Origin of the sequence: Butyrivibrio sp., from assembly GCF_017635265.1 — a bacterium.
In the GTDB taxonomy this organism is placed as follows: domain Bacteria; phylum Bacillota; class Clostridia; order Lachnospirales; family Lachnospiraceae; genus Butyrivibrio.
In genome coordinates this window covers 1-90,386 of the sequence record NZ_JAGBLU010000100.1, presented here as the reverse complement: position 1 = coordinate 90,386, position 90,386 = coordinate 1, and the positions used below count along the sequence as shown (strand labels likewise).

Genomic DNA, 90,386 nt, shown 5'->3' with positions numbered 1-90,386 from the left:
CAGACATGTATAACTGTTAGTAAAGCTCCTTGATGATATCTGATGAGAGGGGAATCCTCCCTTCAATCATTACTTAGATTTGGAAATAGAAACTATTAACTGTAGTCCTTAATGACTACATCATTACTATACTAGGAGGATTAATTATGGATATCAAGTTAGTATGTCTAATAGTCAGAGCAAAGAAAAAGGGTGATGGCGATTGGTACAAGGCAACGTTGTTAGGTCACAACAACAAAGGCAAACCAATCACCGCAGATTTCTTTCTTACAGAAGATGTAGGAAAAAAATGGTTAAGGACAATTTGATAGAAGATGCAGAGCTAAATGTAACACTAGGATTCGATGATTTCTTTCGTCCAACAATTACTAGCATCAGTCGAGAAAAACCATAAATCCATAAGCGCCCATAACTTTGGATAGAGCGATTTAGTATGAGCAATAGAGACAGTTAATATAAAATAAAAGCCTTGTTTTCTGTTTTGAATAAGCATGAAAGAAAACAAGGCGCATTATTTTATATTTACTGTGTCTTTGCGAATACTCCGAGATCTATCCAAAGTTATGGGCACTTATGGATTTTATGCCACTCGCAAGAAAGTATATTTATTTGTCGAGTCTTACGGTTCTTGTGCAGACTTTCTCTGCAAGGGCCTTGTTGTGGGTGATCACTGCCATGCCCATGTTTCGCTCTTTGGCAATATCAAGAAGGATATTCCAGACCTGAGCCTGGGTGATAACGTCTAGCATTGTAGATATCTCATCACAGATAAGGATTTTTGTCTTTGGTGTAAGGATCCTTGCTATGCAGAATCTTTGAAGCTCTCCGCCTGAAAGTTCTGAAGGCCAGCGGTGTAGCCATTCCTTCTCAATTCCCATTTTAGCCAAAAGAGCTTCATCAGGAGTAAAGCACTCGTTAAGCGTCTTTTCCATTCTCCATCTGGGATTTACAGAAAGCTCCGGATGCTGATAGATAAGCTGCACCGGGCAAAAACCTTTTGAAGGCAGCTCTTTTCCATCTATGAGCACCTGACCTTCTGATGGTTTCTCATATCCTGCCAGTATCCTTGCAAGAGTTGTCTTGCCAAAGCCGGATGGAGCAACAATTCCCACTCTCTCGCCTTCTTGGATAGAGAGTGAAACATCCTTCAAAACCCAGGGACTTTTTTTGTCATATCTAAAACTTATATTTTTTGCTTCAAGTTGCATGAGCGCACCTAACCTTTCCGCCTCTTACTTCACGCTCTGGCTGCGCACCGGCACAGGCATCGTCCCTGTATGGACAGCGGTCTGCGAAAAGACATCCCGAAGGAAGGCTTCCTGCATAGGGCTGAGCTCCGGGTATAGGCTTAAAGCCGTTTTGTGGAAGCGCATCATAAAGAGCCTTTGTGTATGGATGTCTAAGAGCATCTCTTCCACTTAAAAAGTCCTGTGTTGATGCAATCTCTACTATTGTACCTGCGTAAAATACTGCGATTCTGTCAGCCACGTTAAGGGCAAGGTCTATATCATGTGTGATCATAAGGATTCCTGTCCCCTGATCGGCAAGAGTCCTGAAATGCTTTAAAGTCTCCATTGCAAGCTCAAGGTCGAGACCAGGTGTAGGTTCATCGGCTATTATAAGCTTGGGATTTCCCATCACCGCGCCTGAAATGAGTACACGCCTTGCCATTCCTCCTGAGAGTTGGAACGGATACTTTTTCTCTGTATCCTTTCCTAAACGGTACTTTTCAAACAGCTCCTCCTGACGGGCTTTGCTGCCTTTAACGCCCTGAACCTGCTTTCCAACCTTCATAAGCGGGTCAAGATAATCCACAGACTGAGGGATAAAAGAGATTTCTTTTCCATAAAGATCAGGTGTAGTCTTCATGGAAAGTGGTTTTCCATCATATGTGATCTTACCGCTCACAACCGCGTTCTTAGGAAGAAGGTCGAGGACAGCGCTTGCCAAAATACTCTTTCCTGATCCGCTTGATCCAACAACAGCAAGGATCTCGCCCTCTTTTACGTCCAGTGATAGTGAGTGGATAACTTCAAGGTTTTCTTTTTTCAATGAGTCACCCCGGTACATAGAAAAAGCTACAACCAGGTCTTCAACGTTTAATAGTGTCTTTCCCATGTTCCCTCCTTACTCGTTACCACTGTTTGGATTCCAGAGTTTTTTGAGTGTCTCACCGATAAGGTCAAACAAGACAACAGCCAGTAGGAGCATAAGCCCAGGGAAAAGAGCCATCCACCACTTTCCGGTGGTGATATGGTTCATGGATTCTGCCAAAATAACTCCGATAGCCGGCATTTCTTTTGGCAGACCAAATCCAAGGAAAGTAACTGATGCTTCATGCATGATAGCATGTGGGAACAAAAGGATAAGTCCTATAAGATAAGCCGGAAGCACATGGGGAACCATATGTGTAAGGGCAATAGTCAAATAGCTTTTTCCCATTTTTCTGCTAGCCAGTACGTACTGCGTATTTCGAAGCTGCAAAACCTCCTGCCTCACGATTCGGGTAAGTGAAGGCCAGTGTGTAAGGGCAACCGCCACAGTAACGCCAACTGTTCCTCTTCCTGCCATACATGAAATAAGTATCAGCAAAACAAGATGCGGAAGTCCCATGCAAAGATCAACGCATAAATTCACAAATCGGTCCACAAATCCGCCAAATACCGCAGATGCAATTCCCATGATAAGTGCAACCACAGAGCTTACAAGAGAAGCCAAAAGACCTATCACAAGACTGTTTGAGAGTCCCTTGATGCAGCGTTTGAACATATCCCTTCCCATTGCATCCGTGCCAAAAAGATGCTGACCACTGGGGGCAAGGAGTTTATTTTCGTAGTGAACACCATACTCGCTTGGATCAATAAAAAGTCCCCAGAAAAACACCGCCAAAAGATAAGTAGCTGCTAAAACAATAAGGAGAGTAAGTCGTGTTCGTCTGTTCCACAATGATGTATTTCTCATGACTCCTCCTTTTCCCTGATCCTGGGATCACAAATTCCATACAAAATATTGGCAATAAGATTGCCAGTAAAAACAAAGAGCGCACTAATAAGAGCAATACCCATAAGAAGAGGTGCATCGCCGCTTAAAGCCGCAGCTGTAGTTGCTGTCCCGATTCCTGGATAAGCAAATACATTTTCAGCAAGTGCCATTCCGCCAAAGAGCTCGCTAAATGAAGCAAACTGCAAAGTTATAGCAGGAAGCATGACGTTTCTAAGGACATGACGTCTGATGATCTGTCCCTGGTTCTCACCACGTGCTCTTGCATACAGGATATAGTCACTTCCGATTATCTCAACAACTCTTTGTCTTGTATAAAGAACCACCTCACTTATATTGGCCACAGTAAGAGTGATCACCGGAAGCACCAGATGATAGAGCCTGTCCCAAACAGTAACTTCACTCTTAAGTTTTCCCATAGGAACAGCCATTCCGATTGGGAACCAGCCGAGGCTGACTGCAAATATAACAAGGAACATCAGTCCCAGCCAGAATGTGGGTGCTGATTTAACCATCAGGCAAAAGAGCTTTGTAATCCGATCATATATTCCGCCCTGCTTTATTCCGCAGATAACACCTATGACAAATCCCAGTATTCCTGACAATATCCACGCCAAAAGCATAAGCACTATCGAATATGAGAAGCGTTCAATAATAACGCTGCTAACTGCTTTTTTATATGTTATTGATGTTCCCATATCTCCATGAAGGATATTAACAAGCCACTTAAAAAAGCGCGTAAAAACAGGCTCATTTAATCCCCAATGCTCCACAATCTCCTGCTTAGCTTCAGGTGACAACGTTGAATTTGTTCCAATATAAGATACCAGTGGGTCAATTGGCGATTTTGCTATCAGCACAAAAGCCAAAAAGCTCACAAGTATCAGCAAAAGAAGCATACGAATCAGTTCGTATAAAATATTTCTGGTTCTCATAGCTACTTACCTCAAAAAAGATACCACCTCATTCACGGGGTGGTATCCGAATGAATTTATTATTATCTGATTGTTTTTAGTTTAATACCCAATCCTTAAGGTTGCAGATAATTGGGCTTCCATGTCCATGTGGATGTGGTATCTGTGTAGATTCAGAAATATCAAGATTATCTTTTACAAAGTATGAATGCTCGATATTTACAAGATACAGGTATGGGTACTCACTGTCTCCAATTGCCTGAGCTTCCTTCCATGCAGCATTTGCATCTGCCTGGTTTGATGCTGCAAAGGCTTTTTCAATTGCTGCATCGCAATCTGCGTTTGTATATCCTGTTACGTTGGCATACTGAGCCTCAAGGAACATCTCTGAATCATATGTTGAATAGATAACTGTTGGTGAGAACTGTCCCCAGCCCCAGACAATAGGAGTTGTATTCTCTTCTACTACAGCAACATCCCATGACTCATTGCGGACATTTATCTCAATTCCAAGGTTTTTAGCATTCTCAGCAAGAGCTGTTGCAAGCTTATAACGATCTTCATCGTTACCCGGAGCTATAAGATCAAATGAACACTTAAGATCTCCTTTTTCGCGAATTCCATCGCCATCAGAATCAATCCATCCAGCATCTTCAAGGATCTTTTTAGCCTCATCAACCTGATTGTCTTCGTAGTCATCAGTTGAAGCCCAAGGAAGATTATCTGTGAAATTAACAGCAGGCTTTCCTTCGCCGTTAAATGCATTATCAATAATTTCCTGACGATTGATACCGATTGAAAGAGCCTTACGAACTGCAATATCACTAGTAACGTTATTACCTACATTGTATTCATTGCCCTGGCTGTCCTTCATAACCTGCTCTGTAAGAGTAGGAAGACTCACATTACGAACGTCCATTGTCTCAAGTTTGTGAAGAGTCATGCTATCAATTGTCTCATTGATATATGTTGAACCAACCATGACTACGTCAAGCTGACCTGATACTGCATTGGAATAAGCTGTATCCTGATCCATTGAAATGATGTTTACCTGCTCAATATCAGGTGTGCCACCCCAGTAGCTGTCATTGATCTGCAGAATGATCTGCTGATTTGTATCATACTGAGCAACCTTATATGCACCTGTTCCTATAGGCGCTGTATCAAATGTCTCGCTGTTATATGAATCGCTTGGAACGATCTGAAGCATTGCTACTGTATCAAGGAATGGTGAATAGCACTCATTAAGTGTAAATACGACCTTGTAATCGCCATCTGCCTCTACAGACTTAAGCTTTGTAAGATCAACATTTTCATTATTGGCCTGGTTCTTTTGAACCTCTTCATAGGTAAAAACAACATCTTCTGCTGTGAACGGTGTTCCATCACTGAATGTAACTCCCTCACGAAGATTAAATGTATAAGTAAGTGCATCTTCACTTACTTCCCAATCAGTTGCCAGATCCGCAACATATTCTGAAGTAGTATCTGCCTGAATAAGCGCTTCATTTACAAATGGATATCCATAACTCATAAAGCCCTTAACCGGATCCATACTTGAATCAAATATTGATCCGCCTATATAAACATTGATGCTCTCTGAAGAATCATCTCCTGCCTCTTCTGAAGCAGAAACTGTTTCCTTCTCCACAGCAGTAGCATTATTGTCTGTTGTTGCCTCCTGCTCTGCGGCAGTAACATTATTGTCTGTAGCTACTTCCTGCCCACATCCTGCTAATGACAGAACCAGAGAAGCTCCCAAAACTAAAGAAATACTTTTCTTTTTCATAACAATCCTCCATTTTTTGATGTCTATTGGATTATAAAGTACAGAAAAGTCAATTTTAAGCCCCCTGGGGGGTTATTTTGGGATTTATTATAGAAACAAATGTACTACCGGCTATATGTATAAGCGTAAACTTCATATGGAAGTACGTATCTTATACTTGCTAAAAAGACATCGCTTTTATGCAAATAGAGAGTATTCTTGTGAAAGCAAAATACCTTCGCCAGAATACTCTCTTTGTTCTGCTTCTAAATAGTTTCCTATTTACATCTCTTTAGTTTTTATAACTTTTACTGAATCTACCACAAGTCCTGTCTGAGCAAAATAGAATTTCAGATAGAAGTTTCCCAGAAATGATGGTGCAAGCTTAACTTGGAATGTCTTGAATTTTTTGTCCATTCCTGTAAGTGTAATAGTCTGAAGCAATTGTCTGTCCTGAAAGATAGAAAGTGGGAGCTGTGCCACATCCGGCTGATTTTCAGCCTTAAGAGTTATTTCCATTTCCATCTCACACTTGGTAGGTGTTGAAAGTAAAAATACAGTTGTTTCACCTTTTTCTGTATTTATAAGCTTCGTATCAAGTGAAAGCTCTTTCTTATCAAACTTGACCTTGATCATCTCCTGAAGAGACGCATCATCATCATCCATGGCAGCCTTTAATTCCTTATCAAGAGGTGACTCTTTGCCGTTCAAATGCTCAAAAGCCGGTGTCTTAAGAAGGAATCTCAAGATATTTTCGGCACACCTTGCAAGCTCATCTCTTGTAACAAGCCCCTTTTCTATAGCATCGTCAAGGTTATCTTTGTTGGAATTCTCTTCTGCATTGGAATTGACCATGTTAAGATCATTCTGCGCACGAACCTGAGCAGCCACGTTGCTGTAGCTTCCCTCGGCATTGGCTTCATCATTGCCCATAGCCCACCAGTCGGTCATAACTATACCATCAAATCCCCACTCTCCTCTGAGGATAGTAGTAAGAAGATCATAGCTGCTTGAAGTCCATATACCGTTAACAGGGCCATATGTACTCATAACAGCTCTGGCATTACCTTCTCTTACCGCAATTTCAAAGCCCTTTAAATAAATCTCACGAAGAGCTCTCTCTGAAACAACATTGTTGACGTTATGTCTGTTAGTCTCCTGGGTATTTCCGGCAAAATGCTTTATAACACCTGTAACTCCGTACTTATGGAGTCCGCGAAGCTGTGCAGATACAAGCTTACCTGTAAGGAAAGGATCCTCAGAGAAATACTCAAAATTTCTACCATTAAGCGGGCTTCTGTGAATATTCATTCCGGGTCCCAAAAGGGCATCAATCCTGAATTTCCTAAGTTCCAGACCTTCCCATCCAAATAGTTCTTCATTAATATCTTCATTAAATGTGCAGGCCAGACACGTTCCGTTCGGAAGCGAAAAAGCATGGGTTCCGCAGTCCATACGGATTCCGGATGGTCCATCAGAACATCCTCCTACAGGAATTCCAAAATCCGAAAGAGCATCTGTTACTCCACCGTAAGCACCTGCAATTCCGGCAGTTACTTTAGGAGAACACATTCCCTCACCACGCATCATAGTCACAAGATCATGATCTGAAAGCTGAGCAATAAACTTTTCAAGACTTACCTTTTTATTTGCAACGTCTACAAGCTTATATCCCTTATCTCCGGTATATTTAAGAGCCTTTGGAAGTCTTTCATTTCTCTTTTTGTTTGGGTCAAGGGTACGAAGAGGAACATCCTCATATATTTTTTCTATGCCTGTTTTTCCACTTTTTGCTGTAAGTCTCTTGAACTTATCCACAGGAGCGTACGCTTCTTCACATTTTGAGACAACTTCAAGCTCATCAAGCTTAAACTCACCGGCTTCTTTGGCACTTCTTACATCGCTGCCGGCATAAATAGTATAAACACCTTCCTCAAGAACATATGATGACTTATGACCTGTAACTCCGCCGTCGTCATATGACGCCATCCAATATCCGGGAACGTTAAACTGCAATTTTTGGCACTGTCCCGGCTCAAGAATATCAGTCTTTGCAAAGCCGCACAGTACCCTTGAAGCTTTGCCCAGTTTTCCCAAAGGAGCCTTACAATAAACCTGCACAACTTCTTTTCCGGCTTTGTCTCCTGCGTTGGTCACAAGAACTTCAAGGCTTACTCCGTCTTTTTTGTCATATATAAAATCTCCAAGAGCAATATCAAAGCTTGTATAAGACAAGCCATAGCCAAACGGATAAAGAACCTTTTCTTTTTCAAAAGTCTCAAAATATCTGTATCCTACATAGATATCTTCTTCCTGATAGTTCTTTTTGTCAGAGCCAAAATTCTTTGTGGATGCATAATCATTAATGTCAAATGCAATTGTATCAGAAAGCTTACCTGAAGGATTGACATCTCCGCTAAGAACATCAAGAACAGCATTTCCGCCTTCCTGTCCACCCTGCCATACGTACAGCACGGATGATGGCTTGCACTCCTTCACCCATTTCATATCTATGATATTGCCTGTATTCAAAAGAACTATAGTCTGCTTAAAAGCCTTACATACAGTTTTAAGTGAAGAAAGTTCCTCTTTTGTCAAAAGGTAGCTTCCCTCAGTAATCTTGTTGTCCTGATCCTCTCCTGCTGTTCTTCCGATAATAAAAACAGCCTTATCTGATTCGTCTGCTGCCTTTTTTGCAAAAGCTTCAGTAATAGGCATTTCTTTTTGAAACCAAGGTTCAGCAGCCCATCCAAAGCCCATATCGAAAGGATTTTCTTTTACAAAATCCTCATAGGCCTTTCTTACATTTTTGTTCAATTTGAACCTCTTTGAACTATCAAGAGCCTCATAAATACCCACAACATAGCGGGCATTGACCATTCCTCCCGATCCCGTGCCACTCTTGTAGTAATTCATCTGGGCTCTTCCAAATACTGCTATCTTCTCATTCTTTTTAAGAGGAAGCGCACCGCCTTCGTTTTCAAGCATTACAATACCTTCAGCAGCCGCTTTTCTGGCTGAAAGCTTAAATTTCTCAATATCCCATGTTTTACCCATAAAATAACCTCAATCAAAAAACTATTTACTATAGATATTGACTTACTTAAACGTTTTCGTCAATACTATTTTTTTCCAACCAAAATAGTAATTGCCTTATTGATCACTTCTATATCTGTCACTCTATGAGCGCCACCGAATTCACCGTCCAAAGTCCACTCTGTATCAGTATCGGAGATGAACTTCGCTTTTTTTACCTGCTTGTAAATGATATAGGGATTGTCTGGCTCTTTTGTCGCAAGGGCTGATATAACCGCATTAAATTCCGCCAGATTTTTAGGAGCTTTGATCAGTAAAAGTTCCATCAGTCCATCATCCTGCTTGATATCTTCATCCGCTAAAAGAGTCATTCCGGCAACTGATGCAGAATTACTTACAGCTCCAAAAAGAAAATCACCTTCTTCCACAAGATCATCGGCCTCTATTTTCATGTGACAGCTATATCCTATATTCTGCGGAAGCTCTGCAATAGCACTTAAAACATAAGCCGCATAACCTAGAACATTTTTTAGTTCCTGGTCAGTTGCATAACTGACTTTGGAAAATGCTCCAAAGGCAGCAACATAGTTAAAGTACCTGTCATTCATTTTTCCGACATCATATGTATATGGTTCTCCCAAAGTCGCAACTTCTATAGCTTTTGCCTTTAATGAAGGGATTCCCAGACCTTTGGCAAAATCGTTGGTACTTCCGGATGGCACATATGAAAGGATGGGCTTTTTTTCCAGCTTCATTATCTCATTCATGACATGATTAAGCGTTCCGTCACCGCCGCTACATAAAATCAGGTCTAAAGTGCCGTCATACTTCGGAATGATTTCTTCTGAAGTCAGGTTGCTTTCCGGAAGAATCGGATAAACAACAGGTTCGTATCCGGCTAGCGCCAGCTTTGTAGCTATATCAAGCGTTTCGTTTCCGGCTTTCCCTGTTCCTGATGTCTTATTAATTAAAACCAGTGCTCTCTTTTTACACATATTCTCAATACCGGGCATTAGGAGCTGTAATGAAATGATATTTGCTTATTTTTTGAATATGTACAATATTCTCAAGTTATTTCATGGCAGTTCCTTAGCTGTTTTTCCTTTTATAAGTTCTATATGTATATGTTATGTCAAAATAAACCTGTTCATCACTCTCATCAACAAGTTCCCAATCTGGAGCCTTATCAAGGTTTGGAAAATAAGAATCTGCCTGATATTCCTTGTCGATAAAGGTAACTATAGCTGTATCGCATTCATCGATAAACTCGTTATATACACTTGATCCTCCGATGATAAATACATTATCCGTATCTTCATTTTTTACAAGGTCAAGGAGTTCATCTTTACTATGTACAACTTCAGCATTTTTGACTTCATAATCCTCCCTGGTGGAAAGAATTATATTTCTTCTGCTTGGAAGAACTACCTGTCCCGGAAAAGTTTCAAGCGTCTTTCTTCCGTAAACAATGATATTTCCTTTTGTAAGATTTCTGAAATTCTTCTGATCTGCAGGTATGCTCACAAGAAGCTTTCCTTTATTTCCTATTGCCCAATTACTGTCTACTGCTACTATTGCTTTCATGTATCCTCCTGATGTGTGTTAAATGTTTTTGAGCGATATACGGATTGCTCAAATCGCAATGGGTATGTCCTTAAACTGCTCTCCTGAAACCTCATATCCTTCTAAAGAAACATCATTGCGGGTAAACTGATAGAAGTCTTTTACATCAGGGTTAAGGGTAAACTTAGGAGCAGGAAGAGGTTTTCTTTCAATAAGCTCTTTAATAAGCGGAACGTGGCGATCATAAATATGAGCATCTGCAATAACATGCACCAGCTCACCTACATTCATATCGCAAACCTGCGCAAGCATATGCACAAGTACTGCATACTGAACAACATTCCAGTTATTGGCAGCAAGTACATCCTGAGACCTCTGATTAAGTACAGCATTCAACGTCAATCGATCCTCGCCTTTTTTCTGTGTCACATTGTAAGTAACACTATATGCGCATGGATAAAGATTCATCTCATGCAGGTCGGAAAAAACATAGGTGTTAGTCATAATTCTTCTGCTGAACGGGTTGTTTTTAAGATCATAGATAACCCTGTCCATCTGATCAAATTCACCCTCTTTATATATGCTCTTTTGACCGATCTGATAGCCATAGGCCTTACCTATAGAACCTGTCTCATCGGCCCACTCATCCCAAATGTGGCTGTTAAGATCATGAATGTTATTGCTCTTTTTCTGATATATCCACAAAACTTCATCAGTAGCACTCTTAAGGGCAGTCTTTCTAAGTGTCATAATGGGAAATTCCTTAGAAAGATCATACCTGTTTACAACACCGAATTTTTTGATGGTGTAGGCAGGTGTTCCGTCAGGCCAGTGAGGCCTTACCTTTTCTCCCTCTGTTGAAGTACCGTTTTCCAAAATATCTTTACACATATTTATAAAGATTTCATCTGCTCTGCTCATACCGTCATCCTCTTTCTTTTATTTACTCCACTTATCACAAAGTGAATTTATCTGATCGGCAAATTTTGCCTTATCTTTATTGGTCATCCCCTCGCTCTTTGCTATTATACCCATAAGTCTGGCTCCGGCAGCCTTAAGCCTTGCATAGACATCCGAAACAAGTGTAGACTCTTTTCTCTTTACCGGAATCGGAACCCCTTCTCTTGTAATAACTCCGGAAATCAGATCAACTTCCGTTCCGCTATACGGAGCGTAGGCATCAAGTCCCTGCTCTTTTTTCAGAAATTCAGCAAAGGAAGTGCATACGCTGTCTTCTCCGTGAACCACAAATACCTTCTTAGGTCTTTGCCCTGTAAAGCCGCCAATCCAATCTGCAAGCCCGTTTTTATCGGCATGACCTGACAATCCTTCAAGCTTGCATATTTCAGCCTTAACATCAATGGTTTCACCAAATAATTTTATCTGCTCCGCCCCATCGATGATTGCGCGTCCCGTTGTTCCGACGGACTGATATCCAACAAACAAAATAGTGCTCTCCTGCCTCCAGAGATTGTGCTTAAGATGATGCCTTATTCTTCCTGCCTCGCACATTCCGGAAGCCGATATTATAACCTTGGGCTCGGGATTTTCATTTATAGCCCTTGACTCTTCAGTTGTGATTGCAAGGTTAAGCCCCGGAAAAGAAATTGGATTAATTCTCTTTTTTACCAGCTCCATAGCCTCTTCATCATAACATTCCATCTGATTGTCATTAAATATCTCAGTCGCTTCTACAGCAAGCGGACTGTCAACATAGACCTTAAAATCAGGCTTATTCTTGACAAGTCCGTCCTTCTTTATCTTTCTGATAAAGTACAGCATTTCCTGAGTTCTTCCAACTGCAAAAGACGGAATAACAACATTTCCTCCACGGGCAAAAGTCCTCTCAAGTATAGCAGTAAGTTCTTTTATATAATCCGGTCTGCTGCTTGAATGCAATCTGTCACCATAGGTGGATTCCATGACTACATAATCAGCAGAATCAGTCTTTTGCGGATCCCTTATAAGCGGTTGGTCTTTATTGCCTATATCGCCTGAAAAGACAATCTTTTTAGCCACATTTTTTTCCTGTAACCAAACTTCAATACTTGCTGAGCCAAGGAGGTGTCCGATGTCTGTGAATCTTATGGTTACACCTTCACAAACTTTAACCTCTTCCCCGTATCTGCATGGAATAAAGCTCTTTATGGTCTTTTCCGCATCTTCCATGGTATATGCCGGCTCCATCTGAGCTACATCTTTACTTCTTTTGGCCTTGCGATTTCTCCACTCAGCTTCCTGCATCTGTATATGAGCGCAATCTCTGAGCATTATATCGCACAAAGAGGTGGTCGCAACTGTTGCAAATATCTTGCCGCGAAATCCCTTTGCATAAAGAAGCGGAAGATTTCCGGAATGATCTACATGGGCATGGGTAAGAAAAATATAATCAATTTCAGGAGCACTAACGGGAAGCGGAACATTTTCAAAGTAGTCCTTCCCCTGTTCCATTCCATAATCAACCAAAATTCTTTTTCCGGCTGCTTCTATGTAGTGACAGCTTCCCGTTACTTCATGGTCGGCACCAATAAACATAAGCTTCATCTGTCTCACCTCGCTTTTATCAGTATATCATAATTTTGGTTTTCATAAGACAATAGTAAACTTACTTTAATATTGGAAAAAAGAATCCATATTTGGTACAATATAGATTGACTTTAATTTAAGGAGACTTTGGAAATGTACATTAATAGATATGCCAAAAAAGCTATTGCCTCTATTATGTGTGCCGTTACAGTTATTTCAGTGGCCGCTTGTTCTTCAACAGGCTCCGGCTCAGACAATAACTCCTCAGGTGCATTATCTGTCGAAGAGGTAAGTAAAAGCGATTCAACTACCGGATCAACAGTATTAGAGGAAGCTGCTGATTCCGATGAGCCCTACGTACTTCCTGAAGGTATGTACTTCAGCGAACTTACCGGAGAACCAATAAGCGAAGATATCAAAGACCAGCGCCCTATTGCAGCAATGGTAGACAATGAAAAAACCGCTCTTCCACACTACGGTACAGCTGAAGCAGACGTAGTATACGAGCTCATGAACAGCACTGCCAATGACCGCATCACAAGACTAATGTGCCTTGTCAAGGATTGGGGCAATATTGAACAGCTTGGCAGCATCAGAAGTACCCGCCCCACAAACATTATGCTTGCTTCAGAGTGGAACGCTGTTCTCTGTCACGATGGTGGTCCGTATTACAACGACCAATACTTCTCACAGCCCTGGTCAGCTCATTTCTCCGGAACTTTTTCACGAGTAAACAACGGCAAGTCAAAAGAGTTCACAGAATACATTATAAACGGCGATCTTGAAAATAACTTCTCGGACTACGAAGGCACAGCCGGATACGAAACAACATATAATGAATATGCCAACGAAGGTGAGCATTTTAATTTTGTCACTTACGGCGAACAGATAAATCTTGATGAAAAATATTCAAGATATTATGCAGCCAATAAAGTTTCACTTCCTTTCTGGCACAACGGATCAACACTTACTTACAACCCTGAGACAGGTCTTTATGAGTATTCAGAATATGGTGAGACACATGAAGATGCCGAGGACGGCGAAGTACTTGCATTTAAGAATGTAATTCTTCAGAATTGCGATTTCGTTCAGCTTGATGACAACGGATACCTCATTTACAACTGCATCGATTCCGGTAAATATGCATGGTATCTTACAAATGGTGTTGCCAAGGACGTTACCTGGGTTAAGACAAGTGAGACCGATGTTACAAGATACTACGATGAAAACGGCGAGGAGCTTGAAATAAACACAGGTAAAACATATATCGCTCTCGTTCCGTCAGACACATGGGAAAATATTATTTTTGAATAAACAAAAGTTATGAATTCTAATCTGAACACCTATCGTAAACTTAATGGCAATACACTGAAAGTTATAGCCTGTATCTGTATGTTTATTGACCACATCGGAGCAGCCATAATCCTTCCTGCCTTTGGAGCAGGTGTTCAGAAAAACATATTTCCTTATGAACAGGCAAACTTTTATTATAAAATGTTTAGATTCATAGGAAGAAGCGCTTTTCCTATATTTGCCTACCTGTTAGTAGAGGGATTCTATCATACAAAAAACAGACTAAGATACGCTCTTAGTCTGTTTATTTTTGCTCTTATTTCAGAATATCCCTATGATCTGGCATTCAATAAGACTGAAGGTGATTTCATATACAGCTCAAATGTCATGTTTTCTCTTTTTATCGGTCTTCTCGTAATATGGGCTGTAGACTTTTTCAGAAAAGAATTTTCTATGTCAGATAAAAAGATATCCCGCATTGCATTCTATCCTGCCAGCGCCCTTGTCATAGCCGTTGGCGCCTACACGGCGCATGTTATTAACTGTGACTATCGCGAATTTGGCATTGGCATAATGCTAATCTTTTACTTCTTTCATTCCTTTGAATCCGTAAGCTTTTTAGCTTCATATTTCCTGCTCTGCGGAATCAACAATGAATTCAAATCCTTCCCTGCTTTTATTCTCCTTTTTTTCTACAATAAAAAACGAGGCAAAGATTTAGGAAAGCTTAAATATCTTTTCTATATCTTTTACCCCGCTCATCTCATCGCACTCATCTTAATACGACTTGCTATCTACGGAATATGATTAATGATCAGTTTCCAACAAGACTTGCCATAGCCTCTTGGGCTCCGCATATATCTGTGGTTGAAAGTGTATAATTCTGAAGAATATTAGTCTCAAATCTTACACAATCAGGCTCTGTCACTATAACTTCATCATACTGTGAATATCCACTATCCTTATTACCTGTGAGAACATATACTGTCTCACCTTTTTTTGCCTGAATTTTGACCTCAACAGTTGCTGTGTCCGTCAATATTGCGTTGTTACTGAATATTATCTTATAAGTACCGGGATAAAAAGCATCCTGCGATTTTGCTATTGTTCCGCTAAATGGAAGTGTTCCCTCATCAGTCTTAACAGTTACTCTCTGTGACAGCCTGATATGCTCACCGTGCTCTCTTTCTTCAGCAGAGTGTTCATAAACGCTACGGCTGATGTCTACATTGGCCTCACTGCCGGTACTAAACATAACCATCGAGCCGGCAAGTACTGTAATGCCAAAAAGAAACGCGACAAGAACAATAAGCATTGTCTTTCTTGTTTTTGTCATATAAACCCACCTATCTTGATAATTCTTTTCACAAATACAAATAAAGCTTATCACATTTTGGACACAATTTTCAAGTGGATGTTTATAAAAATTTTATATTTATTTCACTTGTTTCATTTTTTCCAGGTTTTGGGCTTTATGAATATGAGTATAGGCAAAAGCTCAAGCCTTCCGGCTAACATATCAAACATCAAAACCAGCTTGGATAGATTCGAAAACTCTGAGTAATTACCCATAGGTCCCACCATTCCAAGTCCCGGACCTATATTATTAATAGTTGCCGCCACTGATGTAACTGTAGTTTGAAAATCAAAATTATCCAGTGCAACTATAATGCATGACAATATAAATGTGGCAACATACAATACCAGATAAGCCGAAACAGATTTCACAGTTGTTCCTTCAACCGCATGTCCATCCATATAAACTCTTTTTACAGCCTTGGGATGAACAAGATAGTTAAGTTCGTTTCTCGCATTTCTGATTACAATAATGGCACGTGAAAACTTAAAGCCACCTCCTGTTGAGCCTGCACATGCTCCAATCAAGGACAGTATACAAAGCATCATCTTTGAAAACATAGGCCATTTGTCAAAGTCTAAAGTTCCGAATCCTGTTGTTGTCATGACCGAAACAACTGCAAACAGTGAATGATGGAAAGAAAGTACACCGTCTGTCAATATTCCTGCCCTGTAAATATTGATGGCTATAAGTGCTGCAGAAACAAACATGGTTCCAAAGTAGTATTTAACCTCATCTATGGCAAAGGCTTCCTTGGGCTTTCTGTTAATAAGGAAATAATAAACAGTAAAGTTCACACCGCAAAGAGCCATAAACACAATAATAACAACCTGACTTGCTATGGAATATCCGCCGATTCCTGCATCATGTATAGAAAATCCACCGGTTCCCACAGTTGAAAAAGAAATTGTCACGGCATCATATATCGGTAATCCTGTGATTATAAGGCATATTATTTCCAGAATTGTTATTGCTATATAAATCTGATAAAGAATTTTGGCTGTATCTTTTACCTTAGGAACAATCTTACCTACGACCGGTCCCGGACTTTCTGCTCTCATAAGATGCATGCTGTAACCGTCAACCATCGGCATTACCGCTATAAGAAAGACCAGAACTCCCATTCCCCCAATCCAGTGGGTAAATGTTCTCCAGAACTGAACACTGTACTCCATTCCATCAACAGATGTCAGTATACTGCCTCCTGTAGTAGTAAACCCTGAGATAGTCTCAAAAAGAGCATCAATGTAATTTGGGATAGTGCCTGTCATTACAAAGGGAATTGCACCAAGCAAACTCATAAATATCCATGCAAGAGCTGTTATTGCAAATCCTTCTTTTGCATAGATCACAGTACTCTTTGGCTTTTTATGCGAACCTACAATTCCTACCACAAGCATTATCACAATAAGCAAAAAGAAAGACTCCGCACTGTCATATTCTTTGTAAATGACTGCCACAAAAAACGGCAGCATCAGTAGTCCACCCATTATCCTGAAAAGCCTGAAAAGGATATATCTGATCATAGAATAATTCATGTCACTTCTCCAGTATGTCATTAATATCATTTAGACCAGTAAGGGTTGTAACGACGATTACTGAATCCCTGTCTCTTATAACACTGTCACCGCTGGGAGATATGATCTCGCCATAATGATTTATGCAGGCAATAAGAATTCCCTTTTTAAGGTTAAGCTCGGAAAGAGGTACCCCTATTACACGGCTTCCGCTTCTGACGATGAACTCAAGAGCTTCAACTCTCTCATCATTGAGCTTGTAAAGTGCTTCGATGTTGCTGTCTTTTGATGCAGACATACCTCTTACAAACTGCACAATCCTGTCAGCTGTAATATTTTTAGGATAAATGATACTTCCTATATCAAGTGATCCTATAATCTCACCATAATTTACTCTGTGAACCTTGGTAATTAGTTTAGCCTTTGGATTTATGGTTTTTACGTACATAGAAAGCATGATGTTTTCTTCGTCAAGGTTTGTAAGAGAAGCAAATGAACCCGCACTGGTGATTCCCTCTTCCAAAAGCATATCTTTGTCGGTACCGTCACCGTTTATGATAAGTGCCTGTGGAAGAAGCTCTGAAAGCTCTTTGCATCGCGCAGGATCTTTATCAAAAATAGTTACTTTAATACCGAATGAAATAAGCTGGCCTGCCAGATAGTATCCGGTTTCTCCACCTCCGACTATGATTGTCGAATGAACCTTGGCGGTTGGTAGACCAAGCTTTTTGAAGAAATTAAGTGTATTTCTGCTTGATCCGATAATTGTTATTTCATCTCCCGCTCTTAAGATAAAGCTACCGTCAGGGATGTATACTTCATTATTTCTCGAAACAACTGAAATAATAACCTGCCTTTTAAGATCGGCAGGTATATCTTTAAGTGCCTTATCACAAAGTCTTGAATCCTCGCTTATTACCATTTTAATAAGCTCAGCTCTGCCTCTGGCAAAAGTCTCTATCTTGGTTGCCGAAGGAAGCTTAAGCAGTCTTGCTGCTTCATTGGCAGCTGCCTCCTCAGGATTTATTACCATTGACAGACCAAGTTCTTCTTTTATGAAATTGATTTCCTTTTTGTATACGGGATTGCGAACTCTCGCAATGGTGTGACAATTACCTGCCTTTTTGGCTATAAGACAACACAAAAGATTAAGCTCATCCGAATCCGTTACCGCAACCATAAGATCCGCTTTCTCGATTCCGGCATCCTTCATGATTGAGTAACTTGCTCCGTTGCCTACTATTCCCATTACATCAAAACTGTTTACAACGTTCTGAACCACGCTGCTTTTTTCTTCGATTACAGTGATGTAGTGGCCTTCCTTACTGAGCTGCTGAGTAAGAGTCTGTCCAACATTTCCACAGCCCACTATGATAATTCGCATAACTTTCCTCCTCTGATACCGCCAGTTTAATATCTTACTAAATCCGGCCGGATGCGGATACCGTAACCGACTACAATACAGTCGCTAACGGTAACCAGCTCCAAAAGCATATAAATACTGATATATACTATAAAAATAATAATTTGAGCTTATTCAACTTACATGTATGGTTGCTGCGCTAGTTTCAAACAGTTCCTGACACTGATCATCTTCAGCTCTTTGATATGTTATTGTAAAAGTTTTGTACTTAGACAAAATCATGTAAACACTCTGATATATTGTCTGCTGCCCCGAAACTGACAGACTGGACTCTATATGATATGCCGGATATCCGTCGATTGTCACATTTTCAAAACTATCAACATTAAATTTCACATCTTCCCCAAGAGTTTCTTTATAAGATGCCGAAATTACTTTTTCATACTCTGATTTTGTAAGATTTGAAGTATTATCAATAGAAGCCTTTTCTATTGAAGCAGGATTCATTTTCTTTTCCCTGTTGGTAAGCGCTATATCTTTTCCATTATCATAAATATCATAGCTAATGGAAGATGATTCCATGGGCTCATTTCTGTTTACAAACAGCCCGGATTCTGACTCCAGCGTAAACTCCGACGGAATCACAAACGTACACTGCCTTGCCTCTTTAAGTTCATCCTTTGCGCAAACCCCGATACTACAAACAAAAGCTATTGTAAATGCCAAAGCTACCCATGTAGCGGTCTTTAGTTTTTTCATATTTCCACCCCTGTCAACACTGGTGTACTGCCTCATCCATAATTAACCAAATCGCTTGTATATGAATCTGATTAAAAATAAACAAGCCCGCACACTAATCTATTATCCATCAAAGACTTAATTCAAATACATCAAACCAATATCTTTCCATTAGAAAACTGCCAAGGTTTTCATATGTTATACCATAGTCCTCATTCCACTCATTCAGAATAACTTCCCTGCTGTTAAAACTCCCAAGGAAAAGGACTCTTTTCCCCGATAAAAGATAATTTTTTACATCTACCGAGTCCTCTATAGTATACAACCCTGAAAGCATATCATCCACCAATACTTCAGGCTCTCCGTAATACAGATAAATTTTGTGCTCATCCTCTGTTTCGTCATTATTAAGGTAATATGCAAGCAGAGCCTGTACCTGATTAAAATTACTGATTATAAGAGTATCGGAATCAAGCTCATCAAAAAATTCAGCAGTCTTTTCCATATTAACTATGCGGTACTCTTCGTTGCCAATAAAAGCATTAAAATCAGTGATTCCGACTATGGCGATCAAAAGTCCGAATATGCAAAAGGCTATCTGAATAGGCCTTGAAACTTTTTTTACAGCAAATGTTCTTCCTATTTCAATGCTTACCGCAAGATAAAATGCCCCAAGAGCCGGTATCATGTACCTGTTCACAAAAACAGGTCTTATGAGGATTGAAGCTATTATTCCAACTATTGCAAGCATTGGAAGAACCGCTATAGCAATCAGTGACTGAAAATCTCTTATTTTCTGTATTTCGTCTTCATATTGTCTTTTGATAAGCCTGTATATATTGGAAACTGCTGTAAATGCAGAAAGTGCAAACAATATAACGGCAATAATTACAGTTATCAGAGAGTTTGTGAAATATCCGCTAAAAAGATATTTTATACAGCTGCCGAAAGTTCTTATACCTACAGGCTGTATCCAATAGTTACTGCTGACGGTATTTACCTGCCCAAAAAGAACCGATAGCCATGGAATATAGGAAACAGCAGATAAATTTGCGCTTATTATAAGTGTTGAGAGCATCTTTAGGTTAAGAGGTTTTTTGCCTTTAACTTTATCCCTCATAACCTTAACATAAACAACAATCATCCAGATAAAGACGTAAGAATAAATTATTCCAACTGAAAGAGCAGCATAATAATGAGTGTAAAAAGCGGCTGTTCCATACAGATAAATTGCAGCACCATTTACCAAATCCCATTTGCCTGTTCCATTTAGGTAATTTCTCATCAGATTAAGCGCATGTATCAAAAAAGCTGTCACAAAAAACATTGCCCAGCTATACATTCGTATTTCTGTAGTATATTCAGGAAGTCCCGGCATGGTTACAATTGCAAAACAAAATATTCCGCAGCTTAACAAGCCAAAGTTTTTCCTGACAAAGGTAACTCCATAAATAAACATCAACAGAAACGGCACAATAGAAACAGACTTTGCTATTGTCTCTAACGGCACTCCCATACCATTTCCCATGAGTAAAAATATTCTAACGATTATGTAATATAAAGGCGGATGGACATCTCTTGACGTAAGGCTTATAAGTTCACTAAAACTTCTTTTGGCAAATTCCATGGAAAAGAGCTCATCATACCAAATATCCACCGAAAAGGTCAAAAGAAAAGCCCTAACCAAAAAATAAAGAGCTGAAACAATAAAACATACACCTATACAGTCTTTTACAACTTTGATCTTTTTTTCAGACATTAAAACCTCTTAAATAGGCACAGCCAATAAATAGCTGTGCCTATGATTTATTAAAGTGACTCTATAAGTTCAAGTGAATGTTCTGTATTAAGCTTTTTGCACATCTCTACAAATGTGTCCAAAGGAACATTCTGAACCTGCTTGTTTGAACCGCGTACATTGATAGATACTGTTCCTTCAGCAGCTTCCTTGTCTCCGATTACAAGAATGTATGGATCCTTGTAGTTCTTGAACTTTTTGATCTTCTCTTTCATGTTGTTGTCAGAGTAATCAGCCTCAACACGAACTCCTGCTGCCATAAGGGCTTTTTCTACCTTCTGTGCATATTCATTGTGCTCAACTCTGATAGGAACGATACCTACCTGATATGGGCTGAGCCAGAACGGGAATACACCCTTAAAGTTCTCGATAATGATACCGATGAATCTTTCAAGTGAACCATAAATAGCTCTGTGAATAACTACAGGCATCTGCATTGTTCCGTCCTGTGCCTGATATGTAAGGCCAAAGTTATGAGGAAGCTGGAAGTCAAGCTGTACGGTTCCGCACTGCCATTCTCTTCCGAGAGCGTCCTTGATCTGAAGGTCAATCTTAGGACCGTAGAAAGCGCCGTCTCCTTCATTAACTTCATATCCGCCCTCACCGTACTTTTCATCAAGAATTTCCTTAAGAGCAGCCTCAGCTCTGTTCCAAACTTCAATATCACCCATGAAGTCTTCTGGTCTTGTTGAGAGCTCAGCTCTGTATGTTACACCGAATGTCTTGTAGATCTCATCTGCGATAGAGATAACGTCTGCAATCTCCTCTTTTATCTGAGATTCCATTACGAATGTATGGTCATCATCCTGACGGAACTCCTGAACACGGAAAAGACCATTCATCTGTCCTGACTTTTCTTTACGGTGAAGAACATCATACTCGCTGTAACGGATAGGAAGTTCCTTATAGGAGTGATTTGTTCTCTTGTATGTCATCATGGCATTAGGACAGTTCATTGGCTTAGCTGCCATTGTGTCATCCTGCTCACGATTGTAGATAACTGAACCAGCCTGGATCTTGATGTTCTTTGGCTCTTCTGCAGGCTCATTGATGTTCTCAAGTACACCAGGAATCTCAGCGTCTGCCTTAAGCCATCCTGAAACACCAGGAACCATGAACATGTTGTTTACGTAATGAGCCCAGTGACCACTGATAAGCCAAAGCTTTTTATTGTTAACAAGCGGTGCTGCTATTTCTGTATAGCCATGTCTCTCCTGTACTTCTCTTGAATACTTAAGAAGTGCCTGATACATCTTCCATCCTCTTGGAAGCCAGTAAGGCATTCCGGGAGCAGTTTCATCAAACATAAAAAGATCAAGCGCTGCACCGATTTTCTTGTGATCTCTCTCCATAGCTTCCTGAATCATCTTGATGTGCTGTTTAAGCTCATCTTTGCTTGGGAAAGCATAAAGATAGATTCTTGAAAGCTGATCTCTGTGCTCATCGCCTCTCCAGTATGCACCTGACACAGACTTGATCTGATAAGAAGCATTAAAGAGTTCCTGAGAATTTTCTACGTGAGGTCCGCGGCAAAGATCCACATAATCCTCACCTGTATAGTAAACAGTGATTACCTCGTCCTCCGGAAGGTCATTGATAAGTTCTGTTTTGAACTTCTGATTCTTGAACATTTCAAGTGCCTCCGACTTTGAGACCTCTTTGCGTGTCCAATCCTCTCTTCTTTTGATGATCTCGCGCATCTTATCTTCAATAGTCTTGAAGTCATCCTGTGTTACAGCCTTTGGAAGAACGAAATCATAGTAGCATCCATCCTCGATCTGAGGTCCGATAGCATACTGAACTTCCTCACCGTAAAGCTCGATAACTGCCTTGGCAAGAATGTGCGCAAGTGAGTGACGGTAAACTTGTAAATACTCTTCTTTATTCATTTTTTCATCCTTTCGTGCTACCCCTACCGGGAGCAGCCTCTTTCATTATTTATATTGTATTAATCAACAAATAGAAATACCGACATTTACATATGAATGAGCAAGCCCTTCATACATAAACTCAATATTTCTACCTGTCAGATCAATATCTCAAATTAAGCGTTTTTGCCGTGGCACTTCTTGTACTTTTTGCCACTCCCGCATGGACATGGATCGTTAGGATATACCTTGTTTTCTTTTCTGACTGTGTGTGAAGCCTTCTCCTCTTTGTAAAGAGCCTTTCTCTTGTCCTCATCAAAGATAGCTTCCCACTCTGTAAGGTTGTAAAGCCAGTCAGCACCGGCATTTACCATGTTCTTATAAAGAAGTTCCTTGTCAAAGCCAAGGTTAACCTCTGTATCCTCTTCCATATCATCGATTGGATTCTGCTCTTTAAGGGAATCGTTGATACCATCAAGGAATCCAACCATAGTCATGATATCTACGCCGTACTTTTCAGCCAGTTCTTTTACAGTTCCCTTTACAACTTCATCGGGGTTCTTTAAAAGAGTTGCGTAAATATCACGCTCTTTCTGAAAATACTCTGTCCATAATTTCTGAAGGCTACCCTTATCAGCAGTCTCAGAATAAGCCATATCACGCCATTTTTTAAGTAATGCCATAATCTAATACTCCTATTTCTTTTTTATTATAAATTTTTATCTTTTTTCAAAGCATACACGTTATTTTAATATATTTGCCCAGATATGTAAACCAATGTTATTCTGTATTGTTCCTTATAAATACTCTGCAAACACAACAATGTATCTGAAATATAAACTTACCGGATACTCTAACTTACTTGCCTGACTCTCTGGCAACAATATATATTCGCTCGCTGTTATCTGTCGGCTCATTATGATCATCCGCATCAATGGCTGTTACAAATTCAAGTCCCGCTTTTTTTACAAATGAGATCATTTCTTCAAGAGTGTAGCCTCTTTGATAGTGCGTCTCAACTGACCTTTTGAACAGCTCTTTTTCCTTATCACAGAGAGCATATATTGTCAGATCATATTCATTTATATGCACATCTTCGTGATAATAATTATCCCAGATAAAACTGCAATCTTCGCGGTTTTCTGCAATTGTCACATCACCTATAACATCTCTGTACTTATGAAGTGTATTGAAATCAAATATGAATATCCCTTTGGGAAAAAGAAAGTTATTCACAAGCTTAAAGGTTTCTATAACATCACTGTCTTCAAGGAGATAATTTATGCTGTCGCAGACACTGATAACAGTTCCGGCAGTACAGTAAAGATCAAGTTCTCTCATGTCCTGTTCAAGAAACATCAGATTCAATCCTTCTCTTGCTGCTTTATTTCTGGCAATATCAAGCATATCGGGAGACAAATCGATTCCCATTATGTCATAGCCTTTTTTTGCCATCCTGATTGTAAAGCTGCCGGTGCCACATCCAAGCTCCACCACAAGATTTTTCTCCTGATCAAGGGCTTCCTGGCTTCCATCTTCTATTACATCTGCCTCTAAATCAGATTCAGCATTTTCATTCTTGTCAAAAGCCATTGCTTTTTCATTGACATTCTCAATTTTTACAGGCCTGCTGACACCATATTTTTCAATTAATTCTGCAATAAAATTACCCCATACTTCGTATGGGGTTTCATCCATGAATGTATCATATACACTTGCAAAATCTGTATAAGCTTCCATGTTTAATCCTTTTTTTAGCTGATCACTATTGGTTTACTCTTACTAAGCCGATTTCCAAACAATTAGAACAGACTTCCGATCAACATAACAATCTTGGTTCCAAGTCCCATTATAATACCTGCAAGTACTACGCCGCAAACAACTGCCCTAACGCTCTTTTTGAAATCCATATCAAGGATTGAAGCAGCAAGTGTGCCTGTCCATGCACCTGTTCCAGGAAGTGGAATTCCTACAAACAGGAATAGTGCCCAGTATAAACCTTTTCCCGCTTTCTCTTTTAACTTTTCTCCGCCCTTATGTCCCTTCTCAAGACAGAAAGTAAAGAAACCACCGATCACAGGCTTATCTTTACCCCATTCAAGAACTTTTCTGGCAAAAAAGAAAATAAATGGCATCGGTACCATATTTCCGATGATTGCGATAATGTAACTCGGAAGAACAGGAAGTCCCATTGCAATTGCGTAAGGCACTGCTCCTCTGAGCTCCACAAGGGGAACCATTGAAATCAAAAATACAATGATATACTTTTTTAACATAAATATAATCTCCTAATCGTGAATGTGCTCTCAATTATTGAATGTCTGACTGACAATTTTACTACTCATATGATTGACAATTGTTTTCATTCATGTGACAAACAATTGTCTACTCATTCATTTGACCGGCAATTGTTTATTCATTCATTTGACCGGCAATTGTCTACTCATTCATTTGAACAGCAATTGCCTACTCTTTCATTTGGCAGGCAATTGTCTACTCATTCATTTGAACAGTAATTGCCTACTCATTCATTTGACAGGCAATTGTTTTCAGTCAGCAACTCAAAAATTTTATCATTAAACTGTATTAATCGCAATCATGTATTATGTACAGCTTTGTTTCATAATATTGTATGCAGTTTTACCTACAGGCAAATATAAAAAACATTTTTGCATTTCTGAATGTTGTGATCAAGGTAAGTATTCACTAAACTACCTTTTTACCCGGCCTTTATTCATTGCCTTGGGTAAATATAAAATAAATACTCTTTTTACCCAAGCTCTTTCCATCACCTCGGGTAAATAAACAATAAATGCTCTTTTTACCCGAGCTCTTTCCATCACCTCGGGTAAATAAACAATAAATGCTCTTTTTACCCAAGCTCTTTCCATCACTTCGGGTAAATAAACAATAAATGCTCTTTTTACCCGAACTCTTTCCATTCTCACTAAGTTTTCTTGGGTAATATATCAAGAAATTATTTATTTACCCTAAGTACATTTATTTGCTCGGGTAAATCATTGATTTTTGATTTCTTTACCCTTTCCATTTTCCTTGCAGCGGGTAAAAAGTTTAGTTTTTGTTTCTGTACCCAAGAAACATGTATTATTCAAAAAAGCTATTTACATTTCTCAAAAAACATGTTAACTTTTGTTTCGAAATCTTGAAAATCTTATATTTCTTTTGACATATTCATGTCGGATTTCAAAAAATAAGATAAGGAAACAAATATGGTAATAAAAGAAATTATGCAACACGAGAAGCATAGACTCGAAGAACAGCTTAATTCTATGAAAAAGAACTATGACAGGAACTCTTTTCCAAAAGGAAAAATCTCCTTCAGCAAAAATGGCAACACATATAAATTTTATATAATTACTGACACGGAACGCACTTACATTCCGGTGAAAGAAAAAGAGCTGATACAAAAACTTCTTCAGAAGAGATATTATGATCAAAAGATAGAATCCTATCAAAAAGAAATCCATGCTCTTGACCTGTATTTAAGGAGAAGTCCCACGGATCCTGATGATTTGCTGCGAAACCATCCCTCTCTCAAAAAAATCATATTGAATCAGTCACCCAATATGATCAATGTCACAGACACAACTGCCATTTTCTCCGATTCCCCCGATAAAGAATGGGCTCAATCAGATTATGAAAAAAGCTCTAATCATCCTGAAAAACTGATAATAGAAACACCGAAAGGTGATTTGGTTCGTTCCAAGTCTGAATCCATGATTGCTGATGAACTCTATAGATATGGCATCCAATACCGGTATGAAGAAAAACTCATCATCGGAAATGACATATTTTATCCGGATTTCACAACCAAAAACAAACGGACGGGGAAAAAATATATATGGGAGCACTTTGGCAAAATGGATGACATAAAGTATCTTGATAACAATTACCTATATAAAATTAACAGGTATGTCAAGGCAGGTTACATCCCAGGTATCAATTTCCTTGCCACTTACGAAGACAAACAAAACCCATTTTATCCGGCCAAAGCCAGTCAAATGATAAAACAGTATTTACTATAATACCTTTAAAGACCTTTAGACAATTTCCCATAAGCTCTCTATTAAATACCTTCAGACAATTTCCCGTAAGCTCTCTATCAACGTATCCATCTGCTCATCGGTACCGACAGTAATCCTTAGATATTCGCTAATGCGAGGCAAATCCCATCTTCTGACGATTATTCCCCGCTTTCGAAGTTCATCAAATATCTTTTTTCCTGAAACGTTTTTATGCCTTGCAAAAATAAAATTACTTGAAGAATCCGGGAAAATAAAGCCAAGTTCAGCTAACTGCGGCTTGATTCTTTCTCTTGTCGCAATTATCTTTCCGCATACATCTTTGAAATATTTATCATCAGCAAGCGTTGCAGCCCCAAGCTCAAGAGAAGTCCTGTTCATAGTGTATGAATTAAAGGAAAACTTCGCATCATTTAAATATTTTATCAATTTTTTAGAGCCGAAGGCAAAACCAATTCTCATACCGGCCATTGCTCTTGATTTTGAAAATGTCTGCACAACAAGGAGATTATCATACCTGTCTATAAGAGGCAGCGCACTTTTCCCACCAAAATCTATGTATGCCTCATCCACAATCACAACAACATCTCTGTTATTTTTTAGAATATCTTCTATCATATCAAGGTCTTCAATAAGCCCTGTGGGTGCGTTTGGATTAGGGAATATCACCCCTCCGTTTTCGACGTAATAATCTTCTCTTTTGATCCTGAAATCCTCATCAAGCAGAACCTGCTTATAGGGAATCTTATAAAGATCTGCCCATACATCATAAAAAGAATAGGTGATATCCGGGAAAAGAACCGGCTTATCAGAATTAAAAAATGTCAAAAAAGCCATCGAAAGAACATCATCAGAACCAACGCCTACAAATATCTGATCAGAAGGCATATTGTAATATTCTGACAACGCATTTATCAAAAGCCCTGAATTGGGATCCGGGTAAAGCCTTAAAGATTCATATTCAAAATTATCCAAAGCTCTCTTTACAGAGGGCGCCGGCGGATAAGGGCATTCATTTGTGTTTAATTTGATAATGTTGCTTATTTTAGGCTGTTCTCCGGGGGTATACGGAACAACTTTTCTGACATTTTCTTCCCAAGACATATTAAATCCTCCGTCGCTTTATTACTAATAGTTAATACTTTATTACTCTACCACAATAAAGCATAGTCTACCATAACAATCCAAAACTGGCAATCAATTTGTTATCAGTCCTTCCTGTTCTGTGTAAATACTAATTCGCTCACAGATCAATCTCACCCTCAAATACAGTAGTTGCAGGACCTTCCATGATTACAGGTGATGTAAGCTCACCATTCCAGGAAACTTTCACTTCACCGCCAAGGACATGAACTGTCACGTCATTATCAGTAAGCTTATTCAAAACGCAGGCAACACCGGTTGCACAACACCCCGTTCCGCAGGCAAGAGTCTCACCTGTTCCTCTTTCCCACACGCGCATGTGAACGTTGTTTTTATCATCAATCTTTACAAATTCTGTATTTACGCGCCTTGGGAAGAACTCATGGTTTTCAAACTTTGGCCCGATCTTCTCAATATCAAAATCCTCAAGGCTCATATCCTCAGGTAAAAAAACTACCGCATGAGGGTTACCCATTGAAACACAGGTCATGTGCCATATTTTGCCATCTACAGTAATCGGTTGATTAATCACTATATCCCCTGAAGCTTTCACAGGAATATCTTTAGGAGTAAGAATCGGTTCTCCCATATCAACCTTCACGGAAGATACCATTCCATCATCTCCAACAGTAAGGTCTATGAACTTTTTCTTTCCGGCGCTTACAATTGTGAGATTCTTTTTTGTTGTTAGCCCTTTATCATAAACGTATTTGGCAACGCACCTGATACCGTTTCCGCACATTTCTGAGCGTGAGCCGTCTGCGTTGTACATTTCCATTTCAAAATCAACACTCGCATCTTCAACAGGATTGATAAAAATCAGCCCATCCGATCCTATTCCAAAATGTCTGTCAGAAACTTTTACAGCAAGCTCTGATTTCTTTTCCTGAGAAATTTTCTCACTTTTTCCATCAACGTAAACATAATCATTTCCACAGCCATGCATTTTTGTAAATTTCATATTATCTATTAAGCAATTAAAGCGATAAGTCATTACTTTTCAGTTATTAAAAGTAACGATTAATTGCTTTCCTCCTTTCCACTAAAATCGGTACGTTCTTAGTTAAGATTCATGCCTTTATCATAATAGACCTCAAAAACATTTACAAGAAAAATGTATACAATTATACAAAAATAGTGTAGGATATTCACAAATTAAATTGTGCACGACCATAATCCATTTACATAGCACAGTTGGACAGGAGAACACACTATGTTTAAGCCAAATGAAGATTATTTAAAACTTCCCGGCAGCTACCTTTTTAGTACTATTGCCAAAAAAGTTGCCGCTTTTCAGGAAAAAAATCCTGATAAAAAGATCATACGCCTCGGAATTGGTGATGTCACAAAGCCTCTGCCCAAAGCAGTTATAGAGGCACTTCATAAAGCTGTTGATGAGCAGGCAGATGCAGCAACCTTTAGAGGATATGCCCCTGACCTTGGATATGAATTTCTTCGCCACGCAGTTGCTGAAAATGATTTCAGAGCAAGAGGCTGCGATGTTGCAGATGATGAAGTCTTTATATCAGACGGAGCAAAGAGCGATTCAGGAGCAATTCAGGAAATCTTTTCAAAGGACGCCAAAATTGCTGTCTGTGACCCTGTTTACCCTGTTTATGTTGACTCAAATGTAATGGCCGGAAGATGCGGTGACTATGATGAAAATACAGGAATGTGGAGCAATGTGATTTACATGCCATGTACAGCAGAGAACGGCTTTGCTCCTGAACTTCCAAGTGAAACACCTGACCTGATCTATCTTTGTTTTCCAAACAATCCCACAGGAGAAGCCATCACAAAGGATCAGCTTCAAAAATGGGTTGATTATGCCAATAAATCAGGCGCTGTCATTATCTTTGATGCTGCTTATGAAGCATATATCTCAGAGGATAACATCCCTCATTCAATCTATGAATGTGAAGGCGCCAGAACCTGTGCCATTGAGCTCAGATCTTTTTCCAAGAATGCCGGTTTCACAGGTCTTAGACTGGGAGCTGCTATCATTCCTCATGACCTTAAGGTTTCTTTCAACGGAAAAGAAGTAGAAATGCACAGCCTATGGGCAAGAAGGCACGGAACCAAGTACAACGGAGCACCGTATATTGTTCAGCGCGCCGGAGAAGCCATCTACTCTCCTGAAGGCAAGGTTCAGGTAAAAGAGATGATTGCATCATATATGAAAAATGCAAAATACATATATGACGGTCTCAAAGAAGCAGGCTACACAGTATATGGAGGCAAAAATTCCCCTTACATCTGGCTCAGGACTCCTGATAACATGACAAGCTGGGAATTCTTTGATTACCTCCTTGAAAAGGCAAATGTAGTTGGTACCCCGGGTTCAGGCTTTGGTCCAAGCGGAGAACATTATTTCAGGCTTACTGCTTTTGGCAGTTATGAAAACACAGTAGAGGCCATTAACCGCATCAAAGCACTGTAAAGCATACTTTCTTGTGACCGCCAAAATAAAATCCAATTGTGCCCATAGCTTTGTCTAGAGCTCGGGAGTATTCACAAAGAGACAGTAAATTCAAAATAATTCGCCTCATTTCCTTTCATGCTTATTCAAAACAGGAAATGAGGCTCTTATTATTTATTAACTGTCTCTATTGCTCATACTAAATCGCTCTATCCAAAGCTATGGGCACAATTGGATTTTTCTATTTACTGCACAAAAAGAAATTATTTTTATCGTAGAATAGTAGATTACTGCAAGTGGGAAACTTCTTACCATATGAGTATTCTCTCTTCAGGAGCAAGGTACATTCCATCGCCTTCTTTTACGTCGAACGCTTCATAGAATTCATCAAACTGCTGAGAAGTTACATTTACTCTTAAATAATCTAATGGATGCACATCCTGAGTGAGCTGTGAATAAATAGATTCATAAGTAGAAATATTCTTCCACACATTAGCATAGCTCTCAAAGAACTTTTTATAGTCAAAGCTTTCTTCCTTGGATGCCAGTGTAAGCATTGCTTTAAGGCCTGCCATGTCTGCAATTGCTTCAGTCTGTACCAGAGAACCGGTAACTTTTTCATCGCCAAATACTGTTATTCCATCGTAGTAGTTTATAAGTTTCTGCGCTCTTTCCTGGAAGGCACTGTAATCTTCATCAGTCCACCAATTGCTGTAATTACCATCCTTGTCAAACTGAGCTCCGTTTGTATCAAAAGCATGACTTATCTCATGTCCAATAACAGCTCCGATTCCTGCATATATCTCCTCTTTTGACTTTTCATCGCCATAAAAAACTCCATCAAGTATTCCAAGAAGAATGTTAATAGAATTGGCCGTTGGGTCATAGTAAGCATTAGTTTCAAGTGTTGACATACCTTCCCAGAGATTCTTATTTACAGTTCCGTTTGTTCGTTCTTTATCAAGCTCCCAACTAAAATCAGCAAGTGCTTTCTGTATTTCAAAATAAGTAAGACCATTTAAATCAAGGCCACTGTAATCCACGTATTCTTTTGGCTCAACCACATTGATTTCCAATGAGTCAAGTTTTCCCATTGCATATTCTCTTGTCTCGTCAGAAAGCCAGTCCTCGTTTTCGAGCATTTCCCTATAAACATCCGCTACATCTTTGCATAACTGCGTCACTTCTTTTTTTGTCTCAGTGACATCATACTTTGCCATATATGCCTTTTCCATAGCTTCAGGCAATGCTGCATTTACATATGCATATGCATATTTTTCATCAGAAAGAGTACCTGATGCACCATATATAGAACGCTGTGCCTCAAGTCTTGCATCGAATGCCTCTCTGTCAAGGTCAGTTGTACATCCCAAAACCGTCTGAACCATGAAATATCCCTTGATGTTCTCAAGGTTGTCCGATGTATAAAGATCTGAAATCTTCGCTAAAGCATCCGGCTCTGTTACAAGAAATACCTTCGCATTGTCGTAGCCATTTTCCTTTATAAATTCATCCATTGGGAAATTAGGAGCCAAAGCTGCCATTTCCTCAGGCTCATAATAGTTAAGTATCTTGTCATAGATTGCAGGATCGCTGCTTTCCAGTGAAGTATATACTTTCTCAGAAAGAGCTGACTCAAAAGAAAAGCATGCATCGTAATACTTATCAGCCTCTTCGTTAGTATATCCCAGCCTTGTCATCATATTGGAAAACAGGCTCTTGTAGGCATCATACTTTAGCTTTCCAACTGTGCTAAACTCTTTATACTCCGCAGAATCGCCCAGTAGAAGGTTTGAATGATCCACATTTGTCACATACCTTGATGAATCTGTCAAATCACCCACGTTTCCAATTCCAACCAAAGTAGGGGTAAAGTTTGACCTGTCATTATCCAATATGAATTCTGTTACATCTTCTATGCTTGAAAGAGATTCAATATCTTTAACAAATGGCTCCAATGGTGAAAGCCCTTTTGCATTTCGGTCATCCCAATCAAGAAAAGCATTATAATATGCTCTTGCAAGTTCAGCATCATGGCCGGTAATTGTCTCATCCTTCAAGGTTTCAAGTGCCTTATCATCAATTATCTGAGATACTTCAGTGAAGCTGTCATAAGAACTGTATCCATCCGGTATTTCTGCTGTGATTGCCCAGTCATAGTTAACCGCAAGATTCAGATCATCTTTTGCAGAAGCCTTATCACTGTTAACAACATTTTCTTTGATGTTGGAGTTTATCCATGGACTTCCCCCATCAATAACATAAGATGTGCCTTCAGCCTGCACTGTCTCTTCAGAAGACTCAGTGCTCGAAGCATCTGATGATGCATCTGCAGCCACCTCTTCCTTACTTTCACCCTCGGCAGGAGTTTCAGTCACCGCACTATCAGCTGCAGTTCCGCACCCGGCAAGTAACAAGCATCCTGTCAAAAGAGCTGCCAAAATCTGTTTTCTTTTCATAACATTTTTACTCCTTTTTCGTAATATCAATCAATACTATTTCTTTTATCGCATATATAATACAATTATGCAAGCGCACCCACCTACTTTCTAAAAGAAAAAGCCAGCGGAAGCCCCACGCCTCCACTGGCTGTATTGACTGAATATTATTTTACCATAATAATGTGCACTTATGCCTCATTATCTTGATCTATAAGCTTTTCCATGCTCTTATCAACGACAAATTCAGCATCTATCGTTATATCTTTTGCATTTCTAAAATAAGTATATCCCATTTTCATAGAATAGCGCCCTCTGTCAGATGGCCGCTCATCAAGAATAAGCTCTGTCTTGCCACTTTGATTCTTGAAAACAAATTTAGACTCAGTGATGCTGATATTTTCAATGGGTGAATACTCTTCTCCTGCCATGATTATCGGTGACTCACAGGTAATATTAATATGATCCATATTTATATCCCTGACTTTACCCGGCGTTTTGTGCTCCGAATCCCTCTTTGTTGCAGTAATCGCCAAAGGCTCTCCCTCGCCCCACCAGTTCCAGACGCCGCTTTTTCTGTTTTTGCAATCCACAAAGTTTCTGGTGGTACCGCGAACATGATGGATATCTATGTTATAAATCTCGCCGCCATCCCTTGACCAAATGCCAATGCCTCTGATGCAGTCACGAACTATACAGTCAGAGATGATTATGTCATGAATATCTCCAAAGGTCTCCGTTCCAATCTTTATTCCCGAACAATTGGAGGACAAAAGACATCCGTTAACCACAATATCCTTACAATCACCATACTTTTTATACATGGGAGTTGTGGATTTCAAAACAATACTGTCGTCACCTGTTTTAATCCTGCATCCCTTGATAATCACATTCTGGCAGCAATCCGGATCAATTCCGTCATTATTGGGGCCTCTTTTGTTGTTATCAATTACGATGTTCTCAATCCTTACATTTCTGCACCCTGCCATGTGAAGCGTCCAGAAAGCGGAGTCAAAAAAAGTTACATCTGTAACGGATAAATTCTCAACATCCTCCAGATAGCTCATTCGCGGTCTGAAACCTCTGACATTTAAAGGACTACCATTTTTAGCAGTCTCAGGATCATCATCGTCAAAAAAAGCATTCCTGCCCTGACCATCAATTGTTCCCGTTCCGGTTATGGCAATATTCTTTTCATGGAGAGCAAATAAAAAGCAACCGCCTTCCCAGCCGTCAACCTCATTGTCCTCGTCGCCATCCTTGAAATAATCGATAACATCCGCTTCATCAAGACTGGACAAAAGAACTGCTCCATGCTCTAAATGCAGATCAACATTGGACCTGAGGCGAAGGGTACCTGATAAAAATGTTCCTGCCGGCACCACAACTCTTCCGCCTTTTTCGGCGCAGGCATCAATCGCCTTCTGAATCGCAGATGTACATTTTGTTTTTCCGTCAGCTACAGCTCCATAATCAAGAATATTATAGGTCATTGCTACTTATATGCTCCTTTCCGGACAAATCTGTTTCCACACGTTTTCCTCTTTCAAAAGAAAAAATTTGTTTTCCGTCAATAACAGCATAAGCTTTATTCTGCTCATGTTCAAGCCTGTAAACATGCCCATTCATATGCTGTTCATATAAGCCTGTATCCTCTTTTACACTGCTCCAGATCAGCCTGTCCCTATGCACTACGACGCCATACATTCTGCTGATATATTCCAGAACCGCAAGCATCGCCGGTCCATAAGCGTCTTGCCCCCCTGCCACACTGTTAAGAGACGGTTTCATGGTAATGGGATCATACTGCTGCACAAAAACACAGTTTATACCAATGGCCTCAAAAAGCTTTCTTCCGAGCCTTGGAATAATATCATAATATCCGTAGTTTTCAAGGGCTGTTATGGCTCGCTGATATGTAAGGGCCTGAGACTGTCCACTCCAATTGTTCTCACCGTAATTTCTGTAGAGTGGGTCTGAAATTGACACAGATGGAAGCGGCATATTGGTCCAGAACTCTTTCTCATTCAAAAGATGCTTTTTAACAAATATTTCAGCTTCATCCCTTGTCATGCTGTTCCAATACATCATTCTGAGATTGTTATGCGTAAGCGTTGGAAGAAGCCTGTGATTTTTGTCTCTGTCAAAAAATGCTCCTTTTTCTTCATCCCACAGGATTATTTTTATTCTTAGTTTTAGTGCATCGGCATCAATTCTATGATATTCAAAAAGTGAGCTGTCGCCTTTTATTTGAGCTATCCTAGCCATAGTATCTTTGGCTGCATATGAAAAGCTCATAAAGTCCATAGAAGCCATAGGTACAACATCAAAGCCTCTCGGAGGCTTGTCGCTCTCCCAATAGTCCGGCGCATTTCCGTATCTTACAGCATTGTCTTCTCCGGTATCATATTTGCACCAGCTCTCAAGACAACCATCATTATCGGAATCCCTTACTTTCCACAGATATTCATCATATTTTCTAAGGACCTCATAGAGCTGATCCAGATACTCATTATTTTTTCCTGTCAGATAGTAAACATCCAAAGCAGGCCCCGGAAAGCAAAACCCCTGGAACTTGTCAAATTGAGGAATAAGCCTTCCATCTCTGCACTCTATACTGCCGGGAAGTCGTCCGTCTTCCCTTTGATGATCCATGAAGATTTTCTGATTGTTATAGGCAACTTCCAGATCTCTTTTTGCATACATAGCTCCGCCCATAGGCTGAGTCTCAATCCAGACTTTATTGTACCCTCCGCCTTCTATAAGAACTTTTTTTCCGGCAAAAGACTTTACGTTAAGCCTGCATTTTTCTTCAGCAGAGTCAAAAAGCTTTTGTATCAGCTTATTTGAAATCTCAAAAACCACTTTTGTCTCATCCATAAAGTCATCCTTTCAATCCGCTTGTTCCGATTCCTTCAACGAGATACTTGTTAAAGAAAAGGAATATCAAAAATACCGGCACCAGAGAAAGCGTAGACATGGCAAACATTGCACCGTAGTCAGTGACAGAAGCCGAATCCGCAAAAAGCTTTATGGCAATTGAAGCGGTATAGGACTGGGGCCTTGATAGGTACAGAAGCGGTCCCATGTAGTCATCCCATTTCCAGTAGAATTGAATAATGATAGTTGTAACAATTGCCGGTTTTAAAAGAGGAAGCACTATTCTTGAATAAATTCCGTATTTACTGCATCCGTCTATTTTGGCTGCCTCGTCCAGCTCCCTTGGAATCCCCTGCATAAACTGCATCATCTGATAGATGAAAAAGGCCTGACCGCAAAAATACGGAAGTATAAGAGGTACGTATCCCGGAACCAGCCCCAACCTATAGTAAATAAGATACTGCGGAATCATGATAACCTGTCCCGGTAGCATCATTGTTGCCAGCATAAATGTGAACCACAGATTCCTTCCCTTGAACTTTATTCTGGAAAAAGAATATGCTACAAGTGAGGATGAAAGTACTGTTCCAAAGGTTGCTACGGTTGTTACAAAAATTGAGTTTTTAAAGAATGTGGCAAATGTAGTTCCTCCAAAGCCCTTCCAGCCCGTATGATAATTTGATGATTTAAAATCCACAGGTATCAGGCTCAATGTTCCCCTTAGTATCTCTGAATTATCCTTAAAAGAGCCGCTTATCATCCAAAGAACCGGATATATCATCACAAATCCAAAGAGCAGCACCAAAATATGATATAAAGTTTTCTTTACAATTTTCTTTTCTCTCATTGCTGCCCCCTTTAACCTTCCGACTCACTAAATACCCAGAACTTTGATGTTCTGAATATCACAAGTGTAATAAGGCTCATTACGATAAGCATTACCCAGCTCATAGCACAGGCATAGCCCATATTGTTGTACTTAAATGCCTGGTTATAAACATTGAGGGCATATAGCATTGTGGCATTGTTTGGTCCACCACCGGTTATGACAAATGCCTGCGTAAATGTCATAAATGCTGAAATTGTCTGCATTATAAGGTTATAAAGGATAATTGGTGAAAGGCATGGAAGCGTTATCTTAAAGAACCTCTGAAAACCGTTTGCACCATCAATTTCTGCTGCTTCGTAGTAGGTTGTCGGTATTTCTTTTAACCCCGCAGCGAAAATTATCATGGATGAGCCAAACTGCCACACAGCCATGAGAATTAGCGGATAGATGGCAAGAGCTTCACTTCCAAACCAGTTAATCTTCTCAAATCCCATATTTACGAGAACTGAGTTAAAAAGACCTTTTCTGGCAAAAAGCTGCTTCCACACAAGGGCAACAGCAACTGACCCTCCAACCAGTGAAGGTACATAGTACAAGGATCTGTAAAGCGTAACCATCTTGCTTTTTCTGGTAAGGACAAATGCAACCAAAAGAGCAAAAGAAAGCTTTATGGGAACAGCTATAAAGACATACTGAAGTGTCTTGTTTATTGACTTTATAAACACCTCATCCTTAAAGAGCATAAAAAAGTTTTTTAGTCCCACAAATACTGCTATCTTGCTCCCAAGAGAATAATCAGTAAATGAATAGTATAGCGACATGCATATCGGAATAAATGAAAAGCACACAAATCCAAAAATAAACGGCGCTGCAAAAACATGTCCCACAACAATGTCGCTGTTAAATATACGGCTTAGCGACTGTGCTTTTTTATTCGTTTCTCCCATATTTAACTCCCCTTTTATGCATTCCTGAATTAAAAATCCAAGAATGTATATACCAAGTAATTTAATCCAAAAAGAAAATCCTGCTCGCTTATTTCTACGGGCAGGATTTAAAATCATTTATTACTTGAAAATAGCCTCGGCATCTGCATATGTCTTTTCTGCTGCTTCAGATGCTGTGATCTCTCCGTTTACAACCTGCTGAATGTAATTGAGGTAATTGTCCTGTACCTGATCCTGTCCGTCCGGAGAAAGAACGTTGTACTCCTTTGGTGTAGGCATCTTGCTGACTGAATCAACATAATCGTACATAATCTGCTGAGCCGGTGTTGCTGATGCAGCAAGTGCTGCTCTTACATCCTCGTTTGCGGGAATGCCTCTCTCAGCCTGAAGGATATTGTTGCAATCTATATCGTTTTCAAACCAGCTGATAAATGCTGCAGCGGCCTCTTTGTGCTCTGAATCCTGTGAAACACACAACATCTGGGAGGATTGGATCAAAGTTCCGGAGTTGCCGCTGGCAGTTACCTTTGGTAAATGAGCAAGTGCAAGCTCTCTTCCCTGTTCAGCACATACGTTGTAAATTGTTGGGAACTGGTTAACAGCAACCCAGGTCATAGCTGCTTCGCCTGTTACAAGGAAATCATTCTCGATGTTAGTAACTTCTGCTGATGCACCTGCATCCGGGTATGAACCCTTCTTTATCATGTCTGCTCTCATCTGAATAAATGGAGCAAGCATCTGTGGATCATCAAATCCCATTCCTGTGAGATCAAGGTTAAAGAAGCTGTTCTGTCCAAGGTCTCCCTGCTGAGCAATATATGTTGAGCAACCTGCGATGAAATCTGATGTAAGGAATGTTGATGAGCCAAAGATTCCAAGCTTTTCTGTAATGAGATCTGCTGCCTTCTGATAATCTTCCCATGTCCAGTCATCTGTAGGAAGGGCAGCTCCTGCCTCTTCAAACATAGCAGGGTCATATGCTATACCATAAGTGTTTATACCATTTGTAAGACCAAGCTGTGTTCCGTCAGTTTCTCTTGTAGTTTTAAGGTTCGCCTCGGAAATTTTGGAAACATCCACAACTCCTGAGGAAATGAACTCATCAAGTGGGTATATTTTATCAAGATACATAGGGAAGTTTCCGCCAAGCTGAAATACATCCCAAACTTCATCAGAAGCAACCAGTGTCTTTAACTTTGTAAAATAGTCATCAAATGAATAATACTCATATTCAATGTTTACATTGGGATTAAGGCTTTCATACAGCTCGATTGCTGCAATTGTCTTATCGTGTCTGTCCTGTGATCCCCACCATGCCATTCTGAGTGTGATAGGCTCGTCAGATGAAGGTGTCTCTGCAGACGCTTCCTCTTTTGCCTCAGCTGCAGGAGCTTCTTCCTTTGACTCAGCTGCAGGAGCCTGACTATCTGAAGGCGCCTGCGCAGGCTGGCTTCCACAACCAACAATTGAACCTGCAACCATAGCTGCTGCCAGTAAACAACTAACAATTCTCTTCTTCATGTTCCCCTCCTAAATCCTTCTCATCATACTGTTATTATTCTTTCCATCATTTAGAGCTGTAAAAATAGAACAAAAATGTTTGGATTGGTTTTGAGTATAGACCTTCTACTCAATAATAAAGACGTCTTTGTTGTGTAAATCTTACAACCCAAGGCGCCTTTATTCAATATTTTTAGGCGATTCTGACAATAAAGTGAAAACTAAATGGATTTTCAAACTATATTTACCGCACCCGGAAAACAGTTACTTTATGCGCGTTTCCTTGACAGATATACTTTTTCTGTACTGAAGCGGTGTAACAGTCATCTGCTTTTTAAATACTCTCTCAAAATATGTGAGGCTGTCATAACCAAGCCTGTTTGCAATTTCCGCCATACTCATTTCTTCATTCATAAGAAACTGCTTACTGGCTGCTATTCTGTACAGATTGATGTACTCTGAAATAGTAAAGTTTGTGACTTCCCTGAAGATTCTGCATAGATATGCCTTGCTCATATAAAACTGATCCGCAAGTGAGGATACGCTGTCAATCCTGTCATAATTCTCAGCGATATAATCCGCCACCTGATGTACCTTTCGCTGCTTCTCTACATGAGGTTTTATACCGATTTCGTCAAACTTACAGATTTTACTCTTTTCCCATTCGGATGCCCTTAAAAACATTTGCATTACTTCAAGCTTTATTTTGCCGGAGGTAGTGCTATCTCTTTTACCGGTTGCAAGTTTCTCTATGCCTGATATAATCCCCTGAACACAGGCATTATCCGATACCTGATACACTCCGTGGTGACTGCCAAAAAAGCTCTTTATATCAAATCCCAAAAGCCTGCATAGCGGCGCTATGGCACTTTCCTTCATTTCGATGAGAAGCCTGTCGTGACTGCTTCCGCCTATAATATTTGTCTTTGGAATCTTTGCTTTATCAATGATAGTAATTGTCCCCGGCATCATGCGATAGCAATTTCCATCTGAAAAGAAATATCTCTCTCCATCAAAAATGTATTGAATCTGGTACTCATTGTGATAATAGGAAATACTTGTGGTAAAATTCTGATTTCTACAGACTCTTCCTACTGCAACTCCGTCATACTCCCCTTTATATACTTCCTTGTACATCCTTCCTCCACCAAATATAAGTCATGACTAACTATAAACCGTTTATAATGCAAGGTGCATTTTTTGCTGTTTTTATATCAAAAATAGTGATTCTATTAAAACTTCTATGTGATAAAATGAAAAACAAAAACGAGGTTTTTACTATGACACTTAAAGAAATCAACATACGTGATCCCTTTGTATTACCTTATAAAGACACTTATTACATGTATGGAACCCGTGCAAAGACCTGTTGGGGACTTGCTGACGGTTTTGACTGCTATACCAGTAAGGACCTGGTAAACTGGGACGGCCCTTTTGAAGTATTCCACAAGCCTGAAAATTTCTGGGCTGACAAAAACTACTGGGCTCCTGAAGTACATATCTACAATAACACTTTTTACATGTTTGCGACATTTAATTCTGAGGCTCTTGATAAAAAAGGCACTATGATCCTGTCATCTGAAAGCCCTCTTGGACCTTTTAAGGTTCACAGTAACGGCAAAATAACTCCGGATGAATGGAACAGCCTTGATGGAACATTCTATTTATCTCCTGAAGGAAAGCCTTATATGATTTTCAGCCATGAGTGGGTAGACCTCGCAGATGGGGAGATTTGCTCTGTTGAACTCTCTGATGATCTGACTCGCCCCGTATCAGAACCAGTCACACTTTTCAAGGCGTCTCAGGCAAAACCATGGGTAAAGGGAATGAAGCATAGACTTCGCAATGAAATCTGCTACGTAACAGACGGTCCATTCATGCACCGTCTTGATAACGGAGAACTTATCATGCTTTGGGCAAGCATCTCGGAAGGCGGCTACGCAGAAGCCATTGCCCGCTCCGATAACGGAAACATTGACGGCAACTGGACCATAGACGAAAAGCCTCTTTTTGATAAAGATGGTGGCCACGGCATGCTCTTTAGAACATTTAAAGGCGAACTTATGATGGTTCTTCACCAGCCAAATGAAACACCCAAAGAACACCCTGTTTTCATACCGATTAACGAAGACTCGCTGGCAAGATAAAAAATATTTTTAAAGAATTTCATTATACAAAAATACCAACATAAGGACTAATGTCCCTGCGTTGGTATTTTTTTCAACTGCACCCTTTTTCCTTCATTTAACGCTGCGGTATCATCAACAGTGATTACCACTCACCAGCCCTTTGGAAGGTAAGTCTTAGTATTTTCTATCATATCATCAACAAGCTTATGAATATCTTCTACAGAGCAGTTCTTGCCGATAAACTGCGGATCATTTTCAAAAGCTTCATAAACAAGTGACTTATCAAAAGTAGTTGCCGCTTTGTAGATTCTTTCATGGTTCTTTATATGAGGCTCGATGAGTTTTTTCACATCCTCTTTGATAGCACCTGCATATATAGGCCTGATAGAGTCTCTTGAGAACACTGCATTGGTCTCAACTATAGCTCTTGCCGGAAGATTTGGAATTTGCAGCGCGTAGTTTGGAATATTGACGTTACTTACAAATCTGCTTAGTCCGCAAAGAGCCTTAATAAGAAGAATTCCTTCTTCTCCGGTCTCCTTAAGTTCCATCTTTTCCTCGCCGCTTGCAAGACGCTTACTTCTTTCAAGTCTGTCCTGCAAATCCTTCTTTCTCCATGCAACGCTTGTCAAAGCGTAGTTCCAGCTTGCAACTGTCTCAGGGTCTTTTAAGTACTCATTCCCCGGCATAAACTCGGCAAGATGCCTGTCACCTGCTGCCGCTATAAGTCCATATCTGTTAAAAAGATCCATCTTCACCCGGTGTTTACAAACAAAATTTGCATTGAGCCAATTCTCACTTTCCAAGTTGACACCTTCGTCAAAATGCTTATCAATATAACTTCTGTAGATAGTGAAAAGATCTGTTCCCTTATATGAGCTTTCTGTAAACCATGTGAAATGATTGATTCCTACCACATTGACATAAACGTCATGCCAGTCGGAAATCTTCTCACCTGTCTCCTTTTCATAAATTGTCTGTAAAACCTTCTGGGTTCCAAATACTTCATGGCAACATCCAAATGCTTTTATTTCAGGATAAGCCTCATAGAGCGCTTTCACACAAAGTGACATTGGATTTGTATAATTTATGACCCATGCGTCAGGTGAATACTTCCTGATAGCTTCTGCAATCTCTGTGAACATAGGAATAGTCCTGAGAGCACGGATCATTCCGCCGCACCCTGCCGTGTCACCTACTGACTGATATACACCGAGCCTTTCAGGAAGATGCACATCTGACTCCATCTCATCAAAAGTTCCCGGCAAAATCGAAATTACCACAAAATCAGCTCCTGTAAGAGCACTTTCAAGTGAAGTTTTTACTTCAAACTTCCAGTCACCTTTTGCGTCTTTCCTCGCCATAAGATTATTGCCTATAACTGCATTGGTCTCTGCAGCCGCTTCATCAATATCATAGAGCCTTATGGTTCCTGATATTTCATCATCGAGGGCTAAATCTGTCATAAAAGTCCACGCCCAGCCTCTGGAGCCACCGCCTATATAGGCAATGTTTACATCCTTCATTTTTCCATTTTCGTAGTTCATAGTTAACATTCCTTTCAAAAATCAAATTGTGTATAAACTGCTGTAGTATAAAAAGATAAGTACCAAGGTTGGGTAAATGCGTAAGCAACTTTGGGAGCCTCTGTGCTCGTCAGTACTTATGTCATATCCTTTATGACATTAGTACTGCTACGAAGCACAGCGGAGCGAAAGCGTCCCCAAAGTGATTACGCATAGCCCAATCCTGATACTTATCTTGAGCAGTTATCCTTTAATACCTGAACTTGCAATTCCCTCTACCAAAGACTTCTGGAATATCAGGAAAAGAATAGTTGCAGGAACGATTGAAAGCGTTGACATAGCAAGGGTTGCACCGATATCAGAGCCTGCCGACGGATCGTTAAAGAGCTTTAAGGCAAGTGATATTGGTCTCATCTCAGGCTTTGTTACATACAGCAAAGCTGAAAGATAATCATCCCATCTCCATATAAATGAGAAGATGGCACTTGTTATCATGGCCGGTACGATAAGCGGCAGAATGATTCTGAAATAAATTCCATAAAATGAGCATCCATCAATCTTTGCAGCCTCATCAAGTTCTTTGGGCACCCCTTGAATAAAGTTCATGATAAGGTATACAAAGAATCCCTGAATGGCAAAGAAGTATGGCAGAATCATTGGAAAATATGTTCCAACCCAGCCAAGTCTCCTAAACCACATGTACTGAGGAATCATCAGAATCTGTGGCGGAAGCATCATAGTGGACAACACCAGAATGAACAAAGGCTTTTTAAGCTTAAAGTCAAGTCTCTGAAGTGCATAGGCCACAAGTGATGATGAAATTAAAGTTCCAAAGGTTGATGTTATGGAAATAAAGAAGGAATTCTTAAAGAAGGTTGCGAAGGTGTAACCCATAAATCCCTTCCATCCTGTCTTGTAGTTATCAAGTGTCCAAACTGACGGAATAAGCTGTTTTGCAGTTGGCAATACATAATCAGTTGGCTTAAAAGAGCTGAAGATCATCCACAAAAGCGGGTAGATCATAATAAACGCTCCGCAAAGAACCAGTATATGATAGATCAAATCCAAGATCTTTCTTTTCATATTCATATCAGCGTCCCCCTTAGTCTTCATATACCCACTTGTTACGGCTCCAGAAAAGAAGCGCTGTCACAGCGGAAATAATAATAAGCATGATCCATGCAAGAGCAGATGCATATCCCATCTGACTCTTTCCCATGTTAGGGAATGCCTTTTTATACACATACAATGTATAGAATAAGGTACTGTCATTGGGCTGGCCATCAGTAATAAGTTTACTCTGGGTAAAGGCAAGGAAGGAATTGATGGTCTGCTGTACAAGGTTAAAGAATATTGTAGGTGTCAAAAGAGGAAGTGTTATTTTCCAGAACTGTCTCCACCTGTTTGCTCCGTCAACCTCCGCAGCTTCATATAGTTCACGATTTATTTGTTTAAGTGATGACAGGAAAATAAGCATCGAAGATCCAAACTGCCATACCGTCAAAATAATGAGAACCCAAATGGCACTTCCTTCACCAAACCAGTTGAAATTGGTAATTCCCGGAAAAACTACCGAAAGAATTGCGTTGATAGTACCGGTTGGTTCAAACATTCGTCTCCAAAGAATTGCTACAGCTACAGATCCTCCGATAATTGAAGGAAGGTAGTATGCTGCGCGATAAAAACCGGTAAGCTTAGTATCTTTTGCCAGAATAAGAGCGATGATAAGAGCAAATATAACCTTTAAAGGTGTTCCGATAAGCGCATAATAACAGGTAACCTTTAAAGCTTTCCAGAAAGATGCATCATCTGTAAAAATGTTTATATAATTCCTTAAACCAATAAATTTTGCAGGGTTTTGAATGTCGTACTTACAAAATGAAAAGTAGAGCGATAGTATCATCGGTATAAGCATGAACATCAAAAAACCAATGATAAACGGCAAACTGAATACGTAGCCTGCCACTTTCTCCTGCCCAAGCCATTGGCGGAAGTTTTTCTTTTTATCCATAGAACTCTCCCCTTTCTCTCTGATGTCCAGTAAACTAGCTTTTTTTGTAAAAAAAGAGAGACGCCAGATTTATAATTTATAAAAATAACACCTCTCTTTGGTTCAATTACTTAAGGTGTAAAACTGTTATTCCCCAAATTAATAATCAGCTGCTACCTTATTTGCACCCTCTACAAAGTCCTTGGCAAGGTCTGCAGGTGTATCGGAAGGATTCTTTGAAAGTGCTCTGCTTGTGATACCCTCGATGACATCTGTATTAACTGTCCCTGCATATCCGGGAAGCGGAGGGAAGATTGCTGTTGAATTCTTTGATACCATATCAAGATACTCAACAATGATAGGATATGTATAGTCTGTCTGTGATACTGTATCAGCAATAGCTGCAGCTACTTCACTGTTAGCCGGAACACCACGCTCTGCTCTAAGAAGAGTGTTTGCATCAACATCATTGATAAGGTAATTAAGAATTGCTACAGCCAAATCAGGATTCTGAGTGTCTGTTGTAATTGAGAAGAACTGTGAAGGCTTAAGGTAGTTAGCCTGTGCTCCGTTATCTTCCGGCCATGTTGTGATGCCAAGTTCGATTCCATCAGCCTTTGCTGCATCGCAGAATGCCATGTACTGGTTTGAGAAGTTGAATGTACACCAGCTTCTTACACTGGGATCTGAACCATATACAAGTGGGCTCTGAGGAATTGTAGCTGTATCAACTGATGCAAACTTATCTGTATCAAAGAGCCATCCTTCTGCAACAGCGTTCTGAAGACGTGTATAGAATTCTGTCATCTCTTCTTCTGAAACTGTAACGCCATCAGCTTCGAACAATGCATTGTGACCCTTGCCACGGGCAAAGTAAGCAATTGGATTTTCTGAGTTAAAATTGTGCCATACAACACCGATTCCCTTTGCGTCATAAATCTGTTTTGAAATCTCTGCAAACTGATCCCAAGTCATGTTATCAGGAACAGTAATTCCAAGCTCATCTGTAAGTGTCTTGTTGTATGAAAGAGCCGGAGCATTCATACCTGCACACACTGCATAGATATGTCCGTCGCTGGCACTCTTTCCTGTGTCAACAATGCTCTCCGGAATCTTTGAAAGATCAAGAGCACCGCTTTCAACGTAAGGTGTAAGGTCAAGAAGATCCCCTGCTTCAACCCACTGCTCAAAATATGCGTAATCCTGCTGCATAAGATCAGGAAGTGTGTCACTTGATGAAAAGCTTGTCATCTGTGCCCAATAATCATTCCATGCCTGAGAATTGAGGTTAAATGTTACGTTTGGATAAAGTTCGGTGAAATGATCGCATGCAGCTTTTGTAACTTCATCACGAACCTGGTTTCCCCACCATCCAAATCCAACAGTTACATCGCCGGCTGTTGCAGGATCAAAAGCAGCTGCTGAAGCATCAGCAGTATCTGCTGCCGGAGTCTCTGCCGCGGGAGTTTCCGTTGTCTGTGTCTCAGCCTTAGGTGTCTCCTCTGCTGCAGGAGCAGTTGTGTCTGCGGCTGTCTCGCCACAAGCTGCCAGGGATAATACCATCATTCCTGACAATACCATTGAAATCACTTTCTTTTTCATTTCTTTCCCTCCTAAGTTTAATTGCAGGCTTTGTATAAAAATACTATAATTATTATATCGTCATTTTGTAGTCGTGTAAATAATAACCACAAAATATAGATATCATATCTTTTATATGTGCATTTTGCACAGTTTGGGCACGGCATTGTGCGCAGATATATATATACTACTACTACTCATGTGAGCGATATACGGATTGCTCCACTTCGTTCTCGCAATCCTACGTACATGAGGAATCCGCGCTAATCGCGCTACTTCCTCATGTACGTTCAGTCTTCAAATAGATACAAAGCTTTGTGCAAGCACAGCTTTGTGCGCAGGTATATATACTACTACTACTTATGTGAGCGATATGCGGATTGCTCCACTTCGTTTTCGCAATCCTACGTACATGAGGAATCCGCGCTAATCGCGCTACTTCCTCATGTACGTTCAGTCTTCAAATAGATACAAAGCTTTGTGCAAGCACAGCTTTGTATCTATTTGAATCCTTATATCGCTCACATACCAATCAAATCAAATTCTTCAAAAGAAACCTTCAGCGCAGCGTCATGTCCCGGGTTATTGAATTTTACCAGCGCTGCCCTCAAAGTCTCGCTGTAGTACCAGCAGTTGTCAGAAGCTTCAAACTTTTCCCTGTCCAAAATATGTGTCAGCTTCTTATCCTCAAAAGATATCCACAATGGCGCTTTTTCTTTGTAGACAACTGTAGCTACCACTCTTTTAACAGTATCCTTATAAGTTCCTTCGCCCTTGAAAGAAATATCGATTACGCTGTTGCCACTCATGGTTATAGTGGTCTTTCTGTAAACGCCCTCCTCAAAATCATTGCTGCATCCATCATCATCATAGTAAACATATTCCGAAATATGCTCTTTTCCATCAGTATACGGAATAAATGTAAGACTCAAATCGGTAACAGGATCTTTTTCGGCATTCATGGGCTGGTTAAGCGCTGTAGGAAGTATCCCTCCCTCCCTCAAAAATCTTGGAATAGAGTTAATATTTACAGGTATATTTATAAATTGACCGCCTTCATAGCATTTATAATTATTCTCAAGGTCAAACCACTTGCATCCATCCGGCAGATATATTTCTTTTACAATCTGTCCCTTTTCAATAACGTTTGCAACAAGCAGATCTCTTCCCAGCATAAATTCATAATTTTCTTCATATACATTCTCATCCTGCTGGAATTCATAGACCAGCGGTCTCATTATAGGCGCACCTGTCATATGCGCTTCGTATTCCAGTGAATAAAAATGAGGAATCATACGATAGCGCAGTAACATCGCATTTCTTATCCTGTCAGTCTGCCTTTGGTACATCCATGGCTCTGTAACAGTATTGTCACTGCTTGCCGAATGAATTGAAAATCTTGGCTGGAATATGCCATGCTGCACCCATCTGACAAAGAGCTCTTCTTCAGGTGCCGGCCCCGCAAAACCGCCAATATCACAGCCTGTATTGGGCTGGCCTGATAGTCCCACTCCAAGCATTGTCGGTATATTGTGTTTTAAAGTTCTCCACGCTGTGCAGTTATCACCAACCCAGTTCTGAGCGTATTTCTGAATTCCGCTGCTACCACTTCGGCAAACAACATAAGGTCTTTTGCTCTTGTCATGCTCTTTTACCGCTTCACAGGCAAGCTTACTCATGATAGTACACATAACCGGCTTAAGTTCACCTATTCTTCCGCCTTGTCCGTCATAATCACACTTGCTGTCATGATCAAGTAAGCTGTCATATTCACAGTTGTCATCCCAAACAGAGTCAGTTCCCACATCAATCACAGCTTCTGTGAGATACTTTTTCCAAAGCTCTCTCCCTTTAGGATTGGTATAATCCCAAAATGCTCCCGAACCTCCCCACCATGAGCCAACAGCAGGTTCATTTTCATCCTCACTGTCTCTGACAAAAACGCCCTCCTTTTTGAACTCATCAAACTTTGGATGCATCAAAAGAATTCCCGGCTTAACATTAGGAACGTTCTGAGCTCCAAGCTCATTCATTTTCGCAAAGTATCCCTTTGGATCAGGGAACCTTTCCTTATTCCAGGTGAAAACACATCTCTTATTGTCATAAGACGTATATCCCGATGAAAGATGGAACCCGTCAATAGGGAATCCTTTTTTCCTTACGGTTTCTACAAATTCTATCAGCGCCTTGTCTGAATCTTTTTCAAGCTCTGAATAGTACATTGATGAACCCTGATATCCAAGAGCTCTTTTTGGCAAAAGAACCGGTCTTCCCGTCAAAGCTGTATAATCATCAAGCACATTCTTTATGGACGGGCCGGTGAATATGAAAAGATCAAGATCTCCGCCGTCAGCCTGGAAGTATGTGTATCTTGGCCAGTAATTGCTCTTTTCTTTTCCCATGTTAAAAACAGATTCATGGAAGTTGTTGTAAAAAAATCCCGCTGCCTTTTTGGTATCCCTGTCGAGCCTTATATAAAATGGAATATGTTTGTACATAGTGTCACATTTTTCCGGATCATAGCTCCAGGAATCTGTTGCTCTTTCTCTGATGAAATCTTTGTTCTTATTGATTGGACCTGTCTTTTCACCAAAGCCGTAAAAGCAGTCTTCTTCCTTCATTCTTGTATAAGAGATCACTCTGTTATTGGCATCTTTAATAAACGGGCTTCCCTTAGCGCCTTCATAAATAACATCTCCTTCATTATCAAGGAGTTTTAAATTAAGAGGATCTTTTTCAATAACAAGACAGTTACTGCTAGTCTTTAAGACAATCTCATCATCTTTTTCCTCCAGATTGGAAATCACAGGAGTTACATGCTTTCTGTCCTCAAAAAGAAAATCAAGCCTGTCATCCCATCCTGTCATCTGAAGAACATACGAGCCTTCAGACTTACCGGCATTTGCAATATCGTCAAAGCAAACCTTGATTCTCACAATGCTGTCTGTCAAAAAACATATCTTCATATATGCTTTATCAAGCTCAGCCAGATATCCGTAATCAGTCTTTTTTATAGTGTTTAACTTCTTACATATTTTCATGGAATTTCTCCTAATACTTTTAAATTAATAAATTCACACTACTCACCTATAGATTATTTTAGAATTAATTACACTTCTTTGGTTCTGATTCAATTAACCCGGCAACATCCAGTCAAGAATACTTCTGATCTCCAAATCCCAGAAATCCCAGTTATGCATATGATCAGGAACTTCTTTATAGACACTCTTAACGCCCATTTCTATAAGTTTCTCATGAACTCCTCTATTAAGTTCAAAAAGAAAATCCTCTGTTCCGCATGCCTGATAGAGTTCAGGAACCTGTCCGTTTTCAATATCTTTCTTAAGCAGGGCAAACAAATCTCTATCGCTTCCCTCCAGGCAGCTAGCCGTTTCTCCAAAGGCATCCTCCCATGGAAAAGGATTGTCAACTTTGCCTAACATAGCCTCATCATGCAGCCTGACAATATCTAAAGCCCCTGACATTGATGCTGATTTAGAATAAAGATCCGGTCTTGAAAGTGCCAAAAACCAAGCGCCGTATCCTCCCATGGAAAGACCTGCAATATATGTGTCTTCGCGCCTCTTTGATGCAGGGAAAATACGAGTTATATACTCAGGAAGCTCTTTGGTCATGTAAGTAAAGTATTGGCCTCCGTGAGCCATATCCTGATAAAAACTGTTCTCTACACCTGCCATAACGGCAATACAGTTATGTGCCTGAGCATACCTCTCAATATTTGAAAATCTTGCCCAGGAACTGTTATCGCCAAATGCTCCGTGTAAAAGATAAACCACCGGAAGCCCATGCTCATAGTCGTAGCGCGCATCTTTCCCCGTGGCTGTTATCTGTTCATTTCCTTCCGGTGTAGGAATGACAACATTTATCTCCGTATTATGATTTAAAACGTGGCTGAAATAGTGACATGTACAGAACATATAGACCTCCCCAAAAAACTCATTGCATTAATTGTAATCGCACGATATTGCGTTAGTCTATAGTGTAAATTCGATAAGATTATTTTTACTTTTTTGGTGATAATGAAACTTGAAAAGAAACAACAATGCATTCCTGAATTAATAATTCAAGAATGCATTGCCAGATTTATATTCTCTTTGTAGATTCCCCTTCTATCAGTTCTCCCGGGAAAGTTATGTGCCTGTGGCCGCTTTCTCCATCAATGATATCAAATATAAGTTTCATGGTTTCCTTGGAGATATCTTCAAGCGGCTGCCTTACAGTTGTAAGTCTCGGAATGCAAAATCTTGATATATCCTGACCATCAAAGCCTGCAAGACTTACATCTTCCGGAACCTTGATTCCGGCATCTGCAAAGGCTCTCAAAGCTCCCACAGCCAGTACATCAGAAATACAATAAAGAGCCGTGAATTCCACACCGGATTCTATAAGCGCTTTAGTAGTTGTATAACCGTTTTCCATGGAATAAATTCTTTTATCAACAAGCCTTATAAGCTTTTCATCAATCTCTATTCCATTATCCTTAAGCGCCTGAATATAGCCCTCCAATCTTAGTTTTACTATGGAAGGATTCTCGCTTCCTTCTGATAAAATAGCTATTTTTTTGTGTCCGAGTCCGATGAGATATTCAGTCATCTTCCTGCTCTCATTGAAATCATCAACAGAAACAGTAGAGTATTCCTTCTTGCTGAGGTTATCGGAAATATCAGAACCAATTGTTGCAAAAACCGCCGGAACATTCAGCTGCTTGATTTTAACTGATGAGTGTTTGGAACTTCCGCCCATAAATACTATTCCGCGAAGGCGCTTTTCTTTCTCAAGCTCAAGCGCCACATCGAGCTCATCCTCATATGCCTCTACGTGTCTTAATACCAGTGCGTACTTTCTTTTTTCTGTTTCCTCTTCCGCAATCTGGATCATGGGAGTAAAAAACGGGTTCGTAATACCTTTGACAAGTACTGCAATACATTTGGCATCTGTGCGCTTTAAATTTCTGGCACTGTTATTAGGTACATAACCGGTTTCTCTTATAACTTCAAGGATTCTTTTTTTAGTCTCCGGATTTATATCCGAATGGTCATTTATTGCCCTCGATACAGTACTTACCCCTACTCCACATCTTTTTGCAATTTCTACTATAGTTATATCTGCCATAACATCTACCTTTTGTATTTTTATAGTAAACGACATAGGCTTTTGCCTATTGCCGTTTACTTTAATCTACCGTAGATTCTAGCATAGTCATGCATTTTTTCGCAAAGAGAATCAGTAAGCGCATCCTTTTTCATTCTCCACACCCAGTTTCCGCCAAGAGTTGAAGGTGTATTGATTCGGGCATATGCGTCAAGTTCAAGGTAATCCTGCATTGGAATGATAGCTGTATCAGATACGCTTGCAAATGCAGATCTTATCATCGCCCAAACCGCATCCTTGGAATAAGTGATTCCAAGATACTCCTTGGCAAATTTCTTGTCATTTCTTGGAAGAGCCTTAAACCAGCCCTTAGCTGTCTCGTTGTCGTGAGTTCCTGTGTAAACAATGCAATTTTTAGTATAGTTGTGTGGAAGATAGTCACTTTCCTCCCTTGAATCAAACGCAAATTCAAGAATCTTCATTCCTAGGAACCCTGTCTTCTTAACCAGATTTATAACTGACTTGGTTAAAAATCCAAGATCCTCAGCAATTACCTTTTTCTGCCCAAGTTCTTTTTTCATAACTTCAAAGAGCTCTATTCCCGGGCCTTTTCTCCACTCGCCGATTTCAGCTGTCGGATTTCCAAAAGGAATTGCATAATATTCATCAAAGCCTCTGAAATGATCGATCCTGACTACATCATAAAGCTTGTAGCACTGAGCTATTCTCTTCATCCACCACTTATAGCCTGTCCTTTTGTGATACTCCCAGTCGTAAAGAGGATTCCCCCACAACTGCCCTGTAGCACTGAAAGCATCAGGCGGGCACCCTGCTACATCAATAGGTACATTGTCCTTATCAAGCTGGAACAGTTCAGGATTTGCCCATGTATCAGCACTGTCAAAAGCAACATAAATAGGAATATCACCTATTATCTCAATTCCATTCTCATTGGCATATGCTTTTAACTTTGTCCACTGTTTTGAAAACAAAAACTGCAGAAAACTGTAAAAATCTATTTCTTCTTTATATGTCTCTGCCGCCTTATTTAATGCTTCCTTATTGCGAAGCCTAAGCCCGTCTTCCCAAGTGTTCCAGGCTCTTCCACCATGAGCATTTTTTAGAGCCATGAAAAGAGAATAATCAAAAAGCCAGTCATTATCTTTATTATTCTTGAACTCTTCAAATTCCTTTTTTAAGTTCGCAGCATCTTTTGCTTTATCCAATCCTTTGTACGCGATCTTCAAAAGCTCAAATCTTCCCTTGTAAAGTTTCTCATAATCAATTGACTCCTCTGCAGCGCCAAAGTCATATTTAGCTGCATCCTTATCCGTCAGAAGTCCCTCTTCTATAAGAGTATCTATATCAATAAAATAAGGGTTTCCGGCAAATGTCGAAAAAGACTGATATGGAGAATCTCCATAGCTTGTAGGACCAAGAGGCAGAATCTGCCAGTAACTCTGTCCGGCTTTTTTCAGGAAATCCACAAACTCATACGCCTCTTTTGAAAAAGTTCCAATCCCATATCCGGAAGGAAGTGAAAAAATAGGAAGTAATACTCCACATAATCTTGTTTTCTCTGTATTCTTATTTGCCATAACAAATCCTCACTAATAAAAATGCTTTAAAAGAGCTACGGAAAAAGTTGCCATTACCGGTAACGTTTCCATAGCTCTACTTTATCAGTTTATTTTTCTTTTTTCAAGTTTAAAATTAATCATACACCATGCTCTTCAAATGGAGTCTTTTTGATTCCCCAAATGAGATTTCTCCACTGTTCAAGCTGATCTACAGTCATAAATCCATTTGACGTACCCATGTAACCAATCTTGTAAGATGCGAACAATAGTGCATTTTTTATTGCATTTACGCTATCTCCTGTTTCCATGTAATAGTGAAGGAAACATGCAAAAAGAGCATTTCCTGCGCCGATGGTATTTACAACTTCATTGGTCTTAACTGTCTTGTAATGAGCCCTTATATCTTTTGTCTTATCAAATAGAATAAGACCTTCACTACCCTGTCCCAGAATAATTATCTCTGTTCCATATGTAGATGCCATTCTGTCAATAAATACATAAGGATCTTCGGAAAGCGTGTCATCACTGAAATACAGAACCTTAGCAGGTTCAAGGAAATCAGTATTATATTTTTCCTTTTCGGGATTGTAGCTTCTGATATTTACCGCAATAGGTTTGCCGTGTTCTGCTGCAGCTTTTGCAAAAGGTCTGCAGAAATTGGCATTGGCAAGCACCATCATATCGCACTCATGCGCAATGGGAGCTACCATTGACATATCGTAAACATTATCCCTAAGATCTTTTATATCTTCAAATATCTGCTGTTTTCTCTCTTTATCATAGAGCACAACTTCAGTAGGGGTTTCTTTCATCTGAGGAATGATAAATTCCGTAGAAAGGGTAATTTTCCTGTCCGGCGGATTGATCATACTAAGATCCTGATTTCTTCCCACAATGGACATAAAAGTAACATCATCACCAAGCCATTTCAGCGCTAAAGACTCATTGTACGCATCGCCGCCCATTGCGGTAAAAATCGAATCCTGGGCATTTGTCAAAGGTGAGAAACTTATCGGTATTTTATCTACCCTGACAATAGTTTCAATCTGTGTTACACCGGCTACTAAAAACTTGCTCATGCTTGCCTCCTTTTATGAGAAAACCATTTTGCTTATCATATCGACATATTCCAAGGCTTCTGCCAAAAACAAATCTGCTCTGAAATTATCTCCTTTCAGATGAGTTGTCATTATTCCGTTTACCGTGTATTCCAGCATATCCCAGACCATACTGTAACTGATCTCCGTTGGGAATACAGTAATGTCGGCTTTTTCCTGTAGTGCCTCCATGATTCTCTTATATTTTTCGCGCCTTTCTTTTATTTCAGCCACAGCTTCGGCATAAGTTTCTTCCTCTGCCTTCTGCAAAAATAATAATATATATGGATATTGCGACATGGCTGCTGCCCTTGCCGATAAAATTTGTTTGTAAAGCTCAAAATACCCTGTTTCATTTTTTCCAACATTATTTTGTGCAAGTTCCAGCGTCACAAAACGAGTGGCATAATCATATAAAAATGCATAGAGACCTATTTTACTTCCGAAGTAATGAAAAAGCAGTCCCTTGCTTATTTCTGCAGTTTTTACAATCTCATCTGTACTGGCATGATGATATCCGTACTTGGCAAATATCAAAAGTGCTGCATTTATCATACGGTCCTGTTTTTCTTTTTTCAATTCAAAAAATTTTTCATTCATCCTGTACACCCTATGAAGTCTATATTGACTACAACAGTCTAATTTAAATATAGCACCTTTACCGGTCTACTTCAAACGTTTTACCGTTTTTTATCAATTTTTAATCATTAAGTATGCTATACTTATGATAGCTATAAATACACATTTGGCAGGTGCTTTTATGTACGATTTTCTGAGAACTTACCAACTTGATATTATGCTCTTTTTAAGTGGTGGCTGCGGAGTATTGACTATACTTGCTCTGTCCACAAAAACTCTTACCATGATACGTAAGCATGCACTTGTGTCCATGGAATTGTCTGCCATGTTTCTTCTCATATTTGACAGACTTGCCTACATATACAGAGGGGATATATCAGACAAAGGATACTGGATGGTAAGAATCAGTAATTTTCTCGTTTATTTCCTTTCCTTATTTGTTTCCCATGCATTTAATCTGTATGTTATGGACATCGTAAAAGAGACTGCTCATCATAAAACACCGCCTTTATCTCTGGTCATCTGCGAGGTTCTTTTCACTATCGGAAGCGTGATGATCATCTTAAATATTTTTACCCACTTTTATTACACCTTTGATGCTTCAAACCGCTACGTAAGAAATCCCGGATTTATAATATCCTATACCTTCCCTCTTGCTATTACGCTTCTGCAAATAATGGCTATAGTTAAATACAGACGCTACATAGGAAAAGGTTCCACCGCTTTTCTTCTGACCTTTAGCATTCTCCCCTATATAGCCACCATAATACAGATTTTTTCCTACGGGCTCTCACTTACCAACATAACAATTGTTGGAATGATTGTTCTTATTTATGTTTTCGAAATTATAAACATGAATAAATTACAGGAAGCCAAGATTGCAGCAGAAAGAGCCAATACGGCAAAATCGCGATTTTTGGCTAACATGTCCCATGAGATAAGGACACCTATCAACACGATTCTCGGAATGGACGAAATGATCCTGAGGGAAGATGCAACCGATGTTCCAAAGTCTTATTTTATGTCAATTACCAATTATGCACTGGATATAAAATATGCTTCTGAATCACTTCTCGGACTTATCAACGATATTCTTGATATTTCAAAAATTGAATCGGGAAAGATGCATCTGGTAGAGCAGGAATACAATGTTCAGGAACTTCTCCGTGGAGTTATCACTATGATCCGTATAAGAAGTAACCAAAAAGACCTGACATTTGATCTTGATATTGACCAAAGCCTTCCCACAAGGCTTTACGGCGATATGGGAAAGATTAAACAGATCATTTTGAATCTTTTAACAAATGCCGTTAAATACACGGATAAAGGCGGTTTTACACTTACAGCAAAGGTTCTTGGCAAAAATTCAGGCACATACAATCTCCTGTTCTCGGTAAAAGATACCGGAATCGGTGTAAAGGAAGAGGATATCCCAAAACTTTTCACAGCATTTGAGCGACTTGATGAAGAAAAAAACAATGGAATTCAGGGAACCGGTCTTGGGCTTGACATCTCCAAGCAGTTTTCCGAACTTTTGGGAGGGAGCCTGACGTGCAAAAGTGTCTATGGAGAAGGCTCTGTCTTTACCTTTAATGTAAGTCAGAAGGTTATAGATGAAACTCCGATAGGTCAATTCAAAGAAACTGATGACACCAAATCAGTAGGAATGTATCTTCCAAGCTTTACCGCCGAGAATGCAAAGCTTCTTGTTGTAGATGACAATTCCATGAATCTGTCAGTTTTAAAGGGGCTTCTAAAATCAACAAAGGTTCAAGTAGATACTGCCGAATCCGGATATGCCTGCATTGACCTTATAAAAGAAAATTCTTATGACCTGCTTCTTTTAGACCACATGATGCCCGGAATGGACGGCATAGAAACACTTGAAAAGGTACGGGAAATCAATAAAACCATCCCTGCCGTTGCCCTTACCGCCAACTATATGGCAAACGGAGATGAGTTCTATGGTTCAAAGGGCTTTTGCGGATATATCAGTAAACCAATTGATTCAGCAGCTCTTGAAAGGATAATTATCAAAAACCTGCCGGAAGAACTGGTAACAAAGCTGGAGCCGCAACTTGTAAATGAAGATACCATGGAACTTCCTCCTGATATGAAATGGCTTGAAGAGCTGGATGATATTGATGTAGCATCCGGAATAAAAAACTGCGGCGGAGTCACAGGATATATATTCTCGGTTCAGCTTTTCCTTGATACTATTGACGAGAATGCGAAGGTTATAGAAAATGCCTATGCCGAAGAAGATATAAAGCTTTACACTATCAAGGTACACGCTCTTAAGAGTTCCTCAAGGATCATTGGTGCCAACAGCCTTTCAGAACTTGCCAGGAAAATGGAGGATGCAGGAAACAGAGGCGACATAGCATTTATATCAGCACACCACAATGAGCTTCTTACCATGTACAGATCCTATAAGGAAAAGCTCTCCCGCCTAAACTCTCACAATACCTCAAACGAAGCTGTAAAAGATAAAATATCCTCCGAGGATCTAAAAAACGCCTATGAGACCTTTAAAGAAACTGCAACACAAATGGATTACGACAGCGCCGAACTGATTCTATCCCAACTTGAAAAATACGATCTTCCTCCTGCAGACACTGAAACCTTCGCCGAAATTTCAAAAGCCCTCAAAGCCTTTGATTGGGACAAAGTCGATGAAATCCTATCTTCCCACTAAGGAGCAGCGACCGGGAGCCATATGTGCTGCGCACCGATGGCTCCCGGTCGCTGCTCCTAAATGGAAGATTTTGCTTACATCAGTTTTTCCATTTCATCCCAATCTGCCTTTGTAAGGAGTGATTTCAGATTGGCGATTTTTTCCTGTTCTGCAGGGGGAAGGCTGTATTTTTCAAGTTCGGAAATGACCATTTCTACTCCGTCATAGTCCGTAGTCTGTATCAGCTCTTTTAATGCGTTATGGGCATCCTGCAATATTTCATCTGAAACAGACTCCTTATGTGCATTACCTTTGTGCCTTTCTCCGGCATATCCACTCAGTATTTCCTTATAGCTTCTATATAGGAATAAAAGCTCTGCCGTCTTGTCTTTTATCAGTTCAATATTACCTGCCTTCCCGGCTTCTTCAAGACTAAGGGCAAGGGCAGAAAGTTTTTTGGCTCCTATTATTCTGGATGTGCTCTTTAACGCATGAACCTTGATCGTATAAAACTCATAATCCTCTGCGTTATAGGCATCTTCTATTTCTTTGGACTTTTCATCTATGCTTCCATAGAAGGTATCAAGAAACTTTTCAAGGGATTCTACACTTCCGCAGAAATTAAGACCATCATCTATGCTTATCTCTTCAATATCTTTTAGTTTCAGCATTTCCTTGGGAAGCATTGCTTCTTCCAAGGTTTCATCCCCGTCAGCTTCCAGAATCAATCTGTCAGGTATGTATTTTATTATTGTCTCTTCAAACTGATCTCCATTTACAGGCTTGGCAAGATAATCTATAAATCCCTGACTCTTATAATAGTTTTTCCCATCATAAGCGGCATTTGCAGTAAGTGCAATTACCGGTATATCAACTGTGATTTTTTGTATCTCATGAAGAGTCTCTATTCCGTCCATTTCAGGCATCATATGGTCAAGCAAAATAAGATGAAAACTCTCATCAAGCTTTTCAAGGCATTCTCTGCCGCTCATGGCTGTTACAACTTTGGCCTTTGTTCCTTTTAACAGACCGCAAATGACCTGAAGGTTCATTTCGTTGTCATCAACCACCATGATTTTTGCTTCAGGAGCTATGAATTTAGGAATATACCTGCCCGAAGGCTTTTCATCATACTTTTCTACAAACTCCCCTATCGGCTCACTGTTTATAACTTTTTGCTCAAGTGTAAAGAAAAATATTGATCCTTCTCCGTATTCGCTTTCGCATTTAAGCTCACTTCCCATGAGCTTGACAAACTGACGCGAAATATTAAGCCCAAGGCCTGTTCCCTGAACAGCTTCATTCTTTACTTCATCTACTCTTTCAAAGGGGGCAAATATCTTTTTAATATCCTCTTTTCTGATACCGATTCCGGTATCCTTAACCCCAAAATACAAAATGCAACTGTTTTCTCTTTTTTCAATTAGAGCTATTTTCAGCGTAAAACCGCCCTCATCAGTATATTTAAGAGCATTGGTAAGTAGATTTAAGACAATCTGTTTAAGCTTTCCCACATCTCCATAAAGAGTTTTAGGAATGTCTCTGTCTATTTCAACCTTAAAATTTAATCCTTTTTCATTACTTCTGACACGTATCATTGACACTACATTTCTGATAGCTTCCGCCGTGTCATAGTTTGTTTCTATCAAGTTCATTTTCCCCGATTCTATTTTGGACAGATCAAGGATGTCATTTATAAGTCCCAGTAAAATTTCAGATGCCTTTTTGATAGACACGGCATAATTTCTTATTGCACCGGAATATTCCTCAGAAATGCCTGTAGCATCCTCTCTGAGGATCATTTCATCCATTCCCATAATGGTATTTATAGGCGTTCTTATCTCATGGGACATATTTGCAAGAAACCTTGTCTTTGCCCTATTTGCGCTGTCAGCATCTTCTTTTGCCTTCTGCAGAAGATCATACTGTCTGTCCAATATATTGTGATAATTAGCTGCAAGCCATATACCAAGCGATATGCTAAGTATAAGGAAGCTTAAAGCTACCAAAAGCACTCTTATCGTAAAGTCATGTATATAACTGAGCAGATCCATCATAGACATATCTGCTCCGACATAGGCAACACACTCACCGCTGCTGTTATAAACAGGCTCGTAGGCAGTTATAAACCATCCATATTTATCCCTTGTTTCTATAGGTTCAATTCTTTTTCCCTCAAGAAGATCCGGAATATATTCCAGAAAATCTTCATCGAAAGCCAAAAACTCACCAACCTCTCCATTTTCCTTAAAGTTGGGATCAGAGTCAAATATTATTCTGCATCCGTCTTCCTTAATCTGATATATGTAGGTATATTCTATTCCCGGCGAATTGGCACAGGTAGCCACCAAAAGAGCTTCCATATCCAGATATTCCCTGCTGGCAAACCCCGTTTCCAAAAAATATGGAATCATGTCGCCGTCTAAAGCACCGGCTATAAGCTTGGTTACACCTGTTACCTGCTCAATTCTTTCTTTTACAGCATTTTCATTATACAAAGATATACTCATATAAGAAATAACTGCAGATAAAAATGTTGCTTCAAGAGCGATTATGGCAAGAAGTTTTCCCCTTATCTGCTTGCGGTTGACATTGTCATACTCACCTGAGTTAAACTGTTCCCTGGCTATCTCCGCATAGTTATACTCCCTGTTCCATATACCTTCTCTGACATGCCCCGGAATAATCCACACAATAAAAAGTCCTATGGCTACTGTAAATGCTTTGTCAATCACATTCACAGCAATATCGGATAGCACAAAAGAAAGCATATACGGGAGTCCTGCGCTATTTGAAAGAAATTGTGTTGCTCCTGAAATCAGTGGATTTTTAGGCACTCCGATTAAGGACCACTCAATGAAGGCAGAAAGAATACCGCTTACAAAGGCTATTACTGCAATATATACAATGATTCCTTTTTTCTTCTTTAAGTAGTTTTTATAAAAGAATCTGTTGGAGCATAAAGCAACAGAAATATTAACCAGAGCAAAATACATTGAAGTACTGCTGAAATAATTGCCAAGTACGTTAGATGTCAATGCCACCACGATACCTGCAAAAAGGCCGCACTCAGCCGAGGCAAAAATAGTCCCTGCCGTATCAAGAAAAAGCGGTATTTTAAGCCATACGCAAACTCTTGATAACAAAATGTTCAGAACTATTCCCTCTAATATGATGCAGACTCTGTAGATATTAATTTCTCTGATTGAATAATCTTTAAAACTCTTTTTCTCCATCAGACTACATTCACCTTGACATAAAGAATTTACGAATTGTGTTTACTATTCCATCCTTTCCGCTTGTCTTAAGCACATAGCCCTCAGGCTTAAGGGAAAGAACTGCCATTACACTTTCCTTATCATCCTTACCTGTAAGAAAGATAACCGGAGTATCTTTAGTTTCCTGATCGCTTCTTAACATTTCGAGAACCTGTGGTCCTGATGTAACCGGCATTTCATAGTCCAGAAGTATCAAATCAGCTTTATTAACACTTAACCATTTAATAGCTCGCATGCCGGAATTGGCCATTGAAACTTTATAAGTGTCTTTAAGCCATTCCCTTACAAGTCCCATATAATTGGGATCATCATCCACAATTAAAATGCTCTTTTTCATCTCGCCTTCTGCTTCCAAATTAAAATAAATGGAAACAGCATTGATAAAAGCATCATAATCAAGAGGTCTTCCAAATACTTTTCCGATCAGGTGCGGAGGAAAATTATCAGTTACGCTTCTTGTATCAACAATGTCTCCAATAACAAAAAGCTGCTTATTGTCTTCGGAGAGCTTATCCTTTAGAAAAGTCTCGATCTCCGGAGTAAGCCTGTCACCGGCCTCCATATAATAGATAATTGTTCCATTATCGGGCCAATTTGCATTAATTGCATTTACATCCTCTGAGGCAAAAGCAGTTTCAATCTTAGCATCATTTAATTTACCGAGTAGTACTTTGATGATAAAAGTCTCTTTTTCTCCTATTACCAAAACCTTACCTGAGCCGAAAAACATAATGAATCCTCCGTTATTATCATGTCTTTAGTTCGTTTTCCACTTTGTCCCAATCAAATTGCTTTAAAGCATGTTCTATATTATCAAACACTTTCTTATCTTTATCGGGAAGCCTGTACTTTTTTACCTGCTCAACTACCATTATAGCGCCATCATACTCCATTTGCCCGGTAAATTCTTTAAGAGCTTCATAAGCTTCCTTTAAATCGTTTTCAGGAATCAGCTCTTTATCCGAATCATCAGAAGACTTCTCCAATAGAACTCTTAATTTTTCCCTGAATCCACGATATTTATCAAGAAGAATTTTAGTCTTTTCATTGATAAACTCAATGTCATTATCATTGCCTGCTGCCTCAAGCTTTTTGGCAAGTTCAGAAAGATCCATTGCTCCTATCAGCCTTGCAGCACTCTTTAATGCATGAACTTTGATAGTGTAGGCTTTAATATCTTTTTCTTCATAAGCTTTCTCAATAACTTCAGAGTTGTCAGAAACAGTATTGGCAAAAAGTGTAAGGGCGCTGACAAAAGATTCTTTGCTTCCACAGTTCGTTATTCCTTCATCAATGGAAATGCCCTCAATATCTTTTACCCATGACATATCTCCAGGATCATTAACAAGCATTTCATTATCCACTACAACGCTGTCCGGAATCTTTTCTGTCAAAAGATCTTTTGGAATATACTCTCTTATTGCCTTTTCAAGATCAGATCCGTTTATCGGCTTTGGAAGATATCCGTTAAAGCCATGGTTTTTATAGAACTCATTGCCACTGTTTGCAGCATTGGCAGTCAGCATAAGAACAGGAAGGTCAGGATAGTCTTTTCTTAATTCTTTGATAGTCTCAAGTCCGTCCATAACCGGCATCATATGATCCAGCAAAACCAAGTGGAACGTATCCTCTTTTAGCTTATCCAGACATTCCCGTCCGTTTGTTGCGCAAGTAAGCTGTAAGCCTGTTCTGCTAAGGAGCCCTGATATAACCTGCCTGTTCATGGCATCATCATCAACAACCAAAACTTTTCCTTCAGGGGCATATACTTCAGGAATATAAGGTCCGACCTTAACTTCCCCGCTATCCTCATGAAATACACCTATAGCATCGCTGCTTATAACTTTCTGCTCCAGCTCAAATGTAAATGTGGAGCCTTTTCCATAGACGCTTTCACACTTAAGTTCCCCCTTCATAAGCTCGGCGAACTGTTTTGAAATGTGAAGCCCAAGACCTGTCCCTTGTATTGAGCGGTTCCTGTTTTCGTCAACTCTTTCGAAGGCTGAAAAAAGCTTGTCTATATCTTCCGGCTTAACTCCTATTCCTGTATCAGTCACGCTGAATCTTAGCCTACAGCTTTCAGCATCTCCCCATACCTTTTCAACCTTTAGCGTAAATCCACCTTTTTCAGTATACTTAACTGCATTTGTCAAAAGGTTTAATACGACCTGTCTTATCTTTCCATCATCACCATATAGCTTTTGCGGAAGCTTTTCGTCTACTTCAACTTTAAAATCAAGATTCTTTAGATTACTCCTTACCCGTATCATTGGAATTATTGATCTTAAAAGTTCTTCAAAGCTGTATTCCTGCTCCACAAGGTATACTTTTCCCGACTCTATTTTAGACAGGTCAAGTACGTCATTTATAAGTCCCAAAAGGGATTCTGAAGCTCTCTTTATATCACTTGCATAGCTCATTATGCTCTGATAGTACTCTTTGGGAACTCCATCCGCTTCCTGCCTCATTATCATTTCATCCATACCCATTATAGTATTTATGGGAGTACGTATCTCATGAGACATATTTGCAAGGAACCTTGATTTTGCGCTGTTTGCCCTATCTGCTTCATCTTTGGCCACGCGTATCTGCTCATACTGTTTACGAATGACAGTTCCGCTCATAATCTGCCATACCACAAACGCTACAATCGCTGCTCCAACAAGTATTATAAGAAGTCTTACCGCCAATATTTCTGTAGGTCTTGCTTCTTTTTTTATTTTAAAGACCTCATCCTGATATACATTGCCTGTTGCCTGGCTCTGAAGCTGTACGTGAAGCTTATAGTTGCCATGAGGAAGTGCAGTGTATTCCAAAGCCGACATGTTGCTCTGATACATTGTTACACCTTCATCATCCGCTCCCTCAAGGTATATTTTTACTCTTGGATTGATAAGAGTATAATTTAGAATTGAAGCAGAAATCTGAATTCTCCCTCTTGAAGCCGGAATAACATAAGTTCCATCCTGCTCCGGATTAATGGTTTTATCATCGACAGTTATTGATTTGATATAGACCTTTACATAAGCTTCACGATCTATATAGTCATCAATATTCACACTGCTTACACCGCTTCTTCCGCTTATATAAAGATTTCCCTCATCATCTATGTCACTATAGGAATTTCCTGTAGGAACACTGGGAAGTCCACTTGCTGCATCAAAAAACTGGTACTTAAAATCTTTTCCGTCTATCATATCCTGCCCATTGGCAACATAGATTCCATTTGACGCAAGTACCCATGCATCACCTGACTTACTAAAGAAAATATCATAATTATTTGAATAGGGAAATTTTTCTACTATGTGAATCTTTTCATCCTTCATATATCCAAGAGCGTTGGATGAGATTACCCAATAGACTCCTCTTTCCTTATCCCTTTTTATTCTCATGATAACATCACTGGTCAGTCCGTCATTTCTTCCCAGCTTTCTGATTTTTTTATCCTTATCAACAATATATATACCATCGCCATCAGTACCTATGTATATTTCTCCATTGGGGCCTTCTGCAGATGTTAAAAATAAAGTATTGGTCACCTCTCCTTCTTTTCCTATTGTATCTATAACCTCTTTGTCCTTTATTATGGCCAGTCCTCTGTTGGTTGATACAAGTAAAGAACCATCATCTCTTTTAACAATACTTCTGACTTCATTACAGATAAAGCCTGATTTCTCATCAAATCTTATGATCTGTCTGTTTCGCGTATAACAAATAAGCCCCTTATCATTCGTATAAGTTGCAATCCACAGATTATTGTCGTCATCTTTTATGATGCATCGTATTCTGGTTCCTTGAAGCTCATCTGTCAGGATATTTTCAATTTTATGGTTCCCTGAAGTTATAATTTCAAGTCCCTTTTCCGTTCCCACATACAAAGCGCCATTATATGTGCAAGTCGTATTTACAACTTCGTTGCCGGCATCCGCTCTCTCAGAAATATCCACAAAACTATTGGAAACCAGCTTCATAATCCCCTGACGCGTTGATGAAAACCACAGATTTCCTTCATAATCCTCTATCATAGAACCAATCAGACTGGTAAGAGGCAGATTATTAAGTGTAATATATCTGTTTTTCTGATCGAGATACCCAACAACGCTGCCTGACATAACCCATATTCTGTCTGCTGCCTCCGTAATCCACGAAATATCATTGGCAGGACTTACGGATATTCTTTTAAGTCCCATTCCCTTGCTGCCAAATCTTCCGTAATACAACTTATCGGATGTAGTCCCATAATAAAGATATCCTTGTGTTTCGGGATCCACAAAAATAGTTGTAATCATCTCAATTCCAAGATCATCGCTTGAGAAATATGAAATAATTTCCCCGTTTTCAATACAAAAAACTTCACCAACTCTGTTACATCCATATATCCTTCCATCTTTGTCAGAACACAGCTTCATTATGTATGTATCGCTAAGCATTGAATCATCCACAAGATGAAGCTTCATATTTGAGTCAACATAGGAAATTCCATTAGTGGAGCCTGCATAAACAGATCCGTCTATGCTTTCAGCAAGGGATCTCATTGTAGATGATTTAAGTCCGTCCAAATAGGTATACCTATGGGTGGTTACACCGTTGTCATAAACCAGTATTCCATTATCATTTGTACCAACCCAGATTCTTTTTTTCTCATCTTCTAAAAGCGCGTTGGCATTGGTAAGTCCTGTAGTTGAATCCTGTCTCTCAAAAGAAATACCGTCATATTTCATAAGCCCTGCATAACCACCAACCCAGATATATCCATCACTTGTTGATAATATGCAATTTGCATCCGATGTTGGAAGTCCATTTGATGAGTTATAGAGCTTGGTCGCATATCCTACACCTTTAAGCTGCCCTGTAGCAGCCATAGCTCCGCCGGCGTGATCTTCCGAAGCTTCTCCATCATCTGCAGCCATAGTGCTAAATGGCATCAAAAGAAAGCATATAAAAAACATATATAATAAAGCTATTTTCTTTAATCTCAGCCCTGGCATTGTATGATCTCCCGCTCAGTTTGATGTACGTAATTATGTTTTCGCACATTACATTATATCATCCACGCCCATCTCAAATTATTTCGTGATTCTTATAAAAGCATTAGATTTCCTTAAACTTTTTCGAATATCAATGAATTAACGCTTTTATTTGTAATTAAATTGTATTAAAATTAATTTATCGTTCGATAGGAGGAATTTAAGATGTCCAAAAACAGTGGTTTTGGTAAGTTTATATTGTTTTGCACAGCAGTAGGTGCTGCAGCAGCCGGTGCTTATTACTATCTCACCAAGAGAGAAGCTGAAATAGCTGACAGCTTCGATGATGATTTTGATGATTATGAGGACTTTGAGGACGATCTCGAAGATGAAAAAGAGATTAAACCTACTTCAAGAAAGTACGTAGATATAAAGACATCCGATTCTGACAGTTCCGCAGAATCCACAGATTCCGCACAAACTGAAGAATCAACCGAAGATTCAAAAGAAGAACCATCTTCCACAGAAGAGTTCTTCGATGACGAAGACGAAAAATAAAGGTGCCGCTTGGGCACCTTTTATTTTTGGAAATTTCTCTATGTCTAATTATGACTGTTCACCGGTTTTCTCGATAAGCATATCCTTGAGGAGTCTTGCTTTATCTTTAATACGGCTGTTAGCTACTCGTGATGTCAGTATCTCGGAAATCATCTTGCTGGCTACATCATACTGCTCTGTTTCCACAGCAAGAGCTCCAATCAGATAATCAAGGGTTGTAGAGTCCATTCCTGCAATCGGAAATTCCTCTGACTGTCTGGCCATAACAAATCCATTTAATGCATTTGTAAGGAGTTCTTTTTCCTGATCATCATTTTCTTTTTTCTTGTTTTCATACTCAGGGTCTGTTGTGTCAAGACGCTGAGTCTCGCCTCGTACCAACCATGCAGTTTTCAGGCAGATATAAGCCTTTTCACTGTTCTTGGCCTTCTTTACTACAGCATTGGCAAGCGCCAGCTGATAAAGGTTCTTGGCATGCTCATAGCTGTAGGTAGGCTCTTTATAAACTATTTTTCTGTAGTTCATGCAGATCTTAACTCTGATGTCTTCAATCTGATACTTATTCAGAGTTGTAAAGTATCTTCCAAGAGCCGCATATCCACATTCAGGGCATGCAATAACATCATACTTATTCTGATCAACTTCGCTGTAGTCAGGTCTAAGGTCTATATCAACAGCCTTCATTCTAACTTTACCGGTTCTGACTGTTTTTGCCTCAAATTCAGATTCACAGACCGGACATTTATATTTCTTGTCAAAAAGAAAGTCTTCTTCTTTTACAAGATTTAATTTTTTCTTTGGTTCTTCCTTCTTTATAACTTCTTCTTTTTTCTTGGGATCTTCAAAAAGGTCACCACCACCGATGTTTCCCAGTCCAAGTTTTTCAAGTCCAGAAAAAATACCAGCCATGCCTATACCTCTTTTCTCAAATTAATTTTTTGGTAACACAAACGAACTCTTTAGTGACACAATCCTGTTAAACACAGGTGCTCCCTCTTTAGAATCCTTATAATCAACACAGAAAAATCCGTTTCTTACAAACTGGAACTTGTCGTAGGCTTTCGCCTCCTTAAGTTCAGGTTCAAGCTTAGCATGCTTTATAACTGTAATGGAGTTGGGGTTTAGATTAAGTGAACCATCCTCCTCGTTATATACACCCTTTTCTTCATCAATTATATTCTCATATAAACGAACTTCTGCATCCAGAGCTTCATTTGCAGAAACCCAATGGATTGTTCCCTTGACTTTTCTGGCATTAAATCCGCTGCCGGATTTCGTTTCAGGATCATATGTACAATGAACTGCAATCACATTGCCATTCTCATCCTTGTCACATCCGGTGCATGTAACAAAGTAAGCATTCATAAGTCTTACTTCATTGCCGGGGAAAAGACGGAAGTATTTCTTAGGAGGATTCTCGTAGAAATCCTCTCTCTCAATATAGAGCTCTTTTCCAAAAGGAATCTTTCTTGTTCCCATTTCAGGAACTTCCTTGTTGTTCTCAATTTCCAGATACTCTGTCTGTCCCTCAGGATAATTATCTATTATGAGCTTTACCGGATCGAGAATAGCAAGCATTCTCCTGGCCTTAAGCTTAAGATCCTCTCTTATACAATATTCAAGCATCGCATACTCTGCTGTGGAGTTAGCTTTACTGATACCGCACATATCTACAAACATCTTAATTGACTCAGGTGTAAATCCTCTTCTGCGAAGAGATGCGATAGTTACAAGTCTCGGATCATCCCATCCATCAACTATTCCATCTTCTACAAGACGTTTGATATATCTTTTTCCTGTAACCACATTATTAAGATAAAGCTTAGCAAACTCAATCTGTCTCGGAGGATTTTTGTACTCGCACTCTGTTTTTACCCAATCGTAAAGAGGTCTGTGATCTTCAAACTCCAGTGTGCAAAGGGAATGTGTTATACCCTCAATTGCATCCTCGATAGGATGAGCAAAGTCATACATAGGATAAATGCACCACTTGTCGCCTGTTCTTGCATGAGTCATGTGAGCAACCCTGTAGATTATAGGATCTCTCATGTTAATGTTAGGTGAAGCCATGTCAATCCTGGCACGAAGTGTCATAGCTCCATCAGCCACTTTGCCATTCTTCATATCTTCAAAGAGTCTTAGGTTTTCTTCTACGCTTCTGTCTCTGTCAGGGTCATTCTTACCCGGTTCAGTAAGTGTTCCTCTATACTCACGCATCTCATCAGCAGTAAGTTCTGAAACATATGCCTTACCCTTCTTGATAAGATTAACTGCATCTTCATACATCTCATCAAAATAATCCGATGCATGGAACAAACGATCCTCATAATCGGCACCAAGCCACTTAACATCTTCGATGATAGAGTCCATAAACTCTGCTTTCTCTTTTGTAGGGTTGGTGTCATCAAATCTCATGTTGAACTTGCCGCCATACTCTTTTGCCATTCCATAGTTCAAAAGAATACTCTTGGCATGTCCTATATGTAAAAAGCCGTTAGGTTCAGGAGGAAAACGAGTATGAACATGATCATATACTCCATCCTGTAAATCTTTATCAATTGCCGCTTCAATAAAATGCCTTGAAGGTGTATTGCCTTCCTCAGCATTGTCATTTGCTTTTGTTACTACTTCCTCTGCCATTTTAATCTTACTACCAACTTTCTAAATTTTAATCGTATGTATTAGTATAACATACTATGACGCATTTAACTATAGACGTATTTTTCTTCAAATGCAGCCCTTCTTAAAGGCTTATCATAGTAATAGCCCTGTACATACTTAACTCCAAGACCTTTAAGCGCATGCAGCTGTTGTTTGGTTTCTATTCCTTCGACGCAAACTTCTGCGCCTATGGTCTTTCCCAGCTGACTGATGGTCTTTATGAAGGCTTTGGAGTAATCATCATGCTCTATTCCTCTGGAGAAATTCTGATCAACCTTTATGATGTCAAAGGGAAGTGCCCTGAGACTACTCAGAGCTGAATATCCTGTTCCGAAGTCATCAAGTGCAAGTCTTACTCCCAAAGCCTTTATATCAAGAAGCGTCTGCTTGGTTCTTGCAAGATCATTTATAGCAAGTCTCTCTGTAAGCTCCAATATCAGGTTGTGAGGCTTTAGATGATTTTCTTCAAGGCACTCTTTTATTATATCCACAATATCCGTCTGCATTATCTGCACTACCGACAGATTTACACTTACTGCAAATTCGCCTGTTCCCGACTCATTCCACTGTCTGCAACACTCACAGGCCTTTTTTAGCACATGATTGCCTATGGGATTTATAAGTCCCAAATACTCAGCAAGCGGAACAAATTCATCCGGATTTAAAAATCCAAGTCTGCCGCTGTTCCATCTTACAAGCGCCTCAGCGCCAATATGTTTGAACTGTCCTGTACCGCCCTTGTAATCCAGCGGCTCACTGATGACAGGCTGAAAATAAACCTCAAACTCCTCACAGCTTTTGCCAATAGCATCATACATACTCTTTTCAAGATCAAGTCTGTGAATTGAAGAAGAGTCAATATTATCAGAATACTCTGCCACTCTGTTCTTTCCGGATTTCTTGGCTTCATACATGGCAACATCCGACTTTCTGATGAGTTCAGAAACGTTATCGCCGTGATCAGGGAACTTAACGATTCCCATACTCATTGTGCAGTAATAATCACTATCCTTTAAATACCATGGAGTTGCAAATGCATCCTTGATCTCTTCCATAATCTTGTCAAGTCTGTCAAAATTCTCAGGAGGAACGATGATTACAAACTCATCACCGCCCATTCTGTAACATGAATTGCCAATTCCGTCTATTCTGCTGATAGTCTTGGATATATCCTGAAGAAGAACATCCCCGTACTGATGTCCTAAACTGTCATTGATATGCTTAAAGTCATCGAGGTCAAGATACATAAGCGCACCATGGGTACCTGTCTGTCTGGCCTCATCCACATATTTTGCAAGATCCTTTTCACAGCACATTCTGTTATATAGTCCTGTAAGGAAGTCCGTATATGCCTGAAGCTCAATTCGCCTCTGATACAGCTTTTTCTCAGTAATATCATAAAGCGCACACAAGGATACCGGCCGACCGTCAACCCACTTTATCCTGGTATAGTAAACGTCATACCACTTTCCTCTTGCCTTATGATTAACCTCATAGTTACCGCTATGGCTTCTCGATGGAATATTTGATTCGAAAAGATCTACCAGTTTATTTTCGGTGATTTCTTTGCTGAAGTTCTTTTTAAAGCTCCTATTGGCAAAAAGAAGTACTCCGGTCTCAATATCTCTCACATAGATAGCACTTCCTACATTATCAAGAACTGATTCAAGTGAGGCAAAAGAGCTTGCAAGAGAATTTTTTTGAAGTCTCTTTGTAATAATACTTTGCAGCACTCTGATAGCATCGTTTATAAATTTTATGTCGTCAATAGACCATATCTTTATTTCCCTGGTTTCTGTAAAGCATGCATAAAACAGAGCACTGTTGTTTACAACAACAGGCATTGAAACCAGTGCTTTAACAGACAGATTATCAAGCTGCTCTCTTTCTCCGGCATTCATCTGGCTGTCACTTGATACTACCACAGTTTTCTCAGAACCTAAAAACCAGCATTTTTCCTGATCAGTAGTTTCGGGATACATTTTGGCAACACCTGCTGCCGTCCACTGAACCACTATATCCATCAAATGAGTGTGATGAATCCTGCAGGTAAAGGCATTGCTTATCTGCAGGTACTCACACAGTTTGGTCAACATAGTTGCCATTATCTCTTCTATAGAATCATCGCTGTCAAGAAGCGAGACTATTTCAGTCATAATCTCAGCTCTTCTGAAGGAGCTTGTCATTTCAAGTTCCTGCTTTTTACTAACCTTGCTATTTTCTTCAGCAGCACTTCTGGATGTTTCCATCCCTATGACAACACTTAAAGATTCCCTTAAAAGATCTAAAGTCTTATAAAATTTAAGTTCTGAAATCTGATATGTAAAAGATTCCAATGGCGGAACATGATAAAACTCTTTTTCATATTCCGCATCGGTAAACACGCCGCAAACAATCCATACTGCAGCAGTAGAATAATCATTTTTGACAGCAACAGCTGCGAGCTTCAAATTAGGAACCTCTGTGATTTCAACAGCCTGATCCTCAAGCTCGCTTTCTGACACACGCTTGAATATATTGTGTACCCTTACATCTGTTATATATTTCTGAATGATCTGCACTTCTCTTGGATTGCCTGAGAAACTGCTAAGCTGATTTCCCTTGGCATCCAGACAAAAAGCATATATTCCGGCCATTTCGCAGAACTTATCCTGCCATGACTGGATTGAAACACTGCTTTTTTGCGCAAAATCACTAAGGGTTCCGCTAAAATCCTTTAGAGAACCCATTTCATTAGTGTTTTTTGCTTGTATTTCCGTAATATGCTCTTGCAAGTTTTCACCCCTAGAGAATATTTTATCTGTCAGAAGCGCTATAGTTAGGTGCTTCCTTTGTAATCTGTATATCGTGAGGATGTGACTCACGAAGTGCAGCTGATGTAATCTTGATAAATCTGCCGTTCTCTTTCAGTTCATCGATTGTCTTACATCCACAATATCCCATGCCTGAACGAAGTCCACCGATAAGCTGGAATACAGTGTCTTCAACTGTTCCCTTGTAAGCTACACGGCCTTCAACACCTTCAGGAACAAGCTTCTTGGCATCTTCCTGGAAATAACGATCCTTTGAGCCGTTTTCCATAGCTGCAATAGAACCCATTCCTCGGTAAACCTTGTATTTTCTGCCCTGGAAAAGTTCGAATTCACCGGGTGCTTCGTCGCATCCTGCAAACATTGAACCCATCATTACAATATTTCCGCCGGCAGCAATTGCCTTTGTGATATCACCTGAATACTTAATACCACCATCTGCTATAATCGGGATTCCATACTGTTTAGCAACTGCATAACAGTCCATTATAGCTGTGATCTGAGGAACACCGATACCTGCAACTACACGAGTTGTGCAGATAGATCCAGGTCCTATACCTACTTTAACAGCATCTGCACCTGCTTCGATAAGGTCCTTTGTAGCTGCTCCGGTAGCACAGTTTCCTGCAATAACCTGAAGATCCGGGAATTTCTCTTTTATCATTCTAAGGCACTTAAGTACATTCTCTGAATGTCCGTGCGCTGAATCAAGTACAATTACGTCAACTTTAGCATCTACCAATGCTGCTACACGATCAAGGCAGTTTGCTGAAATACCGACACCGGCACCGCACAAAAGACGCCCCTTCTCATCTTTTGCAGCAAGGGGATACTTTATTGTTTTTTCTATATCTTTTATGGTAATAAGACCAACGAGATTATAATCATCATCAACGATAGGAAGCTTTTCTTTTTTTGACCTGGCAAGAATGCTCTTAGCTTCTTCAAGAGTGATTCCCTCTTTAGCTGTAATAAGATTCTCACTTGTCATTACTTCCTTGATTTTCTTGGAGTAATCTTTTTCAAACTTAAGGTCTCTGTTCGTAATGATACCAACAAGCTTTCTGCCCTCTGTAATAGGTACACCTGAAATACGAAATTTAGCCATAAGTGAATCTGCATCTGCAAGTGTATGATCCGGTGAAAGAGAAAATGGATCTGTAATAACACCATTCTCAGATCTTTTTACCTTGTCAACCTCCTCTGCCTGAGCTTCGATTGACATATTCTTGTGGATGATACCAATACCACCCTGTCTGGCCATTGCAATAGCCATTCTGTGCTCTGTAACCGTATCCATTCCTGCACTCATCATAGGAATATTAAGTCTGATCTTCTTGGTAAGATAAGTTCCAACATCTACCTGATTAGGTATAACCTGTGAATAAGCAGGTACCAAAAGCACGTCATCAAAAGTAATTCCTTCACCAATAATCTGTCCCATTATTATCTCCTATTAAAAAAAAATCTTGTTATTGACTGCGTTATACTTGTAAATCTATCTATATTCATTAATCCGTGAATACTTTTCTTGGTGCAACAACTTTAACAGCTGCAACAAACTCTTCAGATGGTTCAAATATTATCTTTTCTTTTCCATCATAATAAATAGTATATGTAGGATCCGGCTGAGCATCCTTATTTTTGGATGAAAAATCAGATATCTTGTAATTCTTGTTTTTGAATTCGTCCAAATGATATGACTTAGATGGAGCCATTGCTTCAATGTGCTCTACTGAATAAGTACCCACATGCTTGCGGGAACTTTTGTTAAGAACCTTGTCCACAGAAATCTCACGATCGCAATACTGATACTCATACTCAATGTTCGCATTAAGTGCTGCGAAGTGATACCCAAAACCTGCTGCCACGCATAGAATAAGACCAATTATACCAAATCCCAGTAAAAAAGCTGCAATAAAGAATACAACTGCAAAGAAAATGCTCAAATACTTGAGAAATGTAACAACCGGCGATGCTTTACTTTCAACGAGGCATTCAACATAATTATTCTCGTTAACCATCTGTAAAAATACTCCTCCTGTTAGTTGCCATTTTTACCGAATATCTTATATTTAAAACAAAGCCGTGTCAAGGGTATGGGGCAAAAACACCCCATGGGAATCTGCTTGAATTTTCTCCGTAAACTCTGTTCTCTTCTTTATTATTCATATTGACATTAAAGGTTATAAATCTGTATCATATGTGACAAGTGCTTTTAAAACAATACACTTTGTTTCCGCACACGATTACTTATTCTATTATATACATTTTTTCGAACAGAAGATATTATATTTTTGTTAACATTTTTAGGAGGTTACACTTATGTCAGTACACGAGGAGATAAAAGAACAGCAAAAGAAATTAAAAGGAAAAGGCGTTAAAGCCCATCTTCAGTACTTCTGGGATTATTACAAAATACATACAATCGTTGCAATTGCAGTTATTATTTTCCTGATTATTTTGGTAAAAGACATCACTAATAACAAACCGTATGCATTTTACGGACTGATGCTGAATAGTTACGCTCCAAATGCAGAAGATGTACTTGAGAATGAATTCGTAGGCTATGCAGGAATAGATACAGAAACAAGCAGCTGCTTTATCGATACTTCCGCTACTTATAATATGGAAATCATAGATGAAGTTACAATTGCCACAAGCCAGAAGATAATGGCCAATCTCTCAGCTGCAGAGCTTGACTCAATGGCCGCTGATAAAAATACATTTTCCTATTATGCTCATCAGGATGTTTTCGTGGACCTGAGAACTGTCTATGACGAAAGCTTTTTGGATAAGTACAGTGACAAGCTTTTCTACATAGACAAAGGATTGGTAGACTACATTGCCTCCGATGAATATCAGGACTTTTTGATGAATGGAACCTATGATAAAGACAATAAATATGCGGTTATGGCTGCTGATATCTACGCAACAGGCAAGTATCCTGACACACCTGTTGCTGAAATGGATACCCCTGTTCCTGTAGGAATTATTCTTGATGGCTCATCCGTCATTTCAGACAATGGACTTTATCAAGGCTCCACACCTGTTGTTGGCATCATTGCCAACACAACCCGCCTTGATAACGCAAAACTGTTCATCGAATATCTTCTTAAGTAAAAAATGAACCCCCGGCTAAAAAATTGCCGGGGGAATTTTTTTAAACCTGAGTAGTTACAAAAATATCATAAATAGCACGGATTGCCTTCTCAAAATCACGGGTTTCAACACCAATTATAATATTAAGCTCAGATGAACCCTGGTCGATCATTCGAACATTTACACTAGCATGTGCAAGAGCCGAGAATATTCTTCCTGCTGTTCCTCTGGTACGTTTCATACCTCTGCCGACTACAGCAATAAGTGCCAGATCAGATTCTATTTCAAGCATATCCGGTCTTGCAAGTCTGTGTATCTCAGAAACAACTGCCTGCTCTTTTTCAATAAACTCGTCCTGCTGAACAAAAACAGTCATGGTATCAATTCCTGAAGGAACATGTTCAATTGAAATATCCTGATCCTCAAAGGCCTGAAGAACTTTTCTTACAAATCCCACCTCCGAATTCATCTGATCCTTTAAGATATTCACACAGCAGAATCCTTTTTTGCCTGCTATACCTGTAATTACGTATTTAGACTTCTTAGCTGTTGACTCTACAATCCATGTTCCCGGATCCTCCGGCTTATTTGTATTCCTGATATTGATCGGAATCCCCTCTTTTCTTACAGGGAATATTGCATCCTCATGAAGAACAGAGGCACCCATGTATGCAAGCTCTCTAAGCTCTGTATAGGTAATAGTTTCAATGTGCGGCGGCTTATCAATGATTCTGGGATCTGCAACCAAAAATCCTGACACATCCGTCCAGTTCTCGTAGACGTCTGCTTTGATAGCCCTTGCAACAATTGAGCCTGTGATGTCGGATCCGCCTCTTGAGAAAGTCTTGATGCTTCCATCAGGATATGCCCCATAAAATCCCGGTATTACAGCTTTTGGAGTTTTCTCAAGCTTTTTGGCCATCTGCTTATTGGTCTTTTCACTGTCAAATTCTCCGTTCTTGTCAAAAGAAACTACTGTAGCAGAATCTATAAATTCATATCCAAGGTAGGCAGCCATGATAATACCGTTTAAGTATTCTCCGCGGCTTGCAGCGTAATCTTTACCGGCTGCTGCCTTAAAGTTTTTCTCGATTGTCTTAAATTCAGTCGTCAGGCTAAGTTTTAATCCAAGTCCTTTAATAATCTCATCATAGCGAGCCTTTATATCCTCAAGCTGCTTGGAAAAGTCTTTTCCTGCTTCGGCAAGGGCATATGTCTTGTAGAGCATATCCGTAACCTTTGTATCTTTGGAATTCCTTTTTCCCGGAGCTGAAGGAACAACATAAACTCTGTCAGGATCTGATTTTATGATGTTTCCGACTTTTTCAAACTGCTCGCTGCTGGCAAGGGAACTTCCACCGAATTTAACTACTTTTTTCATAATATTATCTCCTACAAAGTGATTCTTTTTCATAAAACATAGCGATCTAAAAAGCTATCAGTAAAGTCTCAAATATCCTTTTACACTATCCAGTTTCCAAAGCTTTTCTTCAAAATCTTTTTCCGAAATAAGGTCAGTAATAAATGCAAACTCTCCATGTACGCTGCCGCACTTAACAATATCTGCATTTGTTCCGAAAAGTTCTAAAGCGCTATCTTTAAGAGACTCAGATACTCTTACAAAGAATCTTCTCACAGCATTGTCCTTTGGTGTAAGAGTTGCCTTTTCGGAATTCATATTAACTTCAATATGTTTTCCTTTATGCTTTACCATGTCGATGACATCAGCAACTACGGCACTTGCTGTAGCATTTTTTCCTGCGCCCTTTCCATAAAACATTACATCTCCAAGCATGTTTCCATGAACATTTATGGCATTGAAAACTCCGTTCACATTGGCAAGAGGATTCTCATAAGGAATAAGAAACGGAGCTACAATTGTAAAAAAACCATTCTCATTTCTTTTACACATGGCAAGAAGCTTGATCGCCATATTAAGAGATCTTGCATACTCAAAATCTTCTATCGAAATATGGGAAATTCCCTCAGTATATATATCTTCATAGTCAACATGCTTACCGCTCATAAGGCTTGATAAAATAGCAATCTTACGGCAGGCATCATACCCTTCAACATCAGCTTCAGGATTTCTTTCGGCATATCCCTTTTCCTGCGCCCTTTTAAGAACTGTAGCAAAGCCTACGCCCTCTTTATCCATCTTGGTAAGTATATAGTTCGTTGTTCCGTTTAAAATACCTGTAATGGAGTCTATTTTTTCATGCTTAAGGGAGTCATTTATTGAACGAAGTACAGGAATTCCACCACCGACACTTGCTTCAAAAAGATAGCTTACTCCGTTTTTCCTTGCAAGTTCCACAAGCTCCGGGCCATGAGCTGCAACAAGTTCCTTATTGGAGGTACACACGCACTTTCCCTTTGAAAGAGCCTGTTTTTCAAAAGTAAACGCCGGCTCAATTCCACCCATAGTTTCACAAATCACATCTACTTCAGGATCATCAAGAATTATATTAATGTCATGCACCACCTGAGATTCATGCTTATCCCCAGGGAAATCACGCAAATCAAGAATATACTTAAGTTCAATTTTTTCTCCTGCACTATTTTGAACTTCTGCGGCGTTTGTATCAAGCACTTCAACAACACCGCTCCCTACTGTGCCATATCCTAATACTGCTACTTTTGCCATGTCTTCCTCCAAAAAAATTTCTATTATGTAAAGGTTGCGCTGCGTCCTGTAATGTGGACCTTGTGAACGCCGTCAGCCTTTTCCATCTTATTTATCATGTCCATAATATCTCTTGTAGTCGGAAGCACCTGAATGGTTATAGAAATAGATGCCACTCCATTAAGGGGAATTGATTGATGAATTGTAAGTATGTTGGCTCCGAACTCTGCAATGAGCCCCAGCACATAAGATAATAGTCCAACCTCATCATTCATCTGGAAAGTAAGAGTCAGGGTTGTTCCCTGAAGACTATCGTGGAATTCATAGATATCTTCTTTATACTTGTAAAAAGAGCTCCTGCTGATGCCGACACTGTCTGCAGCCTCATTTACAGTCTTGACTTTGCCGGATTCCAAAAGCTTTTTGGCATCAACCACCTTTAAAAGCACCTCCGGCACTGCCCTCTTTTTGATTACATAAAAACCGCTATCCTGGTCCATTTTATCCTTTCTCACTTACATTTTCTTTGAAATTGTATTTCTATCACGGACATTTGTATGTACTGCAAAGAATTTTAGCACATTAAAGTTTTAAAGGCAAGCTTGTTAATCAAAAAAATGTCACAAAAATAGCACTCTTTAGTCCCAATCATATGTAAAGAGTGCCTTAATATCTGTTATTTTTTTAGTGAATCAAGCTTGGCTTTATCTATTTTTCCGTCGGCAATTGTTCCGTTTACCCAAAGTTTAAGGGCTTCTACCGTAGCATCAATATGTTCAAGCTGATTTTGAATATTTGCAAAATCTTCAAGCTCATCATCAGATATCTTGCCATCCGCAGTAATTTCAATAAGTCTGTCCTTCTGGCGCTCCAAAGAATTCAAAGATGAAAGCATTGCCAGAACTATCTCTGATAAAGAGGATATTTTCACTTCAGGTACAGATGTTCTGCCTATAGCACATTCATGTGTACAGTAGTAATTGCACAGATCAGGTCTTTTATAGGCTTTTGCCATAAGGACTACATCTTCAGGATATATATTTGTTTTGCCTGTCTCCATTTTCTCAAGGCTGCTCTCGGAAATACCTTCCATAAGTTCGCTGGCCTGTGCTCTTGAAAGCCCCAAACTATCTCTGCACTCAAAATATATATTCTTATTTTCCTTTATAGATCTTTTTCCCATATAAACCTCCGCGTAAATGCTTCATAACATAATATCATTCTACTAATTCTACAATACATCTTAAATTGTGTCATCTAAATCATGCATTCTTGCGAGAGCCAAAATAAAATCCATCTGTATCCATAGCTTTGTCCAGAGCTCGGGTAGTATTCGCAAAGAGACAGTAAATTCAAAATAATTCGCCTCATTTCCTTTCATGCATATTCAAAACAGGAAATGAGGCTCTTATTTTTTATTAACAGTCTCTATTGCTCATACTAAATCGCTCTATCCAAAGCTATGGGTACAAATGGATTTTTCTATTTACTGCCAAGATGATACTATTTATAGCAGAACAGCAGATGTTGTGGAAGTTTAGACATAGTTATGTGAACAATTTATTTTGAAATGATGATAAATGGATATAAATAAGCCCACAAAAGACTTGTGCTCTGAATAAGCATGAAACAAGTATTTTGTGGGTGTTTTATGTCCAATTTATCACATTGAAAAATACCGGAGTGAACAGAACTATGTCTAAACTTCCACATCATCTGCGTGCGTTTACAAGAATGCATGACTTATTGAATTAAATGCAGAAAGCCATGACACGGGGAATGTCATGGCTTTCTAAACGCTTATAAAAGGAAAGAGTAAAATATGAAGATAAACTTATAAAAATAAGTAACTTCATCTAAAATAACAACGGATAGTTGCAAAATCTCTGATTAACCCTTTACTGCTCCTGCTGAAACTCCTCCAACGATATACTTGGAAAGAATCAGGTAAATTACGATTACAGGGAAAATAGATGCTGCAATCATAATGTAAATCTGACCCATATCAAATCTGAGCCAGTCTGCTCCACGGAGCTGTGCAATCATAACAGGCAAAGTCTTCTTTGTATCTGTATGAAGAATAAGCGCCGGTGTGAAGTAGTTATTCCAGCTGCCTACAAAGCTGAATATCATCTGAACGCTGATTGCAGGCTTGATAAGCGGAATAATAATTGTATTAAATGTACGGAACTCACCGGATCCATCAATTCTTGCTGCTTCAACCAGTGACAACGGAAGGTTACTTTCCATGTACTGTTTAAGATAAAAATACGTTACAGGCGAAGCAATTGCAGGAATTATAAGTGGGATAAGTGAATCGTCCAGTTTCATCCTATTGATGAGCTGCAGGAAACCAAGTGCTGTAACCTGTCCCGGAATCATCATAATTGCCAGAATAAAAGCAGCAATAGCTTCTCTTCCTTTAAATCTGTATGTGTTTATTGCGTAGGCTGTCATAGCTGAAAAGTATACGCAAAGCACACTGGTGCAGATTGATACAGTCAAACTGTTCGCAAATCCCCTTGCAATCGGAATAGTACCGTTTATAAGGCTACTCCAGTTATCCAAAAGATGTGTACTTGGTACTATAGTGAATCCAAGTGTCATCTCTGAATGTGATCTTGTTGAATTTATCAGTAATATATAAAACCAAATGAGACATAAAAATGAGAAGAAAACAAGTACAATATACGCAATTGTCCTTCTTGCTCCTATAGGAAGTCCATGGGTTTTAGCTGCTGCCTGATTTTCCATAATCCCTTTTCCTCCTTAATCTTTGTCTTTTGAGCTGTTCATTCTAAATACAACAAGACTCAAAATACCTGTTACAACGAATAAGAATACTGACAAAGCACCACCACGGCCAACGTCTTTACTTGTAAGATATCTGTTCAGCAACATGATGACAGTAGTAAGTGAATCTGTAGGATTACCTCTACCGTTTGTCAGGATCTGAGGAACATCGAACATCTGCAGACCACCGATAAGAGATGTAATAAGTACATATGTAAAAATAGGACGAAGAATAGGCATAGTGATTTTAAAGAATACCTGTGAAGCTGTAGCTCCGTCCACCTGTGCTGCCTCATAAAGTGATGAATCAATACCAAGCATTCCGGCCATCAAAAGTATTGTTGTATTACCGAACCACATAAGGAAGTTCATAAGCATTACAAGAACTCTTGATGCAATTACATACTGAAAGAATTTAAACGGCTCTTTTATCACTCCGATGCTAAGCAGAATCTGGTTAACAGGACCCGAATCCGAAAACAGAGCAAAGAACAGCATTGAGAACGCTGATGCCATAATAAGGTTTGGCATGTAAATTACTGTTTTAAAAAATCTCTGTCCTTTAAGACGAAGAGATGGGTCTGAAAACCAATAAGCAAGCAAAAGAGCTATTGTAATCTGTGGAATAAATCCACCAACCCACATAATGAGGGTGTTTACCAAATATTTCCAAATTTCCGGTGAACTAAGAAGATTAATATAGTTGTTAATACCAACAAAGTTCGGTCCAATCTGTTTAAGACCTGAACGATAATTTTCAAAGAAACTGTTATATATTGTCGAAAAAAGTGGAATCAAACTAAAAATAATATATGTTACAAAGAATGGTATAAGAAAGATGTATCCCCATCTGTTGAACTTAACCACGTTAGAATTGGACTTCTTTTTGTCCATACTCCATACCTCCGCGATATTTTACTCTTAAAACATAAGCGTTTTAAAGAATTGCCTGCCGGCGAACCGGCAGGCAGTTTATTAGGCAATAATCTTAAGAATGATTATCTTGTAAGTTCAGGATATCTCTGAAGTGCTAATGTATAGAACTGCTCAAGAGCTTCATCATATGTAGCATAGTTGCCATTGATGTAGTCGCCCATAGCTGTCTGGAAGTCACCAAGAAGACCCTGATCATATGCTGTAAGGTTAGCCATATCGATCTTGTCAGCACCTGCACAGAACATCTTAAGAGGATTCTGTCCGCCAAGAACTTCGTTTGCATAGCTTGGATCATTTGCAAGTTCTTCCATAACAGGTCTGTTGTTTACGAAATCATTGTCCTTAAGAACGATATCCTTCATGATATCTGCATCGCAAGTCATCTTTCTCATGATATCTGCTACAAGGTTAGCATTATCTGTTCCGGCAGCTGCGCAGATCCATGTACCGCCCCAATAGAAGCCCTGAGGTCCTTCTGTAGCAGCCCATCCGCCCTGAGAAGCGATAGAACCTTCAACGTCCTTAGCCATTGAGAAGTCAATAAGCCAAGCAGGTCCAAAGTAAGCAAATACCTTTCCTTCAGGATAGAAGCCCTTGCTCCAGTCTTCACCCCACTGGCCCCATGTGTTGCAGTAGCCGGCATCAGCAAGTTTCTTAGAATCTTCAACCCATTTCTTAAGGTTATCATCAACCTGGATCTTTGTTCCATCTACCCAAGGAAGAGAAGCATTGTTCTGATATACACGGAATGTATCAGCTGTTGAAGAAATTACATCATATCCGGCTGCATCAAGCTTACCTGCTGACTCATAGAACTTATCCCAGTCAGAAAACAGAGGCTGAATATCAGCAGGATCATCTGATCCGAATACTTCTTTAGCAACTTCTCTGTTGTAAATCATAACACCGGGGCATCCCTGCCAGGATGTTCCCTTTATAACGCCATTAGAGTCAGTAACTACATCCTGAGTGTATGTGTACTGGTTCTTGAGATCTTCATCTGTAAGTCCAAGATCCTTAACAGAAAGTGTGTAATCTGTGTCTGTATACTTAACAGCATAATCAGCTTCTACAAGGAAAAGATCTACCTTATCATCAGCTGCTGCGCTATCCTGAGCAAGAAGGAGCTCATCAAGTCTGTTCTGATATGCATTCTCCTCGTTAGGAGTAATGAGCCAGTTAACTGTTACATCACCGATCTTACCTGTTGTTCCATCAACTACCTCATATCCTGGATAGTGATCTGTAAGACGAGACTTAAACTCTTCATTCCATGCTGAAATGTTAAGAACTTTTCCCTCATCTGCTGGTAATTCAGCAGCTGCTTCTGTTGTTGTCTCAGCTGCAGGTGTCTCTGCTGCCGGAGCTTCTGTTGTTGTCTCAGCTGCAGGTGTTTCTGCTGCCGGAGTCTCTGTTGTTGTAGCTGAACTTCCACAAGCTGAAAGCATTCCTGCTACCATAGTTGTTGAAAGTAACAATCCGAGTACTTTCTTCTTCATAACTAATGTACCTCCCTTTTATATGAGTGTTTTGTAAGTATTATCTAAAACGGCTTTGCCGTCTTAAACCTTATTTAACTGTTTCAATACGCCCTACGGACTCACCCTTCTCAAGAGTTCCTTCTATAACTATCTGCTCGATCAGCGTTCCTTTCGGATTATTTATCAGATCAATCAGCTTGGCTGCTGCTGTTCTTCCAATTTTGTCTGTATTCTGAACTATTGTTGTCATCAAAGGACTTATTCGCCTTGCCAGCTCAATTCCATCGTAACCGGCAATGGAAATATCTTCCGGGATGCGCAAGTTCCTCTCTCTGACTGCATTGAATCCGCCAAACGCTGCAAAATCATCGGGATAAAGAATACATGTAGGTGGATCAGGAAGATCAAGAAGCTTTTTGGTAGCTTCATAAGCCTTCTCAGTATCTCTGTAAGGACTTCCCACGATATATTCATCCGGAACGTTTATACCAAGTTCCTGCAAAGTATTGTAGAAACTTGCCAATCTGCTCTGTGTAACGGCGGTATTTTCATAACCGTGTACATAAGCAATCTTTCTATGTCCCATTTCATATATATAAGTAACTAAATCCTTAATGCCTTTTATGTTGTCAGACATGATCGATATTCTATTGAAGAAAGAGTGGTCGATAGTGACAACAGGAATGTTGCTCTTAATAAGCTCATCCACTTGCGGATCTAAAAAATCAACACAGGCAATTACCACACCGTCAAATCCTCTGTAGATTGCGTGAGATAAATAGCTCATATTGTTGCGGGTCTTATCACCATTTATAAAGGTGATATCGAAGCCTTCCTGCTCCGCTTTCTTTTTGAAACTGTCAAGAACATGTGAAAAGTAATCATGAGTAAGGCCGCTGTTTGCCTCATCAACAAACAGGACTCCGATGTTATTGGTTCTGTTTGTCTTGAGCGCCTGGGCTGCAGCATTGGGATGATAGCCAAGCTGCTCAGCAATTTCTCTGACACGTTCTTTCGTTTCTTTACTTATATCACTATGATCATTAAGAGCCTTGGAAACGGTCGCAACCGACACTCCACAAGCCTTAGATATGTCTTTTAGGGAAACCATTCTTTTTGCCATTGGAACCTTTTCACATACACTTAATCGTTTTCGTATTTTCAATATACATCATTTTGACTTTCAAATCAAGTATCATTATTATTTTTTTGTGCACATTATATAATTTTGTTTGTTTTTTACAAATTCGTTATCGCTTTTTCATATATTTTTCTAAAGTTGTACATAGTTTGTTCATTTTTGATTTAAACGTTTTCGATTTGATACAGATTCTGCGCCAATTCCACGGAAACGATTTGTTTATTTTAATTACCCTTAGGTTTTGTGCGGCATTCAGGTGAATCTTTTTTCGATTTTTTCTATTGCATTCCATCAACTTGCCATATATAATGTCACTAGGAAATTATCTTAAACGTTTAAGTATTAGGAGGTCGATATGAAATACGGTTATTTTGATGATGCCGCCCGTGAATATGTCATCACCACTCCCAAGACTCCTCTTCCATGGATCAACTACCTTGGAAATAAAGAGTTCTTTTCGCTGATTTCAAATACATGTGGCGGATATACATTTTATAAGGATGCCAAGCTCCTTAGACTCACAAGATATCGCTACAACAATGTGCCTTATGATAACAACGGCAAGTATTTTTATATTAAAGATGTAACAGAAAGTGATAATACTGTAATCTGGAATCCCGGCTGGCAGCCTGTAAAGACAAAGCTCGACAGTTATGAATGTCGTCACGGTCTTGGATACAGTAAATTCACATCATCAAAAAATGATGTGGAAGCCCGCCTTCTGACATTTGTTCCGATGGACGATAACTGCGAAGTTTCTAAGCTTACGATCACGAACAACAAGAACAAAACAGCTAAACTTTCTCTTTTCTCTTATGTAGAATGGTGTCTTTGGAATGCTGATGATGACATGAAGAATTTCCAGAGAAACTTAAGCACAGGTGAAGTTGAAGTTGTTGACGGCGGATCTGTTATCTTCCACAAGACAGAGTACAGAGAGCGTCGTAACCACTATGCTATCTACGGTGTAAATGCTAAAGTTGATGGATTCGACACTAGCAGAGATGCTTTCCTTGGTGCATACAACGGCCCTGACAGCCCTGATGTAGTTGCAGAAGGAAAGGCTACAAACTCCGTAGCAAGCGGATGGTCACCAATTGCTTCTCAACAGATCAACTTAGAGCTTGCTCCCGGTGAGTCAAAAACATTCATCTTTACTCTCGGATATATTGAGAATCCTGAAGATGACAAGTGGGAAGCACCTTCTGTTGTTAATAAAAAACCTGCATTCAAGATGCTTGACAGCTACAAGACAGAGGAAGCTGTTGATAAGGCTCTTAAAGAGTTATGCGATTACTGGGATAACCTCCTTGGAATCTACCACATCTCTTCCAAAAATGAGAAAGTGGACAGAATGGTCAACATTTGGAACCAGTATCAGTGCATGGTAACATTCAACATGTCACGTTCTGCTTCATATTATGAGTCAGGAATCGGCCGTGGAATGGGCTTTAGAGATTCATGTCAGGATCTTCTGGGCTTTGTTCACCTTATTCCGGACAGAGCAAGACAGCGTATAATTGATATCGCTTCTACTCAGTTCCAGGATGGTAGCGCATATCATCAGTATCAGCCACTTACCAAGAAGGGTAACTCCGATATCGGATCTGGCTTCAATGATGATCCACTTTGGCTCATTGCAGGAACAAGCGCATATGTAAGAGAGACAGGTGATCTTTCTATATTAAAAGAGATCGTACCTTTTGATAACGATATGAGTGTTGCAAAGACACTTATGGAACACTTAAAGTGCTCACTTAACTTCACTATCACTCACAAGGGACCTCACGGACTTCCTCTTATCGGAAGAGCTGACTGGAACGACTGTCTGAACCTTAACTGCTTCTCAGAGCACCCAGGTGAATCATTCCAGACATTCGGACCTTCTGAAGGACCTGTTGCAGAATCTGTATTCATTGCCGGAATGTTCGTTAAGTACGGTGAAGAGTACGCTCAGCTCGCTGAACTCTTAGGCGATAATGCTGAAGCAAAGCGCGCAAGAGACGAAGTTAAAAAAGTTTACGACGCTGTACTCGATGCAGGCTGGGATGGAGAATGGTTCGTAAGAGCCTATGATGCTTACAGCAACAAAGTTGGTTCAAAAGAATGTGAAGAAGGTCAGATCTACATCGAGCCTCAGGGCTTTTGTGTACTTGCGGGAATTGGTGTAAAAGAAGGCCTTGCAGCCAAAGCTCTAAAGAGCGTAGAAGAAAGACTTGATACCAAGTACGGTGTAATGATCCTTCAGCCGGCTTATACAAAATATCATCTTGAGCTTGGTGAAGTCAGCTCATATCCACCGGGATACAAGGAAAATGCAGGTATCTTCTGCCACAATAACCCTTGGGTTTCTATTGCTGAAACAGTTCTCGGCCATGGAAACAGAGCCTTTGAAATATACAAAAAGACCTGCCCTGCTTACATAGAAGACATCAGCGATATTCACTGTACTGAGCCATATGTCTACTCTCAGATGGTTGCAGGTAAAGACGCCAAATTCTTTGGTCAGGGCAAAAACAGCTGGTTGACCGGTACTGCTGCATGGACTTTTGTCAACATTTCACAGTACATTCTCGGCGTATATCCTACCCACAAAGGTCTTTCCATCACCCCTTGTGTGCCTGAAGATTTCGGCGACTTTACACTCACCAGAAAGTTCAGAAATGCAATCTACACTGTAGATGTTAAGACTAACGGCTCCCAGAGTGGCGTTAAGAAACTCATTGTAAACGGCAAGGAAATTGAAGGCAACGTCATTCCTTACGAAGAAAACATAAAAGAATATAAAGTTGAAGTGATCATGTAACACAATATTTATATGCATTCTTGAATTGTTGATTCAAGAATGCATACTTTCTTGCAAGCGCCAAAATAAAATCCGTTTGTGCTCATAGCTTTGTCCAAAGCTATGGGTACAAATGGATTTTTCTATTTACTGCTAAGATAGTATTTTTTATAGCAAAACAGCACTTGAAATAAATAATTTAAAGTTATTTTAAGGTTTGAGGATAATAATTGAATCATAAACCAAACAAATTTATGAGGAGATGACTTAAATGAAAAAAAATTCTGTAAAAAGACTCATTTCTACAGCAGCTGTTGTTGTGATGTGCGCTTCTCTCGCAGCGTGTGGGCAGGAAGCATCATCAACCACTACACAGACAACTGCAGAAAGCAGTGCAATGCCGCAGGATAAAGCAGAAAATAAAGAAATGGCAGAAGGTGAAGCACCTACCGGTGAAAAGCCTGATGGACAGGGAACAGATATGGCAAAAGATGGCGCACCTGAAGGAGAAAAGCCACAGGGCGAAGCACCTGACGGGGCTCCCGGAGGCGCAGGCGGCTTTGGTGGTGGAAGCAGCAGTGCTGACATCGACTATTCAGGAGCCGTAGAAATAACAGCTGCTGACTCACAGGATTCAAAGACATATTCAACAGATACAGTTGACCAGAGTGCCCTTTTAATTGCAACTTCTGATGATGTAACAGTTACAAATCCTACCGTAACTAAAACAGGTGATTCAGATGGCGGAGACAATTGCAACTTCTATGGCCTTAACGCTGCCGTTCTTGTTAAAGACGGATCAACCACAACTATAACCGGTGGAACAATCACTTCAGATGCCGATGGTGCAAACGGCGTATTCTCATACGGCGGAAACGGTGGACAAAATGGTGCTGAAGGAGATGGCACTACAGTTATTATTTCTGATACCAGCATAACAACTACCGGCGATGGATCAGGCGGTATCATGACAACAGGAGGCGGAATTACAAAAGCTTCAAATCTTACAGTTGAGACTTCCGGTCAGTCTTCTGCTGCTATAAGAACAGACCGCGGCGGCGGTACAGTTACAGTAGATGGCGGTACATATACTACAAACGGTTTAGGTTCACCTGCTATTTATTCAACAGCCGATATAACCGTATCAAATGCAACACTTACTTCTAATCTTTCAGAGGGTGTCTGCATTGAAGGAATCAACTCAATTACACTTAACGACTGTGATATGACAGCCAATAACACCGATACCAATGGTAATGCTACATTCTATGACACTATCATGATTTATCAGTCAATGTCAGGTGACGCTGATAGTGGAACATCCACATTTACAATGAATGGAGGATCACTTACCAGCCAAAACGGTCACGTGTTCCATGTAACCAACACCAATGCTATTATCAATCTTTCAGATGTCAGCATTGTAAATAAAGACTCAGATGGAATACTGCTCTCTGTTTGTGCTGATGGTTGGAACGGCGATAATAACATCGCAACTTTAAATGCTGACAATCAGGCTCTTGAAGGTACTATTCTCGTTGGTGATGATTCAGAATTCACTTTGAATCTGACAAATGGTTCAACATTTGAAGGCAACATCGATGGAAATATTACAAATGCTGATGGAGAAACTGTTTCAACTGAAGTAGGAACCGTATCAGTAAGCATTGATTCAGACAGCACATGGACACTTACAGCAGATACTTACGTCACATCTTTTGACGGTGATGCATCAAGTATTATAAGCAACGGATATACTCTTTATGTAAACGGAACTGCACTTACAGGAACAAAGTAATCCATAGTGTGATTTTTATCAAATCAATATAAAAAATCAAAACAGAACCGAGTCCTTACTTATGGGGCTCGGTTTTTGCGTTTTCTTGCCTTTTCACTGACATATATGATAAAATATTTAGTCAGTCGGAGGTTAATATGAGCGCAGATAATAAGCCCAGAAAGCACAGGCATAAAAGACATTATACTTTTATGATCATTTCAGGAGACTCTGATGGAAGTACCAGGCGTCTCCACCTTAATCATTTCAAGACACAACTGCTCGCCTATTGTTCTTTTGCTGTAGTATTGGCTTTATTATGCTACATAATCTATTCAGCAATGACCATTCAGACTCTACGATCTATACAAACTGAACAGAGGCTGCAAATAGAAGAACTAAAGGCTGAAAACAGCACTCTTGAAGCATCCAATGAAACACTGATAACTGAGGAGCAGCAGCTTAGAGCGGCTCTTAATCTAAGACTTGAAAACGAACAGCAATCAGCTGAAGAAGCCGAAACCCTCGCCATTCCAACAGGCTTTCCTTTAACAGGAACAGCTTCAATGACTGCAGCTGTAGATGATACCACTTCTACAACTATAACTAAGATTACTGAAGACAATACAGATACAGCCAAGGGCAACCCTATAGTTTTATTTGAAGCAGCTTCCGGAAGCAATATAATTGCTACAGGAACAGGCACTGTTTTATCTGTAACTACAGATGCCAAGTTCGGAAACATGGTCACCATAGATCATGGCAACGGATATATTACATTCTACCGCAATTCAGGTGATCCACTTGTTTCTGAAGGGGATGCCATAGACAGAGGTGATATCATCTTCGTAGTAAGTGATAACACTACTCTTGGATATCAGATTCAACAGGATGATAAATACATTAATCCTGAAGAACTAATAGAAATCAACGGTTAAATCGGAGGATAATCATGTTCGGAAACAAAAAAGACACAGCCGAAGATAACACATTACTGGAACAGGTTGGAACTATCATTGGCCCCGGCGCAGTAATTGAAGGCCCACTGACAACTAAAGATTCAACCAGAATTGATGGCACTATAAAAGGAAATGTTACTATCTCAGGCGCACTCATTATTGGCCAGGAAGGCAAGGTTACAGGAACCGTTTCAGCACTCAATGTATACGTTGCGGGAGAAGTTAACGGAAACATCACTACCCCACAGGGAAAAATAGAGATCAGCGATACCGGAAAAGTATATGGTGATATTTCATGTAAGGGAATCATCATAGACGAAAACGCAGTATTCCAGGGAAAATGCGAGATGACAGGTTTGGATAAATCTTCAGCCTCCATTGCAAAAGAAAGAGCTGTTGCCGACAAAGAGTCCGGCGAGGGAACCGCTGACGAACCCAAGGCAGAAACAAAGTAATTAATATAATAAACAAGTCTTAAATATAGTATCAAAAACAAAGCCGAGGAATTGAATCACTCCAATTTCCCCGGCTTTGTTTTTTGTAAATAAACTATTACTGCATTCTTTCAAATACTAGTTCGTAACCATCATCACCATAGTTAAGTGAACGATTGACTCTACTGATTGTAGCTGTTGAAGCTCCGGTCTTCTCTGCAATTTCGAGATAGGTCTTATGTTCTCTTAGCATTGAAGCAACCTCAAATCTCTGAGAAAGAGAAAGCAGCTCATTGACAGTACACAAATCCTCAAAGAAACTATAACACTCCTCTTTATTCTGAAGGCAAAGAATTGCGTCAAACAGGTGATCTACTGCATCTGTTCTTATCTTTTTGTTCATATGCCATATCCTCCAATTTCCTTTTATTTTATGTCGCCATAACTTATCAATATTTCGTATAAAATACTTTCGTGCTTAAACATTTTATCACTCTAAATTTGTAAAGTAAAGAGCTAATTTAAATATCGTAAAAGCACTAAAAATTGTAATGATTATACGCAAAATACAAAATATGCGCTTTACTTTTGCACTTAACTGTGCTATTGTAAATTTGTTGTCATAGACAACAGAACGAATATTTTTTTATTTTTAGTGGAGGTATTACAATGAACAAAGGTACTGTTAAGTGGTTCAACAACCAGAAGGGTTACGGCTTCATCTCAGACGAGGCTGGAAATGATGTATTCGTACATTATTCAGGACTCAACATGGAAGGTTTCAAGTCTCTCGAAGAGGGCGCTTCTGTAGAGTATGATGTAATCCAGGGCGAAAAGGGACCTCAGGCCGTAAACGTAAACAAGCTT

70 protein-coding genes are annotated in these 90,386 nt (G+C 39.6%); 14 read left to right on the top strand and 56 right to left on the bottom strand.

Features of this window, described 5'->3' with window-relative positions:
• Positions 1-146: 146 nt before the first annotated feature.
• Complete coding sequence (locus J6O61_RS12055; protein WP_292213514.1) at positions 147-308, top strand: hypothetical protein; 162 nt, start codon at positions 147-149, stop codon at positions 306-308.
• Positions 309-605: 297 nt separating this feature from the next.
• On the opposite strand, the gene J6O61_RS12050 is transcribed toward J6O61_RS12055, so the two are convergent.
• From J6O61_RS12050 to J6O61_RS12005, 10 genes are all read right to left on the bottom strand, one after another.
• Complete coding sequence (locus J6O61_RS12050) at positions 606-1,208, bottom strand: ABC transporter ATP-binding protein (protein WP_292213512.1); 603 nt, start codon at positions 1,206-1,208, stop codon at positions 606-608.
• Complete coding sequence (locus tag J6O61_RS12045; RefSeq protein ID WP_292213509.1) at positions 1,198-2,118, bottom strand: ABC transporter ATP-binding protein; 921 nt, start codon at positions 2,116-2,118, stop codon at positions 1,198-1,200. Before J6O61_RS12045 ends, J6O61_RS12050 begins: the two co-directional genes overlap by 11 nt.
• 9 nt (positions 2,119-2,127) lie before the next feature.
• Positions 2,128-2,961: an ABC transporter permease gene (locus J6O61_RS12040; RefSeq protein ID WP_292213504.1), complete on the bottom strand. Its 834-nt coding sequence runs from the start codon at positions 2,959-2,961 to the stop codon at positions 2,128-2,130.
• A complete protein-coding gene (locus J6O61_RS12035; protein ID WP_292145801.1) occupies positions 2,958-3,935 on the bottom strand; it encodes an ABC transporter permease in 978 nt (325 codons plus the stop codon). Before J6O61_RS12035 ends, J6O61_RS12040 begins: the two co-directional genes overlap by 4 nt.
• Positions 3,936-4,011: 76 nt before the next feature.
• Positions 4,012-5,703, bottom strand: a complete 1,692-nt coding sequence (locus J6O61_RS12030; RefSeq protein WP_292213501.1) for an ABC transporter substrate-binding protein — start codon at positions 5,701-5,703, stop codon at positions 4,012-4,014.
• Positions 5,704-5,964: 261 nt separating this feature from the next.
• Positions 5,965-8,739, bottom strand: a complete 2,775-nt coding sequence (locus tag J6O61_RS12025; RefSeq protein WP_292213498.1) for a glycoside hydrolase family 3 protein — start codon at positions 8,737-8,739, stop codon at positions 5,965-5,967.
• A 65-nt stretch (positions 8,740-8,804) separates the two neighbouring features.
• Positions 8,805-9,731, bottom strand: a complete 927-nt coding sequence (locus J6O61_RS12020) for a diacylglycerol/lipid kinase family protein (protein WP_292213497.1) — start codon at positions 9,729-9,731, stop codon at positions 8,805-8,807.
• Between the two features lie 76 nt (positions 9,732-9,807).
• Complete coding sequence (locus tag J6O61_RS12015; protein ID WP_292213495.1) at positions 9,808-10,302, bottom strand: dihydrofolate reductase; 495 nt, start codon at positions 10,300-10,302, stop codon at positions 9,808-9,810.
• A gap of 48 nt (positions 10,303-10,350) precedes the next feature.
• Positions 10,351-11,202 carry a thymidylate synthase gene (gene thyA / locus J6O61_RS12010; RefSeq protein WP_292213493.1) on the bottom strand — a complete coding sequence of 284 codons (852 nt, stop codon included), beginning with the start codon at positions 11,200-11,202 and terminating at the stop codon, positions 10,351-10,353.
• A gap of 18 nt (positions 11,203-11,220) precedes the next feature.
• On the bottom strand, positions 11,221-12,825 hold the full coding sequence (locus J6O61_RS12005; protein ID WP_292213490.1) for an MBL fold metallo-hydrolase RNA specificity domain-containing protein: 1,605 nt from the start codon (positions 12,823-12,825) through the stop codon (positions 11,221-11,223).
• A 135-nt stretch (positions 12,826-12,960) separates the two neighbouring features.
• Here J6O61_RS12005 and J6O61_RS12000 point away from each other — a divergent pair, with 135 nt between their 5' ends.
• Both J6O61_RS12000 and J6O61_RS11995 read left to right on the top strand, forming a co-directional pair.
• Positions 12,961-14,121: a DUF3048 domain-containing protein gene (locus J6O61_RS12000; RefSeq protein WP_292213486.1), complete on the top strand. Its 1,161-nt coding sequence runs from the start codon at positions 12,961-12,963 to the stop codon at positions 14,119-14,121.
• 9 nt (positions 14,122-14,130) lie between these two features.
• Positions 14,131-14,907, top strand: coding sequence for a TraX family protein (locus tag J6O61_RS11995; protein ID WP_292213483.1), 777 nt, complete (start codon positions 14,131-14,133; stop codon positions 14,905-14,907).
• 7 nt (positions 14,908-14,914) lie between these two features.
• Here the strand turns inward: J6O61_RS11995 and J6O61_RS11990 are convergent, their stop codons facing one another.
• The 10 genes from J6O61_RS11990 to J6O61_RS11945 all read right to left on the bottom strand — a co-directional run bounded on the left by J6O61_RS11990 (position 14,915) and on the right by J6O61_RS11945 (position 25,632).
• Positions 14,915-15,436 carry a hypothetical protein gene (locus J6O61_RS11990; RefSeq protein ID WP_292213480.1) on the bottom strand — a complete coding sequence of 174 codons (522 nt, stop codon included), beginning with the start codon at positions 15,434-15,436 and terminating at the stop codon, positions 14,915-14,917.
• 113 nt (positions 15,437-15,549) lie between these two features.
• A complete protein-coding gene (locus J6O61_RS11985) occupies positions 15,550-16,995 on the bottom strand; it encodes a TrkH family potassium uptake protein (RefSeq protein WP_292213477.1) in 1,446 nt (481 codons plus the stop codon).
• Between the two features lies 1 nt (position 16,996).
• The gene (gene trkA, locus J6O61_RS11980) at positions 16,997-18,358 is read right to left on the bottom strand and encodes a Trk system potassium transporter TrkA (protein ID WP_292213474.1); all 1,362 of its coding nucleotides are present in this window, start codon (positions 18,356-18,358) and stop codon (positions 16,997-16,999) included.
• Positions 18,359-18,511: 153 nt separating this feature from the next.
• The gene (locus J6O61_RS11975) at positions 18,512-19,096 is read right to left on the bottom strand and encodes a hypothetical protein (protein WP_292213471.1); all 585 of its coding nucleotides are present in this window, start codon (positions 19,094-19,096) and stop codon (positions 18,512-18,514) included.
• A 109-nt stretch (positions 19,097-19,205) separates the two neighbouring features.
• Positions 19,206-20,834: a glycosyltransferase family 39 protein gene (locus J6O61_RS11970; protein ID WP_292213469.1), complete on the bottom strand. Its 1,629-nt coding sequence runs from the start codon at positions 20,832-20,834 to the stop codon at positions 19,206-19,208.
• Between the two features lie 50 nt (positions 20,835-20,884).
• A complete protein-coding gene (locus J6O61_RS11965; RefSeq protein ID WP_292213465.1) occupies positions 20,885-22,762 on the bottom strand; it encodes a threonine--tRNA ligase in 1,878 nt (625 codons plus the stop codon).
• Between the two features lie 155 nt (positions 22,763-22,917).
• Positions 22,918-23,424: an SEC-C metal-binding domain-containing protein gene (locus J6O61_RS11960; RefSeq protein ID WP_292213460.1), complete on the bottom strand. Its 507-nt coding sequence runs from the start codon at positions 23,422-23,424 to the stop codon at positions 22,918-22,920.
• A gap of 175 nt (positions 23,425-23,599) precedes the next feature.
• Positions 23,600-24,481 carry a class I SAM-dependent DNA methyltransferase gene (locus J6O61_RS11955; RefSeq protein ID WP_292213458.1) on the bottom strand — a complete coding sequence of 294 codons (882 nt, stop codon included), beginning with the start codon at positions 24,479-24,481 and terminating at the stop codon, positions 23,600-23,602.
• A gap of 62 nt (positions 24,482-24,543) precedes the next feature.
• Positions 24,544-25,017, bottom strand: coding sequence for a COG2426 family protein (locus J6O61_RS11950; RefSeq protein ID WP_292196101.1), 474 nt, complete (start codon positions 25,015-25,017; stop codon positions 24,544-24,546).
• A 435-nt stretch (positions 25,018-25,452) separates the two neighbouring features.
• Positions 25,453-25,632, bottom strand: coding sequence for a hypothetical protein (locus tag J6O61_RS11945; RefSeq protein WP_292213457.1), 180 nt, complete (start codon positions 25,630-25,632; stop codon positions 25,453-25,455).
• 339 nt (positions 25,633-25,971) lie between these two features.
• On the opposite strand from J6O61_RS11945, the gene J6O61_RS11940 reads away from it, so the two are divergent.
• Positions 25,972-26,787, top strand: coding sequence for a hypothetical protein (locus J6O61_RS11940; protein WP_292213454.1), 816 nt, complete (start codon positions 25,972-25,974; stop codon positions 26,785-26,787).
• Between the two features lie 51 nt (positions 26,788-26,838).
• On the opposite strand, the gene hisC is transcribed toward J6O61_RS11940, so the two are convergent.
• Positions 26,839-27,888 (bottom strand): histidinol-phosphate transaminase, encoded by a 1,050-nt coding sequence (gene hisC / locus J6O61_RS11935; RefSeq protein ID WP_292213452.1) that lies wholly within the window; start codon positions 27,886-27,888, stop codon positions 26,839-26,841.
• Positions 27,889-28,027: 139 nt separating this feature from the next.
• Positions 28,028-28,888, bottom strand: a complete 861-nt coding sequence (dapF, locus tag J6O61_RS11930; RefSeq protein WP_292213451.1) for a diaminopimelate epimerase — start codon at positions 28,886-28,888, stop codon at positions 28,028-28,030.
• A gap of 252 nt (positions 28,889-29,140) precedes the next feature.
• Between dapF and J6O61_RS11925 the strand changes: the two genes are divergently transcribed.
• Positions 29,141-30,367: an LL-diaminopimelate aminotransferase gene (locus tag J6O61_RS11925; RefSeq protein ID WP_292213449.1), complete on the top strand. Its 1,227-nt coding sequence runs from the start codon at positions 29,141-29,143 to the stop codon at positions 30,365-30,367.
• Between the two features lie 287 nt (positions 30,368-30,654).
• On the opposite strand, the gene J6O61_RS11920 is transcribed toward J6O61_RS11925, so the two are convergent.
• From J6O61_RS11920 to J6O61_RS11890, 7 genes are all read right to left on the bottom strand, one after another.
• Positions 30,655-32,805 (bottom strand): M13 family metallopeptidase, encoded by a 2,151-nt coding sequence (locus tag J6O61_RS11920; protein WP_292213447.1) that lies wholly within the window; start codon positions 32,803-32,805, stop codon positions 30,655-30,657.
• Positions 32,806-32,975: 170 nt separating this feature from the next.
• Positions 32,976-34,277, bottom strand: a complete 1,302-nt coding sequence (locus J6O61_RS11915) for a glycoside hydrolase family 28 protein (RefSeq protein ID WP_292213445.1) — start codon at positions 34,275-34,277, stop codon at positions 32,976-32,978.
• Positions 34,267-35,664 carry an MGH1-like glycoside hydrolase domain-containing protein gene (locus J6O61_RS11910; RefSeq protein WP_292213442.1) on the bottom strand — a complete coding sequence of 466 codons (1,398 nt, stop codon included), beginning with the start codon at positions 35,662-35,664 and terminating at the stop codon, positions 34,267-34,269. Before J6O61_RS11910 ends, J6O61_RS11915 begins: the two co-directional genes overlap by 11 nt.
• 4 nt (positions 35,665-35,668) lie before the next feature.
• Positions 35,669-36,511 (bottom strand): carbohydrate ABC transporter permease, encoded by an 843-nt coding sequence (locus tag J6O61_RS11905; RefSeq protein WP_292213440.1) that lies wholly within the window; start codon positions 36,509-36,511, stop codon positions 35,669-35,671.
• Between the two features lie 11 nt (positions 36,512-36,522).
• Positions 36,523-37,440, bottom strand: a complete 918-nt coding sequence (locus J6O61_RS11900) for a carbohydrate ABC transporter permease (protein WP_292213438.1) — start codon at positions 37,438-37,440, stop codon at positions 36,523-36,525.
• Positions 37,441-37,560: 120 nt separating this feature from the next.
• Entirely contained in the window at positions 37,561-38,961 is a 1,401-nt protein-coding gene (locus J6O61_RS11895; RefSeq protein WP_292213437.1) for an ABC transporter substrate-binding protein, read from the bottom strand.
• 243 nt (positions 38,962-39,204) lie between these two features.
• Positions 39,205-40,077 carry an AraC family transcriptional regulator gene (locus J6O61_RS11890; RefSeq protein WP_292213436.1) on the bottom strand — a complete coding sequence of 291 codons (873 nt, stop codon included), beginning with the start codon at positions 40,075-40,077 and terminating at the stop codon, positions 39,205-39,207.
• Positions 40,078-40,220: 143 nt separating this feature from the next.
• Here J6O61_RS11890 and J6O61_RS11885 point away from each other — a divergent pair, with 143 nt between their 5' ends.
• Entirely contained in the window at positions 40,221-41,087 is an 867-nt protein-coding gene (locus J6O61_RS11885) for a glycoside hydrolase family 43 protein (protein ID WP_292213435.1), read from the top strand.
• Between the two features lie 131 nt (positions 41,088-41,218).
• Here J6O61_RS11885 and J6O61_RS11880 read toward each other — a convergent pair whose 3' ends face one another.
• From J6O61_RS11880 to J6O61_RS11835, 10 genes are all read right to left on the bottom strand, one after another.
• Positions 41,219-42,616, bottom strand: coding sequence for a family 4 glycosyl hydrolase (locus J6O61_RS11880; RefSeq protein ID WP_292213434.1), 1,398 nt, complete (start codon positions 42,614-42,616; stop codon positions 41,219-41,221).
• A 222-nt stretch (positions 42,617-42,838) separates the two neighbouring features.
• Complete coding sequence (locus J6O61_RS11875) at positions 42,839-43,684, bottom strand: carbohydrate ABC transporter permease (RefSeq protein ID WP_292213433.1); 846 nt, start codon at positions 43,682-43,684, stop codon at positions 42,839-42,841.
• Between the two features lie 13 nt (positions 43,685-43,697).
• On the bottom strand, positions 43,698-44,606 hold the full coding sequence (locus tag J6O61_RS11870) for a carbohydrate ABC transporter permease (RefSeq protein WP_292213432.1): 909 nt from the start codon (positions 44,604-44,606) through the stop codon (positions 43,698-43,700).
• Positions 44,607-44,744: 138 nt separating this feature from the next.
• Complete coding sequence (locus J6O61_RS11865; RefSeq protein WP_292213431.1) at positions 44,745-46,187, bottom strand: ABC transporter substrate-binding protein; 1,443 nt, start codon at positions 46,185-46,187, stop codon at positions 44,745-44,747.
• Positions 46,188-46,687: 500 nt separating this feature from the next.
• Positions 46,688-49,207, bottom strand: a complete 2,520-nt coding sequence (locus J6O61_RS11860; RefSeq protein ID WP_292213429.1) for a glycoside hydrolase family 31 protein — start codon at positions 49,205-49,207, stop codon at positions 46,688-46,690.
• Between the two features lie 93 nt (positions 49,208-49,300).
• The gene (locus J6O61_RS11855; protein WP_292213426.1) at positions 49,301-50,104 is read right to left on the bottom strand and encodes an alpha/beta hydrolase; all 804 of its coding nucleotides are present in this window, start codon (positions 50,102-50,104) and stop codon (positions 49,301-49,303) included.
• Between the two features lie 166 nt (positions 50,105-50,270).
• The gene (locus J6O61_RS11850; protein WP_292213423.1) at positions 50,271-51,299 is read right to left on the bottom strand and encodes a LacI family DNA-binding transcriptional regulator; all 1,029 of its coding nucleotides are present in this window, start codon (positions 51,297-51,299) and stop codon (positions 50,271-50,273) included.
• A gap of 56 nt (positions 51,300-51,355) precedes the next feature.
• Positions 51,356-52,876, bottom strand: coding sequence for a 4-alpha-glucanotransferase (gene malQ, locus J6O61_RS11845; RefSeq protein ID WP_292213421.1), 1,521 nt, complete (start codon positions 52,874-52,876; stop codon positions 51,356-51,358).
• Between the two features lie 119 nt (positions 52,877-52,995).
• Positions 52,996-53,937 (bottom strand): carbohydrate kinase family protein, encoded by a 942-nt coding sequence (locus J6O61_RS11840; protein ID WP_292213418.1) that lies wholly within the window; start codon positions 53,935-53,937, stop codon positions 52,996-52,998.
• 12 nt (positions 53,938-53,949) lie between these two features.
• A complete protein-coding gene (locus J6O61_RS11835) occupies positions 53,950-54,555 on the bottom strand; it encodes a TetR/AcrR family transcriptional regulator (RefSeq protein WP_292213416.1) in 606 nt (201 codons plus the stop codon).
• A gap of 160 nt (positions 54,556-54,715) precedes the next feature.
• On the opposite strand from J6O61_RS11835, the gene J6O61_RS11830 reads away from it, so the two are divergent.
• On the top strand, positions 54,716-57,232 hold the full coding sequence (locus J6O61_RS11830) for an ATP-binding protein (protein WP_292213413.1): 2,517 nt from the start codon (positions 54,716-54,718) through the stop codon (positions 57,230-57,232).
• A gap of 74 nt (positions 57,233-57,306) precedes the next feature.
• Here the strand turns inward: J6O61_RS11830 and J6O61_RS11825 are convergent, their stop codons facing one another.
• The 3 genes from J6O61_RS11825 to J6O61_RS11815 are packed head-to-tail and all read right to left on the bottom strand — an operon-like array spanning position 57,307 to position 65,477.
• The gene (locus J6O61_RS11825) at positions 57,307-60,447 is read right to left on the bottom strand and encodes a hybrid sensor histidine kinase/response regulator (protein WP_292213411.1); all 3,141 of its coding nucleotides are present in this window, start codon (positions 60,445-60,447) and stop codon (positions 57,307-57,309) included.
• A gap of 10 nt (positions 60,448-60,457) precedes the next feature.
• On the bottom strand, positions 60,458-61,219 hold the full coding sequence (locus J6O61_RS11820; protein ID WP_292213409.1) for a response regulator: 762 nt from the start codon (positions 61,217-61,219) through the stop codon (positions 60,458-60,460).
• Between the two features lie 19 nt (positions 61,220-61,238).
• Complete coding sequence (locus J6O61_RS11815) at positions 61,239-65,477, bottom strand: hybrid sensor histidine kinase/response regulator (RefSeq protein WP_292213408.1); 4,239 nt, start codon at positions 65,475-65,477, stop codon at positions 61,239-61,241.
• Positions 65,478-65,681: 204 nt separating this feature from the next.
• On the opposite strand from J6O61_RS11815, the gene J6O61_RS11810 reads away from it, so the two are divergent.
• Positions 65,682-66,014, top strand: a complete 333-nt coding sequence (locus J6O61_RS11810) for a hypothetical protein (RefSeq protein ID WP_292213406.1) — start codon at positions 65,682-65,684, stop codon at positions 66,012-66,014.
• Positions 66,015-66,062: 48 nt separating this feature from the next.
• On the opposite strand, the gene J6O61_RS11805 is transcribed toward J6O61_RS11810, so the two are convergent.
• From J6O61_RS11805 to J6O61_RS11785, 5 genes are all read right to left on the bottom strand, one after another.
• Complete coding sequence (locus J6O61_RS11805) at positions 66,063-66,923, bottom strand: DUF2225 domain-containing protein (RefSeq protein ID WP_292213403.1); 861 nt, start codon at positions 66,921-66,923, stop codon at positions 66,063-66,065.
• Positions 66,924-66,944: 21 nt separating this feature from the next.
• Entirely contained in the window at positions 66,945-68,654 is a 1,710-nt protein-coding gene (locus J6O61_RS11800) for a glutamine--tRNA ligase/YqeY domain fusion protein (protein WP_292213401.1), read from the bottom strand.
• A gap of 65 nt (positions 68,655-68,719) precedes the next feature.
• Positions 68,720-71,404 (bottom strand): bifunctional diguanylate cyclase/phosphodiesterase, encoded by a 2,685-nt coding sequence (locus J6O61_RS11795; protein WP_292213399.1) that lies wholly within the window; start codon positions 71,402-71,404, stop codon positions 68,720-68,722.
• A gap of 67 nt (positions 71,405-71,471) precedes the next feature.
• A complete protein-coding gene (guaB, locus tag J6O61_RS11790; protein WP_292213396.1) occupies positions 71,472-72,929 on the bottom strand; it encodes an IMP dehydrogenase in 1,458 nt (485 codons plus the stop codon).
• Between the two features lie 67 nt (positions 72,930-72,996).
• Complete coding sequence (locus tag J6O61_RS11785) at positions 72,997-73,509, bottom strand: DUF6106 family protein (RefSeq protein ID WP_292213394.1); 513 nt, start codon at positions 73,507-73,509, stop codon at positions 72,997-72,999.
• Positions 73,510-73,810: 301 nt separating this feature from the next.
• Here J6O61_RS11785 and J6O61_RS11780 point away from each other — a divergent pair, with 301 nt between their 5' ends.
• Positions 73,811-74,608 carry a hypothetical protein gene (locus J6O61_RS11780; RefSeq protein ID WP_292213391.1) on the top strand — a complete coding sequence of 266 codons (798 nt, stop codon included), beginning with the start codon at positions 73,811-73,813 and terminating at the stop codon, positions 74,606-74,608.
• 40 nt (positions 74,609-74,648) lie between these two features.
• On the opposite strand, the gene J6O61_RS11775 is transcribed toward J6O61_RS11780, so the two are convergent.
• From J6O61_RS11775 to J6O61_RS11740, 8 genes are all read right to left on the bottom strand, one after another.
• Positions 74,649-75,968: an aspartate kinase gene (locus J6O61_RS11775; protein WP_292213388.1), complete on the bottom strand. Its 1,320-nt coding sequence runs from the start codon at positions 75,966-75,968 to the stop codon at positions 74,649-74,651.
• A 57-nt stretch (positions 75,969-76,025) separates the two neighbouring features.
• Positions 76,026-77,234 (bottom strand): homoserine dehydrogenase, encoded by a 1,209-nt coding sequence (locus tag J6O61_RS11770; protein WP_292213383.1) that lies wholly within the window; start codon positions 77,232-77,234, stop codon positions 76,026-76,028.
• Between the two features lie 23 nt (positions 77,235-77,257).
• Positions 77,258-77,713 (bottom strand): ACT domain-containing protein, encoded by a 456-nt coding sequence (locus J6O61_RS11765; RefSeq protein ID WP_292213519.1) that lies wholly within the window; start codon positions 77,711-77,713, stop codon positions 77,258-77,260.
• Between the two features lie 176 nt (positions 77,714-77,889).
• Positions 77,890-78,396 (bottom strand): helix-turn-helix domain-containing protein, encoded by a 507-nt coding sequence (locus tag J6O61_RS11760; RefSeq protein WP_292213380.1) that lies wholly within the window; start codon positions 78,394-78,396, stop codon positions 77,890-77,892.
• 707 nt (positions 78,397-79,103) lie between these two features.
• Positions 79,104-79,967: a carbohydrate ABC transporter permease gene (locus J6O61_RS11755; protein WP_292213378.1), complete on the bottom strand. Its 864-nt coding sequence runs from the start codon at positions 79,965-79,967 to the stop codon at positions 79,104-79,106.
• A gap of 15 nt (positions 79,968-79,982) precedes the next feature.
• A complete protein-coding gene (locus tag J6O61_RS11750; RefSeq protein ID WP_292213375.1) occupies positions 79,983-80,900 on the bottom strand; it encodes a carbohydrate ABC transporter permease in 918 nt (305 codons plus the stop codon).
• Between the two features lie 104 nt (positions 80,901-81,004).
• Positions 81,005-82,441, bottom strand: a complete 1,437-nt coding sequence (locus J6O61_RS11745; RefSeq protein ID WP_292213373.1) for a carbohydrate ABC transporter substrate-binding protein — start codon at positions 82,439-82,441, stop codon at positions 81,005-81,007.
• 70 nt (positions 82,442-82,511) lie between these two features.
• Positions 82,512-83,534, bottom strand: coding sequence for a LacI family DNA-binding transcriptional regulator (locus J6O61_RS11740; RefSeq protein ID WP_292213517.1), 1,023 nt, complete (start codon positions 83,532-83,534; stop codon positions 82,512-82,514).
• 385 nt (positions 83,535-83,919) lie between these two features.
• Here J6O61_RS11740 and J6O61_RS11735 point away from each other — a divergent pair, with 385 nt between their 5' ends.
• From J6O61_RS11735 to J6O61_RS11720, 4 genes are all read left to right on the top strand, one after another.
• Positions 83,920-86,370 carry a GH36-type glycosyl hydrolase domain-containing protein gene (locus J6O61_RS11735; protein ID WP_292213370.1) on the top strand — a complete coding sequence of 817 codons (2,451 nt, stop codon included), beginning with the start codon at positions 83,920-83,922 and terminating at the stop codon, positions 86,368-86,370.
• Between the two features lie 250 nt (positions 86,371-86,620).
• Positions 86,621-88,147 carry a hypothetical protein gene (locus tag J6O61_RS11730; RefSeq protein ID WP_292213367.1) on the top strand — a complete coding sequence of 509 codons (1,527 nt, stop codon included), beginning with the start codon at positions 86,621-86,623 and terminating at the stop codon, positions 88,145-88,147.
• 137 nt (positions 88,148-88,284) lie between these two features.
• Entirely contained in the window at positions 88,285-89,064 is a 780-nt protein-coding gene (locus tag J6O61_RS11725) for a murein hydrolase activator EnvC family protein (protein ID WP_292213364.1), read from the top strand.
• Positions 89,065-89,078: 14 nt separating this feature from the next.
• Positions 89,079-89,540, top strand: coding sequence for a bactofilin family protein (locus tag J6O61_RS11720; protein ID WP_292213361.1), 462 nt, complete (start codon positions 89,079-89,081; stop codon positions 89,538-89,540).
• A gap of 97 nt (positions 89,541-89,637) precedes the next feature.
• On the opposite strand, the gene J6O61_RS11715 is transcribed toward J6O61_RS11720, so the two are convergent.
• Positions 89,638-89,922: a YerC/YecD family TrpR-related protein gene (locus J6O61_RS11715; protein ID WP_292213359.1), complete on the bottom strand. Its 285-nt coding sequence runs from the start codon at positions 89,920-89,922 to the stop codon at positions 89,638-89,640.
• A 266-nt stretch (positions 89,923-90,188) separates the two neighbouring features.
• On the opposite strand from J6O61_RS11715, the gene J6O61_RS11710 reads away from it, so the two are divergent.
• Positions 90,189-90,386, top strand: a 198-nt coding sequence (locus J6O61_RS11710) for a cold-shock protein (RefSeq protein WP_013281837.1), incomplete at its 3' end; no start/stop codon positions are given.

Coding starts and splice junctions, on each gene's coding strand:
- J6O61_RS12055 (WP_292213514.1), top strand. CDS start 147: ATGGATATCAAGTTAGTATGTCTAATAGTCAGAGCAAAGAAAAAGGGT.
- J6O61_RS12050 (WP_292213512.1), bottom strand. CDS start 1,208: ATGCAACTTGAAGCAAAAAATATAAGTTTTAGATATGACAAAAAAAGT.
- J6O61_RS12045 (WP_292213509.1), bottom strand. CDS start 2,118: ATGGGAAAGACACTATTAAACGTTGAAGACCTGGTTGTAGCTTTTTCT.
- J6O61_RS12040 (WP_292213504.1), bottom strand. CDS start 2,961: ATGAGAAATACATCATTGTGGAACAGACGAACACGACTTACTCTCCTT.
- J6O61_RS12035 (WP_292145801.1), bottom strand. CDS start 3,935: ATGAGAACCAGAAATATTTTATACGAACTGATTCGTATGCTTCTTTTG.
- J6O61_RS12030 (WP_292213501.1), bottom strand. CDS start 5,703: ATGAAAAAGAAAAGTATTTCTTTAGTTTTGGGAGCTTCTCTGGTTCTG.
- J6O61_RS12025 (WP_292213498.1), bottom strand. CDS start 8,739: ATGGGTAAAACATGGGATATTGAGAAATTTAAGCTTTCAGCCAGAAAA.
- J6O61_RS12020 (WP_292213497.1), bottom strand. CDS start 9,731: ATGCCCGGTATTGAGAATATGTGTAAAAAGAGAGCACTGGTTTTAATT.
- J6O61_RS12015 (WP_292213495.1), bottom strand. CDS start 10,302: ATGAAAGCAATAGTAGCAGTAGACAGTAATTGGGCAATAGGAAATAAA.
- thyA (WP_292213493.1), bottom strand. CDS start 11,202: ATGAGCAGAGCAGATGAAATCTTTATAAATATGTGTAAAGATATTTTG.
- J6O61_RS12005 (WP_292213490.1), bottom strand. CDS start 12,825: ATGAAGCTTATGTTTATTGGTGCCGACCATGAAGTAACGGGAAGCTGT.
- J6O61_RS12000 (WP_292213486.1), top strand. CDS start 12,961: ATGTACATTAATAGATATGCCAAAAAAGCTATTGCCTCTATTATGTGT.
- J6O61_RS11995 (WP_292213483.1), top strand. CDS start 14,131: ATGAATTCTAATCTGAACACCTATCGTAAACTTAATGGCAATACACTG.
- J6O61_RS11990 (WP_292213480.1), bottom strand. CDS start 15,436: ATGACAAAAACAAGAAAGACAATGCTTATTGTTCTTGTCGCGTTTCTT.
- J6O61_RS11985 (WP_292213477.1), bottom strand. CDS start 16,995: ATGAATTATTCTATGATCAGATATATCCTTTTCAGGCTTTTCAGGATA.
- trkA (WP_292213474.1), bottom strand. CDS start 18,358: ATGCGAATTATCATAGTGGGCTGTGGAAATGTTGGACAGACTCTTACT.
- J6O61_RS11975 (WP_292213471.1), bottom strand. CDS start 19,096: ATGAAAAAACTAAAGACCGCTACATGGGTAGCTTTGGCATTTACAATA.
- J6O61_RS11970 (WP_292213469.1), bottom strand. CDS start 20,834: ATGTCTGAAAAAAAGATCAAAGTTGTAAAAGACTGTATAGGTGTATGT.
- J6O61_RS11965 (WP_292213465.1), bottom strand. CDS start 22,762: ATGAATAAAGAAGAGTATTTACAAGTTTACCGTCACTCACTTGCGCAC.
- J6O61_RS11960 (WP_292213460.1), bottom strand. CDS start 23,424: ATGGCATTACTTAAAAAATGGCGTGATATGGCTTATTCTGAGACTGCT.
- J6O61_RS11955 (WP_292213458.1), bottom strand. CDS start 24,481: ATGGAAGCTTATACAGATTTTGCAAGTGTATATGATACATTCATGGAT.
- J6O61_RS11950 (WP_292196101.1), bottom strand. CDS start 25,017: ATGTTAAAAAAGTATATCATTGTATTTTTGATTTCAATGGTTCCCCTT.
- J6O61_RS11945 (WP_292213457.1), bottom strand. CDS start 25,632: ATGGAAAGAGCTTGGGTAAAAAGAGCATTTATTGTTTATTTACCCGAG.
- J6O61_RS11940 (WP_292213454.1), top strand. CDS start 25,972: ATGGTAATAAAAGAAATTATGCAACACGAGAAGCATAGACTCGAAGAA.
- hisC (WP_292213452.1), bottom strand. CDS start 27,888: ATGTCTTGGGAAGAAAATGTCAGAAAAGTTGTTCCGTATACCCCCGGA.
- dapF (WP_292213451.1), bottom strand. CDS start 28,888: ATGAAATTTACAAAAATGCATGGCTGTGGAAATGATTATGTTTACGTT.
- J6O61_RS11925 (WP_292213449.1), top strand. CDS start 29,141: ATGTTTAAGCCAAATGAAGATTATTTAAAACTTCCCGGCAGCTACCTT.
- J6O61_RS11920 (WP_292213447.1), bottom strand. CDS start 32,805: ATGAAAAGAAAACAGATTTTGGCAGCTCTTTTGACAGGATGCTTGTTA.
- J6O61_RS11915 (WP_292213445.1), bottom strand. CDS start 34,277: ATGACCTATAATATTCTTGATTATGGAGCTGTAGCTGACGGAAAAACA.
- J6O61_RS11910 (WP_292213442.1), bottom strand. CDS start 35,664: ATGGATGAGACAAAAGTGGTTTTTGAGATTTCAAATAAGCTGATACAA.
- J6O61_RS11905 (WP_292213440.1), bottom strand. CDS start 36,511: ATGAGAGAAAAGAAAATTGTAAAGAAAACTTTATATCATATTTTGGTG.
- J6O61_RS11900 (WP_292213438.1), bottom strand. CDS start 37,440: ATGGGAGAAACGAATAAAAAAGCACAGTCGCTAAGCCGTATATTTAAC.
- J6O61_RS11895 (WP_292213437.1), bottom strand. CDS start 38,961: ATGAAGAAGAGAATTGTTAGTTGTTTACTGGCAGCAGCTATGGTTGCA.
- J6O61_RS11890 (WP_292213436.1), bottom strand. CDS start 40,077: ATGTACAAGGAAGTATATAAAGGGGAGTATGACGGAGTTGCAGTAGGA.
- J6O61_RS11885 (WP_292213435.1), top strand. CDS start 40,221: ATGACACTTAAAGAAATCAACATACGTGATCCCTTTGTATTACCTTAT.
- J6O61_RS11880 (WP_292213434.1), bottom strand. CDS start 42,616: ATGAACTACGAAAATGGAAAAATGAAGGATGTAAACATTGCCTATATA.
- J6O61_RS11875 (WP_292213433.1), bottom strand. CDS start 43,684: ATGAATATGAAAAGAAAGATCTTGGATTTGATCTATCATATACTGGTT.
- J6O61_RS11870 (WP_292213432.1), bottom strand. CDS start 44,606: ATGGATAAAAAGAAAAACTTCCGCCAATGGCTTGGGCAGGAGAAAGTG.
- J6O61_RS11865 (WP_292213431.1), bottom strand. CDS start 46,187: ATGAAAAAGAAAGTGATTTCAATGGTATTGTCAGGAATGATGGTATTA.
- J6O61_RS11860 (WP_292213429.1), bottom strand. CDS start 49,207: ATGAAAATATGTAAGAAGTTAAACACTATAAAAAAGACTGATTACGGA.
- J6O61_RS11855 (WP_292213426.1), bottom strand. CDS start 50,104: ATGTTCTGTACATGTCACTATTTCAGCCACGTTTTAAATCATAATACG.
- J6O61_RS11850 (WP_292213423.1), bottom strand. CDS start 51,299: ATGGCAGATATAACTATAGTAGAAATTGCAAAAAGATGTGGAGTAGGG.
- malQ (WP_292213421.1), bottom strand. CDS start 52,876: ATGGCAAATAAGAATACAGAGAAAACAAGATTATGTGGAGTATTACTT.
- J6O61_RS11840 (WP_292213418.1), bottom strand. CDS start 53,937: ATGAGCAAGTTTTTAGTAGCCGGTGTAACACAGATTGAAACTATTGTC.
- J6O61_RS11835 (WP_292213416.1), bottom strand. CDS start 54,555: ATGAATGAAAAATTTTTTGAATTGAAAAAAGAAAAACAGGACCGTATG.
- J6O61_RS11830 (WP_292213413.1), top strand. CDS start 54,716: ATGTACGATTTTCTGAGAACTTACCAACTTGATATTATGCTCTTTTTA.
- J6O61_RS11825 (WP_292213411.1), bottom strand. CDS start 60,447: ATGGAGAAAAAGAGTTTTAAAGATTATTCAATCAGAGAAATTAATATC.
- J6O61_RS11820 (WP_292213409.1), bottom strand. CDS start 61,219: ATGTTTTTCGGCTCAGGTAAGGTTTTGGTAATAGGAGAAAAAGAGACT.
- J6O61_RS11815 (WP_292213408.1), bottom strand. CDS start 65,477: ATGCCAGGGCTGAGATTAAAGAAAATAGCTTTATTATATATGTTTTTT.
- J6O61_RS11810 (WP_292213406.1), top strand. CDS start 65,682: ATGTCCAAAAACAGTGGTTTTGGTAAGTTTATATTGTTTTGCACAGCA.
- J6O61_RS11805 (WP_292213403.1), bottom strand. CDS start 66,923: ATGGCTGGTATTTTTTCTGGACTTGAAAAACTTGGACTGGGAAACATC.
- J6O61_RS11800 (WP_292213401.1), bottom strand. CDS start 68,654: ATGGCAGAGGAAGTAGTAACAAAAGCAAATGACAATGCTGAGGAAGGC.
- J6O61_RS11795 (WP_292213399.1), bottom strand. CDS start 71,404: ATGGGTTCTCTAAAGGATTTTAGCGGAACCCTTAGTGATTTTGCGCAA.
- guaB (WP_292213396.1), bottom strand. CDS start 72,929: ATGGGACAGATTATTGGTGAAGGAATTACTTTTGATGACGTGCTTTTG.
- J6O61_RS11785 (WP_292213394.1), bottom strand. CDS start 73,509: ATGGTTAACGAGAATAATTATGTTGAATGCCTCGTTGAAAGTAAAGCA.
- J6O61_RS11780 (WP_292213391.1), top strand. CDS start 73,811: ATGTCAGTACACGAGGAGATAAAAGAACAGCAAAAGAAATTAAAAGGA.
- J6O61_RS11775 (WP_292213388.1), bottom strand. CDS start 75,968: ATGAAAAAAGTAGTTAAATTCGGTGGAAGTTCCCTTGCCAGCAGCGAG.
- J6O61_RS11770 (WP_292213383.1), bottom strand. CDS start 77,234: ATGGCAAAAGTAGCAGTATTAGGATATGGCACAGTAGGGAGCGGTGTT.
- J6O61_RS11765 (WP_292213519.1), bottom strand. CDS start 77,713: ATGGACCAGGATAGCGGTTTTTATGTAATCAAAAAGAGGGCAGTGCCG.
- J6O61_RS11760 (WP_292213380.1), bottom strand. CDS start 78,396: ATGGGAAAAAGATCTATAAAGGAAAATAAGAATATATATTTTGAGTGC.
- J6O61_RS11755 (WP_292213378.1), bottom strand. CDS start 79,967: ATGGAAAATCAGGCAGCAGCTAAAACCCATGGACTTCCTATAGGAGCA.
- J6O61_RS11750 (WP_292213375.1), bottom strand. CDS start 80,900: ATGGACAAAAAGAAGTCCAATTCTAACGTGGTTAAGTTCAACAGATGG.
- J6O61_RS11745 (WP_292213373.1), bottom strand. CDS start 82,441: ATGAAGAAGAAAGTACTCGGATTGTTACTTTCAACAACTATGGTAGCA.
- J6O61_RS11740 (WP_292213517.1), bottom strand. CDS start 83,534: ATGGTTTCCCTAAAAGACATATCTAAGGCTTGTGGAGTGTCGGTTGCG.
- J6O61_RS11735 (WP_292213370.1), top strand. CDS start 83,920: ATGAAATACGGTTATTTTGATGATGCCGCCCGTGAATATGTCATCACC.
- J6O61_RS11730 (WP_292213367.1), top strand. CDS start 86,621: ATGAAAAAAAATTCTGTAAAAAGACTCATTTCTACAGCAGCTGTTGTT.
- J6O61_RS11725 (WP_292213364.1), top strand. CDS start 88,285: ATGAGCGCAGATAATAAGCCCAGAAAGCACAGGCATAAAAGACATTAT.
- J6O61_RS11720 (WP_292213361.1), top strand. CDS start 89,079: ATGTTCGGAAACAAAAAAGACACAGCCGAAGATAACACATTACTGGAA.
- J6O61_RS11715 (WP_292213359.1), bottom strand. CDS start 89,922: ATGAACAAAAAGATAAGAACAGATGCAGTAGATCACCTGTTTGACGCA.